Source organism: Pseudomonas sp. NMI542_15, from assembly GCF_021283425.1.
Taxonomy (GTDB): Bacteria; Pseudomonadota; Gammaproteobacteria; order Pseudomonadales; family Pseudomonadaceae; genus Aquipseudomonas; species Aquipseudomonas fortuita.
Window position 1 is genome coordinate 515,955 of record NZ_JAJSRO010000001.1, and the last position, 115,343, is coordinate 631,297.

At 55.3% G+C, this 115,343-nt stretch carries 103 protein-coding genes and 4 pseudogenes (1 of these 107 only partly in view); 59 read left to right on the top strand and 48 right to left on the bottom strand.

Annotation, left to right across the window (positions count from 1 at the left end; all coding sequences use genetic code 11):
* Window positions 1-769: the 5' portion of a VOC family protein gene (locus LU684_RS02320; RefSeq protein ID WP_181098031.1), read on the bottom strand. The gene continues 173 nt to the left of window position 1, outside the view; the window shows 769 of its 942 coding nt (coding positions 1-769); the start codon lies at window positions 767-769; its stop codon lies beyond the left edge, outside the window.
* Window positions 770-1,039: 270 nt separating this feature from the next.
* Here LU684_RS02320 and LU684_RS02325 point away from each other — a divergent pair, with 270 nt between their 5' ends.
* The 8 genes from LU684_RS02325 to LU684_RS02360 all read left to right on the top strand — a co-directional run bounded on the left by LU684_RS02325 (window position 1,040) and on the right by LU684_RS02360 (window position 10,180).
* On the top strand, window positions 1,040-1,993 hold the full coding sequence (locus tag LU684_RS02325; protein ID WP_181098003.1) for a LysR family transcriptional regulator: 954 nt from the start codon (window positions 1,040-1,042) through the stop codon (window positions 1,991-1,993).
* Window positions 1,994-2,166: 173 nt separating this feature from the next.
* Window positions 2,167-3,324, top strand: a complete 1,158-nt coding sequence (locus LU684_RS02330; RefSeq protein ID WP_232894068.1) for an alpha/beta hydrolase family protein — start codon at window positions 2,167-2,169, stop codon at window positions 3,322-3,324.
* A gap of 647 nt (window positions 3,325-3,971) precedes the next feature.
* Complete coding sequence (locus LU684_RS02335) at window positions 3,972-4,439, top strand: hypothetical protein (protein ID WP_232106899.1); 468 nt, start codon at window positions 3,972-3,974, stop codon at window positions 4,437-4,439.
* A gap of 11 nt (window positions 4,440-4,450) precedes the next feature.
* Window positions 4,451-5,410: a hypothetical protein gene (locus LU684_RS02340; RefSeq protein ID WP_182369128.1), complete on the top strand. Its 960-nt coding sequence runs from the start codon at window positions 4,451-4,453 to the stop codon at window positions 5,408-5,410.
* The gene (locus LU684_RS02345; protein ID WP_181098006.1) at window positions 5,397-6,071 is read left to right on the top strand and encodes a hypothetical protein; all 675 of its coding nucleotides are present in this window, start codon (window positions 5,397-5,399) and stop codon (window positions 6,069-6,071) included. Before LU684_RS02340 ends, LU684_RS02345 begins: the two co-directional genes overlap by 14 nt.
* A 102-nt stretch (window positions 6,072-6,173) precedes the next feature.
* The gene (locus tag LU684_RS02350) at window positions 6,174-8,075 is read left to right on the top strand and encodes an ATP-dependent nuclease (protein ID WP_181098033.1); all 1,902 of its coding nucleotides are present in this window, start codon (window positions 6,174-6,176) and stop codon (window positions 8,073-8,075) included.
* Window positions 8,075-9,868 (top strand): UvrD-helicase domain-containing protein, encoded by a 1,794-nt coding sequence (locus LU684_RS02355; protein ID WP_219857734.1) that lies wholly within the window; start codon window positions 8,075-8,077, stop codon window positions 9,866-9,868. Before LU684_RS02350 ends, LU684_RS02355 begins: the two co-directional genes overlap by 1 nt.
* 126 nt (window positions 9,869-9,994) lie before the next feature.
* Window positions 9,995-10,180: a tetratricopeptide repeat protein gene (locus LU684_RS02360; RefSeq protein ID WP_181098007.1), complete on the top strand. Its 186-nt coding sequence runs from the start codon at window positions 9,995-9,997 to the stop codon at window positions 10,178-10,180.
* A 149-nt stretch (window positions 10,181-10,329) separates the two neighbouring features.
* Here the strand turns inward: LU684_RS02360 and LU684_RS02365 are convergent, their stop codons facing one another.
* The 8 genes from LU684_RS02365 to LU684_RS02400 all read right to left on the bottom strand — a co-directional run bounded on the left by LU684_RS02365 (window position 10,330) and on the right by LU684_RS02400 (window position 18,856).
* Entirely contained in the window at window positions 10,330-11,109 is a 780-nt protein-coding gene (locus tag LU684_RS02365) for an IclR family transcriptional regulator (RefSeq protein WP_181098008.1), read from the bottom strand.
* A gap of 110 nt (window positions 11,110-11,219) precedes the next feature.
* Entirely contained in the window at window positions 11,220-11,801 is a 582-nt protein-coding gene (locus LU684_RS02370) for a sarcosine oxidase subunit gamma (protein WP_181098009.1), read from the bottom strand.
* 1 nt (window position 11,802) lies between these two features.
* Window positions 11,803-14,700: a 2Fe-2S iron-sulfur cluster-binding protein gene (locus tag LU684_RS02375; RefSeq protein WP_232894069.1), complete on the bottom strand. Its 2,898-nt coding sequence runs from the start codon at window positions 14,698-14,700 to the stop codon at window positions 11,803-11,805.
* The gene (locus LU684_RS02380; RefSeq protein WP_181098011.1) at window positions 14,697-14,996 is read right to left on the bottom strand and encodes a sarcosine oxidase subunit delta; all 300 of its coding nucleotides are present in this window, start codon (window positions 14,994-14,996) and stop codon (window positions 14,697-14,699) included. Before LU684_RS02380 ends, LU684_RS02375 begins: the two co-directional genes overlap by 4 nt.
* A gap of 10 nt (window positions 14,997-15,006) precedes the next feature.
* A complete protein-coding gene (locus LU684_RS02385; protein ID WP_181126947.1) occupies window positions 15,007-16,248 on the bottom strand; it encodes an FAD-dependent oxidoreductase in 1,242 nt (413 codons plus the stop codon).
* Entirely contained in the window at window positions 16,230-17,135 is a 906-nt protein-coding gene (folD, locus tag LU684_RS02390) for a bifunctional methylenetetrahydrofolate dehydrogenase/methenyltetrahydrofolate cyclohydrolase FolD (RefSeq protein ID WP_181098013.1), read from the bottom strand. The genes LU684_RS02385 and folD overlap by 19 nt, the downstream gene beginning before the upstream one ends.
* The gene (gene purU, locus LU684_RS02395; RefSeq protein ID WP_181098014.1) at window positions 17,132-17,998 is read right to left on the bottom strand and encodes a formyltetrahydrofolate deformylase; all 867 of its coding nucleotides are present in this window, start codon (window positions 17,996-17,998) and stop codon (window positions 17,132-17,134) included. Before purU ends, folD begins: the two co-directional genes overlap by 4 nt.
* A gap of 255 nt (window positions 17,999-18,253) precedes the next feature.
* Window positions 18,254-18,856, bottom strand: a complete 603-nt coding sequence (locus tag LU684_RS02400) for a helix-turn-helix domain-containing protein (protein WP_181098015.1) — start codon at window positions 18,854-18,856, stop codon at window positions 18,254-18,256.
* A 279-nt stretch (window positions 18,857-19,135) separates the two neighbouring features.
* Here LU684_RS02400 and glnT point away from each other — a divergent pair, with 279 nt between their 5' ends.
* From glnT to LU684_RS02425, 5 genes are all read left to right on the top strand, one after another.
* Window positions 19,136-20,470, top strand: a complete 1,335-nt coding sequence (gene glnT, locus LU684_RS02405) for a type III glutamate--ammonia ligase (protein ID WP_181098035.1) — start codon at window positions 19,136-19,138, stop codon at window positions 20,468-20,470.
* A gap of 73 nt (window positions 20,471-20,543) precedes the next feature.
* The gene (locus tag LU684_RS02410; RefSeq protein WP_181098016.1) at window positions 20,544-21,449 is read left to right on the top strand and encodes a class II glutamine amidotransferase; all 906 of its coding nucleotides are present in this window, start codon (window positions 20,544-20,546) and stop codon (window positions 21,447-21,449) included.
* A gap of 11 nt (window positions 21,450-21,460) precedes the next feature.
* The gene (locus LU684_RS02415; protein ID WP_016487085.1) at window positions 21,461-22,144 is read left to right on the top strand and encodes a protein glxC; all 684 of its coding nucleotides are present in this window, start codon (window positions 21,461-21,463) and stop codon (window positions 22,142-22,144) included.
* A 15-nt stretch (window positions 22,145-22,159) separates the two neighbouring features.
* Window positions 22,160-23,482 (top strand): FMN-binding glutamate synthase family protein, encoded by a 1,323-nt coding sequence (locus LU684_RS02420; protein ID WP_181098017.1) that lies wholly within the window; start codon window positions 22,160-22,162, stop codon window positions 23,480-23,482.
* Window positions 23,483-23,689: 207 nt separating this feature from the next.
* Window positions 23,690-25,015 carry an ammonium transporter gene (locus LU684_RS02425; protein WP_181098018.1) on the top strand — a complete coding sequence of 442 codons (1,326 nt, stop codon included), beginning with the start codon at window positions 23,690-23,692 and terminating at the stop codon, window positions 25,013-25,015.
* A gap of 349 nt (window positions 25,016-25,364) precedes the next feature.
* On the opposite strand, the gene LU684_RS02430 is transcribed toward LU684_RS02425, so the two are convergent.
* Window positions 25,365-26,069, bottom strand: coding sequence for an HAD family hydrolase (locus tag LU684_RS02430; RefSeq protein ID WP_181126946.1), 705 nt, complete (start codon window positions 26,067-26,069; stop codon window positions 25,365-25,367).
* Between the two features lie 104 nt (window positions 26,070-26,173).
* Here LU684_RS02430 and LU684_RS02435 point away from each other — a divergent pair, with 104 nt between their 5' ends.
* Window positions 26,174-26,362 carry a hypothetical protein gene (locus LU684_RS02435; protein ID WP_181098036.1) on the top strand — a complete coding sequence of 63 codons (189 nt, stop codon included), beginning with the start codon at window positions 26,174-26,176 and terminating at the stop codon, window positions 26,360-26,362.
* A 111-nt stretch (window positions 26,363-26,473) separates the two neighbouring features.
* Here LU684_RS02435 and LU684_RS02440 read toward each other — a convergent pair whose 3' ends face one another.
* Window positions 26,474-26,899, bottom strand: coding sequence for a helix-turn-helix domain-containing protein (locus LU684_RS02440; RefSeq protein ID WP_308812313.1), 426 nt, complete (start codon window positions 26,897-26,899; stop codon window positions 26,474-26,476).
* Window positions 26,900-27,203: 304 nt separating this feature from the next.
* Here LU684_RS02440 and LU684_RS02445 point away from each other — a divergent pair, with 304 nt between their 5' ends.
* Together LU684_RS02445 and LU684_RS02450 are read left to right on the top strand one after the other, a co-directional pair.
* Window positions 27,204-27,449: a hypothetical protein gene (locus LU684_RS02445; protein WP_181098021.1), complete on the top strand. Its 246-nt coding sequence runs from the start codon at window positions 27,204-27,206 to the stop codon at window positions 27,447-27,449.
* A gap of 24 nt (window positions 27,450-27,473) precedes the next feature.
* Window positions 27,474-28,157, top strand: a complete 684-nt coding sequence (locus tag LU684_RS02450; RefSeq protein WP_181098022.1) for a metallophosphoesterase family protein — start codon at window positions 27,474-27,476, stop codon at window positions 28,155-28,157.
* A 134-nt stretch (window positions 28,158-28,291) separates the two neighbouring features.
* On the opposite strand, the gene LU684_RS02455 is transcribed toward LU684_RS02450, so the two are convergent.
* On the bottom strand, window positions 28,292-28,624 hold the full coding sequence (locus tag LU684_RS02455) for a DUF7693 family protein (protein WP_181098023.1): 333 nt from the start codon (window positions 28,622-28,624) through the stop codon (window positions 28,292-28,294).
* Between the two features lie 601 nt (window positions 28,625-29,225).
* Here LU684_RS02455 and LU684_RS02460 point away from each other — a divergent pair.
* Window positions 29,226-29,546: a hypothetical protein gene (locus tag LU684_RS02460; protein WP_181098024.1), complete on the top strand. Its 321-nt coding sequence runs from the start codon at window positions 29,226-29,228 to the stop codon at window positions 29,544-29,546.
* Window positions 29,547-29,664: 118 nt separating this feature from the next.
* Here the strand turns inward: LU684_RS02460 and LU684_RS02465 are convergent, their stop codons facing one another.
* From LU684_RS02465 to LU684_RS02480, 4 genes are all read right to left on the bottom strand, one after another.
* Window positions 29,665-30,915, bottom strand: a complete 1,251-nt coding sequence (locus LU684_RS02465) for a hypothetical protein (protein ID WP_181098025.1) — start codon at window positions 30,913-30,915, stop codon at window positions 29,665-29,667.
* Window positions 30,908-32,155 carry a tyrosine-type recombinase/integrase gene (locus tag LU684_RS02470; RefSeq protein WP_181098026.1) on the bottom strand — a complete coding sequence of 416 codons (1,248 nt, stop codon included), beginning with the start codon at window positions 32,153-32,155 and terminating at the stop codon, window positions 30,908-30,910. Before LU684_RS02470 ends, LU684_RS02465 begins: the two co-directional genes overlap by 8 nt.
* A gap of 1,504 nt (window positions 32,156-33,659) precedes the next feature.
* Window positions 33,660-34,334 carry a hypothetical protein gene (locus LU684_RS02475; RefSeq protein ID WP_232894070.1) on the bottom strand — a complete coding sequence of 225 codons (675 nt, stop codon included), beginning with the start codon at window positions 34,332-34,334 and terminating at the stop codon, window positions 33,660-33,662.
* Window positions 34,334-34,660, bottom strand: coding sequence for a hypothetical protein (locus LU684_RS02480; RefSeq protein WP_232894071.1), 327 nt, complete (start codon window positions 34,658-34,660; stop codon window positions 34,334-34,336). The genes LU684_RS02475 and LU684_RS02480 overlap by 1 nt, the downstream gene beginning before the upstream one ends.
* 316 nt (window positions 34,661-34,976) lie before the next feature.
* Here LU684_RS02480 and LU684_RS02485 point away from each other — a divergent pair, with 316 nt between their 5' ends.
* Entirely contained in the window at window positions 34,977-35,285 is a 309-nt protein-coding gene (locus LU684_RS02485; RefSeq protein WP_442964193.1) for a DUF7693 family protein, read from the top strand.
* A gap of 322 nt (window positions 35,286-35,607) precedes the next feature.
* Window positions 35,608-36,108, top strand: coding sequence for an SH3 domain-containing protein (locus LU684_RS02490; RefSeq protein ID WP_232894141.1), 501 nt, complete (start codon window positions 35,608-35,610; stop codon window positions 36,106-36,108).
* Between the two features lie 7 nt (window positions 36,109-36,115).
* Here the strand turns inward: LU684_RS02490 and LU684_RS30640 are convergent, their stop codons facing one another.
* A complete protein-coding gene (locus tag LU684_RS30640) occupies window positions 36,116-36,403 on the bottom strand; it encodes an OprD family outer membrane porin (RefSeq protein ID WP_442964194.1) in 288 nt (95 codons plus the stop codon).
* 235 nt (window positions 36,404-36,638) lie between these two features.
* Here LU684_RS30640 and LU684_RS02495 point away from each other — a divergent pair.
* Window positions 36,639-36,883 (top strand): annotated as a pseudogene (locus LU684_RS02495) (transposase); the annotation flags it as partial.
* A 688-nt stretch (window positions 36,884-37,571) separates the two neighbouring features.
* Window positions 37,572-38,591, top strand: coding sequence for an MsnO8 family LLM class oxidoreductase (locus LU684_RS02500; RefSeq protein WP_232894073.1), 1,020 nt, complete (start codon window positions 37,572-37,574; stop codon window positions 38,589-38,591).
* A 60-nt stretch (window positions 38,592-38,651) separates the two neighbouring features.
* On the opposite strand, the gene LU684_RS30645 is transcribed toward LU684_RS02500, so the two are convergent.
* Window positions 38,652-38,984 carry a hypothetical protein gene (locus LU684_RS30645; RefSeq protein WP_442964190.1) on the bottom strand — a complete coding sequence of 111 codons (333 nt, stop codon included), beginning with the start codon at window positions 38,982-38,984 and terminating at the stop codon, window positions 38,652-38,654.
* 473 nt (window positions 38,985-39,457) lie between these two features.
* Between LU684_RS30645 and LU684_RS02505 the strand changes: the two genes are divergently transcribed.
* From LU684_RS02505 to LU684_RS02525, 5 genes are all read left to right on the top strand, one after another.
* Entirely contained in the window at window positions 39,458-41,074 is a 1,617-nt protein-coding gene (locus LU684_RS02505) for a GMC family oxidoreductase (protein ID WP_232894074.1), read from the top strand.
* A gap of 51 nt (window positions 41,075-41,125) precedes the next feature.
* Window positions 41,126-42,478 (top strand): MFS transporter, encoded by a 1,353-nt coding sequence (locus LU684_RS02510; RefSeq protein WP_232894075.1) that lies wholly within the window; start codon window positions 41,126-41,128, stop codon window positions 42,476-42,478.
* A 422-nt stretch (window positions 42,479-42,900) separates the two neighbouring features.
* The gene (locus LU684_RS02515; protein ID WP_332880184.1) at window positions 42,901-43,974 is read left to right on the top strand and encodes a response regulator transcription factor; all 1,074 of its coding nucleotides are present in this window, start codon (window positions 42,901-42,903) and stop codon (window positions 43,972-43,974) included.
* A gap of 75 nt (window positions 43,975-44,049) precedes the next feature.
* On the top strand, window positions 44,050-45,210 hold the full coding sequence (locus tag LU684_RS02520) for an MFS transporter (RefSeq protein WP_232894076.1): 1,161 nt from the start codon (window positions 44,050-44,052) through the stop codon (window positions 45,208-45,210).
* Between the two features lie 12 nt (window positions 45,211-45,222).
* The gene (locus LU684_RS02525; protein WP_232894077.1) at window positions 45,223-46,341 is read left to right on the top strand and encodes a class II histone deacetylase; all 1,119 of its coding nucleotides are present in this window, start codon (window positions 45,223-45,225) and stop codon (window positions 46,339-46,341) included.
* A gap of 103 nt (window positions 46,342-46,444) precedes the next feature.
* On the opposite strand, the gene LU684_RS02530 is transcribed toward LU684_RS02525, so the two are convergent.
* The 5 genes from LU684_RS02530 to LU684_RS02550 all read right to left on the bottom strand — a co-directional run bounded on the left by LU684_RS02530 (window position 46,445) and on the right by LU684_RS02550 (window position 52,108).
* The gene (locus tag LU684_RS02530; RefSeq protein ID WP_232894078.1) at window positions 46,445-47,248 is read right to left on the bottom strand and encodes an ABC transporter permease; all 804 of its coding nucleotides are present in this window, start codon (window positions 47,246-47,248) and stop codon (window positions 46,445-46,447) included.
* A complete protein-coding gene (locus LU684_RS02535; protein ID WP_232894079.1) occupies window positions 47,245-48,462 on the bottom strand; it encodes an ABC transporter permease in 1,218 nt (405 codons plus the stop codon). Before LU684_RS02535 ends, LU684_RS02530 begins: the two co-directional genes overlap by 4 nt.
* Window positions 48,463-48,476: 14 nt before the next feature.
* The gene (locus LU684_RS02540; protein ID WP_232894080.1) at window positions 48,477-49,526 is read right to left on the bottom strand and encodes an ABC transporter substrate-binding protein; all 1,050 of its coding nucleotides are present in this window, start codon (window positions 49,524-49,526) and stop codon (window positions 48,477-48,479) included.
* A gap of 69 nt (window positions 49,527-49,595) precedes the next feature.
* On the bottom strand, window positions 49,596-50,741 hold the full coding sequence (locus tag LU684_RS02545; RefSeq protein WP_232894081.1) for an ABC transporter ATP-binding protein: 1,146 nt from the start codon (window positions 50,739-50,741) through the stop codon (window positions 49,596-49,598).
* Window positions 50,738-52,108 (bottom strand): aminotransferase, encoded by a 1,371-nt coding sequence (locus tag LU684_RS02550; RefSeq protein ID WP_232894082.1) that lies wholly within the window; start codon window positions 52,106-52,108, stop codon window positions 50,738-50,740. The genes LU684_RS02545 and LU684_RS02550 overlap by 4 nt, the downstream gene beginning before the upstream one ends.
* A gap of 362 nt (window positions 52,109-52,470) precedes the next feature.
* On the opposite strand from LU684_RS02550, the gene LU684_RS02555 reads away from it, so the two are divergent.
* Window positions 52,471-53,298: an IclR family transcriptional regulator gene (locus LU684_RS02555; RefSeq protein ID WP_232894083.1), complete on the top strand. Its 828-nt coding sequence runs from the start codon at window positions 52,471-52,473 to the stop codon at window positions 53,296-53,298.
* 103 nt (window positions 53,299-53,401) lie between these two features.
* Window positions 53,402-53,842, top strand: a complete 441-nt coding sequence (locus tag LU684_RS02560; protein ID WP_269803241.1) for a GlcG/HbpS family heme-binding protein — start codon at window positions 53,402-53,404, stop codon at window positions 53,840-53,842.
* A 41-nt stretch (window positions 53,843-53,883) separates the two neighbouring features.
* Here LU684_RS02560 and LU684_RS02565 read toward each other — a convergent pair whose 3' ends face one another.
* Window positions 53,884-55,440, bottom strand: coding sequence for a GMC family oxidoreductase (locus LU684_RS02565; RefSeq protein WP_332880185.1), 1,557 nt, complete (start codon window positions 55,438-55,440; stop codon window positions 53,884-53,886).
* Window positions 55,441-55,475: 35 nt separating this feature from the next.
* Here LU684_RS02565 and LU684_RS02570 point away from each other — a divergent pair, with 35 nt between their 5' ends.
* Complete coding sequence (locus LU684_RS02570) at window positions 55,476-56,144, top strand: helix-turn-helix domain-containing protein (RefSeq protein WP_232894086.1); 669 nt, start codon at window positions 55,476-55,478, stop codon at window positions 56,142-56,144.
* 69 nt (window positions 56,145-56,213) lie between these two features.
* On the opposite strand, the gene LU684_RS02575 is transcribed toward LU684_RS02570, so the two are convergent.
* Window positions 56,214-57,398 (bottom strand): amino acid aminotransferase, encoded by a 1,185-nt coding sequence (locus LU684_RS02575; RefSeq protein WP_232894087.1) that lies wholly within the window; start codon window positions 57,396-57,398, stop codon window positions 56,214-56,216.
* Window positions 57,399-57,574: 176 nt separating this feature from the next.
* On the opposite strand from LU684_RS02575, the gene LU684_RS02580 reads away from it, so the two are divergent.
* Window positions 57,575-58,000, top strand: a complete 426-nt coding sequence (locus LU684_RS02580) for a MarR family winged helix-turn-helix transcriptional regulator (protein ID WP_232894088.1) — start codon at window positions 57,575-57,577, stop codon at window positions 57,998-58,000.
* 47 nt (window positions 58,001-58,047) lie between these two features.
* Here LU684_RS02580 and LU684_RS02585 read toward each other — a convergent pair whose 3' ends face one another.
* From LU684_RS02585 to hpaR (LU684_RS02605), 5 genes are all read right to left on the bottom strand, one after another.
* Window positions 58,048-59,313 (bottom strand): OprD family outer membrane porin, encoded by a 1,266-nt coding sequence (locus LU684_RS02585; protein WP_442964191.1) that lies wholly within the window; start codon window positions 59,311-59,313, stop codon window positions 58,048-58,050.
* Window positions 59,314-59,370: 57 nt separating this feature from the next.
* A complete protein-coding gene (locus LU684_RS02590; RefSeq protein WP_232894090.1) occupies window positions 59,371-60,792 on the bottom strand; it encodes an MFS transporter in 1,422 nt (473 codons plus the stop codon).
* A gap of 176 nt (window positions 60,793-60,968) precedes the next feature.
* Window positions 60,969-62,267, bottom strand: coding sequence for an MFS transporter (locus LU684_RS02595; protein ID WP_232894091.1), 1,299 nt, complete (start codon window positions 62,265-62,267; stop codon window positions 60,969-60,971).
* A gap of 386 nt (window positions 62,268-62,653) precedes the next feature.
* The gene (locus LU684_RS02600) at window positions 62,654-63,949 is read right to left on the bottom strand and encodes an MFS transporter (RefSeq protein WP_232894143.1); all 1,296 of its coding nucleotides are present in this window, start codon (window positions 63,947-63,949) and stop codon (window positions 62,654-62,656) included.
* A 646-nt stretch (window positions 63,950-64,595) separates the two neighbouring features.
* Window positions 64,596-65,018 carry a homoprotocatechuate degradation operon regulator HpaR gene (gene hpaR, locus LU684_RS02605; protein WP_232894092.1) on the bottom strand — a complete coding sequence of 141 codons (423 nt, stop codon included), beginning with the start codon at window positions 65,016-65,018 and terminating at the stop codon, window positions 64,596-64,598.
* 266 nt (window positions 65,019-65,284) lie between these two features.
* Between hpaR (LU684_RS02605) and LU684_RS02610 the strand changes: the two genes are divergently transcribed.
* The 7 genes from LU684_RS02610 to hpaI all read left to right on the top strand — a co-directional run bounded on the left by LU684_RS02610 (window position 65,285) and on the right by hpaI (window position 71,327).
* A complete protein-coding gene (locus LU684_RS02610; protein WP_232894093.1) occupies window positions 65,285-65,956 on the top strand; it encodes a fumarylacetoacetate hydrolase family protein in 672 nt (223 codons plus the stop codon).
* Window positions 65,953-66,720: a fumarylacetoacetate hydrolase family protein gene (locus tag LU684_RS02615; protein WP_232894094.1), complete on the top strand. Its 768-nt coding sequence runs from the start codon at window positions 65,953-65,955 to the stop codon at window positions 66,718-66,720. The genes LU684_RS02610 and LU684_RS02615 overlap by 4 nt, the downstream gene beginning before the upstream one ends.
* A gap of 5 nt (window positions 66,721-66,725) precedes the next feature.
* Window positions 66,726-68,186, top strand: a complete 1,461-nt coding sequence (hpaE, locus tag LU684_RS02620; RefSeq protein ID WP_232894095.1) for a 5-carboxymethyl-2-hydroxymuconate semialdehyde dehydrogenase — start codon at window positions 66,726-66,728, stop codon at window positions 68,184-68,186.
* An 89-nt stretch (window positions 68,187-68,275) separates the two neighbouring features.
* Window positions 68,276-69,199 carry a 3,4-dihydroxyphenylacetate 2,3-dioxygenase gene (hpaD, locus tag LU684_RS02625; protein ID WP_232894096.1) on the top strand — a complete coding sequence of 308 codons (924 nt, stop codon included), beginning with the start codon at window positions 68,276-68,278 and terminating at the stop codon, window positions 69,197-69,199.
* A 60-nt stretch (window positions 69,200-69,259) separates the two neighbouring features.
* Window positions 69,260-69,670, top strand: a complete 411-nt coding sequence (locus tag LU684_RS02630; RefSeq protein WP_232894097.1) for a 5-carboxymethyl-2-hydroxymuconate Delta-isomerase — start codon at window positions 69,260-69,262, stop codon at window positions 69,668-69,670.
* A gap of 40 nt (window positions 69,671-69,710) precedes the next feature.
* On the top strand, window positions 69,711-70,514 hold the full coding sequence (gene hpaH, locus LU684_RS02635) for a 2-oxo-hept-4-ene-1,7-dioate hydratase (protein WP_232894098.1): 804 nt from the start codon (window positions 69,711-69,713) through the stop codon (window positions 70,512-70,514).
* An 18-nt stretch (window positions 70,515-70,532) separates the two neighbouring features.
* Window positions 70,533-71,327, top strand: coding sequence for a 4-hydroxy-2-oxoheptanedioate aldolase (gene hpaI / locus LU684_RS02640; protein ID WP_232894099.1), 795 nt, complete (start codon window positions 70,533-70,535; stop codon window positions 71,325-71,327).
* Between the two features lie 35 nt (window positions 71,328-71,362).
* Here the strand turns inward: hpaI and hpaR (LU684_RS02645) are convergent, their stop codons facing one another.
* Together hpaR (LU684_RS02645) and LU684_RS02650 are read right to left on the bottom strand one after the other, a co-directional pair.
* Window positions 71,363-71,803, bottom strand: a complete 441-nt coding sequence (gene hpaR, locus LU684_RS02645) for a homoprotocatechuate degradation operon regulator HpaR (RefSeq protein WP_232894100.1) — start codon at window positions 71,801-71,803, stop codon at window positions 71,363-71,365.
* Window positions 71,804-71,959: 156 nt separating this feature from the next.
* Entirely contained in the window at window positions 71,960-72,280 is a 321-nt protein-coding gene (locus LU684_RS02650) for a 2Fe-2S iron-sulfur cluster-binding protein (protein WP_232894101.1), read from the bottom strand.
* A gap of 603 nt (window positions 72,281-72,883) precedes the next feature.
* Between LU684_RS02650 and LU684_RS02655 the strand changes: the two genes are divergently transcribed.
* Genes LU684_RS02655 through LU684_RS02665 form a run of 3 tightly spaced genes read left to right on the top strand, consistent with a single transcriptional unit; the run spans window position 72,884 to window position 75,595 of the window.
* Complete coding sequence (locus tag LU684_RS02655; protein ID WP_232894102.1) at window positions 72,884-74,251, top strand: aromatic ring-hydroxylating oxygenase subunit alpha; 1,368 nt, start codon at window positions 72,884-72,886, stop codon at window positions 74,249-74,251.
* Window position 74,252: 1 nt separating this feature from the next.
* Entirely contained in the window at window positions 74,253-75,050 is a 798-nt protein-coding gene (locus LU684_RS02660) for an SDR family NAD(P)-dependent oxidoreductase (RefSeq protein ID WP_232894103.1), read from the top strand.
* Window positions 75,047-75,595, top strand: a complete 549-nt coding sequence (locus tag LU684_RS02665) for a 3-phenylpropionate/cinnamic acid dioxygenase subunit beta (protein ID WP_232894104.1) — start codon at window positions 75,047-75,049, stop codon at window positions 75,593-75,595. Before LU684_RS02660 ends, LU684_RS02665 begins: the two co-directional genes overlap by 4 nt.
* Here the strand turns inward: LU684_RS02665 and LU684_RS02670 are convergent.
* Window positions 75,592-75,783, bottom strand: coding sequence for a hypothetical protein (locus LU684_RS02670; protein WP_232894105.1), 192 nt, complete (start codon window positions 75,781-75,783; stop codon window positions 75,592-75,594). The two genes, LU684_RS02665 and LU684_RS02670, sit on opposite strands and share 4 nt — an antisense overlap.
* On the opposite strand from LU684_RS02670, the gene LU684_RS02675 reads away from it, so the two are divergent.
* From LU684_RS02675 to LU684_RS02700, 6 genes are all read left to right on the top strand, one after another.
* Window positions 75,782-76,192, top strand: coding sequence for a hypothetical protein (locus LU684_RS02675; RefSeq protein ID WP_232894106.1), 411 nt, complete (start codon window positions 75,782-75,784; stop codon window positions 76,190-76,192). The two genes, LU684_RS02670 and LU684_RS02675, sit on opposite strands and share 2 nt — an antisense overlap.
* Before the next feature lie 3 nt (window positions 76,193-76,195).
* On the top strand, window positions 76,196-77,407 hold the full coding sequence (locus LU684_RS02680) for an NAD(P)/FAD-dependent oxidoreductase (protein WP_232894107.1): 1,212 nt from the start codon (window positions 76,196-76,198) through the stop codon (window positions 77,405-77,407).
* A 102-nt stretch (window positions 77,408-77,509) separates the two neighbouring features.
* Complete coding sequence (locus LU684_RS02685; protein ID WP_232894108.1) at window positions 77,510-77,968, top strand: MarR family transcriptional regulator; 459 nt, start codon at window positions 77,510-77,512, stop codon at window positions 77,966-77,968.
* 176 nt (window positions 77,969-78,144) lie between these two features.
* Window positions 78,145-79,818, top strand: a complete 1,674-nt coding sequence (locus tag LU684_RS02690) for a thiamine pyrophosphate-dependent enzyme (RefSeq protein WP_232894109.1) — start codon at window positions 78,145-78,147, stop codon at window positions 79,816-79,818.
* Window positions 79,815-81,233 carry an aldehyde dehydrogenase family protein gene (locus LU684_RS02695; RefSeq protein ID WP_232894110.1) on the top strand — a complete coding sequence of 473 codons (1,419 nt, stop codon included), beginning with the start codon at window positions 79,815-79,817 and terminating at the stop codon, window positions 81,231-81,233. The genes LU684_RS02690 and LU684_RS02695 overlap by 4 nt, the downstream gene beginning before the upstream one ends.
* 717 nt (window positions 81,234-81,950) lie before the next feature.
* Complete coding sequence (locus LU684_RS02700; protein ID WP_232894111.1) at window positions 81,951-82,802, top strand: hypothetical protein; 852 nt, start codon at window positions 81,951-81,953, stop codon at window positions 82,800-82,802.
* A 74-nt stretch (window positions 82,803-82,876) separates the two neighbouring features.
* Here the strand turns inward: LU684_RS02700 and LU684_RS02705 are convergent, their stop codons facing one another.
* The 5 genes from LU684_RS02705 to LU684_RS02725 all read right to left on the bottom strand — a co-directional run bounded on the left by LU684_RS02705 (window position 82,877) and on the right by LU684_RS02725 (window position 88,986).
* Window positions 82,877-84,256 carry an aldehyde dehydrogenase family protein gene (locus LU684_RS02705; protein ID WP_232894112.1) on the bottom strand — a complete coding sequence of 460 codons (1,380 nt, stop codon included), beginning with the start codon at window positions 84,254-84,256 and terminating at the stop codon, window positions 82,877-82,879.
* A 117-nt stretch (window positions 84,257-84,373) separates the two neighbouring features.
* Window positions 84,374-85,171, bottom strand: a complete 798-nt coding sequence (locus tag LU684_RS02710; RefSeq protein ID WP_232894113.1) for a coniferyl-alcohol dehydrogenase — start codon at window positions 85,169-85,171, stop codon at window positions 84,374-84,376.
* A 30-nt stretch (window positions 85,172-85,201) separates the two neighbouring features.
* Entirely contained in the window at window positions 85,202-86,410 is a 1,209-nt protein-coding gene (locus LU684_RS02715) for an amino acid aminotransferase (protein ID WP_232894114.1), read from the bottom strand.
* Window positions 86,411-86,425: 15 nt separating this feature from the next.
* A complete protein-coding gene (locus LU684_RS02720) occupies window positions 86,426-87,853 on the bottom strand; it encodes an amino acid permease (RefSeq protein WP_442964192.1) in 1,428 nt (475 codons plus the stop codon).
* Between the two features lie 194 nt (window positions 87,854-88,047).
* Window positions 88,048-88,986, bottom strand: a complete 939-nt coding sequence (locus LU684_RS02725) for a LysR family transcriptional regulator (RefSeq protein ID WP_232894116.1) — start codon at window positions 88,984-88,986, stop codon at window positions 88,048-88,050.
* Between the two features lie 288 nt (window positions 88,987-89,274).
* On the opposite strand from LU684_RS02725, the gene LU684_RS02730 reads away from it, so the two are divergent.
* Entirely contained in the window at window positions 89,275-90,531 is a 1,257-nt protein-coding gene (locus LU684_RS02730; RefSeq protein ID WP_442964195.1) for an OprD family porin, read from the top strand.
* Between the two features lie 1,177 nt (window positions 90,532-91,708).
* A pseudogene (locus tag LU684_RS02735) lies at window positions 91,709-92,095 on the top strand (GNAT family N-acetyltransferase); the annotation flags it as partial.
* A 139-nt stretch (window positions 92,096-92,234) separates the two neighbouring features.
* Here LU684_RS02735 and aceE read toward each other — a convergent pair.
* On the bottom strand, window positions 92,235-94,904 hold the full coding sequence (gene aceE / locus LU684_RS02740; RefSeq protein ID WP_232894118.1) for a pyruvate dehydrogenase (acetyl-transferring), homodimeric type: 2,670 nt from the start codon (window positions 94,902-94,904) through the stop codon (window positions 92,235-92,237).
* A gap of 126 nt (window positions 94,905-95,030) precedes the next feature.
* Between aceE and LU684_RS02745 the strand changes: the two genes are divergently transcribed.
* A complete protein-coding gene (locus tag LU684_RS02745) occupies window positions 95,031-95,483 on the top strand; it encodes a MarR family winged helix-turn-helix transcriptional regulator (RefSeq protein ID WP_016486883.1) in 453 nt (150 codons plus the stop codon).
* Here the strand turns inward: LU684_RS02745 and LU684_RS02750 are convergent.
* A complete protein-coding gene (locus LU684_RS02750) occupies window positions 95,480-96,550 on the bottom strand; it encodes a transketolase-like TK C-terminal-containing protein (RefSeq protein ID WP_016486882.1) in 1,071 nt (356 codons plus the stop codon). The two genes, LU684_RS02745 and LU684_RS02750, sit on opposite strands and share 4 nt — an antisense overlap.
* A 248-nt stretch (window positions 96,551-96,798) precedes the next feature.
* A complete protein-coding gene (locus LU684_RS02755) occupies window positions 96,799-97,101 on the bottom strand; it encodes a ribbon-helix-helix domain-containing protein (protein WP_016486881.1) in 303 nt (100 codons plus the stop codon).
* A gap of 207 nt (window positions 97,102-97,308) precedes the next feature.
* Here LU684_RS02755 and LU684_RS02760 point away from each other — a divergent pair, with 207 nt between their 5' ends.
* From LU684_RS02760 to LU684_RS02780, 5 genes are all read left to right on the top strand, one after another.
* Window positions 97,309-97,701 carry a VOC family protein gene (locus LU684_RS02760; RefSeq protein WP_016486880.1) on the top strand — a complete coding sequence of 131 codons (393 nt, stop codon included), beginning with the start codon at window positions 97,309-97,311 and terminating at the stop codon, window positions 97,699-97,701.
* A gap of 120 nt (window positions 97,702-97,821) precedes the next feature.
* A complete protein-coding gene (locus tag LU684_RS02765; protein WP_016486879.1) occupies window positions 97,822-98,382 on the top strand; it encodes a tat pathway signal sequence in 561 nt (186 codons plus the stop codon).
* Window positions 98,383-98,392: 10 nt separating this feature from the next.
* Window positions 98,393-99,961 (top strand): GMC family oxidoreductase, encoded by a 1,569-nt coding sequence (locus LU684_RS02770; protein WP_060517748.1) that lies wholly within the window; start codon window positions 98,393-98,395, stop codon window positions 99,959-99,961.
* Complete coding sequence (gene gloB / locus LU684_RS02775) at window positions 99,958-100,752, top strand: hydroxyacylglutathione hydrolase (RefSeq protein ID WP_232894119.1); 795 nt, start codon at window positions 99,958-99,960, stop codon at window positions 100,750-100,752. Before LU684_RS02770 ends, gloB begins: the two co-directional genes overlap by 4 nt.
* Window positions 100,753-100,773: 21 nt before the next feature.
* Entirely contained in the window at window positions 100,774-101,064 is a 291-nt protein-coding gene (locus LU684_RS02780; RefSeq protein WP_080641040.1) for a c-type cytochrome, read from the top strand.
* Between the two features lie 81 nt (window positions 101,065-101,145).
* Here LU684_RS02780 and aroQ read toward each other — a convergent pair whose 3' ends face one another.
* On the bottom strand, window positions 101,146-101,622 hold the full coding sequence (gene aroQ / locus LU684_RS02785) for a type II 3-dehydroquinate dehydratase (RefSeq protein WP_016486876.1): 477 nt from the start codon (window positions 101,620-101,622) through the stop codon (window positions 101,146-101,148).
* Between the two features lie 15 nt (window positions 101,623-101,637).
* Window positions 101,638-102,993 carry an MFS transporter gene (locus LU684_RS02790; RefSeq protein ID WP_016486875.1) on the bottom strand — a complete coding sequence of 452 codons (1,356 nt, stop codon included), beginning with the start codon at window positions 102,991-102,993 and terminating at the stop codon, window positions 101,638-101,640.
* Between the two features lie 140 nt (window positions 102,994-103,133).
* On the opposite strand from LU684_RS02790, the gene LU684_RS02795 reads away from it, so the two are divergent.
* Window positions 103,134-104,021, top strand: a complete 888-nt coding sequence (locus LU684_RS02795; RefSeq protein WP_016486874.1) for a LysR family transcriptional regulator — start codon at window positions 103,134-103,136, stop codon at window positions 104,019-104,021.
* A 318-nt stretch (window positions 104,022-104,339) separates the two neighbouring features.
* Here LU684_RS02795 and LU684_RS02800 read toward each other — a convergent pair whose 3' ends face one another.
* Window positions 104,340-105,287: a LysR family transcriptional regulator gene (locus tag LU684_RS02800; RefSeq protein ID WP_024717886.1), complete on the bottom strand. Its 948-nt coding sequence runs from the start codon at window positions 105,285-105,287 to the stop codon at window positions 104,340-104,342.
* Between the two features lie 111 nt (window positions 105,288-105,398).
* Between LU684_RS02800 and araD1 the strand changes: the two genes are divergently transcribed.
* From araD1 to LU684_RS02815, 3 genes are all read left to right on the top strand, one after another.
* Window positions 105,399-106,397 carry an AraD1 family protein gene (gene araD1 / locus LU684_RS02805; RefSeq protein ID WP_023048122.1) on the top strand — a complete coding sequence of 333 codons (999 nt, stop codon included), beginning with the start codon at window positions 105,399-105,401 and terminating at the stop codon, window positions 106,395-106,397.
* Window positions 106,398-106,461: 64 nt separating this feature from the next.
* On the top strand, window positions 106,462-107,787 hold the full coding sequence (locus LU684_RS02810) for an MFS transporter (RefSeq protein ID WP_016486871.1): 1,326 nt from the start codon (window positions 106,462-106,464) through the stop codon (window positions 107,785-107,787).
* A 27-nt stretch (window positions 107,788-107,814) separates the two neighbouring features.
* Window positions 107,815-109,368 (top strand): UxaA family hydrolase, encoded by a 1,554-nt coding sequence (locus LU684_RS02815; protein WP_016486870.1) that lies wholly within the window; start codon window positions 107,815-107,817, stop codon window positions 109,366-109,368.
* 88 nt (window positions 109,369-109,456) lie between these two features.
* Here the strand turns inward: LU684_RS02815 and LU684_RS02820 are convergent.
* A pseudogene (locus LU684_RS02820) lies at window positions 109,457-109,666 on the bottom strand (PrpF domain-containing protein); the annotation flags it as partial.
* 472 nt (window positions 109,667-110,138) lie between these two features.
* On the opposite strand from LU684_RS02820, the pseudogene LU684_RS02830 reads away from it, so the two are divergent.
* Window positions 110,139-111,023: pseudogene (locus tag LU684_RS02830) on the top strand (alanine:cation symporter family protein); the annotation flags it as partial.
* 45 nt (window positions 111,024-111,068) lie between these two features.
* Here the strand turns inward: LU684_RS02830 and LU684_RS02835 are convergent.
* The 3 genes from LU684_RS02835 to LU684_RS02845 form a co-directional block, all read right to left on the bottom strand.
* The gene (locus LU684_RS02835) at window positions 111,069-112,439 is read right to left on the bottom strand and encodes an MFS family transporter (RefSeq protein WP_232894120.1); all 1,371 of its coding nucleotides are present in this window, start codon (window positions 112,437-112,439) and stop codon (window positions 111,069-111,071) included.
* A gap of 276 nt (window positions 112,440-112,715) precedes the next feature.
* On the bottom strand, window positions 112,716-113,639 hold the full coding sequence (locus LU684_RS02840) for a LysR family transcriptional regulator (RefSeq protein ID WP_016499727.1): 924 nt from the start codon (window positions 113,637-113,639) through the stop codon (window positions 112,716-112,718).
* Between the two features lie 143 nt (window positions 113,640-113,782).
* The gene (locus LU684_RS02845) at window positions 113,783-115,078 is read right to left on the bottom strand and encodes a dicarboxylate/amino acid:cation symporter (RefSeq protein ID WP_232894121.1); all 1,296 of its coding nucleotides are present in this window, start codon (window positions 115,076-115,078) and stop codon (window positions 113,783-113,785) included.
* Window positions 115,079-115,343: the final 265 nt, after the last annotated feature.

A 115,343-nucleotide genomic window follows, 5' to 3' on the forward strand; every position in this document is an offset into this window, starting at 1 on the left:
AGAACCAGTTGGAGCCGAAGAGGTGGCGGCCCGGGCCCCAGAAGCTTGTCCAGCCTTTCTGCTGCAGGCGATAACCAGCCAGGAGCACTTCTGTGCCGCTGCCCATGTGGAAGGTGAAGTGTTCACAGCCTTGCATGTGAGGCGGCGTCTGGATCATGAACAGGCAGTGGTGGTCATCCATGCCGTTCGTGCGCATGAAGGGGCCAACGCCGATGAAGCTGTCAGTGGTCACGAAGCCCAGGCGATCTCGGTAGAACGCTTCACCTTTAGCCACATCGGGAACGAAGTACACCACGTGGGAAAGTGACCGGGGCAGGGCGACCATGTCGGGAGTGATGCCCAGCTGGTTCATCGGGCGTTGCGGTTCACTGCCAGGCGCATTGGTGAGGTCGGCAGGCGCGCTGAACGGACGGCGGCAGGTAACCTGGAAAGCGATGGCAAAGCCAAGGTCATCGACAGTGTGAAGGGCGCCAGCAGCATCCCGATGCACCTCGCGATCTCGGCTCAGCTCATCTTCGATCGCGGCCAGATCGGCAGTGCTTTCTACGCCATAGACCGTCTCCCTGAGGGAAGGAGCCGGGCCCATCGCAGGAGGGAGGGATGAGTCATCGGGCTGACGGATGATGATGGCGGTTCCGTCCAGGGCCTCGAAACGGCCACCTTCGGCGTCCAGGTGAACTGGCTTCAGTCCGTAATCACGTAGGCAATCAGCGCAAGCTTGTAAATCGTCGACGCCAAAAACCAAGGCATCAAGTCCAAGGATCTTCATGGAAACCACTCCGTTGAAATTATGATCCGGCAGCTGGGCCGGTGGTGGTCTCTGCGGTAGGCATGCCGCATGACGCGATTGAGAGTGCGGTCAGGTTTTTGAACTGACTAATCGCAACTTGGGATGCCTACCATCTGCGAACTCGATACATGGTCGCAAAGCAAGGAAATCCGGGAGTGGGGCGGTGGTGTAACAAACGGCCTCTTGACGTATCGATTATGGCGGACGAAGGTATTTCAAAAATAACTACAATCACAAGGATGCATCGCAATGCGATTCCACCACTTGGATTTGAATCTGCTCGTGGCCCTGGACGTGCTCCTGGACGAGCAAAACATTACCCGTGCTGCCGAACGCCTTCACATGACCCAGTCCGCCACAAGCGGCGTACTGGGTAGGCTTAGAAAATACTTCGGGGATGACTTGCTTGTGCAGGTAGGCCGCACCATGCAGCCGACCGCCTATGCGCTTGAGCTGGCAATCCCCGTCCGTGAAGTACTGCTGACCATCAGCTCCTCTATCACTGCGAAACCTGTTTTTGATCCCTCTACCAGCAAGCGACACTTCCGTTTGGTCATGTCGGATTACCTGATTAGTGTTCTCTTCTCGCGGGTGATTCAACGCATTCATCAGGAAGCCCCAGGGATCACCTTCGAGATGTACGCGCCAGGGGAGCAGTCGGTGGAGATGGCCAGTCGCGGCGAGATCGACCTCATGTTTGTTCCAGAGCGGTACTGCATCGACGGGCATCCCTCGCAGCTGCTGTTTGAAGAGGAGCACGTGTGCGTCGTCTGGAACCAAAACCCGCTGGTAGGCGAGACCCTGACCTTGGAAAAATACATGGAAATGGGCCACGTATCTGTCGGTTTCGGCCGCACTCGCCAGTTGAGCATCGAAGAGTGGTTCGTGAACCAGTACGGTTTCAAACGCCGGCTTGAGGTGATCACGAACGACTTCAACACGCTACCTCAGTTGCTGGTCGGCACTCATCGCATTGCCACGATGCATCGCAGGTTGGCGGAGCTTTATTCGCAATATCTGCCGTTGCGTATTCTCCCGCCACCGGTGGAGCTCCCGGTGATGAAGGAGATCATGCAGTGGCATCGCAGCATGGACAGTGATCCCATGCATCGTTGGCTGAGAGAGGCAGTCCGAGCGTCAATCCTGGCACTGGATCAAGCTTCAGCGCCCGAGCCGGCCGCAGTTCCTGAAGCTGCGCACTGACTAACAAACCGGAAACGGCGTGGTTTTCAATGCAGGCATCGCGTTTCGCGATACCTTGCATCCCCACTCGCGATTGGCCAAAACGGAGCCTGCTCAATAACGTCCTTCTCTGATCGTGCCTGGTGTACTTCCCAGCCCCGGGTTCACCTTCCGACTGAAAAGGAAAATAAGAAATGTTCCGCTACTTCCCCACCAATTACGTTTGGAACCTGTCTGTCGACCTCGCCATCGAGATGGGCGCTCGCATGGGTGAGATCGAGGAAATGTGTGCGCCGTTGCAAGAGGCTGCGAAGCAGCCAGACGCAGCCGGCACCGCAGCATTTCGTGAAACCTGGTCAAAAATGGCAGACAAGCTCTGCGGCCTGGCTGAAGAAGATGAGGCTGCAGGCCGCTTGCTGTCGGCGGGCGAGAAGTACAACCGGGCTGCCACCTACTACCTGACCTGCGAGCGCCTGCAAGCACACGGAGCTCCAGGGCGCGAGGCTCTCTACAAGCAGTTCGTGAGCACCTTCGCACGTGGTATTTCCCTATCCAAAGAAAACTGCGAGCGTGTAGAGATTCCATACGAGGGGAAAGTCCTCTCCGGGCTCTTCGTGCGCGCTGAAGGCGTGAACGGCCCGGCCCCGGTTCTGCTGCAGGTCAACGGCTTGGACTCGACCAAGGAAATGAAGTACCGCGTGGGCTTGCCGGCCTGGCTCGCCAAGCGGGGCGTGTCTTCGCTGCTCATTGACCAACCTGGCACTGGTGAGGCCCTCCGCCTGCATGACCTCACCGCCCGCTTCGACAGTGAGCACTGGGCGAGCCGGGTGGTCGATTGGCTGGAAACCCATCCTGAAGTCGACTCCAAGCGCATCGGCATGGAAGGTGTCTCGCTGGGAGGCTACTACTGCCCAAGAGCGGTGGCATTTGAACCTCGATTCGCGTGCGGCGTAGTCTGGGGTGCAAACCACGATTGGCGTGATGTTCAGAAGCGTCGCCTAGAGAAAGAAGGCAGCCTGCCCGTTCCTCATTACTGGGCACATGTTTGCTGGGTATGGGGCGCCAAGGATATCGAGGACTTCATGCCAATCTCCGAGAAGGTTCACCTCGACGGGATCCTGGATCACATCAAAGTGCCGTTCCTGGTCACCCATGGCGAGAAGGACTCTCAGATTCCGCTGAAGTGGGCTCATCGCACCTACGAACAACTGATCAACAGCCCTAAGCGCGAGCTGAAGATCTTCACCGATCGTGAGGGTGGGGTGCAGCACTCCAGCTTCGACAACAGCATCAACGCGGGCCAGTACATTGCGGATTGGGTCGCCGAGACGCTCGGTGGCCGCACCTCCTGAGGCATTTGCTGGCTTGAAGGGTGGGGTGGCTACGGCCACCCTTCTTTGGCTTTCTAATAAACCGTTTGAAGCCCTGAGTAGGTGTAGGAAACTCATAGACGAGCTGGCGCGGAAGGACTCCGAAGAAGTACTGACTGCCGGCGCCACCGCCCAAATACAGAGCTGCTCACGGCGCCTTGTCCTAACTCACCAACAACCATGACCGCAGGGCAAGAACAGTTGCGCAGGCTCCCCCTTGAGCAGCGCGCTGACCTGGCGCAAGAGGTTGTGCCGCGCGATATGCTCATGGGCCTCGAGCTGCACGGCTGTAACGATCAGGCTGAGTAAGAGTAGGGCATCGCTATCCAATGAGCTTATAGGCCCCCGTTAAATTGGGAGCGTACCTCTCGGCGATGCGCGGAATACATTTAAACATCTGGCCGGATGCGAGTGGAGGTGCCTGCAGCACAACTGCCGTGGAAATACCTGCGCACGATCTTCAGCGCCGCGATGAGATGAAGCACGGGGCGTGGAGAGTTTTGTGGAGCATTTGGGCTGCGAAGGAACGCAACACACTGGCCTAGAGGTGGTTAGCAAGGTACGAGCATGACGAATCGCTCAGTTCTCCGTAATATGTTGGCACATCGCCATACAGGAGTTTCAGCGTAATGCCTACAGCCTCCATCTCCGCATACAAGGCAGTTTCACCCCTGCTCGCAAGAAACGCTGTGCCGAGAACAGGTACCGACAATCTGCCAGGCTATTACTCGACTCAGCACGATATGTGGGTTGTTGAGACACCTAATGGTACTCAGCCAGTTATTGCTCGTGGGGCGCTGGACGAGCTTCTCACCAAGACGAAGGTCAATAGTGAAGAGGATGACGACTCATTCGTGACGCTCGAAACGCTCACAAAAACATACTCCAAGCCCGAAAGTGACGACGATCTGGCCTCCAAGGGGCAGGCCCCTCATCTGCTCCAGCTGATGACCAAGACAGATACGGTGATCGAGGAGGATGACACGGGTGACAGCTACGCGATGCTGGAGCTGATGACCAAAACCGCAGTAGAGCTCGAAAACGATGATCCGGGGGATATGCAATTCGGCCTAGATGAGCGCTTTTACCTGGATTGAGGCTTTCCACCATGTTTCTGCTGGTCACTAATCGCCGCGACATAACGATGGACTTCGTCGTCGCAGAGCTCCAACGGCGGGGCTTGCCTTATTTCAGGCTTAACACTGAACTGCTCCCTCTGTCCCAAAGCACGTTGGGCGTGAGTGCCATGGATGATTGGGCAATTGAGCTGGAAGGGAAACGAATTACGGGGCGTGACGTTACCGCTGCCTATTTTCGCAGGCCTGGCGCGCCACAAGCACCTGAGGTAGTCCTGGATGCGGGTGAGCGTGCCTACATTGAGGCAGAATGGAGCAGCTTCCTGAAGAGTCTCTATTTCCGATTGGAGGGTTGCTGGTTCAGTGACCCTACTCAGATCTTCCTGGCTGAAGATAAACCGCGACAGCTCCTGATTGCGCGGCACCTCGGTTTCAATATCCCGGATACCGCCATCACGAACCAGTTGAAGCCCGCCGAGTTGCTGACGGCAGAGGGAAGGGCTATTGGGAAGCCTCTGCGGCAAGCGGTACTGCCGGGCGCGCTGGAGAAGGTGATGTTCACCTCACGGCTGCAGCCATTGACCGAAGCAGATGCGCCTGCGCTTGGCCTTGCCCCGTTGATCATTCAGGCTGAAGTGCCAAAAAAATATGATGTTCGCGTCACTGTCGTTGGCGCTCAGGTGTTCGCCACCGCCATCTGGTCTCAGGATAACGAAGAAACCGAAGTTGACTGGCGACGGGGTAGCCGGCCTGACTTACGACACGAGGCCATTAGCTTGCCCGTTCAAGTGGCTGGTCAATGTCGAGAGTTGGTGCACCGTCTGAACCTGCGGTATGGCGCTATTGATCTGGTGTGCGCCCCAGATGAAAAGCTGTGGTTTTTGGAGATCAATCCAAACGGTCAGTGGGCCTGGATCGAAAATCAAACCGGGTACCCAATTGCTGCGGCAATCGTTGATGAGTTGGAGATGATCCGAAATGGCCCGCTTTGATAGGCAGTTGTTTTGGCCGACCCTAGTTCCACCTACGCCTGAACAGGTTGCAGCAAATGACCAAATGCGCGCCGGGTGGAAAGCATCCATCAACGACGGCAATTGGGATCTGCAGAGCGAAATAGCGCTGGAAGAGGCGCGCCGGATGTACGACGCCGAACAGGAGCGTCGTAAAGGTGCTGACACGAAAGCAGGGGTCTATCTTGCGGCAGTAACCGCACTCATCCCGGTGTTGGTGTCGTTATTGCCGACTCTTTGGAGCGACAAGACCAGTAAAGCCCTTGGCGCCCTGTCGCTGGCGGTGTTTGCGCTTGCAGTGGCGTATGTCCTTCGAGCGGGGTACAGCGCGTTCTGCGTACTGCGCGTGAGCAATGCCCACACGGTGGGAGCCGGCGACATTTCGCGTTGCTGGAGCACGCAACAACCCGCCGCGAGCTTGGCTAAGTCTATCGCTATCAAAGTCATCGAAAACTACCCGGGCAACAACGCCAAGGTGAGCCATATCAAGCTGGCGCATGACTACCTCCTGCGAGCGTTTTTCGTTTTCACCGTGCTGCTGGCTGTACAGGCTCTGTGGCCTTGCGCGGCATGGGTGGTAGAAGAGATTGCCAAGCTCATGGCTCCCGAGGCGAGACGACCGTTGATGATGTGCTTTTCCTGACTAAGCACTGCAAACGAGCAGACCTAGCTCTATGTCACTGTGATAGTACAGGTGGCGCGGCTCGAATCCGGCTATTTAGCAATTTATGAAGAAGGGATGCTCATGTATTTACGTACGCTGGATGTTCAGGGCTTCAAATGCTTTGGGGAGACGTTCTCGATCGAACTCCATGACGGCCTGAACGTTCTGGTCGGCGAAAACGGGGCCGGCAAGACTGGCGTAGTTAGCGCGATACGACAGCTCTTCAATGACTCCGAGTCGGGCAAACGGGTTATCAGTGAGCGTGATTTCTACAGGGGGTTTGGCAAAGATGATGTCACGGCTGAGGAGATCAAAATTCAGGCGACCTTCTCCGGTCTCGACAAGAACGATGTCATCGCGTTTGACACCTGGTGCGGCAACCAGCCCGAGGCAAAACTCACGTTCACGGCACTAAACCAGGAGTCTCGTGGCAGGTTCAAACACCATACTTACGGTGGCCACGAGTACACCAAAGCGTTTGAAACCGAGAAATTGGACTATGTCCACTGCGTTTACCTACCGCCGTTACGCGACGCTGAAACCAAGCTTAGAGAAGGACGCCAGTCTCGCCTCGCGCGCCTGTTAAAAGCGCTCTGCCGCAAGGACATAGAAGCCGCCAGAAAGGCTCGTGTGCTGCATCCGCTGGAGCAGCATGTTGGGGACTTCAATCGTCAGCTATCAGAGAGCGATCAGTTTGCTATCAAAGCCGCCAACCAGCGAATTGGCGAGAGCCTAAAAGCTGCCCTGGGCGCTCATCTCTCTCAGGGCACAATGATCCAGTTTTCGGAAGTGAGCTTCTCTCGAATCGTGGAAGGGCTGAGGCTCCTGTACTTTCCAGACTTGAGCAAGGCTGACGCAGCACAATTTCGTGCGTTGGAAGAAAACAGCCTGGGCTACAATAACTTGCTGTACATCGCTTCTATTCTGGCAGAGCTGACCTACGAAGCCGATGCAGGGCAGGGCGAGAAAACGTACCTGCGCCTGCTGTTAATCGAGGAGCCGGAGGCGCACCTTCATCCCCAGCTTCAGCTCCGGCTCCTTCGGCATCTCAAGAAGGCTGCTGAGGCTCGCGGAATGCAGGTGATCATAACCACCCACTCGACTGTGATCACCGCTGCCGTATCCGTAGATCACGTTATCCATCTATCCAACCTCAATCGCCCCAAGGCTGTCCCCCTCAAGAACTGCGGTCTGCCCACGCAGAGCCGACAATTTGTGGACAGGTGGCTTGATGCGACGAAGTCGAACCTGCTGTTCGCCAAAGGCACAATCCTAGTCGAGGGCATAGCGGAGGCGATGGTCTTGCCGGCGCTCGCCAAAATTGTGCTGCAGCCCTTCGGCGAGGGACGAAACTCCCTGGACGACTACGGTGTGTCGGTTATCAATCTGGGCGGAATCTATTTCAACCATTTCATGCAGCTGTTCTGCAACGTCAAAGCCGAGCATCAAGGTGAAAACATCCCTGTCAGGTGCTCAGGACTGACCGACAACGATCCTCCAAAGTCAGTGATTGAGGACGATGGTGAGGGCGGTCAAAAGAGCGCTCCATTTCTGCCCCATGCAGACAACTGTATTGTCGGCGACAACCCGGCGCTGGGGTTACAAAAGCACATCGGCCTGTCAGAGTTCGCCCGGCTGTTTGCGGGGAAGTACAAAACTTTCGAGTACGATATCGCAATGGAAGGCAACAACCTCAAGACAATGCTGATCGTCGCTGCTGGGCTCTGGGAGGCCCAGAATGGAACCGTGGTGAAAGGCCTAAAAGCAGACGCGAAACTCGATTTTGCTGCCATGAGCTCCGCCCAGCGGGCGCCCTACGCCGGCGCACTACTAGATCGTATTGACTCCGATGACATTGGCAAGGGTATTTACGCCCAAGCCTTCGCAGATGTACTTGAGGCAAATGGGGCCGGCTTTGTTGTGCCGGTGTACATCCGCCAGGCCATCCTCTGGGCGTGCGGTCTGGAAGAGGCTGCGGCCTGATGGCGGCGCAGGATAAGGCAGCTCAAGCGGCTGCAGCCGACATCGAGTTCACCGACCAGCAGCAGAGATACATTGATGCACCGCTGGATAGGCACGTGTACCTGAGAGCCTGTCCAGGCAGCGGAAAAACTGAGGTAGTGGCCGCCAAGGTATGCAAGATCATCCAGGAATGGAACCATCACCCTTCTGGGATCGCTTTGCTCACCTTCCTCAATAGTGCTGCCGACGAGCTCCAGAGCAGGGTATATAAATACCTGCGCGAGCCAATGGGCTTGCCGCACTACATCTCCACCTTCGATAGTTTCGTGCTCACACACCTGCTATCGAGTATCGCCAGCGAGATCACAGGCTTTCAAGGCCGGGACGGCGACTTCCGCATTCGGATCATCGATAAATCAGCTGATATCTACCGCACGCGGAACAAGATCTGCGGGCGTACCGTTTCAGCCTGTCGCTACAACTACGATAAAGGATCCAAACGCTTCGTCTTTTCGACCAACGATCGGAAGTGGGATAACGAAGCCAACCTCGCCCAACAGGACGAGGCCGACCAAAAGACACTGTTGACGAACAAAAAGCGGCTTTGGGCCGCTGGCTTTGCGACCTACGGTGACATCGATATTCTCGCTTTGGTCGGCATGCAAGAAGAAAAATTCAAAGATTACTTCTCGCGTATTGCACGCCGATTCCCGTTGGTGATCGTCGATGAGTGCCAAGATTTGTCGGCTGAGCAGCTTTTGATCGTCAAAAGGCTGAGCCTACTAGGCGTAAAATTCCATTTTGTAGGTGACCTTAACCAGTCAATTTATGGTTTCAGGAAGTCGAATCCAGCAAGCGTGCGTCGGCGCATGGAGGAGCTTGGCTTCGAGGAGTACGTCCTCAACGAGAATTGGCGAAGCAGCCAAGCCATCGTAGATGTCTGTTCCAACATTCTTCAATCCGACCGTGTGGTGGGAAATCCCCGTATCGCTTCAGTAAAACCGAGGGTCGTCGAGTATCAGAACTGCCCGTCGGAGGTGCTTCCAGCCATTCGAGAAATGAGCCTGATACATGACAAGGTGGTGATCGTTGCGCGAGGATATACAACACTGCAGCGTTTACGTAATGGTAGAGCTTTCGAGGGCATCGAGCTGCTGGCGCTGGCCTGCCTAAACCTCAAAGCAGGCAGGTTGACGGACATACCGCAATGCCTGGAAACATTCGGTAAGTGGCTGGCGGCCCGACTAGAACTGCAGGTGACGAAAGCAGGCCCTTACTGCCCTATGGATATTGAGTCAAAACTGGCGTGGCGTGTATTCCTTCACGACGGCCTCCAGTTCTTGGTGGAACACGGCGTAGGAGATGGTAATCAAACTTGGTCGGACTGGGCCAGGGCAGCAAAAATTGCGCTTGGAAAGCTGCCAGATCAATCATTCGTACCTGTAGAGGTGCGTAAGCATTTAGAAGGGCTGAGAGGCCTTAATTTGCGAGCCCGTTCTGGGCAGGGGAAGATGCTGATCTCAGAAAGGTTGGCCGAGGTACCTGATGTAGTCGCCCAAGGTGACTGCCTGCGTTTCGAGACGATTCACGGCGTCAAGGGTGAAACACACGACGTGACTGTGGTTGTATCGTCACAGAAACCAGGCGTGCATCTGTCGCACTGGAAGGACTGGCTGCGTGACCGGACTTCCGAAGCTGCGAGATTTGCCTACGTGGCGAGCTCGCGGCCGAAGCATGTGCTGATTTGGGCAGTGAAAAAATTGAAGGCTGAAGATCGGCTAGTGCTTGAAGGCCTGGGATTCGAGCTCCCGTAGATGATTAAGTTAGGGGCGGCCAAGCGTTAATCGCGATGGGGAGGCGTTCCACAGGGTCAAGACACCGCAAGGCGGCTTGATTCAGGACAGCCGTGGGGCTAGGCGCTTAGCATCGCGTGAAGTGCGGTGACCATCCTGAATGAAAACCCTGCCCGGAGGCCCATAGCGCTCAAAGTCCAGGAGCTTGCACACGAGCAGCTGGGCCAGTACCCCGAAGCAGTCCAGGTCTATGAGGAAGCGCTGGCTTTGAATCCAAAAATTGGCGTTAAGCGCAGGCTGGCTTCAGTGGGTAAGCGGATCAAGACTTCGTAGCGGGGGCCGCGACTCATTGTTGCACCCATTTACACCCATTCGCACACCCCGATGACGATCACTTGCAAACCGCGATTGGCGCGATTCAGAAGTGTCGTCTGAAAGGGGGCGGCCTGGAGCTAGCGAGGAAATTGCGTCTTACCATCCAATCATCGGTCTTCAACGTATCCAAGATCGGCGCTAATCTTGGTGGAGCACTCACGCAGCAATGCCTCAAACTTCTCCGTTGCGCCGTCAGGATCCATCACGGCATCTGGGCCTGACAGGTTGATTGCAGCCGTCACTGTCCCTCGGTGATCTTTGATAGCCATGGCAATCGCGGTGGAGTAATCCGAACGATGCAGCACCCATCCTCGCGCCCTGTCAGCCTCTACCATCTCTTCAAGCTCAAGCTGAGTTCGTGGAGCGGGGGGAGGGTAATCGTCCAGACGGATGTGTTGGTAAAGCGCGGCAAGCTCGGCCTGGTCAAGGCCGGTGAGGAGCATCCGACCAATCGCAGTGCAATGGCATGCGATGCGGGTGCCAACTGGAATGTTCACGGATAATCGCTGAGCCGCAAACGCTCGATAGACATAAAGGCTTTCCGTGTTCTCCCGCACACTCAAATGGCAAGACAGTGAAGTGCGATCACGCAATTCATTGAGATGAGGCATCGCCACATCGACAATGTCGCGGCTGGCGAGGTAACTGAAACCATCGCTAATGACGCGGGCACCGAGCTCATACTGGGTGTTGCGTTTGTTCAAGTAGCCGGTGTCGGTCAACGTGAACAATATTCGGTACAGCGCGGAGGTGCTGACATTCAATCGTTCGGCAACCTCCTGCATGCTCAGGCTGCGCGTTTGGGCGTTGAACAGGCCGAGCACAGCAAGCCCTCGGGCGAGGGCAGGTACGCTGTAGTCGGCGTCCTTAACAGGTGCGTCATTCATCGTTTGTTGCTCTGGCCGGGAACGGGTGAACCATTTCGTGAGTGCTGCCTACGACCATCCGGGACGTGGTCTGTTTCAGCTCGTAGTCAGCACCGCACTACCTGAATCGATTAAAAAAGCACGTCGATTTCTAGAGTTCTACCATCGAACTCGGCCATCGCATCCATCACAGCGCCTTTGAAATATTCGAGCGAAGCACGATCACAGAGGATGTGAAAAATCGTGTCCGATGCAGAGCTGACATTGACAACAATCACATTGATTCTTGCCGCCGATGTCTGTGCAACAGCGCCTTGTGTAAACGCTGAACTGCGCAGATCAACCCCACACAGTTTTGCCATGACCTCAGCCGTGTGAACGCCGCTCAACTGCAGCCACGCATGGCTGTCCTCGCGAGGCAGAAGGTAGTTGGCTTGGTGATCCATCTCCCAGCGAGCTTCTTCATCGGCAATGCGCTGGCCTTTGTCTCGCAGGCTGCCCAGGATCAAATACTCCGTCTGCGACAGACGTGCCACTTGGCTACCGTCCGATTGAGTAACGGAGTGGTTGGGCTTACCAGGAAGGCTGAAGCCTCGTGCCTGCAGATATTCGCCACTCTGAGCACCACGAAACCCTACCCTTGGAAGCTCCGTGAGATCCACTAGCGCACATTGCTGGAGTAGGCTACGCCCGATTTCATTGAGATTGGACATATCAGAGCTCCTGGCGCTGGTTGTCTGGATCGAAGAAGGGGAGCTTCACGACGGTTGCCTGGACGACCACACCATCTTCTACTCGAATCGGGATCTGCTGTCCCGGTGTGCTTTGATCGAAGGCGGCATAGGCCAGGCCGATGATCTGATCAAGGCTTTGGGAGTATTCACAAGACGTCACATTGCCACTGATGTCCGCCCCCTTGAGCACGAGATGGCCCTCAAGTGGTTGCGGGCTTTTCTTGGGCAGCGTGAACCCCACCAGCTTGCGTTTTTGTGGCTGCGCTTCGAGGATATCGACGGAGCGACGCCCGACAAAAAACGACTTGGTACGGCTGACCGCCCACCCCATATCGATTTCGCTGGGGTGGGTCATGCCGTCGGTATCCTGACTGATGATTACATGGCCTTTTTCAAGGCGCAGGAGACGCTGGGTCTCGACACCAAACGGACGAATGTCGAAATCCTTGCCGGCCTCTATCAGTGCATCCCAGAGCTTCAGTGCATGGCGCGCTGGTACATGGATTTCGTAACCCAGTTCGCCCACAAAGCCCACACGCAGGAGCCGCGCCTTAATCCCGGCTACTGTGTCTAGACGAACCCCTAGGTATGGAAACCCTTCGGCGGACAGATCAAGATCCGAACAAACTTTTTCCAGCACCTTGCGCGAGTCAGGCCCCGCTACGTTGACTGCTGAGATTGCAGCCGTGACGTTGGCGATGTCGACGTTGAGACGCCATTGCGCGTTCCACTTGAGCATCTGTTGATAGATGCGATCTACGCCGCTGGTGGTGGCGGTGACGTAGAAGTGATTCTCGGCAAAGCGCGCGCAGACGCCATCGTCGATCACTACCCCGTGCTCGTTGGTCATCAGTGCGTAGCGTGAGCGACCTACAGGCTGCTTGAGAAACGCAAAGGTGTACATACGATTGAGGAACTCGGCAGCATCTGGGCCGCGCACGTCCAGACCGCCCAACGTCGAAACGTCGATGATGCCGACCTTCCTGCGCACATGCAGCGCCTCGGCCTGCATGCATTTGTCGCGCTCATTCGGTTTGCCATAGTAGGCAGGACGCTGCCATATGCCGGCAGGCATCATTTTTGCCCCTGCTTCCAGGTGACGGCGGTGCATCGGTGTCTGGCGGTACGGGTCAAACGCTCGCCCTGCAACATGGGCCAGTTTCTCAGCCTCAAATGGAGGACGCGCTGTTGTTACGCCGGTCTCACTGACGCTGCGTTGGGTCGAAGCCGCCACCAGCCGAGCGGTTGGCAGGGCCGAGTGGCGCCCTTGAGAGGGCCCCATGCCCACCGTGGAAAAACGCTTGACCAGTTGCACGTCCCGATAACCGATCTTCGTGGCGTTGATGATATCGCGCACCTGCAAATCTTCGTCGAAGTCGACAAAGTCCTTGCCTTTGGGGTGCGGGAAAATCGGCCATGGGAAATTGACTTGCGCTTCTGGGCGCAGCGGCAGTGGCTTGACGTCGATGACCAGACCTAGCGACGAAATGATTTCGTGGGCTGTGCGAGTGGCATCAGCGAGCACGTTGTCCAGTGCGTGGAAGCCATGGGCGGAACCTGCAACGCTGAGATTCTTCGGCAGGCCGCTGAGGGTGAACTCAGCCAGTTGATCGTCATAAGACAGCTTGCCGCCGGCTTGGCACAGCAACTGGTAGACCGGCATGTAGCCGCCGGACATGCAGAGCAAATCGCAATCCAGGTGAAAGCTGCTATTGGCGACCTGGCCGTGGCCGGTGATTTTTCGGATATCGACGCCACTGACATGGCGCATGCCTTTTTCATGCAGCGCCTCAAATACAGTGCTGCTGAGGTGGCAAGTGATTCCGCGCTGTTCCAGTGCAATCAGCAACGCGCGATCAGCGGGATTGGTACGCATGTCCACCAGCGCTGCAACCTGAACACCTTGCTCGTGCAGATCGAGTGCTGCGTAGTAACCGTCGTCGTTCCCCGTGAGTACCACTGCGCGTTTGCCAGGCTTTACTGCGTAGAGTTTCATCAGGCGCTGGGCTGCGCTGCTGAGCATTACCCCGGGCAAATCGTTGTTGCGGAAAATCACTGGCTGGTCGAACGAACCGCTGGCGATCAGGCACTGGGTGGCGCGCACTTTGTACATGCGTTTGCCCTGAATCACCGGCAGATAGTTATCGGTGAACCATGCGTTGCACGTAGCTTTCTTCAGCACTTGAATGTTGGCATGGCCTTCAACAGCGTTGATCAGCTCGCGGCGTAGGGTATCAGCACGATTGTTTTCGACATCGAAACGGGCATAGGTCAGTGAGCCGCCCAGAATTGGTTGTTGCTCAATCAACAACACCTTCGCGCCTGCATTGGCCGCAGTCAGTGCCGCCTGCAGTCCAGCAGGGCCAGCGCCGACGACGGCCAGGTCAGCGAACAGGTAGGCCTTGTCGAAATACTCGGGTTGGAATTTGAGATCCAGCACGCCGAGCCCGGCCTTCTTTCGAATAATTGGCTCCCAGAGTTTCCAAGCACCCTTGGGCTTGTAAAACGAGCGGTAGTAGAAGCCCACCGGCATGAACTTGGAGAACTTGCCAAGATACGCGTCTTTGTCGTTGTCTAGAGTACCGTTGAAATTTTGCCCGGTTACCTGCACACCATTTTCCAGCAGGTGAGTGTCGGCCAGTACGTTGGGCTCGTTCGGCAGTTGTACCAGGGTGTTGGCATCTTGGCCGGCCATGGTCAGCGGGCCGCGCGGGCGGTGGTATTTGAACGAGCGCGAGAGCAGGAAACGACCATTGGCGAGCAGGGCACTTGCGATGCTATCACCAGCAAACCCCTGATACGCCTTGCCATCGAAGCTGAAATGAAGAGGCTGATTGCGGTCGATCAACAAGCCCATGGGAGCGGGTAGGCGGCTCATTGCGCGGTCTCCTTGGCGGGGGTGAATTCAACGCGGGTGGTGAACAGCTCTTTGGGGTCGAAGGTGCGCAGGATCTCGTCGCTACCAGTGTGGCGTTCCGCCAAGAACCAGTAGCTGGAGGGGTTGTGCATCCACCACTCGCAAACCACGCCCAGCGTGTCATCGCTGTTGAACACGTAGTCGGCCCATTCGGCATCGGTACAAGTCTGCGGATCGGGCATCTGCTTGAACTCACCTCCATAGGTGAACTCGCTGATGTTGCGCGGCCCGTTGAGTGGGCAATTCATCACTTTCATGTCTTGCTCCTCAGTGGCTGGCCGCTGTCGCGCCCATCTCGTTGACTTGTTGGAAGGTTGAGAAACGCTCGAGGCCGAACGGCTGGATCAATTCAGGTACCTTGCCCCCACTGGCGACGAGTTCAGCCATGGTCTTGCCGCAAATGGGCGTAGCCTTGAAGCCCCAAGTGCCCCAACCGGCATCCAGGTAATAGTTCTTCACCGGGGACAACCCCATGATCGGGCTGTAATCCGGAGTCATGTCGGTGATCCCGGCCCACTGACGCATCAGCTTGGCATTGGCCAAGAACGGGAACATCTCGATCGCGTGTGCCAGCAGGCTTTCTTTCAGATCCAAAGTTGAGCGTGTGTTGAACAGCGGGTACGGATCCGAGCCACCCCCAAACACCACTTCGCCACGGCTGGTCTGTTGCACGTAGCAGTGCAGGGCAGAGGAGCTCACCAACGGGTCAAGGAATGGCTTGAACGGCTGGGTCACCATGGCTTGCAGAGGGAATGTCTGGATCGGCGAGCGGATACCCGCTTTCTTCATCAACTGCGAACTCATGCCCGCCACTGCCTGCACTGCGCAGCCGCACTTGATGGTGCCGCGATTGGTTTTAACCGCTTTGATGGTGCCGTTCTCGATCACCAGCTCCTGGACTTCGGTGAGCTGATGGATTTCCACGCCGCGCTTAGCAGCCTGTTTGGCGTAACCCCATGCCACGGCGTCATGACGGGCAGTCGCGCCGTCTATGTGCCAGAGACCTGCGATAACCGGAAGATGCCCAGGATCGAGGTTGAGTGTCGGCACGAGCTCGCGAATCTGCTGACGGTCGAGCATTTCGGTGCGACCGCCGAAGTGCTTGTTGACCTCGGCACGCTGACGGAACGAGCGCACGGTGGCGTCAGTGTGGGCGAGCGTCAGTTGGCCGCGATGGGAGTACATGATGTTGAAGTCGAATTCGTTGGACAGACCTTCAAACATCCGCACTGACTCGGCATAAAAGCGCACACCCTCGCTAGTGAGGTAATTGGAGCGGATTACCGCTGTGTTGCGCGCCGTGTTGCCGCCGCCCAGATACCCCTTCTCTAGCACCGCAATATTGGTGATGCCGTGGTACTTGGACAGGTAGTAGGCGGTTGCCAGGCCGTGGCCACCGCCGCCGATGATTACCACATCGTAGGAAGGTTTGAGCTCCTTGGGAGCAGGCAAATCTACTTCGACCGGGTATTCAGAGCTGAGCCCGTATTTCAGGAGATTGAAAGGCATGCGGCCTCCGAGGAAACGCGTTGTGCATGAGCCTGCTGAACCGCAGCGGTAACGGTGTTCTTCATTAGAAACGCAATGGTCATCGGCCCAACGCCGCCGGGCACGGGAGTGATGGCCGAAACCTGGGGCAGTGCGCTGTCGAAGTCGACGTCACCAACGAGCTTGCTGCGACCGTCTTCGTCGATGCGATTAATGCCAACGTCGATGACCAGTGCTCCCGGCTTGAGCCAGCTCGCATCAATCATCCGAGGTCGACCGACGGCGGCAACGACAATATCTGCCTGCCGGCACAGGGCCTTGGCATCGATGCTGCGGGAATGCACCACAGTGACCGAGCAATGCGCTTGGAGCAAAAGAGCGGCCATAGGCTTGCCGACGATATTGGATCGCCCGATGACCACTGCATGTTTTCCGCTTAGGTCGCCGCAAGCCTCTTCAAGCAGATGCATGCAGCCGCTGGGGGTGCATGGCGTCAGTACGTCGCGCCCCTGGCTCAACCCACCGACGTTTTCACTGTGAAAACCATCTACGTCCTTGCCGGGGGCAATAGCCTGTAAGGCGCGCGTTTCTTCAATGTGCTTGGGGAGGGGGAGTTGCAGCAGAATTCCATTCACCGCCTTGTCTGCATTTAGGTCTGCAATCAGCTTGAGCAATTCTTCCTGCGAGGTTTCCTCACTCAGGCGATATTCGAGGGATTTGATCCCCGCTTCTTCTGCACGGAGGATCTTGTTGCGCACGTAGACCTGGCTGGCAGGATCTTGCCCGACGAGTATCACAGCGAGCGCGGGGAAGATGCTGTCGGCTCTCAGTCGGTCGACGTCTTCTCGAACCTGCTTCATCACACGGGCTGATGCCGCTTTGCCGTCAATCAGTTTGGAGGTGCTCATCGGAAGATCACCGTCCTGTCGTCGTTCAGGAAAACCCGGTGCTCAAGGTGATATTTGACTGCTTTGGACAGGGCAACGGTTTCAGTGTCGCGGCCGATGGCGACCAGATCGTCTGGCAGATACGCATGGTCAACGCGCTGCACTTCCTGCTCGATGATCGGGCCCTCGTCCAAATCGCTGGTGACGTAGTGAGCTGTCGCGCCAATCAGTTTCACACCGCGCTCATACGCTTGGTGATAGGGCTTAGCACCCTTGAAACCAGGCAAGAACGAGTGGTGGATGTTGATCGCGCGTCCCGAGATCTGCTGGCAGAGATCGTCAGAAAGAATCTGCATGTAGCGGGCAAGGACTACGAGGTCAGTCCCGGTCTCGTCCACGACTTTCATCAGCGCGGCCTCCTGCTGAGCCTTGGTCTCCTTGGTCACAGGCAGGTAGATGAATCGAATACCTTCGCGCTCGGCCATAGGGCGCAGATCAAGATGGTTGGACACGATGGCGGTGATCGTCATGTCCATCTCGCCCTTGTGATAGCGGTACAGCAGGTCGGTGAGGCAGTGATCGAATTTGCTGACCATGAGCAATACGCGCATCGGCTGGCGCGTGTCGTAGAGCTCCCACTGCATGCCGAACGCTTGTGCGACGTCTTCAAAGCCGGCTTTGAGCTGGGCGATGTCGCCTTCGTGGCCATCGTTGAAGCGAAATACGGCCCGCATGAAAAATTTTCCGCTCAACTCATCGTCGAACTGCGCCATCTCACCGATATAACAGGCGTTGCCCGCTAGGTACGAGGTCACTGCCGCAACGATGCCGGAGGTCGCAGGACAGCTGATTTTGAGAATGAAATGGTTTTTTTCATGTTGCATGATCAGTCCTCAGATGTGCGCGGTGTGGATTCCGGCAATGGATTCATCGGTAAAACTTGGATTTGTCCGCGAACAAATATTCACAAAGGGAATTAAATATTCTGGATGGGGGATTTATAGGCGAATTGACCCGTCACGTCTACACGACTGGGAAATAATTTTTACTGGCAGGAATTTCAGGGGGAGGGTTGTAGCTGGGGGGAGTCAGGCGAAACCGAGTCCAGGTGCCGCCTGGACTCGTGGTAAAGCGGGTGATCAGGCCTCTGCGGATGCGTAGTTCATGATCGACAGGAGGCGAATCGGGACGCTTACCAGCTTCTCCGGGCCATGAGGGATTTCAGCATCGAATGTCAGGCTGTCACCTGCTTCCATGTGATAGAGCTGGTTGCCGTGGCGGTAAACCAGCTCACCTTCCAGCAGGTGCAGAAATTCAGTGCCTGGGTGAGAGAAGGTCGGAAATTCTTCGCTAGCGTCATCCATGGTCACCATATAGGCCTCGAAGCTTTTCTTGGGCCCACGGGTGTGGTTCAGCAGGTGGTAGGTATGGCCTTTCTCGGTACCACGACGAACTACCTCCAGCCCTTCATCATGCTTGACCAAAATCGCGCTGCTGTCCTGCTGGTCATACTGGCTGAACAGTTTCGACATTGGCATGCCGAGCACGTCGCAAAGGCGGCTCAGGTTTTCAAGGCTGGTCGACACCTGAGCGTTTTCGATCTTGCTCAGCATGCCCTGGCTGATTCCGGCTATGCGCGCGACGTCTGCAAGCTTCAATTCTTGCGCCTGACGCTGTCGTTTGATCTGGATGCCCAGGTACTGCTCAAGCTTGAGCTTGGGTTGGCTTTCGTGTGTGTTCATGGCTCGCACCAATTCCGTACAGTAAAATTATTTTCGCACAGAGAATGTGCAATTTTTTTGGCGTCTGTTAGGATCGCTCATGTTTATTCGTCACGGGAAAGATATTTTCCCATAAATAAGGCAGGAAGGCCCCTCCTGGCATCGACTTTTTCGGTAGCAGGTGAGAGTTGGCAAGCTCGTTGCATTCCTAATGGGAAACTAAATTTCCTGATCGTAATAATCAGATCGGGCAACCAATCAACCTCCCACCATGAATTGCTACAGCCAGGAGTCATGTCCATGTTGCCACAAGAAATACAGCGCCTGATCGAGACACACGGAATCAAGTATGTCCTGGCTCAGTTCGTAGATATCCATGGTGCAGCCAAAACCAAATCAGTACCTATATCGGGACTTGAAATGGTTTCCGAATCTGGGGCTGGGTTTGCAGGGTTCGCGATCTGCGGGATGGGTATGGAGCCGCACGGCCCTGATTTTATGGCTAAAGGTGATCTGGCATCGCTCACACCAGTTCCATGGCAGCCAGGCTACGGTCGTGTGGTATGCATCGGGCATGTAGAAGATAAGCCTTGGCCGTACGACAGCCGCTACGTTCTGCAGAAACAGGTCGAGCGCTTGAGTGATCGTGGCTGGTCGCTGAATACAGGGCTGGAGCCTGAATTCAGCCTTTTCAAGCGCGACGAGCAGGGCAAGCTGCAGATGGTCGATGCCAGCGATGATCTGGACAAGCCGTGTTACGACTACAAAGGGCTGTCCCGCTCGCGTGAGTTTCTTGAGCGTTTGACCGAAGCACTGCAGCCGGTGGGTTTCGACATCTATCAGATTGACCACGAAGACGCCAACGGCCAGTTTGAGATCAATTACACCTACAGCAACGCCATGGAGTCGGCGGATCGGTTCACCTTCTTCCGCATGGCTGCCGGTGAGATTGCTAACGACATGGGCATCATCTGCTCATTCATGCCAAAACCTGATCCCAAGCGTGCGGGCAATGGCATGCACTTCCACCTGTCGATCAGCAGCGCGACCAACAAAAACCTATTCCACGACGCGAGCGACCCGAGCGGCATGGGCCTGTCGAAAATGGCCTACCACTTCGCTGCAGGTCTCCTGGCGCATGGCCCGGCCTTGTGCGCCTTCGCCGCCCCAACGGTCAACTCCTACAAGCGTCTGGTGGTGGGCAACTCTTTGTCCGGAGCGACTTGGGCTCCAGCCTTCATCGCTTTCGGCGCCAATAACCGTTCGGCCATGGTTCGTGTCCCGTATGGCCGCCTGGAGTTCCGGCTGCCGGATGCTGGCTGCAACCCATACCTGGTGAGCGCGGCGATCATCGCTGCAGGGCTTGACGGCATCGACCGCAAGCTGGAAATCGACCAGGTCTGCAACGAGAACCTCTACAAATTGAGTCTTGAGGAAATTGCTGCTCGCGGCATCAAGACCTTGCCTCAGTCGCTGAAAGAAGCCTGTGATGCGCTTGAGGCTGACCCACTGTTCGCCGAGGTGCTTGGCAATGAAATCGTGGGAGAGTTCATCAAGCTCAAGCGCATGGAGTGGGTGGAGTACAGCCGTCACGTCTCGGACTGGGAAGTGAAGCGCTACACCGAATTCTTCTGATTTAGCCAGTTTAACCAACCATTTCTGACTCCCTGCCAATGGGTAGGGGGTCTCATGCCTGGGAGTTAACGATATGTGTGGAATTGTGGGGCTATACCTGAAAAATCCGGCGCTGGAGCCCCAGCTCGGCAAACTCTTCGAACCCATGCTGGAGGCCATGACTGATCGAGGCCCCGACAGTGCTGGCTTCGCCATTTACGGCGACGAAGTCGCTGATGGCTGGATCAAGTTGACCTTGCAAGCAGCGAACGATGACTACGACTTCAGAGCGCTGGTAGGCGCACTGGAGGGCAAGCTCGCAGCGTCTTTGGACTGGTTCCAAAACGCGAGTGCCATCGTTTTGAAGATCAAGGCTGAGGAAGCAGCCGTACGTTCCGCTTTGGCCGAGCTGGCCCCGGGCGTGCGCATCATGAGCGCCGGCAAAAGCATTGAGATTCTCAAGGGTATGGGCTTGCCAAAAGAGATCTCTGAGCGCTTCGGCTTGGGTTCGATGAAAGGTAGCCACATCATCGGGCACACCCGCATGGCGACTGAAAGCGCTGTCACTATGGAAGGCAGCCACCCATTCTCCACCGGGGCCGATCTGTGCCTGGTGCACAACGGCTCACTGTCCAATCACTTCCGTCTGCGTCAGGAACTGCGCCGTGAAGGGATCAAGTTCGACACCGAGAATGACACCGAAGTCGCAGCCGGTTACCTGGCGTGGCGTCTGCAGCAAGGCGACAGTCTGAAGACCGCCTTGGACAGTTCGCTCGAAGCACTGGACGGCTTTTTCACCTTCGCAATTGGCACCCGCAATGGATTCGCCGTGATCCGAGATCCGATTGCTTGTAAGCCGGCAATTCTTGCCGAAACCGACGACTACGTCGCAATGGCTTCGGAGTACCAGGCGCTGTCGAGCCTGCCAGGCATCGAGAAAGCCAAGGTCTGGGAACCTGTTCCGGCCACCATGTACATCTGGGAACGCGAGTCGGCTTAAGGAGCACGCACATGAAAACTTTCGATCTTAGCAACACCACAGTGCGTGACCTTAACCAGGCTCTGCACGATCAAGCGAAGACCCTTGAGGAAAGAGAGTGGGTCGTCACTCATCCTGGCGGCGCGCACAACATCGCCGTCGGCGTAAACGAAGCAGTGTCCGTGGATATCCAGGGGCATGCCGGCTACTACTGCGCCGGTATGAACCAGAAGGCTTCCATCACTGTGCACGGGAACGTCGGCGTTGGTTGCGCTGAGAACATGATGTCTGGCTATGTCCGAGTAAAAGGTAGCGCTTCGCAAGCAGCGGGCGCTACGGCTCATGGCGGTCTGCTGGTGATCGAAGGCGACGCCGGCGCCCGTTGCGGGATCTCGATGAAAGGGATCGACATCGTGGTCGGCGGCAGCATCGGCCACATGAGCTGCTTCATGGGGCAGGCGGGACGCCTTGTGGTGTGCGGGGACGCTGGTGATGCGCTGGGTGACTCTCTGTACGAGACGAAGATCTTCGTCAAAGGCAAGGTCGAGTCGCTGGGTTCTGACTGCATCGAAAAAGAGATGCGCCCGGAGCACATTGAAGAGTTGCAAGCGCTTCTGAACAAAGCCGGCTTCAACGAGAAAGCCAGTGACTTCAAGCGTTACGGCTCGGCTCGCCAGCTGTACAACTTCAAAGTCGACAACGCCTCCGCGTACTGATTCAGGAGCAAGAAAATGAGCGAGAAAACCACTCCAGTCCTGCGCGAGTCGGCCACCTTTGATCGTCTGACTATCCAGGAAATCCAGCGTGCCGCCGAGACCGGCATCTATGACATTCGCGGCGGTGGTACCAAGCGCAAGTTGCCGCACTTCGACGACCTGCTGCTGCTCGGTGCGAGCGTCTCGCGTTACCCGCTGGAAGGCTACCGCGAGAAATGCGGAACGGATGTAATCCTCGGTAACCGGTTCGCCAAGAAGCCGATTCACCTGAAAATTCCGGTGACCATCGCTGGCATGAGCTTTGGTGCGTTGTCGGCCAATGCGAAAGAAGCACTGGGGCGCGGCGCAACCATTGCTGGCACCAGTACCACCACTGGCGACGGTGGCATGACTCCGGAAGAGCGTGGTCAATCCCAACATCTGGTTTATCAGTATCTGCCTTCGCGTTATGGCATGAACCCAGATGATCTGCGCAAGGCCGACGCCATCGAAATCGTCTTGGGGCAGGGCGCCAAGCCGGGCGGCGGCGGTATGCTGTTGGGCATGAAGGTGACCGAACGTGTGGCCGGTATGCGTACCTTACCAATCGGTGTTGACCAGCGTTCGGCATGCCGTCATCCGGACTGGACTGGGCCTGACGACCTGGCGATCAAGATTGCCGAGATCCGTGAGATCACTGACTGGGAAAAACCGATTTACGTGAAAATCGGGGCCAGCCGTCCTTACTACGACGTCAAGCTGGCAGTGAAGGCCGGCGCCGATGTGATCGTGCTTGATGGTATGCAAGGCGGTACCGCTGCGACTCAGGAAGTCTTCATCGAGCACGTCGGTATCCCAATCCTCCCGGCTATTCCGCAGGCGGTTCAGGCGCTGCAGGAGATGGGCATGCACCGCAAGGTGCAGCTGATTGTCTCCGGCGGCATCCGTAACGGTGCAGACGTTGCCAAGGCAATGGCACTGGGTGCCGATGCCGTGGCCATCGGTACAGCCGCATTGATTGCTCTGGGTGACAACCACCCACGCCTCGACGATGAACTCAAGAAGATTGGCTCAGCGGCTGGCTTCTACGATGACTGGCAGAACGGTCGTGACCCGGCAGGTATCACCACGCAGGATCCGGAGCTTTCAAAACGTCTGGATCCGATCGAAGGCGGTCGCAGGTTGGCCAACTATTTGCGTGTCCTGGTGTTGGAGGCGCAAACCATGGCCCGAGCCTGCGGCAAATCTCACCTGCATAACCTCGATCCTGAGGATCTGGTGGCCTTGACCGTCGAATCCGCCGCTATGGCTCGCGTGCCGTTGGCAGGGACTTCGTGGATTCCAGGTAAACAATACTAAGCGTCCAACCAGCGTAGTAACCCGCGCAGCCCGTGACGGCAATCTGTCTGCAACAGAAGTGTTGAGGACACAGCGCCATCACGGGCTCAAGCGCTCCTACATTCAGACCATTCTTGATTTGAACCTTCAAAGAGGCCTAAACGGCCCAGCGCTTGATCACCTCGCTTTCTGCCAGACACTTTTCCATTCATCGCAGGAGCTTCCACAATGGTTAAACGTCTACCCGGCAAATCTCTTCTTGCGTTGCTCGTGCTCAGTGCATCTATACCTCTGGCACAGGCGGCAGATGCACCTTCATTGAACACCGGCAGCACCGCTTGGATGGTTATGGCGGCCGTCCTGGTACTGTTTATGTGCCTGCCAGGGCTCGCGCTGTTTTACGGCGGGCTCGTGAGGGCAAAGAACATGCTTTCGCTGTTCACTCAATGCTTCGGTATTGCGGGTTTGGTGGGGGTACTGTGGGTGATCTATGGCTACAGCATGGTGGTAGATACCACCAACATGGTTGAGGGCGAGGTCAGCTTCAATAGTTTTGTGGGCGGACTTAACCGCGCGTTTTTGGCAGGGATGACGCCAGAAAGTCTGGTTGGCGAAATTCCTGAAGGGGTGTTCGTCACCTTCCAGATGACCTTCGCCATCATCACTCCGGCGCTCATTGCTGGCGCTTTCGCCGAACGCATGAAATTCTCGGCCGCGCTGCTGTTCATGGCGATTTGGTTCACCCTTGTGTACGCGCCAGTGGCGCACATGGTATGGGGTGGGGCAGGGGCTCTGATGCACAACTGGGGCGTGCTGGACTTCGCTGGCGGCACTGCGGTGCACATCAATGCTGGGGTCGCTGCGCTGGCAGCCTGTTTGCTACTTGGCAAACGCAAGGGATATGAAAACTCACCCATGCCTGCGCACAACCTCAGTCTTACCATGGTCGGCGCTGCCATGCTCTGGGTTGGTTGGTTTGGATTCAACATTGGCTCTGGAGGCGGCCTCAATGGTCTTTCAGGGATCGTAATGCTGAACACCCAGCTGGGCGCGTGTGCCGGTATTCTGGGCTGGATGTTCACCGAGTGGTTTCGAGTGGGTAAGCCGAGTGCTCTGGGCTTAGCCAGTGGTGCCCTAGCTGGCCTGGTCGGTATCACTCCGGCCTGTGCGTATGTGGGGGGCGGCGGCGCACTGGCGATCGGCCTGCTTTGCGGCGTGTTCTGCTATCTCAGCGTGACCGTGCTCAAGACGCGCCTTGGCTACGACGACAGTCTGGACGTATTTGGCTTACACGGTATCGGCGGGATGATCGGTGCCGTGTTAACAGGTGTTTTCTGTGTACCGTCGTTGGGCGGATTGGTTGAGAACGTCACCATGGCTGACCAGGTAATCGCGCAGGTCAAAGGGGTGGCATTCACAACGGCCTACTGCTTCATTGCAAGCTGGATCATTCTCAGAGTGTTGAAGGCCGTCGTTGGGTTGCGGGCACATGACTCCGTTGAGGAAATGGGTCTCGACCTCGGTGAGCACAATGAGCGGGCTTACAATCACTAAGTAACGAGTCTGCGATCAAGCTGATCCCAAAACTTGACCGCTAGTGGAGGTTTTTTCAGGTCGCTGTACAGACAAAGCCTCAGTGCATCTCGCGCATCGGGGCTTTGTTGTTTCTAGGACTGCGAGGCCTGCAGATGGCAAAAGTTCTTCTGCCCTCAAGGGTATCAATCGTACGGCCACTCGTATCAATGGCCAGAATCCCGAAATTGCGTACACGAATGCCTTAGAGCTGGCTGTAAGACAGTCGGGTTTGCTAGGCGCCCATGACTGTAGGCATTGTGTTCATGCCGACATTAAGTTTGATCTCCCCAGCCGCGTCTGTTCGAATCCGGTACTGAAGGTTTGTTCATCAATCCAAAGCTTTAGGGTGGCGGATTTCGAATCTGATGTCGTTCGAACCTACCAACCGCGTTGGCTGTTGCTCGGATTGCTCGACAACCAGTTTCGCGAATTGCATCAGGTCTCGGATTGCTTCAGTTCCGGATCTATTTAGATAGAAGCCTTTGATGCCAATAGCTCGAGGCCCATCTCGATCACAGCGCGGCGAATCGCCGATCATTGCTACTTGAGCCGCACCGCCGAACAGGTGGCCAGGCACAATCCCAAGATCATGGCACACGGCGCGGTAGATCGCTGGGTTGGGCTTGGTGACCCCGAGCTCGTAGCTGAACGAATAGGCGTTGATATCTGGCAGTAGCTTCTTCACTGCCGGCCCGTAGGGTGCAGCGAGGTTGCTGCAGATGGCGGTAGCTACGCCGTGCTCATGAAGGAGGGCGATCGCATCGCATGCATCCGGGAACACCTCGATCGACTCAATCTCGCGTTGAAGGTCAAATTCGATCTCAGCCATGCGTGACGGTGTAACCTGGATGCCGAGGATGTCAGCAGCTTCTCGAAGCCCTGCATCAATAGTCATCAGTTCATGGAGGTCGCCTGGGCTAGGGCGCCGGCCATTCTTCGCGCCTTCTCGCAGCAGCCGGCGATACGGGTGCATGGGTGTCCCGATCCGCAGGGTTGTGCCGAAGGCGTCAAAGATCACTGCTGTGATTGCCATCCGTATCTCCGTGGTCGACCTGGCGGGAGCGAGAGTACACTAAGCCCTCAGATGAAGGATGCCAAATCATCGAGGCTCAAGAAGTGAAGAGAACAGTGTTGGGTATGGCCGAAGCGGGCGAGCCGCTGCTCAGGCAGGCTCTTGAGGCAATTCGAGCTCATAACGACGCCCTGGCTAATGGACTACCAGCAGTGGAAATCGAATGCCTTCGACTGGAGGCTGATCATCTCTACCAGACAGTGATCGACTACCAGTTGCACAGCGCCGTCACCCTGGGTGAGTCAGTTCATTGATGGAGGCGAAACTGTGAAGATTCGCCAAATCCGTAACGAAATCCGGTTGGTTCCCCGCTTTCTCATCGAGCAACCGTGACGGTATGCAAGGAGTTGAGCAGGGCCGATCTTTTAGTCCGCGAATGCTAGCTCCGCCTGCCTAGACTCCCTCATGCCTGCGTGAGTCGTCTTAGGGGCGTTCATGCGAGGGCGGCGAGCAGCGTCGAGTCCTTCCACTTTGATACGAAGGCCTGGAAGCCCACCATCGCGCTGCAGCTCTGCAAGCTCTTCCGTTAACTCTGACATCAGGTCTACAGGCGTTCGACCTGTGTCTTCACTGAGTGTCAAGGTAAGGAGCGTCAACGGACTGAGTTCGAGCCGGCGACTGATCTGTCCGAGCTTATCCAGGGTGATGCTGGATTTGCATAGCTCGAGTTTCGAAAGGTACGTACGGCTTGTTGTGTCGGCGAAGTCACGCTGACTGATGTTGCGCTTGCTGCGGAGCGCGCGGAGTACGCTGGCGAAAGAGGTCTTTAGAGTCATAACGCAGATTTCCATCTGCCATCGCTGAAGATATTTAGCTTAGCCGAGCGGCACAGATGGTAAGGGCAAGCTGTCTAGGCGGCCTCGAGCCGTCTCGTAGATATCACCAAATGAGAGACAACAAGCGGAGCGCGCCGGCGTGACGGATGGACGCCCGAAGCGACGAGACGTCGCGTACGACGATGGCTCGGTTCACGACAGCCGGCTCCGAAAGGACACGCCCACGCCCTCGCGGTTACCTGTCGTAGTAGAATCCTCTGAACTGACGTTCTGATCGTCTTTGTCGCCGGCACATGACGCACTTTAAGGAGCAACACCTGTGTTCAGGACGTTCATGGATTTAATCTTTGTGGTGAGCGTTGCCTTCACTGTGCTCGCGTTCGTTTTGATACCCTGCATGATCCTGAGTCTCGGAGTGTTGCTCATGCTCGGCATCGACGACAGGTTTGTGAGCCCTGTTGTGGCTTACATTGCATTTCCAGAGGCCGTCATCATCAGCGGGTATCTGCTGCTTCACTACTGGAGGCAAATCACCGAAATCATCAAGTCGATTACACCATGGTGATATAGGAATGCGTGGGGAAAACGAGTGATTTGGTTTCTGGGTGACGTACATGGGCGCTTTGATCATGTCATCAGGTTGGTGAAGCGTGATCGTCCTGAGGCAGTGGTATTCCTGGGTGACCTCGAATGCAGTTTGCCCTTGGACATGATCCTGCGCCCGATCTTAGAGCTGACAGAGATCTGGTTCATTCACGGTAACCATGACACGGATCGTCCAGCCTATTGGCATAACCTCTATGGCTGCGGCCTCTCTGATCGCAGCCTGCATGGCCGTGTTGTGGAGATTGCTGGCCATCGCCTAGCAGGGCTGGGGGGCACCTTCGAGTCGCAAGTCTGGCTACCAGGTAGCCCTGATACCGGCATCCAGAATTACGGAGACTTCCTTGAGCATCTAGCGCTCAGGCCACAGCAGGCAGATATACTCGCGACGAAAAGGCAGCACGCGCTGTCAGCAATTTACCCCGATGATTACTTCTCGCTCGCAATGGAAAAGGCGGATATTTTGGTCTGTCATGAGGCCCCTAGCTGCCATCCCTACGGCTACTCAGAGATCGATGAGCTCGCCCAGACAATGGGTACAAAAATGGTTGTGCATGGGCATCATCATGACTCTCTAGACTATAGGTCTGAATGGTCAAAGCTGGGGTTTGAGGCTTACGGCGTTGCGTTCAGGTCGGTCATGGCTGTAAACGGCCAAGTCATCCTCTAACTGCTATACGGTAGCTAATGTCGCAAACGGAGCGCGCCGGCGTGACGGATGGACGCCCGAAGGGTCGAGACGTCGGCGTACGACGATGGCTCGATTCACGACAGCCGGGCCTGGCAGGGCACGCCCTCATCGCTCTACAGAGCTTTCAACGTTCGCTCCAGGGTTTGATGCTCCCATGTCGATAGCAGAGCAACCGGATCTGTCCGATTACCTGGATCGAATTCCCAGAGCTGACCATCAGGGCTCACACATCGCTCGCAGTAGTCCAGCTCATCACAGTCGTTGTAAATCGTGATCCGCCATCCCTCTACATCGACCTCGAAATGACAGGTGTACAGCTGCTCCCAGGACTGGTTGCCAACCTTGGTCATAGTCCGGCGTCCGAGCACCACCTCTCGCAGCACCTGGCAGACTTCGCGGGCCGTCAGCGCGCCTAATGGCGTGTCGTTGTGGTTTTCAGTATTCATGCGCAGTTCAGTCCCTCCCTTATCCAGTCGGGCGCACCACAGTGAAGGCGCATTCTCTCGAGATCAACCTCGGATAGCCACCTACACAAATAGGCGATTGAGTGTGCGGGTTAGATCAAGCCCTGCATTAACAGAGCGTTCCAAGGCTTACTTCCTCAAAAAATTTTCAGCTCGCATGCTTGGTAGCCAATAGCGCTTACCGTCCTTAGCCATCGATCAAGGATCAAAAAATTCACGGAGGTGAGGTAACTCTTTTTCTGGGTCTTCGGCGAGCCGCTGGCGTACAGCGTGTCGATAGCTCCTATGCCAGACCTGCTTGTCAAATCGCTCACTAGTGGCGGTGGTGATGCCGCATATGGTGTTTTTGCGTCGGCTTCTGCTCATATGGTGTCAGCGTCGATGAAGCACGCAGGTTCGCGTGCTTGCTCTGAACTGCAGAACAGATCAGGTTAACACGAGAAGCCTCAGATCCCCCCATCAAGCGGCTGCCCGGGCGGATCTGACTGCTTGGTCGTAAGGAGTACAAATGTACTCGGCATCCAGCTGCAGTCTTCGAAGCGTTTTGAATGTCCGTCATGTAACCACACACGAGATCTGCCCTATGCATCCAACAACGCCAGACGGTCGCTACTTCGTCGTCAAAGGTCAGCTCTGGCGCTGCAGCAACCCCGCGCTGCCTGTTGAAAAGCGTCAGCACCTGGTACACGACTTGATGGAAGCCCGGCGAGCCGTGAAGGAAGCCAAAGCACTGGATGATGAAGACAAGCTGCATGCCGCTCGAGCAGCGGTGGACTTGGCGAAAGTGGCACTAGGGGAGAGGGGCCCGGTGTGGTGGGATGACGGTAGCCCGGACTACAACCGCCAAAAGGCGATCAACACGCCTTACGCTGACTGGTACTACTTAATCGATGAGCAGCAGTGAACATCCTTGCGGGTCTGGCAGGCCTGTAAATACAAGCCTGCGCAGCCAACTACCGATCGTAGGTGCTGATCCTGTAGATGGTTCCCTAGCAAGGTAGACGCACTTAGCTTCTCGATCCTTAATCAGAATCAGACTGAAATTGCCAAGCGTAAAAACGCGCGTGCGCAGTGTCATAAGTAGTATCACGAATTGAGGGATACAGCTCAACCAACGACATTGATTGTGCAGCTTGCACCAAACCTGTTTCCCTAATCCATGAAAGAGTTGCACGACAAAAGGATGAGTCATCAGACACTACTTCGCCACCCAGCTTAATTTTCACCATGACCTCGGAGCACACCTGCTTAAAAAGCAAGTTGGCATGGCGACTACTTACCCCAGGCCTACCGCTCTGGGTGGAAATTAGAGGGGTAGGGTCGCGATCCAGAGGTATCAAATCAGTTCCAACATGGGCCCTGTATCGGGCAACCCATCGGGTAACATAGTCCCTTGAAATGCAGACCCGCTCCAATTCGGGGTATCCTTCAACCCTTAAGCCATAAGTTCCGTCTTTACGTTCAAACAATGAATTTATAGCCAAATTCGCACCAAATCGGTCAATGTCAGCGGGGCGCAAGAAAAGATGATAAATACTCATCAACAAAAATAGCTTGCGCTCAAATTCATCATCGTTAATCGCCAGACTTTCAGCTGCCTCGACAAATAGATTCCAATCGCTGATAGAAAAGCTCTTGGCACCATTATGAATGGCCTCACGACCGGAGTAGTGCTTCGAACGATGCAATGAGCCAGCGGGATTTATATCAATTAAATCCTCCGCATAAAGAAATAGGTAAAATGAATTGATAACAGCCAGCTCAACGGCTAAAGAAGCATAGCCTGATATCCTTGCCCCACTAACTTCCTCGCGAACCGGGCCTGTTCTGAATGGCCTCCAGAATGCATTAACCACAAATACTTTTGAAGTACGTTTGTTTGAGGCACGCCTCAAACGCTTTTCCGGCTGCTTGGCTACCCAGTCATCAGGTGGGCACAAGCAAAAATCCATAAACGCTCTAATATCTTGCTCGTCGAGCTGTATGATTGGCTTTTCTACGACTAACAAACACCACAGCAAAAGCTTTTCAATTGCAGAGCGGTAGATGCCGAATCGACTACCCAGTGCATGCTCAAGCAAAAACGCTTTGACTAGCGAGTAACTAGACAAGGCGGCGCAACGGATATCAATCCCATCTAATTTCTGCCTGACCTCAGAGTTTTCCTTATCTAGGTCGTGAGTGTTCAAGCCTTGAAAATCTTTCAAGCCAAAAAAGCAAGGAAACGGCGGCACATCCATTTTCCAATCTCCAAGCAACATGAGTTCAGCCACGATCCTTCATTGAGAGTTTCTGAATCGAATAGGCTCTCTGATTATCATGACTGCTATAATAAATGTTCTGAGTAGTGGCAAGACTGCTATGACGAAGATCTGCTTGCAAATCTTTCGGATCTCGGAATGGTGCATCGAAGGTCGCTGCTGTATGCCGCAACCAGTGGGTGGTGGCAACGCCTAAATTTTGGATTTCTTCCTCATGGCGGCCTTCACTAACCATCCGGTCGATTGCAAAATCGAAAACCTCTCGCATGATAAATCGCACCATACGTGTTGAAAGCCCAGCTTTGCCATTAAATGTCATCAGAAGTGGCGTAGATTCGTTATGCAAGGGCAGGGGGCTTAACCCTAAGTGCAGGCGATATCGTTTGAGGTAAAGCTCCACGTAGTCTGCTCTGACAGCGATTTTCCCCGCTTTGTTTCCCTTGCCAATCACATGGAACCACCAGTTACCCTCATGATCCGGACGAAAATCCCCCATTGAAGGCTGCCAATTGTCGCGACCGCAAAGATCTGAAACCCTGAGATACATCGAGAACATTGTCGCAGCTATATATAGTGAGCGTTCATGCCGTTCCGGCTCAGAATTCGCCATCGACTCTGCTGCTTCGAGCACGTACTCCCATTGAAGAGGTGTAAGAGACCTGGTCGTTAACTCTTGTACTGAGCGATTTTTAAATTTCGATTTTTGTTTTATGGCCCGAAATGGATTCACTACTGTGCAAACCCCTTCGTCAATGGCGTATTCATAAAGGCTACTGCACACCGAAAAAATCTGCGCGATGCTTCCGGCAGTCAGTTTGTAGCAGTTGGCCTCGCGTGATGTTGCAAAGGGCCTCCAATCGGGATTGGGAGCTATGCTGTAATTTTTGCTCAGATAGCGATTTCTTACAATTTTCCCGATCCAACCCGGAGGCGGACTCATACAAAAATTAAGAAACTCTTCTGCATCAGAACGACGCAGATCAAGCAAAGGTCGCTCACGAATCAGCAGCGACCAGAGTAGTAATCGTTCGGCATGGGTGCGGTAAGAATTGAACGTTGCCTCATTACTAGCATAGGACTCCAGGAAGCCGCGTACTGCCTCATACCCATCGAGGGCGCTCAGCCGGGAGTCGAAGCCAGCCAGGTATTTCTGAACCGCAACTACAGTTGAATCATCCACATCATCTGATACTGAAACAAACCAGCGATAGGTACCAAACAAAGGGACAGGCGTACATGCGTTATTTTTCATAAGTCCCAATCACTTCCGGTTCTGACACTTATCGGAAATAGGGGAGGCATCGCCCCCAAAGCATAGGGCACACACACTGAGATGCTTCATCAAAATCACCTTGAATCGAATGCACGATATGAAGCTTCTACGAAGCTTCACTCCAGGAACACTGTATTGTCAAGCCTCTACATAGCCTGCCCCGCACGGCTAATCACTAACCTAAAGACCGAGTTGATCACTTTTAAAGTAAAAATGATCACTCCTCTCTTGCCCATTAACGATATAGCTAGGCTCAGCATCTGTCGGCAATGTCACTTGAAAATGATCAGCACGTCAGAAGGGCTAGCCTTCCATCTCTAGAGCAAACCACCCCTATAACTCGACTAAATGACTATTTAGTCGAGTTAAGTAAAGACTGCACCCAGCAACCACAGGGTGGGGCATGGATGCGCCATTAAATCGTCAAGCGCTAAGCGCGCTGTGATCAATACGCAAAGACGATCGCATTCAACAAAATACGACCGCAACGCTAGGCCAACCTGATGATCATTTTTGACTGACATTGCGGTGTACCGCTTTCCCGCCTTCAATCTTGTGATCCTCTAATTTCGTTAATTGATCACTAAAAACTGAGGTTCGCGCTGCATGCCTACTATGGTAATCATTTTTAAGATTTGATCATTTTTCCCGACACTGAGCCTATTAATGATCATTTCTGACTGTGCACGAATTCACCAATCGAATTTGGTGATCCACCTGCAAATCTATCCAATTTTCAGCTTCCCATGAGCACAATGATCAAAATTGCTCCTGCAATGATGATCAGTGCTGTCATGCACGCCAGTGGCTAACTCCTTGAACATTAAGAGAAATCCGCAGGCTTGAGCCGAATCGGATGGTTTTTGTGCATGGTCAGGATTTCGTGAGCGTCACAGCACCGGTTACGATGATGGTCATGCCAGATTCCCCGTGAGGGTGCGGAGCCCGCATTTTAACCAAGGCGACTTGAACCAACCTTAACCTGGATCAACGGAAGGACCGGTTTCGATGAATCAGGGATTCGTGCAGCTCAACATCTGGGCACTCACGGCGCAGTGACGAAATACGAATGTTCGGATAATGCATATTATGTTAAATGGTTAATCCCTCATTGATGCGTGTGCTTGTCAGCGTTTCGTAAACCCTAGACGGAAATTTTCTAAACCTGGAAACCGTTCTGACCCATTTTTTGAAGCTGGACGATCTAGGCGTGAAAATCCCAGCTGTCAGAGCCAACTGAATCCCTAGCATACTCCTCTTCACGATCCATCAAGCGCCTCCCATCGGGAGCGTCCTGCCTGCCGACAAGCGACGTCCTAAGCGTGCCATCCTTCTTCGAATGATCGCCGGGATTCTGAGCTGGCCGGCCGTTAGCATTCATTGTCTACACTGACTTCGACAAATGTGCCGTCACGCAGCGGACTTCATTCTGGAGTCGATGCGTATCAAGCGTACGCCTTGGCCTGGCCGATACTCGGATTACTCAGCCGTCCTCCAGATGGCCCTGAACTGGAGCTTTCTCGTAATCAGGCTCCCATCGCTGCCCAGGCTTGAAAGGTTTGGGAGGGGGCGGTGGAATATCGAAGCGTTTTATGCGCTCCTGGATCGTGATCACTACCTCTTCCCCGTCGACACGCACGAAACCACCTTTACTACCAACACCCCAGGTATACCCCAACGACTCACTGGCTTTGATCAAGCTGTCGTAGAGAAGCGCGCAGCGATCAACCTCAGTCCGGGATACGTGCGAGTTCAGTACCCTGGTTTTGTCCAATACCAGTGCACTGTTGAGCTCCTTGGCCTTCCTCGCTGCACCAAGCCATTTTTTTACCAACGGATGAGGGTCAGATAACTCCGTTGGCACTATCAACATCTTAGGGTCTTTGAGTACATTTTCTGGCCTCAGCCTGGCAGCCTTCTCGGCATTCAGAACGTGAAACGTGACAGGTGTGGTAGGGGCTGGAGGCTTTGGACGACGCGGGCGCTTTGAGACCGGCTTGGCCCAGTGCGCCCGGGTAGGCAACGTGATCCCCGCTTTGCGGCAGGCCTTCGACAAGCCCACATCCGAGACACCTATTTCCTTCGCGATGATCAGAACGGGTCGCTCCCACACCATTTCAAATAGCTGCTGAGGCGTGAAGGTCTTTTCGAGGTACATTACTCGTCCTTTGTGGCATCCAAAGCGTTGTACCAATCAGCGTATGGCGAAAGGTCTACCCGACAGCGATTGTAGTGCGGGCTGCTGTCGTCCCACCAAACGGGCCCCCGCTCGCCCAGAAGCACTTTGGCAGCATTCACTCTCGCACGCGCAGAGTTGAGCATGCTCGAATCGTCAGCGCGCTTGGCCTTTTTGACATCTCGTCGCGCATCCATCAGGTCATGCACAAGGCGTTGCCGCTCCTGCTCAGTCAGTGAAGGGTTCGTGCAGCGCCAGAGCTGACCTTTGACAACAAAATAGCGTCCGTCTGGTGTCGTTGGATGCATAGCGCAAATCTCGTGGGCGATACATGAAGGGCACTGGAGACGACTCAAAGGCTGCATGCCAGAAGAAGACGATCGCCACATTGCCTGAACCGTCCTTCGTGAAGGCAGCGCAACCTGCCGGCTGAATACACGAGATGGAGCAAATCAGCCTTCTCTAGCGTCATGGAGCACATTTGTACTCCAATCTCTTCTTGTCACTACATCCACCAATCTCCCCACCCCTTCGTGCTCTCCGAAGCCTCCTGACACGGGATACTATCGATGGCTGATCACTGAGAGCCTCAAGCAGCGCATGACCGCACATCACTGACACGACATACCATCAGGCGCGTTAACGGCTCGGGACGTCTGCCAGGTGTTGCGAGAGGCGGTGTTCGGGCGTCGGACAATGACGAAGGTAGGCGGCCTGTTCACAGAGCAGCTGCCCGCCAGTCATTTTCAGGTCAATGTAGAGAGCCGGCTGATCACGATTTACTACGGCGGAGATGAGCCGGACTACTGCGCAAGCTGTGAGAGTCCCGATGGGCAGCGCTGGGAGTTCGATTCAGGTAGTCGGGCGGATCCTGTTGCTCTGTTATCAACGTGGGAACATCAAATTCTGAAGCGGATGTTGAACGCACTGTAGAGCAAGGCCCGGCATTCGTGAATCGAGCCATCGTCGTATGCTGAAGTCTCGGCTGCGGGGCGACCTTCCATAAGCCTTGCCCGCTCCGCTTGGTGTCTCTCATTTATTGATCTTCCGAAGACGGCTTGAAGCCGTCTAGGCTGCTGCCGCTCACAGCCGCCTCACTCGGCTAAGCTGAATAGCATCGGTGGTGGCAGACGGAAAATTCCTCGCTAGGCCCCAGCTGGCCACTGCTAAAACGGACAGAAATCATTTCGAGGGTGCAAAGGATATGCGCAAGAAAGGTCAATCATGGTTTCTGCCGCTTCTAGTTCTCTTCGTAATGGTCTGGGCCATTGGCAAGAAGGATTCGCCTAAAACTGAGCCACCAGTTATCCAGGCGCCGGTTAGCACTTTGGCCTCGACCTCATCACCAGCACTAGAACTAGAACTAGAACCAGAACCAGAACCTTCACAAGCCTCAGCACCCGAGCATTTCGTCAACGCGGACAAGCTGAATCTGCGCGCTCAACCGGGAGGGAAAGTGATCTCCAGCCTCAAGCGCGGTGAGAAGGTTCAGGTCTATGAGCAGAAAGCGGAATGGGCGCGAATCAGCCTCGACGGACACCCACAACGATGGATCTTCTACAAAAACCTCTGCAGCGGCTCGAACTGCTTTGTCACCTCGCAGCCCAAAAGGGAGCGCCCTGCTCCGCAGCCAGCTCGAAGCTCAACACCTGGATATGGATCATCGTGCCCCTGCTCCTCTGGTCTTGTCTGCATAGGCCCTAGAAGCGGCCGCTACTGCATCACATCTGGGGGAAACAAACGGTATGGCGTTTAACTTATCGCTAATGCATGGCGGTCGAACCAGACAACCCTTGATAAGCGACGCCAACGCTGTGGCCAACCTGGCTGTACGTAAGCATCACGTGGACGGTGCGATTATCGACCTTGCCCGCTTGTGCCCAACCTATGTCGTTACTGACGAAATAGCGTCCGTCCAAGGCTAATTTTCCTGGCCCCATGGCTGTACTGCCGATGACACCGAAATAGGGCAGACCATAGGTACCGTCGAGTTCGCCGTATTGGTAGCTCAGGCTTAGGTCGGGATTGACCGCGTAGTATGGCGCAATGATTTATGGCTGATTTGCAGGGGTGACTCGACCTGCACGCAGTCGCCCCTCCAATTTCCCTTGGTTGGACACCGTGAGCTTGACCTCCACCGTAGCAGCCCCGAATCCGCCCTAAGCCCGGGCAACGTTGCGGAGCGATATTTTGGGGTGCAGGATGCTCAATGAGCCGAGCTGCTGACCTGAAGCTCATACCTCGCTTGTGTCAATTCTGACTCCGCCTGCTGCAGCACCGATTTGACTCTCGGACGAGGCCTGGAATGCGGTCTCAGATCTCTTCATCGAAAACTCATGGACGAGGGTGGCCACGCCTGAGCGACCGGCTGATGCTCGATGGCATACTCTGGGTAATTTGCTCAGGTGCTGCGTGGCGAGACATGTCTGAGCGCTTCGGCCCATGGTCAACGGTGTATCAACTGTTTCGGATGGCGAAATCAGGTGACGTTCGATCAGATGCTCAAACGCTTGCACCTGAGGCTGAATGAGTAAGACCTCCCGAGCAATTCTCGATAACCTCGGACATCAAAGTGCAGAGCAGATGCAGGAGATCACATGCCATGGAGATCGCCGAGGAGGTCGTTAGCTCCACGGCGGTGACTGCGAACTCTAAAATCTGCCCGGTGCAGCCCGTAATGCTGGCGTTTGGAAGATGAGTTCGCCGGACGCTTACGCAGGTAAGTGTATTCCGACCCGTCCGGTTTGTCGGTCGAGGGGCCGACCACCTCCAATTTTCCTTTAACAACCGTCACATCTGACACGCTCTGTCCCCGTCGAAATGGCCGCGCTAAGCCAGCAGTTACTGGATACGGGCTGACTGGCTGGCCGCCAATTTGACCGGCCACCCCTCTCTATCCTGCGCACGAGATTGCTGTTACCGCAGCCAGTCCATCAATTGATTCACCATCGTCCAGAACATCTGCCTCAACGTCCGCTGCGTCTATGGCATCGGCGTTACATAGGCAATGAGGTGGGCTTCTCTGGATCGTCGGTGACATGCGTACTCCCTACACAAAAGCCCCGCCTGAAACGTGCTCGCTTAAGCTCTGCGCAGTGAATAGCCCGGAAGAATCACATCTCACCCCCAAATCTCGTTAACATCTACACGATTTGCGGCGACAAGAATTATTCGTGTCGGACGCTCTAGCTTTTTTCTTGCAGATGAAAGGATTGTCCGGTGCCTCTGAAGCTAACTGTATTAGATCAAACCCCGATTCACGAACATCGCACCACTGCGACTGCTGCAGGCACATCAGTGGAATTGGCCATGGAGTGCGACCGCTGGGGCTATCACCGCTACTGGGTAGCAGAGCACCACAACAGTATTCAGTTCGCCGGTGCCGCGCCAGAGATCCTGCTCACACGAATAGCCAGTGCCACTAGACAAATGCGAGTAGGCAGCGGCGGCGTGATGCTGACCCACTACAGTCCCTACAAGGTGGCCGAGACCTTTGCTCTCATTGGGGGACTTTTTCCAGGCCGTGTTGATTTAGGGATCGGGCGAGCGCCTGGCGGCAGCCACCTCAGCGCTGTTGCGCTTGCGGCCCCAGGGAATGTTTTGCAACACGATCACTTCCCCCAACAGGCAGCAGAACTCTGCGCATTTATTAGGGGGGATTTCCCTGCCGGTCATGCTTACTCAGCGCTGTCCTGTAACACCGATGCGTCCAGCATGCCCTCTCTTTGGATGCTTGGATCTGGCGGAGGCAGCTCAACACTGGCCGGGCAGCTCGGCATGGGCTTAGCCCTCGCGAAATTCATTGCTCCCAAAACATGCTCTCCTGCGATTTTCCAACATCACGCCGAAATGTACCGCCGGTCAACCGTGACCACCACTCCTCCTCGCCTGGTAGCGCTGGCTGTCATCTGCGCCGAGTCAGATGAGGAAGCACGGCTGATCGCCGGCACTGCGGTGTACAGAAAAATGATGGCCGGTGGGAAGAGGGAAAGATTGCTGAGCCCTGACGAGGTGCAGCGTCGTTACAAACTGATGAGTCGCCATGACCAGGATGAGTTCGATAACACGCTCAGCGATATGGTGGTTGGGTCGCCAGAAACCTGCCGTGGGAAACTCCAGGAAATCGCAACCGAATTTGGGTGTGAGGAAATAGGCGTTGTGACCGTCACCCACAGCCTGGAGAACAGAATTCGGAGCTATGAACTCCTTGCGAATGCATTCGGCTTAAGTGACCGATAACGATTACAGGGTAGCTGTCATTAGTCGCTCGGTGATCAAGCGGCTGATGACTTGGTGCACTCAGCTCGAGCTCAGACGCCTACGCGATCCAGGGACGTTTCGATGAAGCCTGCTTTGAGGTAGAAGTTCTTGGGCGTTCCCACTTGAGCTTTGGAGGACGCGCCACTTGCTCCCCCTCTCACGCGCCATCTGCTCACCCTCAGAGATGAGTAGGTGGGCAACGCCCGAAGACCTTTTATCAGGAACCACGTAGAGCTCGGTAATGGCGCCGGAGCTACCCCCACGCGTTAATCGATCCTCGTTAATCATGATGATTGCGATGGCGAACTCTTCCTTGAGCAGTGGGAAGCCGAACGATCTCTCTGGTATCTCCTCGAGAAGCTCCTTCCCCACCAGACTGCGGCCAGGCGTTTCCGATCCTCGTTGCTCTGATACGAGCGCCCCCAAAAACTGCTAACAAGGCCAGGTGGTTCACTTCATTGCTCGTATCGACACCGCCGTACCTTCCCCCGAACCGATCGGTGACCCCAGCTGAGAAATTCGTTGCCCTCGGTCATCAGTGAAATTTTTCGCCTTTGACTCTGACTGCCCAAGCGGTACGCACCTGCAGCCAAACCATAAACATGTTTACCTTAAAGCCTTCATGCGAAATCTAGAAAACCCATAGAAACAGATCCTTGACGAGGGAGTTCGTGCGCCTTATAACGTTAACATGTTACCAATGAGCATCCTGAGGAAAGCCTCCCCGCTACCGCCTCAGACCGGTCACGCTCACCGGCTCGGATAGCTCGATACCGAGCGCTTCCTGCGCGACCGACTGGTTGCCAAGTGCTTGGCATTCCTCCCTAACAACAAACGCAAAGGGGATGCAATTGACTCAATCTGATCGAACTGCGGATTTCATCATTGTCGGCGCTGGCTCAGCCGGATGCACGTTGGCGGCAAGACTCTCGGAAGATCCCAACACACTGGTTCTCCTGCTTGAGGCTGGCGGATTCTCGAAAGACCCATGGCTCAACATTCCAATCGGTTACGCTAAAACCGTTGGCAATCCCAAGCATGACTGGGGCTTCAATTCGGCCCCCGAATCCGAGTTGAACGATCGCGAGATCCCATGCCCGCGTGGGCTTGGCGTGGGCGGTTCAAGCTTGATCAACGGCATGCTCTACGTTCGCGGGCATCAGCGCGATTACGATCAATGGGAAGCGCGAGGCTGCGAAGGGTGGGGTTGGAACTTCATGAAGAAGTACTTCGATAAGAGCATGCACTACCCTGCCGCTACCCCCCCAGCTTCGACTAATGCCAACCCGCTATGGATCACTGACCTACCCAAAGACAAGGTTTCGGACGCATTCGTGGCATCCGCCGCACGCGTAGGCATCCCTTCCACCGACGACTTCAACACCGGAAACAATTTCGGCGCCGGCTACTACCGGATGAACGTGCGTGCCGGCAAAAGAATGAGTGGTTACACGGCCTACCTCAAGCCCGTAGCGCATCGCAAAAACCTCAGAATTCTGACTGACTGCACCGCTGCCCAAGTCGTGTTCGAAGGCACCAGAGCGGTGGGCATAGTGGTCATAAGGGGTAGCGAGCAGATAACACTCCGAGCCACCAAGGAGGTGATCCTGAGTGCCGGCGCGATACAGTCCCCTGCGATCCTCCAACGCTCCGGCATAGGCCCTGCTTCTCTTCTTGAAACCTTAGGAATTCCGGTGTTGGTAGATTCTGCCGGGGTTGGTCGCAACCTTCAGGATCACTTACAGATTCGAATGACTTATGAGTGCCAAGGCATCAAGACACTCAACGAGTTGAGCCACAGCCCAGTCCTCAGTGCGATTGAAGTTGCTCGATACGGGCTTTTTCGTACAGGCGCATTGGCGACAGCAGTGCATCGAGCTGGAGCATTCTTCAATGTACTAAGCACACCGGAATGGCCAGACGCACAGATTCATATGGCGCTTCTAAGCTTTGACCGTCGACAAGAGCCAATGCATTCGTTCCCCGGAATCACACTTTCCGGCTGCAATCTGCGCCCGTCCAGTCGTGGATTTGTTGCGATCGAAAGCAGCGATCCCAAGCGCCCTCCTCTCATCAGATTCAACTACCTGGAAACGGATCATGACAAGGAACATGCCGTCGCCATGGTTCGCAAAATTCGAACGATTGCTGCCGTAGAGCCATTGGCTTCGCTCATCAAGCGCGAGCACGCTCCTGGCCAGGAACGTGATTCTGGTGAAGCAGTTTTTGACTGGATCAGGCAGACCGCCAGCAGCATTTTCCACCCAGTAGGGACTTGCGCCATGGCTGATACACCGGATTCGCCAGCAGTGTTGGATTCAAGACTCAAAGTTAATGGCGTTGATTCGCTCCGCGTTGTCGACGGATCCGTGATGCCAGAGCTGGTATCTGGGAACACGAACGCCCCGATCATCGCCATCGCGGAGAAGGCTGCGGATTTGATTCGAGAAGATTGGGCTTAAGCAGCCCACAGCGTCACCAAATAACAATCACAGAACTCACCTGGTGCTGCCATGACAAAACTACAAGAAACGCTTGCGCTCAAGCCTATGAACGCCTTCCAAATAGCCGCCATATTCATGTGCGTGCTACTCAATATTGTGGACGGCTTCGACATCCTGGTGATGGCGTTCACAGCACAGCACGTGTCCAGCGAATGGGGGCTGTCTGCTTCAGAGCTCGGGGGGCTTTTCAGTGCGGGCATCATTGGCATTGCCATTGGTTCGATGGTCATTGCGCCCCAAGCAGACAAGGTAGGTCGACGGACTATCATCCTGCTCTGCCTGGTGATTTCCGGCATCGGAATGACGCTTTCCAGCCTAAGCGAGTCGGCGTTTCAACTCGGCGCACTGAGGGCTCTCACAGGGTTAGGGGTTGGAGGTCTGCTGACCTGCTCAAACATTATCGCCAGCGAGTATGCCTCCCAAAAATGGAAGGGGCTTGCCGTGACGATCCTGGCTAGCGGAGTGGCGCTCGGGGCTACCTTCGGCGGGATGCTTGCCATCGTCCTGATAGAAAATTTCGGTTGGCGCTCGGTCTTTCTGTTCGGCGGCATCAGCACCTTCGTGATGATACCGCTGGTGGTTGGCCTGTTACCTGAATCGCTGGATTTCTTGCTGACTCGCCAACCAAAAGACTCACTCGCGCGAGTCAATAAGCTTGCTCGCCGCTTGGATCTGGAGCAGGTGAGCTTACTTCCTCAACGACCAACCAAGACTTCCCCCAAGCCCAAGTCTCTGTTCGCTGGGCTTGTTGAGGGCAAGTGGCTGAAAACCTCAGTCTGCATTTGGCTTGCATTCTTCATGACAATGTTCACCTTCTACTTCGTCATGAGCTGGACACCTAAGCTGCTTGCCACCAGTGGGCTGTCGGCCAAAGAAGGGATCACTGGTGGACTGCTGCTCAGCGCCGGCGGCATCATCGGCTCGGCCGCGATCGGCTTGCTAAGTGCCCGATTCACGATCGTACAAGTGCTCGCCAGCTTTATGGGGCTCAACGCTGTTCTGATGTTCAGCTTCGCCTTCTTCTCATCGGTGTCGAGCCTGGCTTTCTTGATCGGGTTCTTTCTCGGCTTTACCGTGTATGCCTGCATGGGCGGGCTTTATGCTGCAGTGGCGATTCTCTATGAGCCTGGCCTGCGAGCAACGGCGCTTGGCTTTGCAACGGGAATCGGTCGCGCCGGCGGAATTCTCTCCCCGCTGATCGCAGGCATCCTGATTGACTGGCAATTCAAATCGCAGACTCTGTTCATGCTCTACGGCTGCGCGATGGTGCTTGGATGCATTGCAGTTTTGACTGCGAATCGCCACAGCCACGCTGGATCATCTATTAGCTCGAACCCATCCGAGACTGCGGCGAACAGCTGACTTAGCTCGCTTACGTACACCCCGGCAGAACCAGCAGCCGGGGTGTACAACGATTGCTGAATCACCCTCCCCTAAAGCTGCTCCACAACCTTGCCACAGTCTGCCGTTAACTCAATTCCTCCCCGTACCAGATGAAAAATCAGGACGCGACAGCATCAACCCTCGGTCATAGATTTGATCAGCTTGGGCTCTTTTCACATTAAGCACTGCCATTCGTAACCTGCCCGGTATGCAGCTCTGATTAGCTAAGCCATTTCGGCTGCCGCATCGAATCGCAAAAGCGTGTACTCCGCGCCTCCTGACGTCTTAGAGAGGACGCACGTGCACACATGAGGTGCACGACATCCAGGAGCAGTGGTCTGCCCCATGCACCACATCCATCATCTGTAGGATACCGAGTAGGAAAAACACACGAGATACTCATGGAAGACGCTGCCTTACCCAGCCGTATTCGAACCCGCGACCGAACAATACAAACAACACTGTCGCCCCTGGGAAATGATGCAATGAGCGAAAATCCAACACGGACGATCAGCGCAACCGTTCTGCACGCCTTCAGCATGGCAATTTTGCAGATTCAACGCCTGGCGCAGGAATGCACTGTTTCCGATTTTCATGGGTCGGCCCTAGACGAATTGAGAAAACTCATTGCGTTCGACAAGGCCTGGTGGGGACGCTCTGCGTTGATCGAAGGTCTTCCAGTCCGACATAGCAGCCATCTGTTCGAACTGCCGGTCGACTTCCTTCAGGACTGGGAATCGATACGTACTGAGGATGTGACCATCCAGCTAAATCGCGCGACTCCAGGACGAACAGTCTGGGTGGACTCGAGAAACAGCAGCCCAGGGCTGGATTGGCTAGGTAAGCGGCACGATATCGGTGACTTCATCTGCATCAGCCTGCCCCATCACCAAACGCAATTGGTGGATCACCTCACGCTTTACAGGACAAGCAGAGCGTCCCAATTCAACCACACCGATCGATTGCTGCTGGATGCGGCCATGCCCCACCTCAATGCAGCTGTCACCACCAACCAGATCCAAACATTCAAATCTCGGCGCGGCACTCTGATGGAGCGCAGCAATCTCGCATTGGCGGTATGCGACAAGCAAGGCGTTCTCTACAGCGCAGAAGATGGATTTCTAGATTTGCTTCTAACCGAGTGGCCGAAATGGCGCGGCCCGAAGCTGCCAGATCAACTGCGACAACCGAGCTATAAAGGCGAAAATTGTGAAGTCCAAACCGACCCTGTGGACGATCTTCTGCTGGTCATCCTTCGCAAGCAATCCCCTGTCGACTCACTCAGCAGTAGAGAGTCAGAGGTGGCCCTCCGCTTTGCTGATGGCAGCACCTACAAAGAGATTGCACAAGAGCTGAAGGTTGCTCCAAGCACTGTTCGACACCACATTCGCAGCATCTACACGAAGCTAGGCGTTAACGATAAAGCTCGATTCGCCCAGCTCATGCATCCCCTCCTAACTGAGGTTTATCCCTGACTTCCCTGAGGCCGCCTAGTACGGCACGGGCCCGCTTTGCCTGCAAAAACCATTTCCAGCAAAGGGTCGATAACAATGCACAAGATCCAGCCCTCTCCCCGTCTTCAGATGACAGCATTGATCGCCTATGCGGCGATCACTGCATCTATCCTGCTGACGACCCCCGTAATCGCAGCTCAACTGGCCCTAGAACGCGGGTTGGATGCAGCGCAAGTTGGTCTGCTCTTCTCCATCGAACACAGCGGAATGAGTCTCGCCGCCCTTCCCGCTCTATGGTGGCTCAAGAGAGTCAACTGGCGTTATGCAGCCACTGTTGCTGCCTCCATCTACATCATCGGAAACATTGCGTCCGCCATGGTGGAGGATTACGGGTCATTGCAGGTTGCAAGGGCGGTTAGTTCTTTTGCGGCAGGCTCGCTCATGATTCTCAGCTTGTCCTGTGCTGCACGCCACCCAAACCCCAGCAGAGCCTATGGTGCCTGGGTACTCGGGCAACTCGTGCTCGGGGCAATTTGCCTAGCCGTGCTACCCCGCCTTTACGGCCATTTCGGCCTGCCCGCTGGCTACCTATTGCTTGCTGGGCTGATGATCATCGCGCTGCCACTTGCTCGTGGGATGCCGCACAGCAATCGCGCTAAACCAGCGCCCCAGGGACACGCAAAAACATTCCCCCTCCTCAAAGCACTGCTCGGCAGCGCCGCTCTACTGGGCTTCTATGTTGCACTTAGCTCGGTGTGGACATTCATAGGGGCCATAGGAAAGAGCGCGGGGCTAAGCGCAAACGCCAGCGGGGATATTCTCGCCGTAGCAACCTTGTTTGGAATTGGAGGCGCAACCACCGCCACAGCCATTGGTGGACGATGGAGAAGAGCTCCCCTTCTCTGCGCAGGGTTTGGAATGATGATCGTCTCTATGGGATTGCTGATGAGTGATCCTCAGCTAGCGCGTTACACCTTGGCAATCTTCATCTTCAAGTTCACCTGGACTTACACACTGCCCTTCATCCTGGCCAACCTCGCTGCAATTGACCAGTCCGGAAGACTGATGGGGATCAGCAATCTGGTAATAGGCACAGGCATTGGCACTGGGCCGATCCTGGCCGGCTTTCTGATTAGCCACGACCCAAGCTTCAGCTACCTACTGATCTGCTCCGCCTCCATCGCTGCTTTGTCCTTGCTGCTCATCCTCAGCGGTCGGCGACTTGCATCTTCACACCCCTTGACTCAATCGATCTGAATGGAGTTTTACATGCCGAGCCATACTGCTTTTCTCTTCGATGAAATGACCTTCTGGCACAGCGCAAGTCAGTATGCGTTAACGCTTCCTGTCGGTGGGTGGGTGCAACCACTCGCCGGCGGCGGGCATGCCGAATCCCCCGAAACGAAGCGCCGACTGAAAAACCTAATCGATGTTTCTGGACTGTCTAGCCACCTCAAGATCAGAACGGCAATACCTGCGGCTGAATCAGATTTGCTCCGCGTCCATCCCGCTCATTACCTGAAGCGCTTCAAATCTCTCAGTGACGAGGGAGGTGGCGAACTGGATCATCGAGCCCCGACCGGCCCCGGTAGTTTTGAGATAGCGAAGCTATCCGCCGGCCTCGCCGTTGCAGCAGTAGAAACTGTTCTTCAAGGAGAAGCCACGAACGCCTACTCGCTTTCCCGACCACCAGGGCATCATTGTTTACCCGACAAGGCCATGGGGTTCTGTTTCTTGGCGAACATCCCGATTGCCATTGAGTCAGCAAAAGCGCGGTTTGGCCTGGGCAAAGTCGCCGTGATCGACTGGGATGTTCATCACGGAAATGGCACGCAAGCGGTCTACTACAACCGCCCCGATGTGCTGACAATTTCCATACACCAAGATCGATGCTTTCCGCCCGGATACAGCGGCACCTTAGACCAGGGAGAAGGCAGTGCCGTAGGCACCAACTTGAACATTCCACTGCTCGCAGGTAGCGGCCATGAAAGCTATCTGGAGGCCATGGAGAGCATTGTAATCCCGGCGTTGCAACGGTTTGAGCCGGAACTCATCATCGTGGCATGTGGTTACGATGCGAACGCTGTCGACCCTCTAGCCCGCATGCTGGCACACAGTGAGACTTTCAGGTGTATGACGCGCTTGGTGCGCGAAGCGGCTGAGCGACTGTGCCAAGGGAGGCTCGTTTTCGTACACGAGGGAGGTTACTCAGAGGCATACGTCCCGTTCTGCGGGCTAGCCGTCCTGGAGGAGCTATCGGGTCAGCGCACCGAGGTAAACGACCCTCTGCTCGATATGTTACTCAAGCAGCAGCCAGGTGAAGAGCAGCGAGCACTGCAAAGCGGTTTGATAAAGGAGATGGCGAAGCACTTCAATCTTGCCAGCTGAAGGTGCAGTAGGGCCTTCTTCATTCTCGGTGCCAGCACCAGGATAAAAAATGCCGTCGTAGCAGTCCGCTCCGACGGCATTTTGCAGAGCTTAGAGTTATCTGCTACCTACCCCGCACAAGCCTTCGCGACAGCAACAGAAGCAACGTAGCAAGCACCATCATGATGGTCGCCGCCGCGAGCAGCACAGGGCTGAGTGCCTCCCGGGCGACCGTAAACATTTCGCGGGGAAGTGTTCGTTGATCTGGGCCTGCCATGAACAATGTCACAACCACCTCATCGAGGGAAGTTGCGAAGGCGAACAATCCTCCCGAGATAAGGCCAGGCGACAGCAGTGGCAACGTGATGAAGCGGAACGTACTCAGCGGTGTCGCGCCCATGCTTGCAGCGGCCCAAAGCAATCTGGTGTTCACCGTACCGAGTGTGGCACCGACGTTTACCACGACGAACGGGACAGCCAGGGTGGTATGGGCGATCACCAGACCGGTGAAGGTTCGAGTCAGACCCACCTTCGAAAATACGAAGTACATCCCAACTCCCACGATGACTGCCGGAACAATCATCGGCGCCATTAGCAAAACTTCGATGACTCTCTTGCCCGGCATAGACGGATGACGCAAACCCAGCGCAGCTGACGTCCCAAGAATCAATGAAAGCACTGTGCTGACAATGGCAACGAGGAAGCTATTTCCCAAAGACTCCAGCCAGGCGCCTGAGGCCAAGAACATCCAGTACCACTCGAGTGTGAAGCCCCCCATCGGCAGCGACATATATCGGTTATCGCTGAACGAGAGAGGCAGGACACTCAGAACCGGAAGTACGAGAAACGCCAAGACCAGAATACTTGTAAGGGCAAGACTGACGCTGCCAAATCCGGCTAGGGCGCCACGATTCAAATTACGGATCATTTTAAATTCCCCTGCCCACTACGGCGAGCCAAGCGAGCCTGAACGAGATACAGGGCCGTGGTGGCAACCAACAAAATCACACCAAGCGCTGAAGCGAGCCCCCAGTTCAAGGTGGCGGTTGTGAACTGAGCGATGTAGAAGCTGATCATCTGATCACCCGGCCCGCCGAGTAGCGCAGGGGTAATGTAAAACCCGAGCGTAACGATGAAGACCATCAAAGCGCCGGCTGCCAGACCTGGTAAAACCTGCGGCAGATAGACCTGGAAAAATACCCGTACAGGTCTAGCCCCCATCGAATACGCGGCTTGCGAAAGCAACGGATTCACTGCGTCCATTGATGCCAAAAGGGGGAAAATCATAAACGGCAGCATGACGTGCACCATTGCGATAAGTACTCCGCTTCGGTTGTACAGAAGCTGCATCGGGCTATCGATCAGGCCAAGATTCATAAGAAGGGAGTTCACCATGCCTTGATCCTGGAGCAGCACCATCCAAGCCGTCGTGCGAACGAGGATGGACGTCCAGAATGGCAGCAACACCATGAGCAGCATGAAATTTCGAGTTCTGGGAAGCTGCCGCTGCAGAAATGCGCACAATGGAAAGGCCAGTAGCGCACAAAGCACTGTCGTTGCCCCGGCGATCAAAAACGTGCGTCCGAGAATATCCCGATAGACACTTCCCTCAGCCTTGGCGACGAGCCCCTCTCGATAATCATGCTTTTGCCCAACAGCAGAAAGCAGATGATAGGTACTGACGCCGCCGCTCGCGCGCTTGAAGGTTTGCCAGGTGGGATTTGCCAGCCAGCGCTCATCAAGGCGCCCAAACGCTTCGGCAGTATCATCGAGCTCGCTCACCTTCCGCTTGGCCGTCATCAACATGGCCCTAAGCTCAGGCTGCTCATTTGCCAACCGCCGCGCTGCACCGGCCAAATCTCGCGGTGATACAGCACCAAGATCTTTCGCCAAAGCCTTGTAGAGCATCACTGGCGGATCCGACACGCCGTCCCATTCTTGAAGCGCGCCTGCAGTGGCAGGCATGGCTTGGCTTAGTTCTTCATCGGCCACCGATTGCCAAAGCAGCGTGCCAATAGGCCCAACGAAGCTCAGAGCGAGAAAAACTACCAACGGTGTCAGTAGCAGGTACGCTCGCACCAGCGCAGCTCTGTCGCGTCGAGCAATCACCGGTGGAGTCGTATTGATAGCGATAGTAGTCATAGCATGCTCCCAACCTATCGCACCGACCAGGCTGCCCACTTGGCATTGATTTCATCAATGCGGTCGACCCAAAACTGATCATCGATCATCAGGATGTTCTGTTTGTTTTGATCAGCTATCGGGGAGTCAGCCATCTCAGAGGCAGGAGTCTGTTCGATACCCGCCTTAGAGGTGATGCCGGTATGCTGAGCCGCTGGCCAGAGGCGCTGGTTTTCACCCTGCCCCATGACCTTCAGCAACCCATACGCTTTGTCGACGTTAGGTGAGTTCGCAAGAATGACCCAGCTATCCATAGTCTGAAGGGACTGGTTCCAAACCATGCCGAAAGGCTTCTTATCCAGCTTCACCGCATTGGTGACTCGTGAGTTGTAGACGCTACTCATTGCAACCTCTCCGGACGCGAGAAACTGCATGGGTTGCCCCCCAGTTTTCCAGAACAGGAGCTGAGGCTTGATCGTGTCGAGCTTCTTGAAAGCACGCTCGACTCCTCCTGGACTGTTGAGGGTTTTGTATACTTCGCTCGGAGCCACACCGTCAGCCATCAGGGCGATTTCGAGATTGCCTTTGGGCCCTTGGCGCAGCGCGCGCTTACCGGGGTACTTGTGCAGGTCAAAGAAATCTGTCCAACTCTGTGGCGGGATTTTGAGCTTACTGGTGTCATAGGTCAGCACGAAGTTGTAGACGTTGTTTCCTACCCCGCACTCACTAACGGCTTCCGGTATGTAGTTCTTCTCACCCCCAATTCTGGTGAAATCCAGCTGCACAAAAAGACCCTCACTACACCCAAGCAAAAGATCTTCACGCTCGACCTGGACGACGTCCCAGCCGCCATCTTCACTTTCGGCCCGAGTGCGAAGCAGGCCAATCCCGCCATCCCAGCTGTCCTCCAATACCTTGTCGCCGCTCTCCTTGCTATGGGGTTCAAAGAAGATTTTGCGTTGCGAGTCCTGATAGGCACCGCCCCAGGACACTACCGTCAGATCGCGGGCAAGTGCAGGCGCGGCCAGGCAAGCGAGAGTGGCGGAGGCTGCAAGCACACAAGATATTTTTCGAATAGTTTGCATAGATTTAGACCCGTATTTATTTTTGGAGATCGGCAGCAATCTAGTTGGTACGTAATTTTTATAAGACCATCACGGTGGCGGCAGTACCAAGGCATGGGGTGCTGGCATCGCCAGTCGAACACTCTCTCCAGGAACTGGCACCGCGCGACCGATAGCGCTTGGGTTAAAGGTCATACAAACGGCGGTTCCCGCTGTGGTGCGCATGTGGAGCTTGCAATGAGGGCCATGAAATACGGCGTCGCAAACCTGAGCACTGATTGCACTTTCTGAAGGACGTGCGAAGCTAAGATTCTCTGGCCGGATTGCTAGAGCAACACGACTACCAGGTAGCGATTCTCCGCCACCACATTGAGCGGAATGGACGCTGCCATCGTCATCAAGTCGAACCCGGGCAGTTCCGTCGACGCGATCCAAAATACTGCCAGCGAACAGATTGGTTTCACCCAAGAAGTTCGCGACGAAACAGCTAGAAGGTCGGTTGTATATGATCTCAGGTCGGTCAATCTGCGCGATCTTGCCATGGTGAAATACCGCTACCCGGTCAGACATCGTCATCGCTTCATCTTGGTCGTGGGTCACATAGATGAATGTGATACCGAGCTGCTTATGAATGGCCTTCAATTCCAGCTGCATGTGCTCACGAAGGGCTTTGTCCAGCGCCCCTAGCGGCTCATCCATCAACAGCAAGCGAGGTCTGTAGACCAGCGCCCGTGCCAATGCGACGCGCTGCTGCTGACCACCTGAGAGTTGAGACGGCATCCGATCTTCGAAACCTTCCAATTTGGCAAGAGCGAGTGCTTCGCGTGCCTGCGCACGCATCTCGCTTGCCGGCACCTTCCGCAGCTTCAATGGAAACTCAACGTTCTGTGCGACAGTCATGTGCGGGAACAGTGCATAACTCTGGAACACCACTCCCATATCACGCCGATAAGCAGGCAGCCGGCTGATATCTTCCCCATCCATCATGATCCGACCACGATCAGGAGCATCGAAGCCTGCAAGCATCATCAATGTCGTGGTTTTGCCCGAACCGCTAGGGCCGAGCAAAGACAGAAACTCGCCCTGGTGGATTGTCAGATCAAGGTCATTGACGACCCAATTCTGCTCATCATACGTTTTGAAGACAGACTCAAAAGTAACCAGCGTAGGACTGGACTTCAGAGATACGGCCTCGATTACTTCACTTGGCATATTTCGCATGGCTGAGATACTCATTGCTGCAGCCCTGCGTATACCTCATCGAGTGCTTCCTTCACCGCGACGAATAGAATTTCCAGCTGGTCAGCTTCAATGATCAGGGGCGGCGCCATAGCCAGCGAATTGCCAATTGCGCGCAGAAGTACGCCCCGGCGCACAAGAGCTTTACTCACTCGCTCAGCCACTTTGAGATCCGCTGAAAAAGGTGCACGAGTAGCCTTGTCCGCTACCAACTCAATGGCCGCCATGAGGCCTACTCCACGGGCCTCGCCCACCAGAGGATGGTCACCGAGAGCGCGGACACCAGCTTGAAACAGAGGCGCGATCTCTCTGACTTTGCCAACGATGTCGATCTCGTCGTAAACGGTGAGGGTTTCAAGCGCAACGGCAGCTGCTACCGGGTGCCCACCGTAAGTGTAGCCATGGCCTAGGCCACCCAATTTCCTGCTCTGATCTGCGATGACTTGGTAAATCTGATCGTTGATCAGGATCCCCGAAATCGGCTGAAATGCTGCCGACAGGCCTTTGGCGCAGATCAACATGTCAGGCTTGATCCCCATGGTTTGGGAACCCCAATAATTTCCTGTACGGCCAAAGCCACACACAACCTCGTCGACCACCATTAGGATTTGGTACTTCTTCAGGACGCTCTGGACTTTATCGAAGTACCCTGCAGGTGGCACTACAACCCCACCAGCGGCCATAACCGGCTCAGCGATGAAAGCACCAATTGTCTCAGGGCCAGCCTTGAGGATTTCTTCCTCCAATTCGTTTGCCAATCGAGCTGCAAATGCCTCATCCGACTCACCAGGCAGCGCGTCACGATAGGCGTGTGGGCAGCGGACGTGAATGACGTTATCCAGAAGCTTGCCCCAGCCATTGTGCATCGGAGCCAGACCAGTCAATGTGGACGCCGCCAGAGTGGTACCGTGATAGCCGCGATGCCGAGCAATGATGCGATGTTTACCAGGCTGGCCGATCGCATTGTGGTAATAACTGATCAGCTTGATTGCGGTATCTACCGCCTCTGAACCCGAGCTTTGGAACATAACCTTGCCCAGGCCCTCAGGGGCCTTGGAAACCAGCTTGTCAGCCAGCTTCGCAACAGCGGTGTGACTACGATGCGCGAAGGTCTGCTGATAGGGCAATTCAAGCATCTGACGATACCCAGCCTCGGCCAGTCGAGGCTGACTGAAGCCAAGGTTGGCGCACCAGAGGCCGGACATCCCCTCGAGCAGCTTCTTACCCTGCTCATCGAATACATACACGCCCTCACCCCGGGCGATCATGAGAGGGCCAGTCTCCTCATGTAGGCGCAAATCTGTATGAGCATGAAGGTGATGCGCCACGTCAATCTGCGCGAGCGGGCTGAAGTGTTTTGTCATTTTTATCCCTGCCTTTCTCTGTATGCGTACACGGAACGTAAACATATTTAAGATATGGCAATCAGGGCGTCAATCGGGCACCGGGCAGGATCGCACTGAGTCACCCTTCCTCGGAGGCCTTCTAGAATTCGTAACGAATAATAAGAATACTGGTTTTCCAAGCCCTCACCTCGCCCTAGCCCGCAGCCAATCTGGGCCTAGGGGTTTCAGGCGTACGATGAGGGAAGCGCATCACAGGAATTAGTTATCATGTTAACTAAGATAAATGTGGTTTCTTATTCCAATAAAATTGATACCGACCACCATCACCGCTTGCTACGATCGTATCGCCCTCGCAAACAAGAACCAAAAATGGAGTCCAAATGAGGAACACGAACAACGATAAAGAACCGGGCAAGGCGAACGTCAGATCCGTTCAGCTGGCCTTTGACGTCCTCGAGCGCGTGGCGGCTGCGCATGGCGACATCGGTGTCAGCGAATTGGCCGCTCAGCTGGGCGTGACAAAAGCCTCGGTTTTCCGACATCTGCAAACGCTTGTTGAGAGGGGTTACCTATCTCAAGACCCCAACACGTCTCGGTACAGGTTGGGAGTTCAGTCATATGTCCTGGGACAAATGGCAGCGGGTGGGTGCGATCTGGTGGATGCGGCATCTGACGGAATGCGGGATCTGCAACGAGATACTGGCCTATCGACAGTGTTAGCAACACTTCAGGGCAAGCGCCTCATCGTGGTAAACACTCAAATTGGTCGGGCCCCACTGGAAATCGGAGTTCGATCCGGTACTGAGCTAGCCATGCATTGCCACGCATCAGGGAAGATTGCGCTCGCCTTCTCCAGCAGGCTCGGCGTCGAGCAGCTTGATGAGCACCTTCCGTCTCTTACACCCCATACTGTGACGAACCTCCGAGCGCTTTCCAAAGCTGTAGAGCAAACGCGACGCGAAGGTTGGGCCGCTGCCATCGAGGAAGAGACACTCGGGATATCTGCGCTCGCAGCGCCCATCCTTGGCAACTCGGGAGACCTTGTAGCGGTGATTTGCCTGGTCGCCTCCGTCCAGCACATCAACCACGTACCCAATACCCAGCACATTGAAGCGCTGAAGCGGGCGGCGCTGCGCATTTCCTGGAATTTGGGCTATTCGAAAGACCACCTGGTATCACTAAAATCCGGGGCGCTAGCTCCTGCATAAGCTGAAAGAGTGACCTCCGCCAGAGTCCGACTTCGAGAGAGGATGACAAATCCGGCCTATTTTCGTTAACCTATTAACAACTAAATCGCCCACGAATCCTCTCATGCGACCACTCACTACCAGCCGGCTCTCAATCACATTGGGGCTGGCCATGGACAGCCTGAATGCAGCCTTGCGAAAAGCAGAGGCTCTGAACGCCAGCGTAAGCATTACGATTGTCGATATTGGTGGACGCATGATCCATATGGCACATATGGACAACGCCCCTCTGCAGAGCAGAGAAATTGCGCTAAACAAGGCTCGAACTGCAGTTGGGTTCGGCGTCTCTACGAGCCAATGGACTGAGCGCCTTCAAAGATGCTCGCCAGCAGTCCAACAAGGGTTACCACTGCAGCCTGGCATGGCCCTGTTCGGAGGTGGCGAGCCGTTCATCCTGGATGGGCAAGTGATCGGAGCAGTTGGAGTTTCTGGGGCATCCGAAGCGATGGACACCCAGTGCGCTCAGGCAGCGATTGAGCACGCCCAGACTCTACTGCAAGGCTGATTGCCTAAACGCCCCGCTCAACTGATCGGGGCGCACTAGGATTACCTATAGTCTTCTACGAGCATCTGCGCCGCATGTCGCGCTAGCGCCTGGACCGGTGCGTTGGTATTGGCACTCACTATGTTGGGCATGATCGAGGCATCGATTACTCTCAGATTCTCTACGCCATTCACACGAAGGCGGGCGTCAACGACCGCGCGGCTATCATTACCCATCCGACAGGTTCCGACTGGGTGCCACATAGTTTGAGCGGCTTTTCTTGCCCATTCGCCAAGCTCAGCATCGGTCTGTACATGGCTACCCGGCGTATATTCCTCTTCCATCAGGTCGCGCAATGATGGCTGAGTGAAGACCTTCCGGGCTTCTTTGATCGCTCCGACCATTGCTTTCAAGTCCTCCGGATGGGTGAGGAAATTCGGATTGATAAAAGGCATGGAAAGGGGGTCTTTGTCTGCCAAACGCAACCATCCCTTGCTCTTAGGCTGCAAGACAATCATGTCCAAAGTCAGACCGGAACGGTATCCGCCCATCTGCGCCTCAATGAGCGGAATGTGGTAGCACTGGATGGTAGGCTCTGCAGTGAAATCGTCCGGATTCCAATGCGAAAGCGTTTCGATACCATTGCTTGCAACTGGGCCATCCCCCATGAAGATGTATCGCATGCCTGCACCGATCATGCCTGCTCCACGAGTCAGCGACTGATACCCCATATCACCCTTGACATACGAAACAACTGGCGTCACGGGATGGTCAGCCAGGTTCTCTCCAACTTCCGGAGAATCCACGACTACTTTGATGCCAAAGGCCTTAAGGTGATCGGCTGGGCCAACACCGGAATGCATCAGAATTTTGGGAGAGTGCGTTGTGCCTGCCGAGAGGATCGTAGCGTTCGCGAACAGCTTCTTGAAAGCATCGTCCTCCACATACTCCACACCAACGGCCTTTCCGTCTTCCATCAACACCTTGGTCACGGTGCATTCGGTGAAGAGTTTCACTCGGCCAGACTCAATGTGCGGTCGCAGATACGCATCTGCGGAGCTGCAGCGCTTGTTATCCCCAATAGTACGATGCACGGGAGACACGCCAATTTGGCTAGCGCCATTATAATCAGCGTTGTAAGGCAATCCGTACTCTTGGAAAGCCTTCATGCAACGTTTGTTCAGCTCGTTAATATTGTCAGCCACAGTGACCGCCAAGCCACCATCGATACCATGGTATTTATCATGGAAGGTATCGTTTTTTTCTTGGGCAATGAAGTGAGGTAGGAGATCATCAAACGACCATTTTCCAGTATTGCCAACAGCGGATTGCCATGAATCGTAGTCTCGGCGCTGACCACGCACATAACACATCGCATTAATAGAAGACCCGCCACCCAGGACTTTCCCTGAAAGATACGGCATGACAGTGCCAAACTGTGGGGTTGTGGAGTCTTTCCAGACGTGCCACTCATACTCGAGGATTTTAGCTGAACCCGCAGGCATATGAATGAGCGGATCCCAGTCCGACTTCCCAGCTTCGATCAAGGCCACACTGGCTTTGGTATTTTCAGCGATATAGCTTGCCACTACACACCCAGCAGCGCCGCCGCCCACCACCAAGAAATCGAAACTTTCGGCAGGATTTGTGCCGCTTGGGTTCGAAAAAGTGTCAACAGCAGCTTTCCCCTGAGCCGCTTGTGCACTTTTTTGACGATTACGTAGATATGTTCTGTTGCTCAGCTCCGATCTGGGGTGCCTGGGGGAAAATGGTCGGAGTTCTGAACATTTCAGGCCACGAAGCTTTCAAGTCGAAAATCGTTGAAAGCAAAATCTACAGTGCCGCAATGAAAATTGAAAACAGGATCTTCATTGATAGCCATAAGAACAACCCTATCTATCAAATCCATTACGACCCAGACTTTATCTCAACCCACCTATCAGGCCTAATCGCAACCAATAAAATTAGCGACATATTATCAGCCACCCAAAACGCCATTGGCATGCTAGATGACATCAACCCTCTGCGAAAGCGTTACAGCTTAAAAGATATATTCACCAATGATTTTATCGCCGCATCAGGCTACTGTTTAAAAACGCAGATGCGAAGCGGAGTGGTACTGTATGTTCGCTCTCTAGATGACGATAATAGCGGTGCGTTATGCAACAAGGCCGCAATTCGTTCCAATGGATCTGTTAGAGACCTTTCCGAGCTCCACATTTTAGAAACCATCAAGAAGTGCGGTGGGAATATTAGCAAGTCCGCTAAAAGCCTCGGAGTCTCACGCACGACGCTTTATAGAGTGTTAAGCAAAAAACGATGACAACTAAAAACTAAGGCGACCTCTACTAAAATTAGGCTGGCGATTGCAATACAGCCGCCAGCCCAACCCTTAATAGGCTAACACTTTCGCCAAAGCACTGGCAAAGTGCGGAATATTATCCTTGTTAAGGCCTGCAAGGTTTATACGACCCGACGGAGCCATGTAAATGCTGAATTCATCCTTCAACACATTCACCTGGGCGACAGAGAGGGGCAATAGAGCGAACATGCCCCTCTGATTTCCCAAAGCAACCAGATCAATCTTCCCAACCGTGCCATGCTGGGCAAGCTGCTGACGCATGTCATTAATGCGCTGCGTAGACTCAACAAGCTCCGACACCCAAAGCTTTTTGAAGGCCGGATCAGTCAGAATAGTGGTAACAATGGCCGCACCATGATTAGGTGGTGCAGAGTAGACAGTCCGGGCAAGGTATTGGACATGCGATTTGATAGCAGAAGAAGATCGCCCATCCTTGCCGACAACAAACAATGCCCCAATGCGCTCACGATAGAGACCGAAATTCTTAGAGCAAGAGAAGGCGATCATTGTTTCAGGAACGCGATAAAGAACCAGCTGCAATGCCTTTACATCCTGCTCTAGGCTATGCCCCAAGCCGAGGTATGCAGAATCGATTAGTGGCAGCATGCCTTTAGCGGCAATAAGATCAGCGACTTCTGCCCATTGATCAAGACTCAAGTCAGCGCCTGTTGGATTATGACAGCAAGCGTGCAGGAGCACGACATCCCCAGGACGCCCAGCCTGCAGGGCCTGAATCATACCTTCGAAGTTGATCTTCTGGGACTCAGTATTGTAGTACTCGTAGGTCTTGATTTCCAAGCCAGCTGCCGAGAACAAAGGCAGATGATTTGGCCAGGTTGGTGTACCAACCCAAATCGCAGCTTTATCGTTGCAAGTCACCGCAAGCTTGGCCGCCAATTGTAAAGCACCAGTTCCGCCAACGGTCTGGCAGCCTACAATCCGATCGGAGAGAGAGCTGGAGTCACCGAATACCAGCGGCGCGACGGCATCTAGGAAGGCGCTATTACCGTCCGATCCATAGTAGGTTTTGGAGCTTTCGGTCTCCAGGATTCGCGCCTCGGCCATTTTAACAGCCGCCATTACCGGCGTTTTCCCATGATCATCCTTGTAGACGCCTACTCCCAAATCGATTTTTTGGGGATTTTGGTCGGCGGCGAACAACTTGATCAACCCGAGAACAGAGTCGCTTGGCAATTCTTTAAGCACTTCGAGCATGCGAAATCCTCCAGCAGGATTAGATTTATGTGCGCTGAATAGGAGCAGACAACAGGACGCACACGCACAGCCACGGAGGAACAATGATCTTCATTTCCCATACAAGCTATGCGATGATAATATGCAATCGTTGTTAGCTAGCCTAACTATACACATCTACGAAAGGAGAGAAAAGCTTGAATGCTGAGCATTTGACCCTGGTTGATGAGACCCGCAAACGACTATTGGTTATCAGCCAGATAATGCGTCGTGAAGCCGAATCCCTTCCAATAACCACTACTCAAGGTGCTGTACTCAGCCTACTGCAAGTAGCTCCAATGACTGTCAGTGAACTGGCGGCTGCCGAAGGTATTAGAACACCTACCATGAGCCAGATTCTCTCACGCATGGAGGAAGCAGGTTGGGTTGAGCGTCCACAAGGGACAGGTAAAGGGAAGGTAATTTGCCTCAGCACTGCGGGAAAACTTCTTTGTGAAGAAGTCAAATCCAAGCGCAATAATACCCTCAAAGAGCGTTTCAAGTCGCTGACCGCTGAAGATCTCGATAAGCTCAAACCCACTTTGGTTCTACTTGACAAATTGATGGGCGCACCCAGGTGTTAATCTACTCAGCTGGGTGGCGCCGCTGAGCGGCGCCCAGCAGAGCAAGCCTAGAAAATGTTGATCGGGTATTCCACGTACACACGAACTTCGTTGGCACTAACGTTGTAGGCTGCAGCGTTCCGAGAGACACGAACGATCGAGCTACGAACTTTGAAACTCAGATCTTTCAGCCCCCCATCTTGGACAACATACTTGATTTGATTGAATAGTTCTCGCTCATCGCCGTCGCCTTGAGGAGTATAGATGTTCTCCCCTTTCAAATAGGCAAAGCGATAAGACAGCCCCGGCACACCCATCGCTGCAAAGTCATATCCATAACCAATCTGCCAAGATACTTCATCTTCTGCATTGAAGTCCGAGAAGAAGGAGTTCGCTAAAAGGAATGTCGAACCACCGTCACCTGGACGGCCCAGACTTTGATAGCCCCCATATGGGTATCCAGCGCTACCACTGCTTCGTTGGTGTGCGAGAATCAGCGAGTGGCCTCCCAGTTTATAAGTAGCAGCCAAACTCCAGATGTTATTTTCGTCGCCACGCCCAAGACGGGCGGCAAATTCATTATCGAGAGCTGTGTGATAGCCCCTCAAATCCAGGGTCAAGGAGGAAATTTTGCTCAAGGGCTGCGTATAGAAAAGCGCGCCGTAAGTCTTCTCGAAGAAATCTTTATCCCAAGAGCGGTACGCAGTAGCTTGAAGGTTGTTTGAAAATGAGTATGTGCCGCCCAGGAGATCGATCTGATTCAGCCCTGCGCTATCATGCCCTTCCGCCCCTTTGCGAATTTCAGACGTAAAGTGCGCAGCATTCAGATCGAACCCGGCGATATCTTTTGAGTTCAAAGACACGCCAGTATAGGTTTCTGGTAACAAGCGCGTATTTGAATAGCTGAGCACTGGGTAGTCGGGCATCTGATCACCATATTTGATGACCGTTTTTGAGACCTTCACATTAATAGCTGCGCCACCGCGAGCCAGATCATCTGCCGGGTTACCGCTACTATCCTGTTTGAACATATCGATGGAGCTGCTACCTGTCCGACCGCCACCACCATCCAGGCGAACAGCGTACATGCCGAATACATCAGCCGACACTCCAATCAAACCTGGAGTGTAACCAGAAGTGAATTTAGCAATTGCAGCCTGCCCCCACTCGCGGCGATCTTGAACACCATGCTTAAAATCTCGATCGAAAACTGCATTTCTCAACAAAACGCTGAGCTTACTGTCGTCAATTACAGCACCCAGATCGTCCGCGCCAAATACTGTCCCCGAGCCTAGCATTACCAGAAACGCACAACCCTTAAAGCCTTTCATCAAAGTTGACCTCTAAATTATTTTTGTCTCAACTCAAAAGCGATAACAGCACGCTAAGACTTACGTTTTTCTCAAGAGCAGCAACCAAGTCATAACTGCAGCCCCGATAAGAGCCGCAGCCGAAAAAACCATTGCCCTCGCAAGCCCCTCCGCAAAGAATCCTGATCCAGTGACTACGCCTTGCCCATGCACAAAGATTCCGAGCAATGAAATACCAAAGGTGCTACCTATCTGGCGGCAGGTCGTATGAACTCCAGAAGCTAAGCCACTGAGCGTGGGCGCCACACTGGAAACGGCACCGTTACTTGTCGAGGCGCTTAAGAACCCAAACCCACACCCTGTCAACGCCAGGAAAACCTCGACGAATACTTGCGACTTCAAATTCGTAGCAACCGCTAGAAGCAATAAAGCCCCCGCAGCACAAAGAGCTCCAACGATGAAAACATTGAACGCTCCCATCCGGGCCATAATTCTGCCACCTACCGAAGCGCAAACCCCCATCATAAGTGTCATAGGAATAAAAGCCGCCCCTACTGCTATGGAACCATACCCAAACTCTTCGTAGAAATAAATTGAGTAGAAAAACAATACCCCAAATAACGCCATGAAAAACGCAGCCCCACCGATGTTTGCCATGACAAACTTCCGATTGAACCAGATACTTAGCGGCATTAGCACCTGATGCCCACTTTTTGTTTTAAAATGCTCAACGATGAGGAAAGTTACTAATCCAAGCGCCGCAGATAGAAGCGAACAAAGCACAAGCTTCGAATCCCAGCCTAGTCGGCTTGATTCATTGAGCCCAAAAACCAAACAAGACAGCCACACTATGCTGAGCAAAGTACCTAGAACATCTAACGAGTATTTCTCCCCAGGCAGGCCATGCTGATTTACGGACAGCGCTTTCCAAGAGGACATAAGAGCACAGATACAAAGCACTACCGACAAAAAGAACCCTGCTCGCCAACTGACCAGCATTACAGCCACACCACCTACCAATGGCCCAATTATCAGACCAATGCTCGCCACACCAGACCAGATACCGATCGCACGAGCTCGCCGCTTAAGGTCGGAGTACTCATTGACTAGGATCGCTAAGGTTTGGGGCAAGTAGACGCCCACCCCAACTGCCTGAATCAATCGTCCGGCCAACAGCCACCCCAGCTCACTAGCCGACATACAAAGCATTGCACCGACAAGGAATATCATGAGCCCGATCAACATCGCCCTGCGGCGCCCAAATATTCGGCCAAGTGCCGAGCCTGGCATTAGCGAGGCCGCAAGTCCGAGCATATATATGGTGGCAACCCACTGCATATCGGTTGGTGTTGCCAATATAACCTTACCAATATCTGGCAACAAAACACCAATCATCGATGCATTGAACATTGACAACATCAACGCAACGCACATTGTCATCAATACAATTATTGAACCACTATCTGAAGCGATTCCTTCAAACCTAGTCTCCGAATAGCTCACTGTAGTCCTCGCTCAATTCTGGGTTTAGTCGCGCAGGCACATTCGCGCATCAAATCAGCAGCGCGCAAATTTACAGATACAGCGTTCATAATCATTGTTTTGATGACATGCGCATTTACTGAACCTGGCGCGAAAGGTGTCCCTCTCGCCCCGCAATCAACCAGCAGCGATCAACTTTAGGCCGCACGCCCCTCAACACACTCTTGATGAGTTTCTAGAGTTGCTAATTTAGGCTTTGTTACCAAAATAGCCACAACAGCTGCCACAAAGAAGACCACGCAATAGTGCGCCGGCGCGAAGGGACTGTTAGTCCACTGCTGAATCAGCGTAACGAAGAAGAGTGAGAACCCACCAAATACCGTAGCAGCCAAGTTGTAGGCGATTGAAAGACCTATCCCACGCACCTCTACCGGAAACAATTCGGATAGATAAGTTGGGCTTGGCGCATAGACTGCGGCAATCAGCACAGCAAACCAACATTCGACAAGTACAAGGGAGTGGAAGCTTGGGTTGTCAATAATATACCCGTAGGCAGGGTAGATAGTAAAAGTAAACAGCACCAGGCCAATAACCAAAATTTTATTACGCCCTACCCGGTCGCTGAGAATACCGAACATAGGAATCAGTGCCATCCGCAATACGACTGCGATCAAGAGTGCTTTAAACGCATCGCTCTGATTCATACCAAGCGTTTGCTTAGCATATAGCGGCAGGTAGGTGATGATTACGTAAGACATCACATTAACTGCTGCACTTACGATCGTTCCAGCAGTTAACTGAGCGGGGTAGGTAGTAATTACTTTACTAAGCGGAACCTTAACGCCCTGCACTTTCTTAAACTCTTCAGGCTCATCAAGATGACGCCTGATATACAAACCAACCGGCCCAATGAGCAATCCGACCAGGAAAGGTAAGCGCCATGCCCAGCTATCGATGGTTTCTTGTGAGAACACGTCGAAGAGCATCGCACCTACGATTGTCGAAAGAAGCGCGCCCGATGCTTGAGCAAACATCTGCCAGCTTCCATAGAAATTCCTGCGGTGAGCAGGAGCACATTCAATGAGGTAAGAGGTAGCACTGCCGAACTCGCCCCCTGCAGAGAAACCCTGAATCAACCGCGCAACCGCAATAAGGATTGCTGCCCAAATCCCGGCCTGTTGGTAGGTGGGAGCAAAGGCGATCATCGCTGTCGAGATGAACATCAGCAAAATCACGACGTTCAGTGCCCGCTTACGCCCGTAGCGGTCTGCATACAGCCCGAGAACAATGGCACCCAGGGGCCTAGCTACAAAACCAATGCCAACACTTAAAGTCGCAAGCAGGAGCGCTGCCGAAGGATCATCTGTAGGAAAGAACAGCCTGCTGATCGTAGCCGCGAGAAAACCGTATACGATAAAATCATACCATTCCAACGCGTTCCCGATTGTGGCCGCGAGGATGACTCGCCAAGGCTTCAGGTCAGGTGCAGTGTTCACATTATTCTCCAAGTTCCGGTTAGTCATTGGCCAGACTCTTCTTTTGTTAGTTAGCCTACCTACTTGTAAATGAGTGTCAAATCCCTTGGACGCCTCACCTTTGGAAGCATTTTTCTTTTATGCACTCTCTTAGTGCTGTTCGGGTTAGAAATTTAGAGCGGCTAGTTCCATGACCCGCATTTATGCCAAGACTCGACCCCCCCGGCAGATACTACGCACTGCAATGGAGCAAAAAATAATAAATAAAAATGCTATACCGCTTAAAAAAAGCACCTACACCACCCAGGAAGCGTGAAAAACTTGAGTAATGCAGGTGCAAAGAGACCACCGGTGATGCCTCCCAACAATGGGATACGCAAAATTCTTACAACAGATTCAGCTGATATTTACGTCTTTTCTTTTGGAGTCGCCAGAACAAGCGCAGCACCCAGTGCAATCAACGCACCCAGCACATACAAGGCAAGTGCAGAACTTTGAGTTGTGTCTCGCACCCAACCAATCATGGATGGCGCCAAGAAGGATGCGATACTTCCGAAGCTACTGATCAAGCCTAGGCCGCCCGCCAGAACCGCGGGGGCGATGAAAGTGGGTGGCAGCTGCCAAAACATCGATAACGCGGCGCTCGAGCCCATGCCAAGGACGATCAATGCACTCATTACCACCCAGGTATTCGTGGGAAATGCACCTGCAACTACCAGTCCGGTCGCAGCCATGATCAAGGAGATGGAGAGATGCCACCTGCGCTCGTCATTCAGGTCAGATGACCGTCCCATGTACACCATGAAAACCGCCCCGAAGATATAGGGTATCGCAGAGAGCAGCCCTACCACTCCGTCGTTGCCTATCCCTGTGCCGTGAATAAAGGTTGGCAGCCAGAACGCCGTTGTATTAACAGACAACCGAACCGCGAAATAGATGCACACTAGAAGCCAGACGTTCTTATTGCTCATAATTTCGCGGAAACTGCTTGCTTTGGGGCCTTCATGAGCCTGATTGACTGCGTCTAGAGCGTAGGCCTTCTCCTCGTCACTGAGCCACTTCACGCATCTCAGCGAATCCGGAAGGAATTTCCATACAATTACGCCAAGCAGAACAACAGGTACCCCTTCAATCAAGAACATCCACTGCCAACCGCTAAGGCCGAGCAGATGGTGGAACCCAACAATGATGCCACCGGAAAGCGGGCCACCCACAATGCCTGCAATAGGAACTGCAAGCGCAAACAAAGCAGTGATGCGACCGCGATAGCTTTTTGGAAAGCAGCAGTTAATGTAGTACAGGATCCCAGGAAAGAACCCCGCCTCAGCCGCTCCGAGGCAGAACCGTAGGATGTAAAACTCCTGCGGCGTGGTCACAAGAAACATAGCAGTCGACATGGCACCCCAAACGAACATCAGGAACGCAATCCATCTGCGTGGGCCGAATTTCACCAACGCCAGGTTGCTGGGGACACTGAACAATGCGTATGAAACGAACAAAAGACCGGCCCCAAAACCGTAGACGGTCTCACTAAAAGCCAAATCAGCGCTCATCTGACTCTTTGCAAAACCGATGTTGATCCGATCCAAGTGAGCAAAGAGGTAGCAGACGATCAACAGAGGCATTAGACGCAAGGAGACCTTACGCCAGATGTAATCAGTGTCCTCGCACAGAGACTGACTTGCAGCAGAGGCTTGGTTCATATTTTGTTCTTCTTTTATAGGTTTATTCACGAGCGCTTGCACACGCACGCCAACGCTTGTCGGCAGACTCCATTCTCAAGGAGCTTGCAAAGACAGCGTCCAATCAGCCCGTCACGCCAAAAACACAACTGAGCGCGACCCCTGCCCTCGTCAGCGGCTCAAGAACCAGGCGCTGGCTGAGTTCCTGCTTCAATGGAATGCCGTTTCGGGATCGAAACGAGGCTTTCTCTTTCTTCTCAGCACCAGCTGCGCCGGTGCTGCCTTCATGGCTGTAGGGTGGTCTTATCATTATCTGGCCCTTGTGACATGGTTAACATGTTAACCTAGTAAACGTGATTTCAACCTCTCACGCAATAGAGCAGGAACGGAAAAATCCCGCAGTCGACCAGTGACACGGGTGAATTGCCTGTAAATACGGGGATTCCAACGGGTTTAGAGCTTGATGGCTTTGATAGAACGCCGGAAGGTATAGCGAGGCATTCTTGTGAACTTGTTAACCAAGAAAGCCAAGCATGCGACCCCATCGTCTAGCGAAGCAAGGACGCAGGCACACCGGCCCTGCCTTCGCAGAGCCGACGGTTTCTGGATAGATTGATAGGGAGAGGCGATGCGCCCCAGGAGGGATGCTAGGAGACTGGAACTGCGATTACGGGGATACGGCTTTCAACTCATCCAGAAGCCTCAGCAACTGGCCCAGCTTCTCGTCGCCAAACTGGTCAACCAAGCGACGGTAATTGAGCTCCATGTCCCCAGACATTTCAACAAAACGCTGCTGCCCTTCCTCTGTTAGCCCGACGAATACTCGCCGCTGATCTTCAGCTGATCGCCAACGGCGCACAAGCCCGTCACGCTCCAAGCGAGCAAGCACGCCTGACATGCTGGGCTTGAGGATGCAAGTCAGCCTGGCTAACTGATGGCTTTCCAGTTCCCCTTGCTGACGGAGAATTCGAATAACCCTCCACTGCTGCTCCGTTAGATCACGCGCGTTCAACGAAGGGCGGAAGAACGCCATAGCAGCTTCCCTCCCCTGGAGGAGGGCAAGGGTTAACGAAGGTCTCGGGCTGGACATATTGTATTCATGTGAACTAAATGTCCCCCAGCTTAGGCAACTCCTAAACCCCACGCAAGCCCTCACGATCCCGAACCTTCGCGGGCATCGAGCAATCAACCCCGCCGCCATACTGACCCTTCCTGTTTGCGAACCCTTCATCCGAACCAAGTCGGTGACGCGATCAAGCCGCTTGACCATTGTTAACATCTTAACTATAAAGGAAACATGTTTACCAAATTGGTCGCTACCCTCATGATGCGATCAGACCCACCAGGAGACACTTGATGCCCCCTATTCCGCACGCCAGAGCGAACGGCACCCTCTTCGGGATCGCGCTGAACTACAAAGGCCTGCTTGACCAAAATCTTGCTGACTTCCACAAGCCACCGTACAAGCAGCCCCCGCAAAAGCCGGTCTTGTTCATCAAGACGCCCAACACTCGCAATGAGCACCGGGCGGCAGTTATCCGCCCAGCCGGAGAGCGCCTTCAACCCGGGCCCGCTCTCGGCGTTGTGATTGGCAAACGTGCAAGCCGCGTGAGCGAAGCTGATGCTCTGGGTCATGTAGTTGGTTATGTGATCGTCAATGAGTTCAGCCTTCCAGAAGACAGCTACTACCGCCCAGCGGTGAAAGCGAAATGTCGCGACGGTTTCTGCTCCCTCGGGGAACAAATTGTACCTGCCGACGAGATTGCGAACCCGCAAGACCTCACCATCAAGCTTTACGTGAATGGCGAGGTCGCTCAGGAGAACACCACCGCTAACCAGGTGCGCTCCGTTGCTCGCCTGATTGCCGAACTGAGCGAGTTCATGACTCTGGATGAGGGTGACGTCTTGATCACCGGCACTCCGGAAGGTCGCGTCGATGTTCAGCCAGGAGACCTCGTGGAGGTCGAAATCACAGGCCTTGGCCGCCTGAGCAACACCGTGGTGGCTGAACAGGGGGAATCCGCATGAAACATGCTCGCGTTCAATTCAACGGTGAGAGCCACAACGTCGAAGTCATCGAGGGGAACCGCGTACGCTTCGCCGATGGCCAAGTCATCGAAGAGCATGAAGTCACCTGGCTTCCACCAGCCAATGGCAACATGTTCGCGCTGGGCTTGAACTACGCCGACCACGCTCGTGAGCTGGCCTTCACGCCGCCGACCGAACCGCTTGCGTTCATCAAATCGCCAGGCACCTACACGGGCCACAACCAGGTCACCTGGCGCCCGGACAACGTCGAATACATGCACTACGAGTGCGAGCTCGTTGCCGTAATCGGCAAGCCCGCGAAAAACGTAAAGCGTGAAGATGCCCTGCAGTACTTGGCGGGTTACACGGTCTGCAACGACTACGCGATCCGTGACTATCTAGAGAACTATTACCGCCCGAATCTGCGAGTTAAAAACCGCGACGGCACCACTCCGGTAGGCCCGTGGATTGTCGACGCAGCAGACGTCCCAGACCCGTCCAACCTCAAGCTCCGCACCTGGATCAATGGTGAACTGAAGCAGGAAGGTACAACGGCGGACATGATCTTCGATATTCCCTACCTCATCGAATACTTCTCCAGCTTCATGACTCTGCAACCGGGCGACATGATCGCTACCGGCACGCCGGAAGGCCTTGCAGACGTAGTGCCAGGCGACGAAGTCGTAGTGGAAGTTGAGGGCGTTGGCCGACTGGTCAACCGTATCGTCAGCGAAGCTGATTTCTTCAAGAACAACAAGGCGTAAGTAGGATGATCAAGCATTGGATCAATGGCCGCGAGGTCGAGAGCAAAGACACCTTCGTCAACTACAACCCAGCAACCGGCGAGGCCATTGGCGAAGTCGCCAGCGGGGGCGCCGAGGAAGTGGCCCAAGCTGTGGCAGCAGCGAAGGAAGCGTTCCCTAAATGGGCTAACACCCCAGCCAAGGAACGCGCCCGCCTGATGCGCAAGCTGGGTGAGCTGATTGACCAAAACGTGCCGATGCTGGCCGAGCTGGAGACCCTCGATACAGGTCTGCCAATTCACCAGACCAAGAACGTATTGATCCCGCGCGCCTCGCACAACTTCGACTTCTTCGCCGAAGTCTGCACGCGTATGGACGGCCACACCTATCCAGTCGATGACCAGATGCTCAACTACACCCTTTACCAACCGGTAGGTGTGTGCGGCCTGGTCAGCCCATGGAACGTACCGTTCATGACCGCCACCTGGAAGACCGCGCCATGCCTGGCACTGGGCAACACTGCCGTGCTGAAAATGAGCGAACTGTCTCCTCTGACCGCCAACGAACTGGGCCGCCTGGCCGTCGAAGCCGGTATCCCCAACGGTGTGCTGAACGTAATCCAAGGCTATGGCGCCACAGCTGGTGACGCCCTGGTGCGCCACCCAGACGTGCGGGCGATCTCCTTCACCGGCGGTACCGCCACCGGTCGCAAGATCATGCAGACCGCCGGCCTGAAGAAATACTCAATGGAGCTGGGCGGTAAATCCCCAGTACTGATCTTCGAAGATGCCGACCTCGAGCGCGCGCTGGACGCCGCCCTGTTCACCATCTTCTCGCTGAATGGCGAGCGCTGCACCGCCGGCAGTCGTATCTTCATCCAGGAAAGTGTGTACCCACGCTTCGTGGAGGAATTTGCAGCCCGGGCAAAACGCCTGATCGTTGGCGACCCGACCGACCCGAAAACCCAGGTTGGCTCGATGATCACCCAGCAGCACTATGAAAAGGTGACCGGCTACATCCAGATCGGCATTGATGAAGGTGCACGCCTGGTTGCTGGTGGCTTGGATCGCCCGGCGAACCTCCCTGCGCACCTCGCCAAGGGGCAGTTCGTGCAGCCGACAGTTTTCGCTGACGTCGACAACATGATGCGCATCGCCCAGGAAGAGATTTTCGGCCCAGTTGTGTGCCTGATGACCTTCAAGGACGAAGCCGAAGCTCTGCGCTTGGCAAACGACACTGAGTACGGCCTGGCTTCGTACATCTGGACTCAAGACATCGGCAAGGCCCACCGCCTGGCACGAGGCATCGAAGCCGGCATGGTGTTCATCAACAGCCATAACGTGCGCGACCTGCGTCAGCCATTCGGTGGTGTGAAGGGTTCCGGCACTGGCCGCGAGGGCGGACAGTACAGCTTCGAAGTGTTCGCCGAGATCAAGAACGTTTGCATCTCGATGGGCAGCCACCACATCCCGCGCTGGGGGGTGTGACTCTTTTCCACTGAGCCGGTAATCGAGGCAGTTCTGACGGATCGCCAACGTGCCGGCTCGGTGGCCTTACAACAAGAAGGAGATTCATCATGGGCAAGCTGGCACTCGCAGCCAAGATCACTCATGTCCCCTCCATGTACCTGTCCGAATTGCCCGGGCCGCGTCATGGCTTCCGCCAAGCCGCGATTGATGGCCACCACGAAATCAGTCGCCGCTGCCGTGAGCTGGGTGTTGACACGATCGTGGTATTCGACACTCACTGGCTGGTAAACGCTAACTACCATGTACTGTGCGGGCCGCATTTCAAGGGCCTGTATACGAGCAATGAGCTGCCGCATTTCATCAGCAACATGGAATACGAGTTCCCCGGCAACACCGAGCTCGGCAAGCTCCTGGCCGAGGAATGCAATCGCTTCGGTGTCGAGACGATGGCCCACCATGCCACCACTCTTGGCCCTGAATACGGCACGTTGGTGCCTATGCGCTACATGAACCAAGATCAACACTTCAAGGTGATCTCGGTCTCAGCACTTTGCACCTTCCACTATCTGGCCGACAGCGCCCGCCTCGGCTGGGCCATGCGCAAGGCGGTGGAGGATCACTACGATGGTACCGTGGCATTCCTAGCCAGCGGCTCGCTCTCGCACCGTTTCGCTCAAAACGGCCAGGCCCCGGACTTTGCAACGAAGGTATGGAGTCCATTCCTGGAAACCCTCGACCATCGCGTGGTGCAGATGTGGGAGAACGCTGAATGGGATGAGTTCTGCGGGATGCTGCCAGAGTATGCGGCCAAGGGCCACGGCGAAGGCTTCATGCACGACACGGCAATGCTGCTTGGCGCCTTGGGCTGGTCGAAATACGACGGCCACGCCGAGGTAGTAACTCCCTACTTCGGCTCTTCTGGCACCGGTCAGATCAATGCGATCTTCCCGGTCACTCCGCAGGATGGCTCGGCCATTCCGCCAGCACAGGCTGCCAACCCGGGTGCGGTGGTATCAACCAGCCGCTTGTGACCTGCCCTCGCCTGCCTTCCATAAGGACGGCAGGTTGCCTCCCTGACGAGGATCTACGTCATGCCCCACCTGGTTCTGCTCTACACGCCCGATCTGGAAAACGACGCCGACATTTCTGGCCTGTGCCGCGCCCTGGCGGACTGCATGCTCGAACAGCGCGACGATACCGGAAAGGCCGTTTTCCCCATCGGCGGCACCCGCGTGCTGGCCTATCCCGCAGCCCACTGCGCGGTGGCTGACGGCAGCGGTGACTATGGCTTCCTGTATGCGAACTTGCGTATGGGGAGTGGCCGCAGCAAGACGGTACACAAGAGCGTCGGTGACTGTTTGCTGCAGGTACTGAAAAACCGCCTAGACCGGGTGCTGCAAGAGCGCCCGATCGGCATCACCCTGCAAATCGACGAAAGCACCCAGCAAGTGTTCGATGCCAAGCACAGCACCCTGCACCCCCTATTCAATCGCCCGGCCTGACACCTGCCGCGCGCTGCTCATCTTTTAAAGAGACACAATCATGCTTGATAACACCTTCATCCAGCAGGCCGCTGAGCGACTCGACCAGGCTGAACGCACTCGTGAACAGGTGCGTCAGTTCTCTATTGACCAGCCTGCGATCACCATCGAAGACGCCTACGCCATCCAACGAGCCTGGGTTGCCAAAAAGATTGCAGCTGGACGTAAGCTGGTAGGACACAAGATCGGCCTGACATCTCGAGCCATGCAAGTTTCCTCGAACATTACCGAGCCCGATTACGGCGCGCTGCTCGATGACATGCTTTTCGACGAAGGAACAGACATTCCCTTCAACCGCTTCATCGTACCCCGCGTAGAAGTCGAGCTCGCCTTCATCCTGGGCAAGCCTCTCAAAGGCCCGAACTGCACCGTGTTCGATGTTCTTGAGGCCACCGAATGGGTGATTCCAGCACTGGAAATCATTGACGCACGGATCCAACAGGTCGACCCACAGACGCAGACTACTCGCAAGGTATTCGACACCATCTCCGACAACGCGGCAAACGCCGGCGTGGTTATGGGCGGTCGCCCTGTTCGTCCGACCGATATTGACCTGCGCAAGGTTCCAGCCGTCCTTTACCGGAATGGGGTGATTGAAGAATCCGGTGTTAGCGCAGCAGTTTTGAACCATCCCGCCAAGGGAGTGGCTTGGCTCGCCAACAAACTGGCCCCATACGACGTTACGCTTGAACCAGGCCAAATCATTCTCGGCGGCTCGTTCACTCGACCTGTCGCGGCACGCCCAGGAGACACTTTCCACGTGGACTACGACATGCTGGGCAGCATTGCCTGCCGCTTCGTTTAATTGCAGGAGCTACTAGCAATGAAAAACTCATTCAAGGCACGCCTGAAATCCGGCGAGCCACAAATTGGTCTTTGGCTCGGACTTGCAGATGCCTATTGCGCGGAACTGGCTGCCAATGCGGGTTTCGACTGGCTCCTGCTGGATGGAGAACACGCACCAAACGACATCCGCTCACTGCTTAGCCAGTTGCAGTCGGTAGCCCCCTACCCCTCACAACCCGTAATTCGTCCAGTCGTTGGCGACACCGCACTGATCAAGCAGGTCTTGGATATCGGGGCTCAAACGTTGCTGGTTCCAATGGTCGAGACAGCAGAACAAGCACAGCACCTGGTGCGCTCCGTCACTTATCCTCCATCTGGAATCCGGGGGGTTGGCAGCGCCCTTGCCCGCGCCTCTCGCTGGAACACTCTTCCGGACTACCTGAATAAGGCGGACGAAGAGATCTGCCTTCTGGTGCAAATTGAGAACCGTGAAGGTCTCGATAATCTGGATGCGATCGCTGCGGTCGAGGGTGTGGACGGCGTCTTCATCGGCCCTGCCGACTTGTCTGCAGCGATGGGCTATCGTGGCAACCCTGGCCACCCAGAGGTTCAGGCGGCAATCGAAGATGCGATCGTTCGAATCTGCAAGGCAGGGAAAGCCGCTGGCATTCTCAGCGCGGATGAGACACTTGCTCGTCGATATCTCGAGCTTGGCGCCACGTTCGTCGCTGTAGGAGTGGACACTACTGTCTTAATGCGCGGCCTCCAAACACTCGCGGCACGCTTCAAGGATACTCAGCTTCCAGATCAGAGTAGCGGAGGCGTGTACTAACCCCCCCTGCTACAAGCTTCCCACTCTGCAGCCCCTCAATCTTGGTTGATGGGGCTGATTTCCTTGAGCTCATCCAACAAGTCCAACAGATCACGCAGGCTATCCCTGCCCAATCCCATCTCAAGTCGGTCGTAACAGCAACTGATGTCATGCTCGACCAGCCCATAGAGTGCCTGCCCCCGACTGGATAGACTCACCAACACGCATCGCTGATCGATTTCGGAGCGCTGTCGGCTCACCAATCCTTGGGCTTCCATTCGCTTGAGAACCCCGGTCAAACTCGGCTTGAGAATACAAGCCAGCTCTGCCAGGCGATAAATCTCAGTATGTCCGTTCTGACGCAGCACACGGATCACCCGCCACTGCTGACTGGTAACGCCATGTTCATTGAGTACGGGCCGGGAAAAGCTCATCGCTGAAGCCCGTGCCTGAAGCAAGGCAAGCGTTAAGGAAACTCGATAGGTTGCGTTAGACATTTGAATCCATAGGGAAGCATGCCAGCGCCTCCAGCGAGGCGCATAAAGGGCCATGCGATAAGCCCAAAACATCGATGGGCCTGAATCTTCGGCAGAGCACTACCGTTTGATTCAGGCCCATTCATAACCTTGGGTCGATGGCTAGACTACGAAGACTCAGCCCTGGCTGGTGGGCAGTCGAACAACCAAGCCGTCCAGATTGGAACTTACCTTCACCTGGCAGCCGAGCCTGGAGTTTCCCTTGGCCTCAAAGGCGAACTCCAACATGCCCTCTTCGTCACCCTCCGCAGGGCCAACCTTTTCGAACCACGGCTCCTCGATGTAACAGTGGCAGGTTGCACAGGAGCAGGCTCCGCCGCACTCGGCCTCCATGCCCTTCACACCATTTCTGATAGCTGCGTCCATCAGCGAGTGACCATCAGCGGCATCAACCTGCTTTTCAATCCCATCAGGCTGAATGAATGTAATTTTTGTCATTTTCTGTGCCCCTGCACGGTTAACATGTTAACCAAGTAAACGCTATTCATGAAGCTCTGGCAACCCCCTTTCCCCTCCATTTGTCACCTATTTTTTGTCCCGCCCCCTTTCCAAAGCGCGCCAAAGACGCTATCCATAAACCACCGCAAGACCATTGAATGCAAGGCGTAGAGGCTATTTATTGGCAGCCATGCAATGGCTAAAGGCAGTACAGATGCAAAGGACAATATAGTTAACATGTTGACTTTTAGCTTTTGCAGGAATAGCCTCGAAATCAAGCCTTACCTGCTCTATCGAGTGAGCCGGCGAGCAGAACCAAAAAAAACAAGATCCTGACCTAAAAATCAGGAAGGACTGCCATGAACCGTTGCGTTTGTCTGACACCCCCCGAACCGCTGGTCACCACGCCAGCCGGCGCCACTGCCTTTCTGCTACCGGAGTCATCCGCCCAGAAAAGCCATCAAGCTAAGCCCTGTGCTTTTGATTGATCGACGTTTCGAACACCCAGCATTGCGCTAAGGGTGTGGTCGTTGCGTGGCTGCCTGACACATCAGCAACCGGTCGAGCAAAGCCTAAATATTTCATCCACGATAGGCATGACAAATGAACATCATCGCTTCAACAGGAAAATTTGTTGACGTCGAAAACGGCGTTATCGATCGTAAGATTTTCTCTGATGCAGAGATCTACAAAAAAGAACTGGAAACGGTTTTTGCTCGCGCCTGGCTGTTTGTTGGTCACGAAAGCCAAATCCCGAATTCGGGCGATTTCTTCTCCTCCAGAATGGGTGAGGAGTCGGTTCTGCTGGTTCGCGACAAGGCCTCAAAAGTCCATGTATTCCTGAACTCCTGCCGCCATCGTGGCATGAAGGTGTGCCGCTACGAGTCCGGCAACACCTCGCTGTTCACCTGTCCTTACCACAGCTGGACATTCTCCACGGATGGCCAATTGCGTGGCGTGCCAATGGCGAAGGACATCTACGGCGATTGTTTCGATAAAGCAGACTGGTCGCTGATTGAAGTCGCCAAACTGGCAATCTACAAGGGTACTGTCTGGGCTACGTGGGATCCGGAAGCACCCGAGTTCATGGACTACCTGGGCGATGCAGCTACCCACCTGGATCTCGCCCTGGATCACCGCGATGGTCGTCCAGGCGGCTCGGAGGTCGTGGGTGTCCATAAATGGATCTTCCCTGCCAACTGGAAATATGCCGCTGAAAACTTCCTTGGCGACACCTACCACAACCCAAGCCACCGTTCTGTTGACCTGATCGGCATCGGCCCATCGGCTGAGCAGGGGGTGAAAGGTCGCCGCGACAACGAACTCGAGTTCTCCAAGCACGTGTGGGTCAGCTTCCCTCACGGTCATGGAGTCCACTCGGCTGTTCAGCCTGAAGGCCAAGAGTATGTTGAGCAGTTCAAGAATGACCCGGAAATTGAGCAGTACTTCCGTGACAACTTCAACAAGCGCAAAGCTGCCAAGGGCGACGCCTACCGTCTGCGCCCATTCGTAGGCACGATCTTCCCGAACACTTCTTTCCATGGCACCCAGCCGCGCAGCCTCTGCGTGTGGCATCCGCACAGCCCGAATGAAACCGAAGGATGGCGCTTCTTCCTCGTGGACGCCGACGCGCCAGAAAAGGTTAAGGACTTCCTGCGCCACTACTACATGCGTTATTCGGGCCCTGCCGGCATGACCGAGCAGGACGACATGGAAAACTGGCTGTACGCCACGAAAGCCTGCGGCGGCACCATTTCCAAGCGCTACCCGTTCAACTACCAGCAGTCGCTTAACAAGAACACCACCGACCCGATTGTGAACGGCCTTCGCATCAAAGGCGACGTGAGCACCTCCGTCACCGAGCACATGGCACGCGGTTTCTATCTCCGCTGGCAGGATTACATCCTGGAAAACGACTGGAGCGTACTCAGCGGCGAGCATGATCCTCGCTTCCAGAATCGGAGCGAGTGAGATGAGCAAAGTAGTCATCGTTGCTGGTGGCACTTTCGGCCTGGGCCATGGCGTTGCCATGGGCCTCGCCAGGTCGGGCTACCAAGTAGTGGCCTTTGGCATTGGCCAAAAGCAGGCAGGCAGCATTGCGACCAATACCATCAACGCAATGAACCAAGACGCTCAGGCCGAAGAGCTTCCTCTCATCGCGCTGGAGGCTGACGTCACACTTGAGGCCGATGTTGATCGTGTCATTAACACGACTCTCGAAGCCTATGGGCGTATCGATGCCGTGGTGAACAACGCCGCGATTGGCCCACTGGGTACAGTGCTGGATACGGCTCCAGAGCTTTGGGACAAGATCCTCGCAGTCAATCTGCGCGGCCCGTTCCTGATGGCTCGAGCAGCCATCCCACACATGGTAAGCCAAGGCGGCGGAAGCATTGTCAATGTGGGTTCCGGCGCAGGCTGGGGGAAGCCCAACATGGCTGCTTACTCCGCAAGCAAGGGTGGCCTGGTTGCCCTGAACGCCGCCCTAGCTCTTGATCACTTCTCGCAAAAAATCCGCGTGAACATGGTCATTCCTGGTGGCGGCGGTATCGATGCCGGCATGACTCGAGGCCGGCTCGAAGAGGCAGGTGCTGCATTCCCAACCAATTTCGTAGGGTCTGTGGCAGGCCGCGCGATTACTGGCGAGGACATGATGGCAGCCATCCGTTTCCTCATTTCTGATGATGCCCAAGCAATCAGCGGCACCATCATCGATGTGGGCTGTTTCGCTCACCAAGGCTCCTCTATTCCATTGGGTAAACACTCATGAGCACAAAAGAATTCCTGACCGAGCATCTGGATATCACTCCAGAGATCGCTAGCTTCTTCTATTACGAAGCCGATCTCATGGACGAGCGCCGCTACAATGAGTGGCTCGACCTTCTCCACGAAGACATCAAGTACTTCATGCCAATGCGCCGCAACGTCAAGTTCGGCCAGCACGCCGACAAAGAGAACACCAAGCTGGGCTCCGACATCAGCTGGTTTGACGAAGGTAAGTGGACGCTCACCAAGCGTGTCGAGCAGATCCTGACCGGTGTTCACTATGCCGAGGAACCGCTGTCACGGATTTCTCACCTGATCACCAACGTCCGTGTTCTTGAGCAGAGCAAGGATGAAAATGGCCTGCGGACGGTGAAGACCAGCTGCCGCTTCATGGTTTACCTCAACCGGGTGGAATACGAGGTGAACACCATGGTCGGCAAGCGGTACGACACCCTTGTTGAGACCGAAGATGGCTGGCGTGTACTTGAGCGAGAAATCATCCTCGACCAAAACGTCCTGCTCGTTAAAAACCTCACGGCGTTCTTCTAAAGACTATGATCAATCTCTACGAAATCAAACCAGGCGACAAACTTGTCATCAAAGGCGGTCGCCACGTCGTCTGCGTTGAGAACATGGGCGATGGGCAGTGGGTGGAAGTTGAAGACCCCAATGGCCGAGAGCTTATTCACAGCCAGGACATCGTCGAACACGTAATCCAAGAAGAGATCTAAAGCCATGCTGCGCTTCCACTATATGCCGAGCGACTTTCACCCATTGCTGCTAATTGTAGGGGAGCGCAGCGATGTTTCGCAGCTTCAAGAATTCTTCTACGCACTTTCGGTCAACCCACGCGATGTAGATATCAAAGAGCTCGCCTTTGTCACATCGGCCACTCACGATGTCACCATCAAACTGGTCGGAGACCACAAGACGCGCGGTCTGATCCTCCATCGAACCCCAGAACTTCATCTTGAATGGGAAATCGACCGGGAAACTGCAGGCATATTTGCTGAGGAAATCGCAGAGTCTCTTGAATCCGGCGAAAAATCTGGATCAAGCTTCCTAGAAATTGGATACGTTGGAGAGATTCGCGCCAAAGTCATGTTTGGTGAATTTGACGATAGCTACTTGCTGCCCGGAGTATAAGAAATGAAAGTTGTGATTGTCGGAGCAGGCCAAGCCGCAGCAACTTGCGCATTCCGCCTTAGAGAGCATGGCTTTCAAGGTGAGGTTGCTATAATTGGTGAGGAGGCGGTTCACCCCTATCAGAGGCCACCTCTCTCGAAAAAATACCTTAATGGGCTCGCACCGATCGATGACCTCTTCATCCGGCCGGCGAACAGCTACGATGAGGAAAAAATCGACGTCCATCTCAATCTCAAGGTCGAGAGCGTCGATACTCAGCGCAAAGAGGTCATCACTCAGGGTGGCCAGGCGTTCCCCTACGACAAGCTTGTCTTCGCAACGGGTTCGCGTGCACGCCCCTTGCCGGGGCTTCCAAGCGAAGGCCTGAAGAACGTCTATACATTCCGTGACTTGAAGGATGCGGATGCGCTGAACAGCTACCTGCAGCCTGGAAAGCGCATGGTGATCATCGGCGGTGGCTACATCGGGCTGGAAATCGCTGCAGTCTCACGCGCATCTGATGTCGAGGTGGTAGTACTTGAACGAGCCGAGCGAATTCTCCAGCGCGTGGCCTGCCAGGAAACCTCGAATTTTGTTCGTCATTTCCACTGCAAGCGTGGTGTGCGGATTTTCGAAGGCGCTGAGGTTGCGCGATACAACGTGCAGGACGGGGCTGTATCCGGCGTTCTGCTCAAATCCGGGGAAGAGCTCCCGGCAGATGTCTTGGTAGTTGGCATCGGCATCATTCCAAACGCCGAACTCGCTAGCGCTGCTGGTGTTGAGCTGTCGCTGGAAGCTATCAAAGTCGATCCACAGTGCCGTACTTCCGTCGACTCCATCTATGCGATTGGTGACTGCACAAGCTTTGACTTCCACGGCAGAACCATTCGACTGGAGTCGGTTCAGAACGCTCTGGAGCAAGCCGACACGACCGCCCGTGACATCGTGGGCCTCGCTGGCACTTATGCTCCAAAGCCATGGTTCTGGTCTGACCAATACAGCTACAAGATGCAAATCGCAGGCCTGAGCTTTGATCACGACCATGTGGTATCCCGGATCACCCCGGATGGCTCAAGCGCAAGCTTCTGGTACTTCAAGGGCGAAGTACTGCGAGCCGTCGATTCGATCAGTGATCCACGCGCGTTCATGCTGGCCAAAAAATACGTTGGCACTGCCGTGGCGAAAAAAGGGCAGCTGTCTGACAGCAGCCAAGATTTGAAAATAATCTTCTCATAAACGCTGACATCTTGGTTTTCTTGACTTTTCTGCTGCGGTACGATTCAGCACAGGGACGTCCTCAGACGACCAGTAAAATGACTTGAAAACCAGGATAAAAGCATGTCACCCACAGATCAGAATCTGGACTTTCGATACGCCGAGCACTCTTTAGCCCTTGCGTGTCTGCGCGCCAGAGACGCGGTGGTTTCAAACTTCTCGCCAATTTTGCAGGAGCTGAACGTCACCGAGCAACAATGGCGAGTAATGCGCATTTCGTTTGAGTATGAGGAGATTCCATTCGCTGACTTGTGCCGACTGAGCTGCATTCACAAAGTCAGCATGGCGCGTATTGTTTCGGCTCTAAGCGATCTGGGATGGATGGAGAAGCAAAAATCTCAGGTTGATATGCGCGCTTATACCGTTTCGTTGACGGCTGAGGGGCGCAAAGTAGCCCAACGCGCGGCGGATGCGACACAAGCGATTTATGACGATTTGTTCGAGCGATATGGCCGTAAGAAAGCCGAACTGCTGCTAGAGCTTTTGAAAGACCTGGAAAAAATTAGACGCCAACCAGGGTAGTTTATGCTTCGCTGTGCTTTCCGTGAGCTAAACATGCGACCATGTCGCTCTTACCCAGAGCGACTAAGCATTTAACATACCCACCAGGCCTCTAAGAGCTAAAAATGGAGACTGCGCATGCGCCTCCATAAAATTCGCAATCTTAAAAACAATCGATACTTAGAGAGTGCCTTGCAATGAAAAAAACGGGTGGAATGATCTTTACGGAAAGTCTGATTCGTAACGGCATCAAAGATCTCTTCATGATCCCTGGCATTCAGCTCGACTGGGCTGTAGACGCTCTGCGCCAGAAGGATGGCGAGGTGAAGCTGTTCGTTCCCCGCCACGAGCAAACCACGACCTACATGGCAGATGGTTACTTCCGTGCCTCCGGCAAAGTTGGCACCGCTATGGTCGTACCAGGCCCAGGCGCTCTCAACGCAGGCGCAGGCCTCTCGACCGCTTATGCCTCCAACTCTAAGGTCATGTTCCTGACCGGACAGATCTGCTCTAAAGGTATCGGCAAAGGCTACGGCCTGCTCCACGAGATCAAAGATCAGACAGGCTTCGTTGCTGGCTTGACCAAATGGAACACCCTTGTTCAAAAAGGCGAAGATATCCCAGGTGCTCTGGACGAGGCGTTCGCGCAGATCAACCAAGGCCGCCCTCGCCCAGTCGGCGTCGAAGTCCCGCACGACTTCCTTCAAGAAAGCTACGACATGCCTGAGGTAGCACCAGCGGTACCAACCCTGGCTGTCGCCAAGCTGGATCAGACGCTGATCAACGATGCCGTTGCACTGATCAACGAGGCCAAGCTGCCAGTGATCTATGCAGGTGGCGGATCGCTGTCCACCGCTTCGCGCGAAGGTATCTTGGCCCTGGCTGAGAAAATCGGCGCCCCAGTGGTCATGAGCGACAATGGTCGTGGCGCCATCAGCGATCGTCACCCTCTCGCAATGAACTCGCTTGCTGGCCGTGCTGTATTCGAATATACGGACTTGGTGGTTGTGCTGGGCAGCCGCTTCATGGACGTGCTGAGCCCCGACACTTCCTGGCCAATGGAGAAAGCCAAGTTCATCTTCGTCAACATCGACGCTGATGACATGACCGCTCCTCGCACCCCAAGCGTCGCCATCGAAGCTGATGTGGGCGATGTAGCTCCTGCGATCGCCAACCTGGTCAAAGCGCGTAAGGCCCTGACCAATGAGCAAGCCCTGTCTGTGAAAGACTGGGCCTCGCAACAGATTGAGGAAATTCAACCGCAGGCCAGCTATGTCGCTCAGCTGCGCAACGCGATGCCTGATGATGCAATCTTCGTCAACGAACTGACTCAGATTGGTTACCTGGCACGTATTGCTTTCCCGGTATATGAGCCTCGCACCTACATTGGCCCAGGCTATCAAGGCACTCTGGGCTACGGTTTCCCAGTTGCCTTGGGCGCTGCAGTGGGTGGCGATGGCCGTCGCGTTGTATCGATTACCGGTGACGGCGGCTTCGGCTGGAACCTCCAGGAACTGGCGACCGCCAACCGCTACAACCTGCCTATCACCCTGATCGTCTTCAACGATGGCCACTACGGCAACGTTCGCGCTATCCAGAAGCGTCAGTTCGGCGCTGAAGTAGCGGTAGAGCTGGCCAACCCTGACTTCGGACTGTTAGCACAGTCCTTTGGCGTGGACTTCGTTTCGGTAGACAACCCGGAAGATCTCGGCAAAGCAGTCAGCGAGTCGATTACCAAAGACGGCCCACTGATGATCGAAGTAAAAGTTGGGGTGATGCCAAGCCCATGGCACCTGCTGCGCCTGCAGCCGCTCGGTGGTGTCGTTGCCCCTAATACTCCAGCCAACCCCCTGAAGGCCGTATTCTCATGATCGAATACAACAAGTTCTTCAGCCAGGGCAGCGCTTCGCGCTGCTCCGGCAACACCGGCTACGACGTGGTCTCCCCTGTCCTCGGTCGCGTGGTGGGTCGAGTTACTTTCTCCTCGCTGGCAGACGTCGATGTTGCCATTTCGAGCGCGAAGCAGGGTCACCGTACTTGGAGCAAGAGTTCGCATTCGGATCGGAAAAAAGCGCTCTCCGAGCTTGCGATTGCACTCTCGGCTCGCAACGAAGACATTGCCGAAGCTTTGGCCCTAGAGATTGGCTGCCCGAAATTCCTTGGGCAGAGCATGCAGCTCGGTATGGCGACCAAAGGCATTGAGCTCGCGATCGAAGGCATTGACCAGATCAGTTGGGAAGAGACCATCGGTAATGGCCGTATTCAGCGCGTAGGTGCAGGCGTTGTAGCAGCTCTGACACCATGGAACTTCCCACTGCATCAAATTGTGGCCAAGGTTGCCGCAGGGATCGCTGCTGGTTGCTCAGTAGTGCTCAAGCCCAGCGAAGTGAGCCCTGGTGTTGCTGAGATCTTTGCCGAATGCGTAGCCGAGACTTCGCTGCCGGCAGGTGTGTTCAACATGGTCTGGGGCGGCGCCGACGTCGGTGAGTACCTTGTCACTCATGCTGACATCAACCATGTGAGCTTCACGGGCTCCTCGCCCGTTGGCAAGGCAATCATGGTAAAGGCGGCTGAAAGCCTTAAGCGCCTGACGCTTGAGCTCGGCGGTAAGTCGGCAGCGGTAGTCCTGGAAGATGCCGACCTCGATGCAGCCATGCCTCACATCGTGCGCATGTCGCTGGCCAACTCCGGCCAGACCTGCGTCAGCCAGTCGCGGATCATTGCTCCACGTAAACTCGTTGGTGAAATCACCGAGCGCTACCTGAGCGAAGCCAAGCAATGGAAGCTTGGTGATCCTTGCCAGCCGGACACTCGACTGGGCCCTGTTGCCAACGAAAAGCAGTTCCGCCACGTACAACGCATGCTACAGACCGCCCTGGATGCCGGCGCCGACGTTCGCTCTGCAGGTGAGCTGCCCGTTGTCGGCTTCGAGAAAGGCTACTTTGTTGCTCCTACCATTGTGAGCAACGTCGATGCCGCATGCGAGATCGCTCAGCAAGAAGTCTTCGGCCCAGTGGTTTGTCTGCTGCCATATGACACCGAGGAAGAAGCGATCGAAATCGCCAACTCCACCAAGTACGGTCTCTCCGGTGCAGTTTGGTCGCGCGACTTGAATCGAGCGAACAAAGTGGCCGAGCAGCTGCAGACTGGCCAGGTCATCATCAATGGTGCGCCTCAAAACCTGGCGACTCCATTTGGCGGATGGAAAGATTCTGGCTTCGGTCGTGAGAACGGCAAGTTTGGCATCGAAGATCTGCTGGTCTTCCGATCCATCCAGGGCGGCTGAGAGCGCACCCTCCTCCCCTCCATTGCCGGAGTGAACATCCTCCGGTAATGCCCCCGCTTCACGCCCGCAGGCGACACTTTCCTCACCAGCCCTAGCCGGTGACACCTTGATGCAAAGGGCTGGCTTTTTTGGACTTGTCTCAACTTACCCGACCCGCCCCCTCGACCTACCTACCTCAGCAACTGACGACCCCATCAGAGTATTTCGGTGGCTCGGTTCATTTGGGCCGCCAGAATTTTCTAACCTTATTGCCCTCAGCCAGCGATTCAGTCCAACACTCACAATTAGACTTAGGCTCGACTCACACGAACCATCACTCCAAAAACGACAAGGGATGGCACATGCCAAGAGCTCTTCGTAAAAGTGCTGTACGGATGTTAGAAGCTGCACAGGAATCCTTGGCACTCGCATTGATCGGGCTCGGGGTACCAAGCAGGGGAAGCCTGCGCGAGGAGCACTCGCGATACGCGCCCGCGATCGGTCTGGTAGGTACCGCAGCTGAACAGGCGCTAGCAGCGCTGATCGTTCAGATTCGAGGCGAGGAAGTGATGATGCTGTCACCGACTCAGTTCAAGAGCGCTCGACAGATTCTTCATGAAGTGAGAGACCTGCTCAGGGCGCCCGTGCCCAAACTGTCATTCCTTACCGTTGGCGTGCCTGACGCCAATCAGCATCGTGATTGCACTGCTTCTAGGAACCTTGCAGAGAGCTGCTCCGGTGAGGTTCCAGCGTAGCAATCCAGCAGGCCAAGGCTTCAATGTAGTACGCCCTGGTGATCCGAACGCCCTACCGATAGAGCCGCATCACCTACGTCGGGCCTTTGGTGAAATTCCCGACCAATTCGCCGCATTCGTAGGTCTCGCAAACGGACGACTTGATGGGGGCAATCTGGATCTTCCTCCAGAGGCGTTCTTATTGGATCTGTGCTTGCTTGGCCCCGCACAGTTGCTGAGATTGCTCAACAGGGAAAACCTGACAGCGCAGGAGGTGTGGCCGTTTGTAGCTACCGCCTTGGCCCAACAAGGGACGGAAAGACCTTACTGGTTCATGGTTTCCCTAGTTGATGACATTGGCCAGCTCGTTGCACAACTCCGACGGGCAGCGCGAGCATCCAATCAAGCGGCCTTCACCGAAAAGGTGAATGTCACGGTGGAGGCATTACAAGCCAAGCGGCGAGAACAGCGCCTGAATCTCGGATCTGAAATTTCAACATTCGCCATTGAACGCTACAGGCTTGCAGAAGAAGCCCGCGACAAAATACCAGCCGCTATTGCACGCTCCGTGGACACTGAAAGAGAAGCTAGCGAAGCCATGGTGGTCGCACTCACGCGGGTGCAAGATGGGGGAAACCCGGGACAAGCCTTCGGCTCCGTGCTCGAATGTGAGGTGGCGGCGGCAAGACCCTATTGGGCAAGGCTTTTGGCAGATGCCTCGTCTGACACAGATGATCGTGTGATGCTTATCGACATCCAACGAGGGGAAGACTTGGAGGGCGCCAAAACGGCAGCGAGAAAGGCACTTCGCTTGACCGACATAATCACCTATGGGCCCTTGATCGAGCTCGAATAATCAGCCCGAAAAAGCCGTCGGCTAATTGGAAGCCAGGGGTGCCATGCTAGCGTCACCCCCTGCCTTACCGAACGTCAGATTTGAATGTTGACCGTCTTGAGATCAGTGAACTCATTGATCACTGCAGTACCGCCGAAGCGACCAAAGCCACTGGCCTTCACACCCCCAAACGGAACGTGCGAATCACTTTTCACCGTCGCGCCGTTTACGTTACAGATACCGCACTCGATCGCTTGCGCCACTCGCAAGGTTTGCTCGAGATCCTTACCAAATACGGCTGCTGCCAACCCGTACTCTGTGTCATTTGCCACACGGATGGCTTCCTCAGCGGAACGCACGCGAACGATCGGGGCTACTGGGCCAAATGACTCTTCAGCGTAAACACGCATTTCGGTAGTCACGTGATCGAGCACCACAGGTTCGATAGTCACTCCATCTCTTGTGAACGACGAAACCAGCTTGGCACCCTTACTCGTAGCATCTTTGACCAGAGCCTCGACATGGTCGGCAGAGCCAACACCGATGAGACCACCATCCGCTTTCAGCGCTGCGACTTGACGACCTAGCTCCTCAGAAAACGCATCAGCGACGGACTCATCAACGATCAGTCGCTCTGTCGACATGCAGATTTGCCCATGATTCATGAACGCTCCGAACACTGCTGCTTTCGCGGCTGCCACAATGTCAGCATCCTTGAGCACAACAAAAGGCGCTTTTCCACCGAGCTCGAGCAAGGCTGGCTTAAGGTGCTTGCCTGCGAGCTCGCCGATGATTCGACCGACCTTAGTTGAACCGGTGAAGTTGACGCGTTTCACTGCTGGGTGTGCTACCAGCGTTTCAACGATTTGAGCCGCATCTTTAGCTTCATGGGTGACAACGTGCAACACGCCTTTGGGCAGGCCTGCGTCCGCAAGTAACTCACCGATCATGTAATGAACCGCCGGGCACTGCTCAGAAGCCTTCAGGATGGCCGTGTTGCCGCAAACGATTGGAACGACCACCGCACGGAGCCCCAACAGCAGAGGAGCATTCCAAGGCGCAATACCAACACAGACCCCAGCCGGAACTCGAAGGGTCATTGTGATAGTCGCCGGCGCATTCGAAGGAATAGTCTCTCCTTTGATGTGGGTAGCCAGGCCAGCTGCCTCTTTCAGAATGTTCACCGAGCCTTTGACGTTGAACTCGGCCCAGGCGCGGGATGTACCTGTCTCGGCGACCATGCAATCAGCCAGCTGCGCGCTACGCTCCATCAGCAGTTCCGCCGCACGGAGCATGATGTCTCGCTTCACGGCGGGAGCAGTGAGAGACCAGTCGCGGAAGGCTGCATCTGCTTCTCCAATCATCTCGCTAACCTGCTCTACGCTCAGCGCGCTTGCTTCACTAGCTTTCTCTGAGGTCACAGGGTTGAGACGGAAGAACGTTTGCTGGTTTGGATTAGCGATAGCTTTGAACATGTTCTCACCAGTTCATCAAGTCAATCACGCTGTAGGTGAGAGACTTATTTTTTAAAGTGAAAAAGCGGAGTATGAACTCCGCTTACGACGCAAAGGCCATGATTCCAGCGAATAGGATCACTGAGTCATCTGGGTCACGAACCGAGACGAGGTCAGGCCACCGTCTGTCTTGATATCCATACCCACGATCCAGCGGGATGCATCACTCAGCAGGAAGAGGATCACCGGCGCGATATCCTCCGGGGTACCAGCACGCCCAGTGCGCTCAATGATGTCATCCACGTTCTGCTGACCAAGGGAGATGCGGAAGTCACCCAGGATAGGGGTTTCGACTGGGCCCGGGCTTACGCAGTTGATCCGAACGCCCTGCTTCATTTTGTATTCATGAGCGTGCGCCATCGACCAGACAATCAGGGCTTCCTTGAACTTGCGATAAGGCTGATCAAGCATGGTAGGCTCAGATTCGATGCGAGCCTCGGCATTATTCCAATCTTTGATCTGAGAAAGATCCCACAGCAGTTGCTCGCGCTCCTTCCACAGAGAGCCAGCCATACTCGCGAGATTGACAATACTCGCACCCGAGACGAGCCGAGATTTCAGCCCCTCAGTCAGTCGACAAACTGCGAGGTAGTTGACCCGCCAGAGGGTCTTCATGTCACCTGTCCCTGGAAGGCCAGCAATGTTGCACAAGCCATCCAGTTTCTGATCAGAAATTGCATCCAGCGCTTGATCGATGGATGTCGGATCTGCCAGGTCGACTTTCACAAATTTGTAGACCGAATAGGATGGCTCGTTGCGATCCAAAGCGATCACTTGTGCCCCTTGCTCAATCAGCATTTGAGCAGTTCGCTGGCCAATACCAGAGGATGCACCCGTTACGACGATCACCTTGCCAGAAAAATTATTATTAGACATGAAACCTCCTATTCACATTGAGACAAAGCACTACAGAGCAGCGATGCGAGCCGACACGCTCGCAATTGCAGCAGCCACCAATTTAAAGTTCCGATCATTCAATCCTGCGATGCACATACGGCCACTGCGCACCATGTAGATTGCATAATCGTTTTGCAGCTGATTGACCGCCTCAGCAGTCAATCCGGTATAGCTGAACATCCCTTTCTGAAGGGTCAGGTAGCCCCAGTCATGATGAGATGCCAAGTGCTGGAGCTCGGCTTGAAGAGCCTCTCGCATCTTGACCATCCGTAGGCGCATATCCTCAACCTCAAGCTCCCATTTCGATCGAAGCTCGAGATCACTGAGCACTTTGGCGACCAGCATCGATCCGAAGCGGGGCGGCGTCGAGTAGCTACGCCGAATCGTCGACTGCAGTTGACCGAGCACTCGTGCCGCGATGCCCTCTTCCTCGCAAATTATGGAAAGCGAACCAACTCGCTCACCATAGAGGGAGAAAACTTTTGAGAAGGAGTTACTCACCACGCCCGTGATACCAGATTCAGCCAGCGCAGTGATCCCGGCGAGATCATCATCGACGCTTTCACCGAAACCGACATAGGCGGCATCCAGGAACGGGATGAGCTTTTTATCCTTGCAGATTTTGAAAACTTCGCCCCACTCCCCCGCTGTCAGATCAACACCGGTGGGGTTGTGACAGCACGCGTGAAGCAGCACGACGCTGTGTTCAGGTAGATCCCGAAGAACGGCGCTCATTGACGCGAAATCGACACCGTCACGCTTGGCATTCAAATAGGGGTAACGGTGTGCGTTGAAGCCGGCCCCTCCAAAAATTGCCAAGTGGTTGTCCCAGGTCGGATCACTAACCCATACATCAGAATCAGGGAAATAGCGCTTCAAGAAGTCTGCACCGATACGAAGCGCACCCGATCCACCGACCGTTTGCACCGTCGCCACTCTTTTCACCAATTCTGGAGAAACATTCCTGAACAGATGTCCTTCAACACCTCTACGAAATGCCGCATCACCCTCCATGGGCAGATATAGACAGGCCTCTGCCCCATATGCGGGTGACGAGCGGATGAGCTCCTTGATCACGCGAAGACCAGGTACGACGCCGTCCTCGTCATAGTAGAAACCTATACTGAGGTTAACCTTGTCCGCACGGCTATCGTTCTTGTAACCCTCCATAAGCGAGAGGATGGAGTCACCGGCATATTCTTCAACGTTGTTCAGCATTAGACTCACCCTCTCTCATGCTTCTTTATTAATTAGGCTAGCATCGACGCCCGCTGCGACCAAACGTTTACGGCGTGCGTTACGTTTGTAGCAAAGATAAAGAATTGCTATCCACACCGGACATATCCAAACCGACATGCTTACACTTGGCATGGTCGACATGATCACCAAAATCCCGAGCAAGAAGAAAATGCACAGATAATTGGTAACAGGATAAAGCGGTGAAGCAAAGACAGTTTTCCTCTGAGTTTTGGCGAGCTTGCGACGGAATACTAGGTGAGTAACACTGATGAGAACCCAGTTAATGATGTTCGCAGCAACAGCGAGAGCCATCAGCATTTCGAATGTACCGTGGGGGTATGCGAAATTGATAGCTACCGTGATTATGGTAATGGCTGCCGTCACTCCCAGAGCGTTGATAGGGATATCGTTGGAGTTTAGTTTGAGCAGCTTAGGCGAGGCTTTCCCTTGTAAAGCAAGCCCATGAATTTGGCGAGTACTGCAATAAACAACGCCATTATAGACAGACAGGGCAGCAATCAAAACTACAAAATTCAAAAGATTTGCTGCATAGTCACTGCCCAGCATATTAAGCGAACGCACAAATGGACTAGCACTGTAGGGATCACCGGCACTATTTAGGGATTGAACAAGCTCATCCCAAGGTGTCAGAGACAAGAGCACAAGAAATGCGCCGATGTAGAAAATAGCGATTCTGAGCAGCACCTGGTTGACTGCTCGTGGAATCGTTAACTCAGGGTTCTTCGCCTCGCCAGCTGTGAAGCCGACCATCTCCAAGCCGCCGAATGCAAACATGATGAATGGCAACGCCATCAGTAGCCCTACAAAGCCGTTTGGCATCAGCCCACCGTGTGACCAGAGGTTGCTAACGGTAGCGGTTGGCTCAACGTCGGCTACGAGTATATAAATCCCAAACCCGATCATCATCAAAATAGCGAAAACCTTGATCAGCGAGAACAAAAACTCCATCTCACCAAAGACTCGTACATTAAGCAGGTTAACCAAATTGATGAGAAGGAAAAATACCGCAGCAGACACCCACAATGGGATATCTGGATACCAATAATTTATGTACTTTCCGACCGCCGTCAATTCTGCCATACCGACCAGAATGTACATTGCCGCACAGTTCCAACCTGAAAGATACCCGTAAAAACTTCCACAATATTTGTTTGCAAAGTGACTCAACGAAGAAGAAACCGGCTCATCAACGAGCATCTCACCTAGTTGACGCATTATCCAAAATGCGACAAGACCAGCGATGGCGAAACCTAAAATTGCTGCAGGGCCAGCAGACTTCAAAATACCAGCACTACCCAAAAACAACCCGGTTCCAATTGCCCCTCCAAGGCCAATCATTTGGATGTGGCGACTGGAGAGCTTACGACGCATGGCGGCTTCATTATTCTCTGTTCTGCTCATTATTCCTCTCTCTAATTCTTGTTTCGTCATCACAAATAAAAGCTGATGACAAAGAATTTATGGCAGATTAATTTGGCTATTTGGATTTATTGTTCGGAGGCCTAGAAAGCCACCTTCGGACGAGCCTATCAGGCACACTTCCGACCCGACATCACAGAAAACGAATACCTACCATGCAAATCCGGAATGCCCACTTAGGCCGCCGGAACAACACCCTCCCCTACAAAAAGCTTTTCGCAATAGCGATGTACTAAGCCTCGAAACCACTGCTGTTCTGGGGAACCGTGAAATCGGCTGTGCCAGATAACCCAATATCTAAACCTCTGCTCGACAAAGCTCAAAGGCTTCCAGCAATAAGAGCCGTTACGTAGATAATTTTTGGCTATATGCCAAGGTATAGTCAGGAGTGAATTACTTTTCTCGACCACGCTCAGGGCAGCAAAATAGAACGGCACTACCAACGCAATTTCTCGATGAAGATTCTTTCCATCAAGGAAGTTATCAACGAAAGAGTCCTTATCTCCGCCACCACTAATTCTGATATGTGGCCACTCTAAAAAATTCGTTTCATCTATGACATCAACGTCCGCCAAGGGATGCCCTGCACGCATACAGCACACCGGTGCATCCTCTCCAAACATTCTTCCGTGAAAATCAGGCGGAGCATCATTAATCATGGTGGCAGCAACATCGACCTTACCCGTTGCCAGCCAATCAAACCTATTTCTTTCCCACGTTACATATTCAATAGATACACCAGGCGCAACGCGAGATAACTCCATCATTAAATCAGGAAGCAACTGTCGCGCCACATAATCGGTTGCCGCTATCGTGAACCTTCGTTTGCACTCGAGAGGGTCGAAATTAGGAGATGCTCCGATACGTTCAAGCTCTTGGAGTACGAATTTAATAGGGTCGACAAGATCTAAGGCTCGATCGGTAAGGATGTATTCCCGCCCCTGCCGCACTAACAATTGATCGCTGAATGCCTCACGAAAGCTCGCAAGATGCCGACTCAGCAACGATTGAGTGCTTCCGACGACCAATGCTGCCTTGCTTAGATTCTTGAGATCCAGGATTACAGAAAGCACACGCAATTGCGCAACGCTTAAAGACGCCAATGCATGCTTCATCTCGCCCTCCTGGTGCAGCTACGCCTCACCTTCGCCGCCCATTTCTCGGTACCACTCAGGGACTCAAAGGGGCTTCAGTAATCCGCCACGATGCCACGAACCCTAGCCAATCTAGGGAACATGTTAACGTTATAATCTCCCTTGTCGCTCTCCGTCAAGGGTAGAAAACCCCTCAATCTAGGGAGCGTCAACGCCATGGATGATATTTTATCAGGTAACCCTTGCAACGAAATTCGGTTACATGTTAACAATCTGCCATCCACAACAAAAACAACAAAAGGCCCTACCATGCCCCAGCGTCTCTTCAGCCCGTCCGTGGCCGTGTTCTGCTGCGTCACTGCATGCGCCACCCACGCGCAAGCCGACTTTCTCGGGGACAGTCATGCGTCCCTAGACTTGAGAAACATGTATATGGATCGAGATTTCCGCCAACACGGAGCTACCCAAAGCCGTGCTGCGGAATGGGGGCAAGGATTTTGGCTGCGCTACGAATCCGGGTTCACAGAAGGCCCAATTGGATTTGGTGTTGACGCCTTAGGCGAGGTCGGCTTGCGGCTGGACTCATCGCAGGCCAAACACGGCACAGGTATGTTTCCATCTGACAGCAATGGTGAGCCGGCTGATGAGTTCTCGAAATTAGGGCTGACGGCCAAGATTAAAGCTGGGAAATCTGTCCTAAGGCTGGGCAGCCTCCAACCTCTGCTTCCGGTCGTTTCCTACAACGACGTCCGCCTCTTACCGTCCACATTTGAGGGCGCGCTCCTCACAAGCCAGGATATCGACAAGCTGACCCTTAACGTAGGCCGCATCAAAGAACAGAACCTCCGAGACTCCTCTGGCAACGACGACATCGGCTACCAAAATGAGAAAAGCGGAGCGCTCAACCTCGCCGGGGGCACGTATTCTGTCACAGACAGCTTGAAGCTCAGCTACTACTACGCGCAGATGGAGGATATCTACAAGCAGAACTTTGTAGGCGCAGTACATGACATAGCACTGGGAGACGGCTATGCGCTGCGCACCGATCTGCGATGGTTCGACAGCAACAACACCGGGGCCTCGAAGCTCTCCAGCGCAAGTCGAGTCGACAATGGAAACATCGACAACCGCTTCTTCAACGGCATGATCACGCTATCCAAGGGCGGACATAAGTTCGGCGTGGGCTATCAGAATCTGTCCGGCGATGGAGATTTCCCTTTCCCTGGTCATGACCCCTATTCGTACAACCTTTCCATGGTCAACATCTTCACGAAGGCAGATACCGACGCCTGGCAAGTCAGGTACGACTACAACTTCGCAGCCTTGGGCATACCAGGTTTGACCTTCATGACGAAATATGTGGACGGTAAAAACGTTCGCACCACCCGTGTAGATAATGGCGTGGAGCGCGAGCGAGACAGCGATATCACATACGTTGTTCAAAACGGCCCATTTAAAGACGTCAGCCTTAAGCTTCGTAATGCCATTCTAAGGTCAGGAAACGGTCTCACCAATGACGTAAACGAGACGCGCGTCGTCATCGGCTATACTATCAAACTTTGGTGAGTCGGGATCCAGCGCATGAAATATTGCTCTTGAAAAAAGCATGTATCGGCCTTGTTCACCATCAGGCAAGCCTGCGGGAAGAAATGCCGATGGGTCAGCAGCGGCTCTCTAAGCTGCTGACCTTCAATAACTACAGGTCAACCATCTCTTTGAGGCGAGGCGAGATGATTTCAGAGCCATTTCAGGTTATCCAGGGTGCGTCGACCAGTTGCCTCTCAGGCTGGTCACTTGGCCATCGACCTCGGTAGGCTGCTTCTAAATCTTGGTTTTCAGCCCTGCATCGCCTGGTAGCGGATCAACGACCTAGCCCAGAGATCTCCTTTCACAGCCGCTTTGTGAACAGGCTCCGTGGGGGCAGCCGTAGCCTTTGAGCGTGGCATCACGCCCATCTTCAGAATGGCAAAAGACAAAAATGTCTGCCGACAATCTCCGGTCTGTAGTCCACATCTAACCGTTCCTCAAGGCATCAAGACCACGATCCATTGCCACCGCCGCCTCTACAATCGTGCTCACAGCAGCACGGTCGAACTCATGATCTTGCTGTGAGTCGTGCGCCCCGCTGTTCAGGCAGCCCCACTCAATGGATGAGCCGTTTACTCGAATCAAAGCATCAAGCCCGGCAAGGAATTCTTGGAGGCCCTGGGCAGGATCCTGAATCCGACCCAACCCGCTTCGAAGCTTCTGGCACTTGTTATTCAGCTCCCACCTGGCTCGAGGGCCGCCGAGCTACAGTTCCAATTGCCCTCCATGACGCCTTCCAAACCATGTCCACGCTCGATCGGTGAGGCTTTCGATGGCTGCTCTTGAGTGGCGCAACGCATCTCGCTTCTCCTCCGCCACCAATGCCTCATTTGATGACCGATCCGTCGATGGCCATTATGGATCTGAACGCTACCCCGTAAGCCTCAAACCCCAGCTTCGGCCATTCTGACCTGTAGTCGAGAGAGTCATGATGATGACCGTGAATAACCATTCTTGCGCCCATTGCCTGGGCGAGATCATCAATCTCTGAGTAGCCGTGTGGATGACAGCTAGGGGCCTCATGGCAGACCAGTATGTCTGCTTTCTCCATTGCGAGCGTGAAGTAGTCGTCCGGAAAAATTGCCGAAAGCGCGTTCTGCTTTTGGTTGGCGACGATGTCTGCACAATGCGGCCTGAGAACTAGACGCTCGAGAAAGCCGCCCTGCGTGAGTCAAATTCAAAGGACTATCCACCTGACGTGATCGCTCAGGTTGAGCAGAGCTTTTCTCCTGAAGCCATCACCACGCAGCTTACGAAGCGTAGGGTCTTCGTTGCCTTATTGGGCGAAAACATTATTGGCACTGCCGGTCTCGACGGTGATGTCGTCAGAAGTGTTTTTGTTGACCCAGCTCACCAGAAAGGCGGTATCGGGCGGCACTTGATGGATGTAATTCATACAACCGCTGCCAGCGCCGGAATTGAAGCTGTACGTGTGCCATCGTCGATTACAGCTGAAAAGTTTTATACCGCGTTGGGTTATCAGAAAATCCGCGACGCGTTTCATGTGGCGGAGCGCACCATCATAATGGAGAAGCGGCTGTAGGATTAGCCCAGGCTATTTAACCGTTTCGGTTTTGCCTAGGAAATACGGGGCTTTGGGGCTTTCCACTCAATTCGCTATCACATCTTCGTTAAAAAACTAGACAAGGAGCTGATGCCAATCACCTCCTTGTCCGCTCGGGTCAGACGCTGATTGGATCTACCTTCTCACCATCAATCTGCATCTCAGCTAGCGCTTTAGCCACGACATCACGACCAAGCACACCGTCGTCGGCCAGGGCCTTCAATGCAGCCAACACGACGAACTGCCGATCAACTTCAAAATGTCGACGCAGCGCCTCGCGGGTATCTGATTGTCCGAAGCCATCGGTGCCCAGTGCGACGAAGCGGCGATTTCCGACCCAGGGGCGGATTTGGTCGGCGTGGATTTTCATATAGTCGGTGGAGACCACTACCGGCCCAGCGTGACCGTCCAGCAATTGGGTCAGGTAAGGAACTTTCGGATCTTCCATGGGGTGCAGAAGATTCCAACGCTCAACCTGCTGTGCCTCACGACGCACTTCGGTCAGGCTGGTGGCACTCCAGACTTCGCTGCTCACGCCATAATCACGCTCCAGGATCTGCGCAGCGGCGATGACCTCCGGCAAGAGAGCACCGCTGCCCATGAGCTGGACATGCAGATCTTTCTTGACCTCTCGCTCAAGTGGCAGTCGATACAGCCCTTTGAGAATCCCCTCCTCCACACCTTCCGGCATGTCGGGATGAGGGTAGTTCTCGTTGAGTACGGTGATGTAGTAATAGATGTCTTCCTGCTCGACATACATGCGGCGCATGCCGTCATGCACGATCACAGCCAGCTCGTAGGCGTATGTCGGGTCGTAGGAAATACAGCACGGCACAGTAGCCGACATCACATGGCTGTGGCCATCGTCGTGTTGAAGGCCCTCGCCCATCAGCGTGGTGCGCCCTGAAGTTGCTCCAAGCAAGAAACCTCGTGCACGGGCATCGCCGGCCGCCCACAGCAAGTCGCCCACGCGCTGGAAGCCGAACATCGAGTAGAAGATATAGAACGGTAGGGTCATCACACCGTGGTTGGCGTACGAGGTACTAGCCGCTATCCAGGATGAAGTGGCACCGGATTCGTTCAAGCCCTCCTGCATGATCTGCCCGTCCGCACTTTCCTTGTAGTAGGACAACGTGCCGGCATCCTGAGGTATGTAGAGCTGACCGACATGAGAGTGGATACCAATCTGCCGGAACAGACTCTCCATACCGAAGGTGCGTGATTCGTCGGGCACGATGGGGACGACTAGCTTGCCGATGTTCGGATCTTTCAGCAGCGTGCTGAGGATCCGCACGAACGCCATGGTCGTTGAAATGGAACGGTCGCCGGTGCCTTTGAGCTGTCCTTCTAATGCGGACAGCGGCGGAATCTGCAACGACTCAACCTGTGCATAACGAGCCGGAACATAACCACCCAAACTTTCGCGGCGCCCTTTCAGATACCGCGCTTCCGCACTTGCTTCGTCGGGCCGCAAGTAGGGCAACTCGCCGAGCTGATCGTCACTCAACGCCATGCCGAAGCGATCACTGAAGGCTTTGACTGCCTCTGCGCCCATCTTCTTGAGTTGATGATTGATGTTCTGCCCTTCACCCGCTTCACCCATCCCGAAGCCTTTGACCGTTTTGGCCAGGATGACAGTGGGACGACCCTTTTGGCGGGTTGCTGCTGCGTAAGCGTTATAGACCTTGACTGGATCATGGCCACCACGTGCAAGCTTCCAGATCTGCTCGTCGCTGATGTCGCTGACCAGGTCCAGCAGCTCCGGGTACTTGCCGAAAAAGTGCTCACGCACATAAGCACCGTTCTGGGACTTGTAGGTCTGATACTCACCGTCGACGCACTCCATCATGCGCTGACGAAGCAGCCCGGTCTTGTCCTTGGCCAGCAAGGCGTCCCAGCCACTTCCCCAGATCACCTTGATGACGTTCCATCCAGCGGCGCGATAAAGGCTCTCAAACTCCTGGATCACCTTTCCGTTACCGCGAACAGGCCCATCCAGACGCTGCAGGTTGCAGTTGACCACGAAGATAATGTTGTCGAGCTTCTCCCGCCCGGCCAGGGAGATCGCCGCCAGCGATTCGGGTTGATCCATCTCGCCATCGCCCAGGAACGCCCAGACTTTACGGCCCTGATGTTCCTTCAAACCACGGTTTTCAAGGTATCGCATGAAGCGCGCCTGATAGGCGGCCGTAATGGGCCCCAAGCCCATAGAGACCGTGGGGAACTGCCAGAACTCTGGCATCAGGCGCGGATGGGGGTAAGAAGAGACGCCGTCACGATCAGTTTCACGACGGAAGTTGTCCAGCTGTTCTTCGGTCAGCCGGCCCTCGGTGTAAGCACGGCCATAAATGCCGGGCGCCGAATGCCCCTGGATGTATACCATATCGCCCGCGAAGCGCTCGGTACGCCCTCGGAAGAAATGGTCAAAGCCAACGTCGTAGAGTACCGCCGCCGAGGCATAGGTCGCGATGTGCCCACCCACGCCTGAATACTTGCCTGCGCGGAGCACCATGGTGAGTGCGTTCCAGCGGATATAGGCATTGAGGCGCTTCTCAATGTCGAGATCTCCCGGGTAGGGCAACTCGCGCTCCGGTGCAATGCTATTCACGTAAGGCGTGGTCACTCGACCATGGAAATCTCCGTGTACAGAAACGTCAAAGTCGAGAAGCTGGTCGATCAGGAAGTGCGCCCGGGGCCGCCCCTCCACTTCTACGACCGAAGCAATCGAGTCAATCCATTCGCGGGTCTCTTGTGGATCTTCATCGCGAAGCGGGTAGCTGTGCGCCATCGATAACTCTCCTTGTGTGGCTCGGCTGGTCGTTGTTCAACCAGCACCTTGTTGCATTTGCAATTGAATCTATCGTCAATCGAGCTATGATTGCAACTGCAATAACAACCTCGTTCTGGAGACGTCATGACCACCCCCACGCCAGACCTCTGGTACAACTTCATTCGTGCGCATCGCTGCCTCATCCGGGAAATCGAACGTCGCCTGGCTGAAGAGAACCTGCCGCCCTATGCCTGGTACGACGCGCTGTGGGGAATCGAAAGTGGGGAGGATGGTGCCCGTCGCATGCATGAACTGGCCGACGTGATGGCCATCGAGCGTTACAACCTTACCCGCCTGGTTGATCGCCTGGAAAAGGATGGACTGGTAGTGCGGAAAAAAGCGGCAGATGACGGCCGAGGTGCGATCGCTCGCATCACCGACAGCGGTCGCGATCTTCGCAAGCGGATGTGGACGGTTTACAAACAGTCCGTCGAGGAGCTTTTTCTGGCGGAGTTCAGTGATGAGCAACAGAGGTCGTTTGCGCTAGCCCTGGAAAGTGCGAGCCGTAACGCCCGCACTAACAGGCGTGCTAATTAGTCCAGTCGGTAACGCCTGACTGCCCCGCTTACCCAAGAACTGTCGGCTACGCCCCGGCGAACCAAGGCGCGCAGTGCGGTCAACACTACCCAATGACGATTGAGGCGTTGGCTAGGCTCCAGACTATCCGCACCCAAAGCCGTGAACGGCGCAGTGACATGTGCAGCAAGTTGCGCAGCCACGAATTCATCGTACCCCGTCACCGCGATGACAGGCGTGTCTGCCGTGCCAAGACAGAGTTGAAGATGGCAGTTGGGTAGGTTCTCTTCTCTACGCAACCGTTGAAGACGAGCTCGCCTTTCTGCGTCCCGGGCAAGTTTGGTATAGCTCGGGCAACTCCATACCTCGGCTTTGATCCCCCACTCCGCTCGCAGCAGCTCGGCGGCTGCACATACCTCGCTAAGCATCGACCCAGCACCTAGCAGCCGAACAGATACTTCTTCGTCGACACCCTCAGACAAACGATACATTCCCAGGTAAGCCTGCGAGCGATCACATACCCGCCCTTCCCCTGGTTCGTCATGCAAAGTCATGTAGCAAAAACCAGGAGCTCCCTCCACGTACAACGCTTGCAACGCCCCAATACAAATAGCTTTGACTTCATCTCCACACGCGGGGTCGAAAGGTATGCATCGGCGATTGGATGCCAACCACAAGGGTAACCAGGGATGCGCTCCTTTCGCCCAACGGGACTGCGAAGACTCGATGTCGTTGAGGATGATGCCTCGCTCAGCAACCTGGGCGGTTAGCATCGACATTTGGGCGGATGTCGGTGACTGAGTCATGTAAAACAGCGGGCGCTCGGCGGCACGTGACTGCTCGCTAAACCAAAGGGGCCAGGCGCTGATCGCCGTGGTGCTCAACTGCTCGCTTATCCGATCATTGATCAAACCAAACTGCCCGCGGGTGCTGGAGCCGGTCTCAAGTCGCTTGAGAATATCGACAGCAGTTCCCAGGGGTGAGCCCGGCGCCCCTTCCCTTTCTTTGTAGCCTCGTTCGATGTGGCGAATGCAGGCCTGTGCGGCCGATATGGTGTCAGGGGTACGCTGTAAGCGAAGGTTGTCCATCCATGAAACTCCTCATGCGGTGTGCAATAGGGATAATCCAAGCTAGTTGCAAATGCAACCAGAAAGGATGGATCCTATGAGCTAGGCCTGAATTGAGGAACCAAGAATGAGGGCGAAGAAAACGGCGCCCGAAGACGCCGTTGCGGATAGATAGATCAGCCTACCGATTTCAATATCAGTTTATGTGCTGTGGCCATTCGGTTACCGGCGATGGAAACATGGCAGCACAGCTCCACAGGGCAACAGGCTTACCCCGCTGCGATTGAAAGTGGCACCACCCTATTGGTCACCTGCCTTTGGCTGAGGTAGCGGGTGCAGCTTACCCTCAGGAACGAGGCAAAATTCACCACTTCTCCGCGGTAGTCCATGACCTCCTCGTACAGCTTGGCGATGAGCTGATTGGTGCTGACACTGTCCGCTGCAGCAATCTCGGTCAGGATGTCCCAGAACTGGTTTTCCAGACGCAGGGTGGTGACCACGCCCCGGATGCGCAAGGAGCGCGAGCGCGATTCATAAAGGATCGGGTCTGCCTTCACATACAGCTCACACATGGTGCCTCCGCTGGCTTTACCTGGCTAAGTCACGTCGAGGGCATACGCCCACGCCTGAAGGTACCGCCCCAAAGCAGCATATGGGTAATACACCGCTATTACACATGTCCATTGTGCTTTTGGGGCGCACGTAATAGCCACTTATTACCCATCAATTTTTCATACTGCCATCCTGAGTGCATAACAACACCACAGGAAAGCCTGATCATGCCGAAATTCCTTCACACCATGATCCGTGTAGGTGACCTGGATGCCTCCATGCGTTTCTACGGACAAGCATTCGACCTGCAGGAATCCCACCGCCTTGAGTTCGACGACTTCTCGCTCGTCTACCTACGCGACCGGCAAAGCGGCGCCGAAATCGAACTGACCTGGAACAAGGGCCAAGACGGCTACACCCACGGCAGTGGGTATGGCCATGTCGCCTTCGCAGTAGAAGATCTCGATCACCATCACGCTCGCTTGAGCGAAATGGGGCTCTCTCCTGCCGCCATCAAGGAATTCAAGCGTGGTGAAGCGCTGCTCGCTCGCTTCTTCTTCATCCAGGACCCGGATGGCTACAAGATCGAGGTGTTGCAGCGCGCCGGCCACTATCAGTAACGCAGCCACACGCATCAGACGCCTGGGCGTCGTCTATCAATATTGCGCGGCAAACGCCAATCCCCAACAAAGCAGCACCCGTGATGTCAGGCTCCTAATAAAAACAACAAGGAGAACAGCATGCAGGATATACAAGCCAGCCGCCGTAGCTTTCTGAAAGGCAGCGGCGGAATTCTCTTGGGCACGTTGCTTTTCACCTCCGGCCCCATCGCCCTGCTCGCCCCCAGTACAACCTGGGCGCTTGAGATGAAAATGCTGAACAACGATCAAGCCGCACGACTGATGGTTATAGTGCGCCGGATCTACCCTCACGATCAGATGGAAGACGCTGTGTACGCCTTTGCGATCAAAGCCTTGGACGACCGCGCCGTGACAGACCCATCCATTCTTCCCCTGCTTGAACAAGGTCTGAACGAGCTGGACAAGTCAGCTGATGGCGCCTGGCTGAATCTGGATGAGCCGCGCCAATTGGCCGTGCTCGAGTCCATCCAGACCACCCCGTTTTTCACTTTGGTCAGGTCAGTCTCGGTCAATGCCCTGTACAGCAACGAACTCGCCTACCAGCACTTCGGCTACGAAGGTGCCTCTTTCCCCAAAGGCGGTTACCTGATGCGCGGCTTCAACGACTTGAAGTGGCTACCTGCCGCCCCTACCGAAGCCAGCCCATCCGCCTTTTCCTGAGGATGCGTACATGACCACATTCAATTTCGACGATGACTCGGTAGTGGTGATCATCGGCTCTGGTGCGGGTGGTGGAACACTGGCCAATGAACTGTGCCAGAAGGGTATTCCAGTCGTCCTGCTGGAGGCTGGCCAGCGCCAGTCCTCTGCCACTTTCATCAATGACGAATGGCCCTCGTTCGAGCAATTGTCCTGGGGCGATACCCGTACTACCTCGGGCTCTTGGCAGATCGCCAAGGACTTCCCGAACCTCCCCGCCTGGATCTGCAAAACGGTGGGTGGAACTACCACTCACTGGGCAGGTGCCAGCCTTCGATTCCAGGAGCATGAATTCCGAGCGCGGCAGACCTATGGCGACATCAAGGATGCGAACCTGCTCGACTGGCCATTGACGCTCGCTGAACTGGAGCCCTTCTATGCAAGGGCCGAAGACAAGATGGGCGTGACGCGCACCAACGACATTCCTGGGCTACCGGGGAACAACAATTTTCAGGTGATGTACAACGGTGCTCGCAAGCTTGGCTACAAAAAGTGCAGTACCGGCCACATGGCGATCAACAGCCGTGCCCGCGCAGGACGCGCTCAGTGCATGCAACTTGGCTTTTGCTTCCAGGGCTGCAAGATGGGGGCAAAGTGGTCAACGCTGTACACCGAGATCCCGGCAGCGGAGGCCACAGGCAAGCTCGAGCTCCGTACGCAGGCGCACGCAGTAAAGATCGAGCACGATGCAAAAGGGCGAGCCACCGGTGTGGTCTACGCAGATGCGCAAGGGCGTCTGCAACGCCAAAAAGCGCGACTTGTTGCGGTCGCAGGCAATGCCATTGAAACCCCTCGCCTACTGCTTAATTCGACCAGCACATTGTTCCCTCATGGTATTGGCAACGGCTCCGGGATGGTCGGTAAACACTACATGCGCCATACCACCGGATCTGTGTTCGCAGAGTTCAAGGACCCTGTGCATTTCTATCGCGGCACCATCATGGCCGGCCTGATCGGTGACGAGGTGCACTTCAATCCCGACAGGGGCTTTGTCGGAGGCTACGAAATGGAAACCATCTCGCTTGGCCCTTCCTTCATGGCTGCGTTCTTCAACCCCGGCGCCTGGGGACGCGACTTCACCCGCGTCATGGACAACTACACGCATCTGGCTGGCATGTGGCTGGTCGGTGAGGACATGCCCCGGGAATCCAATCGCATTACCCTGAGCGATAACGTCAAAGACCGCTTTGGCATTCCTGTGGCCAACGTGCACTACGACGACCACCCCAACGATATTGCAATGCGCGAGCACGCCTATCAGCAAGGTAGCGCGGTCTATGAGGCCGTCGGTGCACTGAAGACCCACCGCGTACCACCCTACCCCTCGACTCATAACATGGGCACTTGTCGTATGAGCCACAAGGAAGCCGATGGTGTTTGCAACAAATACGGGCAAAGCCATGAAGTTCCAAATCTGTTCATTTCAGATGGCAGTCAGTTCACCACCAGCGCAGCCGAGAACCCTACCCTGACGATCGTCAGCCTGGCGATTCGTCAGGCGGAGTACATTGCCGATGCTCTGAGGACGCATGCGGCATGAATACCATCGCCGACAACCGCCTGGAGATTTGCGCAATCACGGCGTTTACCGACAACTACATCTGGCTTCTGCTCGATCACTCAAACCAGGCCTGTGCGGTTGTAGATCCAGGTGATGCCGGGCCAGTTCAAGCCTGGTTGGCTGAGCATCCCGGCTGGGCGCTCACCGATGTGCTGATCACTCACCATCATAGCGACCATGTGGGCGGTGTCGAGAAACTGAAGTCTGCGTTCGATCTCCGCGTGCATGGCCCTGCAAACGAGCCGATCCCTGCCAGGGATCGGCCACTGAAGGACGGTGATTCAATCCAGGTACTGGGGCGAACCATTCGCGTGATCGGGGTGCCTGGCCATACTTGCGGGCACCTGGCCTACCACCTGGTTGATGAGGATGTGCTGTTTAGCGGGGACACGCTGTTCAGCGCCGGCTGTGGGCGCCTCTTCGAGGGTACGCCGCTGCAGATGCTGACGTCGCTCGAACGCCTTGCCGTGCTCCCAGAGCAGACGCGGGTGTACTGCGCACATGAGTACACCCTCTCCAACCTGCGTTTTGCTTTGGCTGTCGACCCAGGCAATCAGCAAATCGCCGAGCGCTTGGCTGAGGTCAGCGAAATCCGCAATCGCGGGCAGTGCACTTTGCCTACCTACATTAGCGTTGAACGCGCAATTAACCCGTTCCTCCGTGTGCGGGAAGCGAAGATCGTTGAGGTTGTCCAACGCCAAGCGGGCCTGGCCATCACAACCGCCGAAGAATGCTTTGCTGCCATGCGCAAGTGGAAAGACAATTTTTGAACAACAAGAAGAAGATCATCCATGAGAAAAACACTGCTGATTGCCGCTACAGCCTTCATGATTGCTTCTGCCCAGGCAGGCCAAGAGCCTGAGGCCGTATTCGCGAAAACCTGCGCCATGTGCCACAACGGTCAACTCCCCAACGCGCCTAAGAAAGGTGATGTCGCTGCATGGCAACCACGCCTGGCTCAAGGGCAAGACGTACTGCTCAAAAACGTAGTGAATGGATTGAGTGTCATGCCACCACGTGGACTCTGCAGTGACTGTAGCGACGAAGACCTCGCGGCTACGATAGGCTGGATGTCCCGCTGATGACCGAAAGGAGCTCTGATTTAACAACGGTTATTTCAAGAGCTCCTATGGATGTCTTGCGCTTCAGTCACACGCTTGATTTCAGCGCGAGGCCGAGGCAGCAAGGCTTGTTGGCCATCGTTCGGATAGCCGTGTACACACTGCTCTAAGCGCCAGCAGATATCCCTCCACCCCCAATCCTGCAATCACCCCATTAGCCACGGTGGACATGATCGAGTGTCGATGGAGCTCATCGCGGGCATGAATGTTCGAAATGTGGACTTCCACCAGTGGCGCCTTGATCAATTTCAGCGCATCGAGCACCGGGATTGAATTAAACGAAAGGCCAGCCGGATTGATGATCACTGCGGCGTTCTTGTCGAATGCCTCCTGGATCCAGTCAACCATCACCGCTTCGCTGTTCGTTTGACGAAACTCGCAAACCAGATCCAGCTCGTTTGCAAGCTGCTCACAGCTTTGCTGAACCTGCTGCAGGGTCGTTGTGCCGTAAATTTCCGGCTCGCGGCGACCCAACATGTTCAGGTTGGGGCCATTCAGGACAAAAACTGCGCGACTCATGGTATGGCTCCGCTTTCACTTGAGGTATTGAGGGGAGTTGCTGAAGGTTACGTTCTCTGCTGGTTCGGACTTGCTGAGATCGATTCCGCGGGTTTCTGGCCCTATCAGGATCATCGCAAGCGACACCAGGTTGATCGCAGCGCATATCGCGACGAGCAACCATGGCGAATTGCCGGTCTGACTCATCAGCCACACGGCGAGGATAGGCATTGGGCCGCCAATCAGCAGGTTGGCGCCGGTATAAGCCAGGGCCGAGCCGGTGTAGCGCACGTTGGTTGGGAATGCTTCGGCGAATGCAACGGGTTGGATCCCGCTCTGGAACTGGGTGAATCCAAGGAACAGTCCCATGGCGGCCATGATCATGGCGGGTTGCTGCGTGTTCAGCATTGGGAAGTACACCAGCAGAATCCCGAGGGTCATGCATGAGCCGAAGGCGAGCGCTTTCTTGCGTCCCCACCGGTCACTGAGGTACCCACCAGCCAGCGCGCCAAAAATCGCGCAGACGTTAGCCACCATCAGGGACATGAACCCCATGGACTGCGGCATACCGAGTTGCTTGACCAGGTAGCTGAGTGTGAAAATCACGATCAGGTAAAACAGAGCAGCGGGTGAGCAGAAAAAGAACATCAGCCGCAAGATGGTACGAGAATGGATCCTCAGCACATCTTTCAAAGGGCTTCCAACGTGGGGTGTTTCGTCCTGCTTCAAAGCGACAAAGGCTGGTGTCTCGCTGACCTTGAGCCGAATGAAGATCGCCACCACCACGAGCACGAAGCTCAAGAGGAAGGGAATGCGCCAACCGAAAGACTCAAATTGTTCTGCGCTCAGGAATCCCGCCAGCCCTAACAACGCGCCGTTTGCCAAGATTTGGCTCATTGGTGAACAAAGGCCCAGAAACCCAGAATAACGTCCACGTCGGTCTGGCCGTGCATGCTCCAACGCCATCAGCTGGGCGCCCGTGGACTCCCCACCCAGAGCAAAACCCTGAAGGATTCGCAAAATCACCAACATGATGGGCGCCCAGATGCCCACCTGTGCGTAGGTCGGCAGCAGCCCCATCAACACCGAAGCCAAGCCCATCAGCGTCACTGTCGCGAGCATGAGGTTGCGGCGCCCGAGTTTGTCACCGAGGTAACCACATGTGATCGCCCCTAATGGCCGCGCTGCCAGACCTACGCCGAAGGTCGCCAAGGAAGCGAGCAGCCCTGAAGTCGGCTCCATTGCGGGAAAGAACAGTTTCGGTAGCACGGTCGCGGAAACAGCACCGTACAGGGTGAAATCGAACCACTCCAACGCTGTACCAATGGTGGCGGCTGTCACCGCCTTTTTTGACATCTGACTGTCTGCAACAGAGGGCTCTGTAGTTTTCATGAGGGTCTCAGTCGTTATTGTTATGGGATACGCCCGATCTGGGTGTGGGCTGGTACTGAGTCGACTTTAGAAGCTTTTGCCTGCAAAATAATTATCGAATTCTGGAGATTTCCATAAGGTAAGCTTATAGAGGGGCTTTGATGGAGCTACGTCATCTACGTGCGTTTGTCTGCGCCGCAACATTCCAGCATTTCAGCAAGGCCGCGGAGCAGCTTGAGATCGCCCAGCCGGCCCTGAGTCAGCTGATCAAAACCCTGGAGAGCGAATTGGGTGTAGCGCTGTTTCGACGTGCCAACCGCGGGGTGGAACTGACTGCTGCCGGCGCAGCGTTCCTACCCCACGCCAAGGATGCGCTCTATTCCAGTGACCTGGCGGTAGCCGCTGCTCGGCGGGCTAGGCGGGGGGAAATTGGAGAGATCACGATCGGTTACCACTCGGCGTTGCTCGAAGCTAACCTCCCTCAACTGATGCGGCATTACTTCGGCGCCTATCCCGAGGTTAAGGTAACGTTGCTGGATGCGCGGATTCAGGCCCAATTCGATTTATTGCTTGAAGGGAAAATCGATATCGGCTTTGCCCGTATCTTCAAAGACCATTTGCCCGACCGACTACGCACCCACTGTTTCAGCCTCTCCAGGTTAGTCCTTCTGACCCCGGACAACCATGCGCTGGCGCGGGATTTCAACGGCGATCTGGCATCCCTTCGGCAAGAGAAGTTCATCTTTCTGGAAGACCCGGCGGGGATCGGCCTCACCTCGCACATCTTGCAATTATGCCGGCAGTACCAGCTGCATCCCGCCAACATCATGTACGTACCGTCGCTGATGAGTATTCCCGGCCTGATAGCCGCCGGCATCGGGATTAGCATCCTCCCGGAAACCCTTACGCAGCTGAGCATGCCGGGCATCCGTACGCTTCAGCTGAAACAGCCAGACATGCAGAGCGAATTGTCGCTCATTACACGCGTGGACGAGCGCTCGCGAGCTGTCATGCACTTTTTAGAAGAGGCGGGAAATTGGCTGAAATGACAGCGGCTGCAGCCAGTGAGCCGAATCGCTATCCCTACATGTGATAGACCTTGCCCACCTAGCAGCGTAATGCTGTTCACTTAAGATCGCCGGGGCCGCTCTGCGGCCCTTTCGCGGCACAAGGCCGCTCCTACAGTATCCGCGTGAGCCCCGTGAATATTGGCTTACGCGGTCGTGGTAGGAGCGGCCTTGTGCCGCGATGGGCTGCGCAGCAGCCCTAAGTGAACAGCATTACGCCTAGCAGCGGGCTTTCTTTTGTGCGCGATTTCTCATCGACTTGCACCAAACTGTCCGGTCTGTGTAATGAAGCTCTGACTCTCATTGGGCCTCGCGGGCACTCGAAGGGGTTTGGTCCATCAAAATGTCTACGAGCACCTGCGCAGGCTTGCTCAGCTCGACACCAACCCGTGTCACCACCTCGTAGGGCTCGCTGCGCGACTTGAGTTGCAGCGGCAAACGCACGAGCATGCCGTGGTCCAGGGCCATCCTGGCGACATCCCACGGCATCACCGCGAGCAGATCGCGATCTTGCATAAGCATCGATAGCGTCGTGAAAGTCGATGAGGTTTCAATGGGGTACTGCGGAAAGCTCAAGCCGGCCTCGCGAAACTCACGCTCGAGGGTAAGCCGCATGGGCATGTTTACCGGGAACACCACCCAGCGCGAGTGCGCCAATTGCTCAAGCGTCAACGCTGCGCAGGCTGCCAGCGGATGCGCCGGGTTTGCCACCAGCACCAACTGCTCCTGATGTTTAACGCGGCTTTCATAGGCTGTAGGTCTCGGGCTGACGCTGGTTCGGCAAATCACCACATCCACACGGCCTTGGTCGAGCAGGTTGAGCAAGCGGTCACTGGTGTCCTCTACCACCGATACCGATAGGTCCGGTTGGTTCTCGCGCAAACGTGCCAGGCCTTCCACCATGATCGGCACCGCGCCCATGATGGTGCCCACCGACAAACGTCCCCCATGTCCTTGGAGAATGCCCAGCATCTCTTCACGCAGATGCGCAAGGTCATTGCCAATCAAGCGCGCATAACGCACCACACAGCGGCCCAGGTCATTGGCTTCGAGCCCTTTGCTGGTCCGCTCGAACAGTACTGCGCCAAGGGTAGACTCAATTTCATTAAGCGCCTTGGTGGCGCCAGGCTGGGTGATCGACATCGCCTCTGCGGCTTTGTGTATCGAGCCCAGTTCGTCAAGGCTGATCAATAGGCGCAGTTGGCGTAAACGAAGGCGCGAAGCCATGGAGCTTAATGATGGCAGCATAGGGGATCACTAAAAGTTATCGGGCAGTCCGCAGCTCTCATTAGGCAGCAATGCCATGGAAATTTAAAGTGGCTGGCAAGTGCTTCCCCACAACAACAAACCGGAGCCAGCATGCGCCTGATCCAATTTGAAACTGCACCCGCCCAGCGCCATGTCGGCGTAGTGGAAGGCGACCTGATTCAGGTTGTACGCCACACCACGCATCTGCGAGAACTGGCCCTCGCTGCCATCCGCAACCAGCGCAGCCTCGCCGCTGAAGTGCTCGAACGCGGTCTGGACAGCACCGACCAGCGCTACAGCGATGCCTTGAACGAATGCCGGGTCCTTCCACCGCTCGACCACGAAGACCCAGCACACTGTCTGATCAGCGGAACCGGGCTCACGCACCTGGGCAGTGCCTCCACCCGCGACAAGATGCACCAACAAAAAATCGATGACGGGGCGGCGCTCACCGACACCGCGCGCATGTTCCAGTGGGGCATTGAAGGTGGCCGCCCCCCCGCAGGTAGCGCCGGCGCGCAGCCAGAGTGGTTCTACAAGGGCGATGGCTCGATCGTCGTCCGCCCAGGGCAAGCCTTGCAGCCCCCCGCCTTTGCCGAGGATGCTGGTGAAGAACCGGAACTGGCTGGCCTGTATGTGATCGGTGATGATGGCCTGCCCTACCGGCTGGGCTTTGCCATCGGCAACGAGTTTTCCGACCACGTGATGGAGCGGCGCAGCTACCTGTACCTGGCACATTCCAAGCTGCGTAATTGCTCATTCGGCCCCGAACTGCGTGTCGGCGAGTTGCCACGCCATCTGCAGGGCACCAGCCGGATACTGCGCGGTGACCAGGTGATCTGGGAAAAGGATTTCCTCAGCGGTGAGGACAACATGTGCCACTCGTTGGAGAATCTCGAGTACCACCATTTCAAGTACAGCCAGTTTTTGCGCCCCGGTGATGTGCACGTCCACTTCTTCGGTACTGCAACGCTGTCGTTTGCCGACCAGGTCAAGGCCGTTGAGGGCGATGTGTTCGAAATCAGCCTGGCGGAGTTCGGCGCCCCACTGCGAAACGGCATCAGCGAGACGCCTGCGGCCATCTCACCCGGCGCGGTGAAGACGCTCTGACCCGACGGTGGCGCAGGGCCGCGCCACCGCAGCATTTCATAACAATCACAAAAGTGAGATGAGCATGAACAACAGCCCCTACCCTCCGGCCCCCGCGCCGGCCCTGGCGACTGCCAACACTGACAGCGCCAAGCCAACCACCGTGCGCTGGCGCATCTTCCTGATCCTGCTGCTACTGGCAGCGATCAACTACATCGACCGCGCTTCGCTGTCCGTGGCACTGCCGTTGATTTCCGCCGAGTTTGAACTCACTCCAGCGCTCGAAGGCTTGATCCTGAGCGCGTTCTTCTGGTCATACGCCTTGATGCAGATTCCTGCCGGGGTGCTACTCGACCGCTTCCAGGTGCGCAATATCATTGGCGTCGCGACGATCGGCTGGGGTGCCTTCCAGGCCTTGGGCGGGTTTGCTCACAACTGGATCACCTTGCTGGTCACGCGCATTGGCCTTGGCGTGGCAGAGTCGCCGATCATGCCCGCCGGCGCAAAGCTCAATGGCGCCTGGCTGACGCCGAACGAGCGTGGCCGCGGTGCCACGCTGGTCGACGGCGGCGCGCCGTTGGGCACCGCATTCGGCGCAATTATCATCGCGGGTCTGATCACCTGGTTCGACTCTTGGCGCATCGCCTTTATCGTCGCTGGGGTCGGCACGGTGGCTGCCGGTATCTGGGCCTGGTGGTACATCCGCAACCACCCCAGCGAGCACCCGCAAGTCAACGCCGCTGAACTGGCTTACATCACCCAGGCCAACGACGCCGCGAGCAAGGCCAACGGCAACCGCAAGGCGGTGCTCAAGGCGTTGCTCAAGAGCCGTTCGGTACTGTGCATGTTTGCTGGCTATGCCTGCTACAACAGCGTGTTCTACGGGCTGCTGACCTGGATGCCCAGCTACCTGCACCAGGCCCACAACCTCGATATCAAGGCGATGGGCGGTGCGACTTTCCTGATCTTCATGTGTGGTTTCATTGGTGAACTGATTGGCGGCTGGATCTCCGACAAGTGGAAAGCAAAAGGCGGCCAGCCGAATACCGTCATGCGCAGCATGTTCGCCGGCTCTGCTGCGGTCGCCGCGCTGTGCATCCTGCTGGTGGCCTATACCCCGGACGCCGGCCTGGTCATCGCCCTGCTGTGCGTGGCGCTGTTCTTCATCCGCTGGTGCGGCATGTACTGGTGCCTGCCGGCGATCCTCGGTGGCAAGTCCAAAGCTGGCGTACTTGGCGGCAGCATGAACTTCTGCGGCAACATGGTGGGCGTACTGGTGCCGATCCTCATTGGCCTGATCGTGCAGTTCACCGGTTCCTATTTCCTGGCCCTGATCTTCTTCGTGGTCATGGCCTTCGGCCTGATGCTGTTCTCTGGCCTGATCGACTACCGCGAGCGCGGGCTGGCCTGAGCCACGCGCCCTATTGAGGTGAACACCATGCAACTCATTACAACAACAGGCAGTGCAAGCGCTGCCAACGCCGTGATTCGACTCAACCCACTGGACGATGTGCTGGTGGCACGCCAGCCGCTGACCGAAGGCCTGCTGCTGGAAGAGGGCATCGTTGTGCGCGAGCCGATCCCGGCGGGCCACAAGGTGGCTGCCCACGCACTGAGCGCGGGCCAGCCGCTGCGCCGCTATGGGCAGATCATCGGTTTCGCGAGCCAGGCGATCGCCGCAGGCGAACATGTGCACGTGCACAATCTGGCGATGGGCGAATTTGCCCGCGACTACGCCTTCGGCGTCGATGCCAAAGGCCAGCAGGCGCCCAACGACGATACCTTCATGGGTATCGTGCGCGCCGATGGCCGGGTAGCCACGCGCAACTACATCGGCATCCTCACCTCGGTGAACTGCTCGGCCACGGTGGCACGGGCGATCGCTGACCACTTTCGCCGCGATATCCACCCCGAGGCGTTGGCGCCCTACCCCAACGTCGATGGCGTGGTTGCCCTGACCCACGGCGTCGGTTGCGCGGTCGACCCCGGTGGCGAGGCGCTGGCAATGCTGCGCCGCACCCTCGGCGGCTATGCGGTACATGCCAACTTCGCCTCGGTACTTTTGATTGGCCTGGGCTGCGAGACCAACCAGATCCCCGACCTGCTGGCGGCCCAGGGCCTGCAAAGCAGCCACGCACTGCGCACGTTCACCATCCAGGGCACCGGCGGCACATCGAAGACCATTGCCAGCGGCATCGCCCAGGTCAAGTCGCTGCTGGCCGAAGCCAACCAGGTCGAACGCCAGCCGGTGAGCGTCCGCCACCTCACGGTCGGCCTGCAGTGCGGGGGCTCGGACGGCTATTCGGGGATCACCGCCAACCCGGCGCTGGGCAATGCGGTCGACCGCCTGGTGGCAGCCGGCGGCACTGCAATTCTCTCGGAAACCCCGGAAATCTACGGCGCCGAACATCTGTTGACGCGCCGCGCGGTCAGCCAGCAGGTGGGCGAGAAGCTGATCGCCCGCATCCAGTGGTGGGAAGCCTACTGCCAGCGGATGGGCGCCGAGCTGAACAACAACCCCTCGGCGGGCAACAAGGCCGGCGGCCTCACCACCATCCTCGAAAAGTCCCTGGGTGCCGTGGCCAAGGCCGGTTCCAGTGACCTGATGGATGTTTACGAGTACGCCGAGCCGGTGCGCGCCCACGGCCTGGTGTTCATGGACACACCCGGCTACGACCCGATCTCCGCCACGGGCCAGGTCGCCGGTGGCGCCAACCTGATCGCCTTTACCACTGGCCGCGGCTCGGCCTACGGCTGCGCGCCCTCGCCGTCGATCAAGCTGGCGACCAACACCCGCCTTTGGGAAACCCAGGAAGAGGACATGGACGTCAACTGCGGCGGCATTGCCGACGGCAGCATGACCATCGAAGAGCGTGGCGAACACATCTACCGGATGATGCTGAGCATCGCCTCGGGCGAGCGCAGCAAGAGCGAACAGCATGGCTACGGCCAGAACGAGTTCGTGCCGTGGCAGATCGGCGCCATCACCTGATCCCCCCAGCCTTCATCAATGGCGCCAGCATGAAACGCCAATTGGCCTTTGCAACGGTATCGCGTCGATCAAGTACAACCAGGGTTCGCCGCATGCGGCCCTGAAGCGCCACGCCAGCAATTTGCGAAGCGACTGTCCCCGGTAGCGTGCAAGCCGTTGCAACGCTGACGGCTCCGAACACACCCATGCTGGTATGGCAGCGATGAGGAATGAAGGTATGCGTGTTCAGCGTACTGCCCGAGGCAGCAGCCGACGCAAGGCACATCTTGGGCACATTGCGCTGGCTGATATCGCCAAGATAGCACAGGGCCGTGATGAGCCACTGATACAGGGATACTGGTCGGTCGTCGATCCATCCTTAAGTAGGTATCTGTTTTTCTTATTGGATGAATGGAGAGCCCGAGCCTTCCACCGAGCGGAAGGCTCTGCCAAGCAAAAAAGCTGCACTCCCTTCATCGCACGTATGCAATTGAGGAAGTGCAGCCTTTCGGTGCCCTACTTCAGCGAGGCGATATAAATACCGTGCGTCCTCACAGAAGCGGTGAATGGCCTGGCAAGCCGCACGCAGCGACTCGTCATCCAGCGCATAAGCAATGCGCAGGTACCCTGGAAGAACGCCCCGCCTGGTACCTCGCAACGGATGCCCGGCGCCAGGTTGAGCAGGTCAACCATGAAATCGCGGCGCCGCTGGAATACTTCGCGGCTGTGGGCGATGAAGTCTTTCGGACCGTCCAGGGCTGCGATTGCAGCGTGCTGCTACCGGTCCTCGCATGGGTGGCATCAAACGCATCGCCAGGGTGGCAGACCTGCTGGTACCGGTGAAAACGCTGGCCTACATAGCGGTTACCCTGTACGTCATTGTGCTGCAATTTGATCACGTGCCTTTGATGCTGTTGACCATCGTGAAAAGCGCGTTCGGGCTCGATCAAGCCTTTGGTGGCCTGATCGGCAGCGAAATCGTGATGGGTGTGAAGCGTGGCGTATTCGCCAACGAAGCTGGCCTGGGCAGTGCACCAAACGTCGCAGCGGTGGCCGAAGTTCGGCACCCTGTCTCACAAGGTGTCGTGCAGGCGTTCAGCGTGTTTTTCGATACATTCATCATTTGCACCTGCACCGCTTTGCTGATCTTTCTGTCGGGCTTCTATACCGCCGGTTTCGCGGGTGACGGCATCGTGCTGACCCAGAACTCGCTTGCCGCAGTGGTCGGTGACTGGGGCCGCAGCTTCATCAGCGTTGCACTTGCGTTGTTCGTGTTCACCTCGATTCTCTACAACTACTACCTGGGCGAACACAACCTGAGGTTTATTCTGGGCAAGAACCGCAAGGCGCTGCTGAGCTATCGCGCCCTGGTACTGGCCTTGATTTTCTGGGGCTCGGTTCAGGATCTGAGTACAGTGTTTGCCTTCGCCGACATCACCATGACCCTTTCTGCGCTGGTGAACCTCATCGCTCTGGTTCTGCTATGCCGAGTGGGACTGCGACTGCTCGCAGATTATGACGCACAGCGCAAAGCCGGCGTTGCCGAGCCAATTCTCACAACCAGTGCCTTCCTGGACCTCGACATAGACAGGACCATCTGGAGCAATGCACCAGAGCAGGTCGAAAAAGATCAGGGCCTGGGTGTACTCGAACCTGAGCCACCAAAAACATCTTGATGAGCAGGATTCCCTGGCAACCGTAGCGGTTGCCTGGGCTTGGTTTCAGCTTCGTGCATTCGAATAATGAGCCCCAGGACGCAAGCCGGTGTTTTCTTCTACAGCCCCCGTGCCGTCGAGGTAACCGTGCTTGCGTAGATCGGGCATGAGCACGGCGGCAATCAGGGTGATGACGCTCATTGCCGCCACGTAGTAGTAGAAATACGACTCCACGCCCGCGCCGCGCAGGGACAGCGCTACGTACTCGGCAGTACCCCCACACAACGCGTTGCCCAAGGCATAGGGCAGCCCTACCCCCAGCGCGCGAACCGTGGCTGGGTACAGGTCTGCCTTCAGCACGCCGGTCACTGGCGTATAGAACGCTGCAATCAGGAGGCCCAGCATGACCAGCGCGAAGGCTTCGTACGGGTTGTTGACACTCTTGAGCCCCGTGAGCAACGGTACGATCAACAGGCTCGACAGCAGGCCGAAAGCAATCATGCTGTTTCGCGAGCCAATCCTGTCAGCCATCATCCCGAACACTGGCTGAAGGCACATGAACACCACCAGCGCGGCTGTCATGATGAAGCTCACGGTCGACGCATCGAAGCCCGCCGAAACCACCAGGTATTTCTGCATGTAGGTGGAGAATGTGTAAAAGTGCAGCGAGCAACCCGCAGTGATGGCAATCGTCAGCAGCACGGCTTTCTTGTGCTTCATCAGCGCTTTTATCGAGCCCGCTTCCTTGTGCTTGGCGCCTTGGTGGCTTGCCGTTTCAAGCATCGAGCGGCGAAGGTAGACCACCACCAGCGCACTCACTGCACCAATGAAGAATGGAATTCTCCAGCCCCAGGCCTTGAGTTCTTCGATGGGCAGCAGGTTCTGCAGCACCACCACAGTCAGCAATGCCAGCAGTTGCCCGGCAATGATCGTGAAGTACTGGAACGAGCCAAAGAAGCAGCGCTTGCCCGTACTGGAAATCTCACTGATGTAGGTCGCCCCGGTACCGTATTCAGCCCCTACCGAAAGGCCCTGCATCAAGCGGGCAATCAGCAACAGAACCGGCGCGGCCATGCCAATGGTTTCGTAGGTGGGCACCACCGCGATCATCAGCGAGCCCCCACACATCAGAAAGACGGAGATGATCATGGAAAACTTGCGGCCACGCGTGTCAGCGAGGTAACCGAAAATCCACCCGCCCAGGGGGCGCATGAAGAAGCCGACAGCAAAAATGCCGGCCGTTGCCAAAAGTTGTGTGGTCTGGTCGCCCTGAGGGAAAAAAAGCGCGGCGAAGTAGATTGAGGTGTAGGCGTAGATGAAGAAGTCGTACCACTCCACCAGGTTTCCGGAACAGGCGCCGAGAATGGCGCGGATCCGTTGGCGATTGGTCAGGTTACGGATATCAGGCGCAGCAGGATTGTGATTGTTGGCGTGCATGGGGAACTCCAGATCTGAGGCAAACGCGAGGCAAGAACAACAGTGTTGGTCTGCGTCGATCTACTGGCTTGGAGTCATCACAGGAAAAGCAGGCGGCAGTACGCGGGGCGATGGAACGCACATCATTGGGGGCACCTTCTGGGATCTATTATTTTACAAGCCAGCGAAAGCGCACTGACTTTTATCCCGGGCAAAGCTACGCCCTCACCTGAGTAGCGGCCAGACCCGCTGCCCTCTAGCAGTTATGCCGCGATTGAATAGCTTGGGGCAGCCGTTTCAGAGCATATGCCCTGCCCAAATGCCTTTGGCGACCAGCTCGCTGGCAATGTCCACAAAGGTCTGGCCGACGTAGCGCGTTGCAGGGCTTACCTGCCGATCGGCGGGCAGCACGAGTACCAGCTTGCGCATTGGCGTCGGGTCAACCAGCGGCGCGGCACACAAACTGCCGTCATCAAGGCGAGAGTAGATGGAGGCCAATGGCAGTGCCGTATAGCCAAAACCATGACGGACCAGGTCGATCATCGCGCCAAAGGAGTCCGCCTCGACACTGGTGGTGATCTTGAAGCCTCGCTCAAGGGCGCACTGGTCCATGATCTTGCGCAGCCCATGGCGGGGGCTGGGCAGCACCATCTGTTCATTGGCCAATTCTGCGAACGGCACGGCCGTGTCCAGGTTCAACCTGGCCTCGGGAGGGCCAACCAGGACCAGGTTCTCCATCATCACCGGTTCGATTCGCAACGTGTGCAGTGGCTGCGGATCGTAGGAGATGGCCAGCTCCAGCTCGCCCCGCTGCAACCAGTCCAGCAGATAGCCGCTGAACGCCGATGAAAAGCGGATCGAGAGGTCTGGGTGAGTGTCGCGGATGCGTTGAACCAACGGCACAGTGACAATCTCGGCGATGGTCGGCGTGGTACCGATGGCGACCATGCCGCGAAATGCGGCACGACCGCCGGCTACCGAGGTACGGATGGACTCGAGCTCGTCCATGATTCGGGTGGCCCGTTCAAGAACCTCGAGGCCGGCAGCGGTGATTTCCATGCCGCGGCCATGCCGCTCGAACAGGTAGACGCCCAATTCCTTTTCCAACTGCCGAATCTGCCGGCTCAATGCGGGTTGCGCCACATGGAGCCGGTCCGAAGCCTTGCTCAGGCTGCCAAGCTCGGCCACATGGATCAGGGTTTTCAGTTGCACTACGTCCATCGGTCAACCACTGGCAAAGAAAGGGGCGCCTCTGAACGGCGTTTTTCACAGTCTAAAGACAGCCTTGATCATCAGCTATAGCATTTGGGCATAGCAGCTAGCACCAAAGGCATACGCCACGACGCGACTGGGCTATCGATGCCTCAGACTGTTGAAGACCCTGCAACCCCCTGTGTTGTGCCACGAGCGGTTGCCGGCTGTGTATCCGGGTCCTGCAGCTCCCCTTCCCACTTGGCAACCACCGCCGTGGCGATCGAGTTGCCTACGGCGTTGGTGGCCGAGCGCCCCATATCGAGGAATGTATCGATGCCCAGAATCAGCAGCAGCCCCGCTTCGGGAATATCGAACTGCACCAGCGTCGCCGCAATAACCACCAGTGATGCACGCGGCACCCCGGCAAGCCCCTTGGATGTAAGCATCAACGTCAGCAGCATCAGGATCTGCGTACCAAGGGTCATCTCGATACCGTACGCTTGGGCGATGAACAGCACAGCGAAGGTGCAGTACATCATCGAGCCATCGAGGTTGAAGGAGTAGCCCATGGGCATGACAAAACTGGAGATTTTGCGGCTTACTCCGAATCGGTCCAGCGCCGAGAGCAGTTTTGGATAAGCCGACTCGGAACTCGCCGTGGCGAACGCCAGCAGGAAGGCCTCCTTGATCAGCGCCAGAAGCGCGAAAACCCGCCGCCCCAGGAACAGCGCCCCAGCCATTATCAGCAACAGCCAAAGCAGGATCAGCCCCAGGTAGAAGTCGCGCATGAACACCGCGAACGTTGCGAGGATCGACAGGCCGTTAACCGCGACTGTGGCGGCCATCGCAGCCATGACAGCCAGCGGTGCCAGCTTCATGACGTAGCCCGTAATGAGAAGCATGGCCTGGGCCAACTCGTCGGCAAGGCGCACGAGGCCCTTGGCTTTTTCGCCCAGGGCCGCCAGGGCTACACCAAAGAACAGTGAGAACACCACAATCTGCAGGATCTCGTTGTTGGCCAGGGCCTCGACGAACGACCTGGGCACCAGATGCGTGACAAACGCCTTGAGGGTGAAGGCAGATGTCTGGAGGGACGTGGTTGCGCTCACGTCCGGCAAAGGCAGTGCCAGATGATGCCCTGGCTGCAGGATGTTGGCCATCATCAGGCCCACCGCCAATGAGAGCAGCGAAGCCGTCAGGAACCACATCATCGCCTTGCCAAAGACTCTGCCCACCGCACCGGCGTCGCCCATGTGAGCAATCCCCACCACCAAGGTGGAAAACACCAGCGGCCCGATCAGCATCTTGATCAGCCTCAGGAATACGTCCGATATCACCGAAATGTACCCGGCAGTCTCGGTAGCAGCTGCCTTGTCAGGGCTGGTGAGGAAAATGGCATAGCCGATCACCACGCCAAGGACCATTGCGAGCAGTATCCAGCCCGCCAGCGGTAGTCTGAATTTCATTGAGCACCTTTATTCAAGCAATAGGGACCGTCACCGCCAGAGCGGTGCACTACGGAACGAAGTAGGACAGTGCAAGATGCCGGAAACAGCATGGTGAGGATGGTGTATCGGCCAATGGCGACTCTGCAGTGGTGAGCCACCCGGCGAGCGTGCGCAGGTAACGAAGCAACATGGACAACCCTCGATCTTATTGTTGTTTTGATTCGATAGCGGCGCAGCCGCGACCGAGCAGGCAACCTAACGTTTTCACCTGCTGCCCAGAAGC

Coding starts and splice junctions, on each gene's coding strand:
- LU684_RS02325 (WP_181098003.1), top strand. CDS start 1,040: ATGCGATTCCACCACTTGGATTTGAATCTGCTCGTGGCCCTGGACGTG.
- LU684_RS02330 (WP_232894068.1), top strand. CDS start 2,167: ATGTTCCGCTACTTCCCCACCAATTACGTTTGGAACCTGTCTGTCGAC.
- LU684_RS02335 (WP_232106899.1), top strand. CDS start 3,972: ATGCCTACAGCCTCCATCTCCGCATACAAGGCAGTTTCACCCCTGCTC.
- LU684_RS02340 (WP_182369128.1), top strand. CDS start 4,451: ATGTTTCTGCTGGTCACTAATCGCCGCGACATAACGATGGACTTCGTC.
- LU684_RS02345 (WP_181098006.1), top strand. CDS start 5,397: ATGGCCCGCTTTGATAGGCAGTTGTTTTGGCCGACCCTAGTTCCACCT.
- LU684_RS02350 (WP_181098033.1), top strand. CDS start 6,174: ATGTATTTACGTACGCTGGATGTTCAGGGCTTCAAATGCTTTGGGGAG.
- LU684_RS02355 (WP_219857734.1), top strand. CDS start 8,075: ATGGCGGCGCAGGATAAGGCAGCTCAAGCGGCTGCAGCCGACATCGAG.
- LU684_RS02365 (WP_181098008.1), bottom strand. CDS start 11,109: ATGAATGACGCACCTGTTAAGGACGCCGACTACAGCGTACCTGCCCTC.
- LU684_RS02370 (WP_181098009.1), bottom strand. CDS start 11,801: ATGTCCAATCTCAATGAAATCGGGCGTAGCCTACTCCAGCAATGTGCG.
- LU684_RS02375 (WP_232894069.1), bottom strand. CDS start 14,700: ATGAGCCGCCTACCCGCTCCCATGGGCTTGTTGATCGACCGCAATCAG.
- LU684_RS02380 (WP_181098011.1), bottom strand. CDS start 14,996: ATGAAAGTGATGAATTGCCCACTCAACGGGCCGCGCAACATCAGCGAG.
- LU684_RS02385 (WP_181126947.1), bottom strand. CDS start 16,248: ATGCCTTTCAATCTCCTGAAATACGGGCTCAGCTCTGAATACCCGGTC.
- folD (WP_181098013.1), bottom strand. CDS start 17,135: ATGAGCACCTCCAAACTGATTGACGGCAAAGCGGCATCAGCCCGTGTG.
- purU (WP_181098014.1), bottom strand. CDS start 17,998: ATGCAACATGAAAAAAACCATTTCATTCTCAAAATCAGCTGTCCTGCG.
- LU684_RS02400 (WP_181098015.1), bottom strand. CDS start 18,856: ATGAACACACACGAAAGCCAACCCAAGCTCAAGCTTGAGCAGTACCTG.
- glnT (WP_181098035.1), top strand. CDS start 19,136: ATGTTGCCACAAGAAATACAGCGCCTGATCGAGACACACGGAATCAAG.
- LU684_RS02410 (WP_181098016.1), top strand. CDS start 20,544: ATGTGTGGAATTGTGGGGCTATACCTGAAAAATCCGGCGCTGGAGCCC.
- LU684_RS02415 (WP_016487085.1), top strand. CDS start 21,461: ATGAAAACTTTCGATCTTAGCAACACCACAGTGCGTGACCTTAACCAG.
- LU684_RS02420 (WP_181098017.1), top strand. CDS start 22,160: ATGAGCGAGAAAACCACTCCAGTCCTGCGCGAGTCGGCCACCTTTGAT.
- LU684_RS02425 (WP_181098018.1), top strand. CDS start 23,690: ATGGTTAAACGTCTACCCGGCAAATCTCTTCTTGCGTTGCTCGTGCTC.
- LU684_RS02430 (WP_181126946.1), bottom strand. CDS start 26,069: ATGGCAATCACAGCAGTGATCTTTGACGCCTTCGGCACAACCCTGCGG.
- LU684_RS02435 (WP_181098036.1), top strand. CDS start 26,174: ATGGCCGAAGCGGGCGAGCCGCTGCTCAGGCAGGCTCTTGAGGCAATT.
- LU684_RS02440 (WP_308812313.1), bottom strand. CDS start 26,899: ATGGAAATCTGCGTTATGACTCTAAAGACCTCTTTCGCCAGCGTACTC.
- LU684_RS02455 (WP_181098023.1), bottom strand. CDS start 28,624: ATGAATACTGAAAACCACAACGACACGCCATTAGGCGCGCTGACGGCC.
- LU684_RS02460 (WP_181098024.1), top strand. CDS start 29,226: ATGCATCCAACAACGCCAGACGGTCGCTACTTCGTCGTCAAAGGTCAG.
- LU684_RS02470 (WP_181098026.1), bottom strand. CDS start 32,155: ATGAAAAATAACGCATGTACGCCTGTCCCTTTGTTTGGTACCTATCGC.
- LU684_RS02475 (WP_232894070.1), bottom strand. CDS start 34,334: ATGTACCTCGAAAAGACCTTCACGCCTCAGCAGCTATTTGAAATGGTG.
- LU684_RS02480 (WP_232894071.1), bottom strand. CDS start 34,660: ATGCATCCAACGACACCAGACGGACGCTATTTTGTTGTCAAAGGTCAG.
- LU684_RS02490 (WP_232894141.1), top strand. CDS start 35,608: ATGGTCTGGGCCATTGGCAAGAAGGATTCGCCTAAAACTGAGCCACCA.
- LU684_RS02505 (WP_232894074.1), top strand. CDS start 39,458: ATGCAATTGACTCAATCTGATCGAACTGCGGATTTCATCATTGTCGGC.
- LU684_RS02510 (WP_232894075.1), top strand. CDS start 41,126: ATGACAAAACTACAAGAAACGCTTGCGCTCAAGCCTATGAACGCCTTC.
- LU684_RS02515 (WP_332880184.1), top strand. CDS start 42,901: ATGGAAGACGCTGCCTTACCCAGCCGTATTCGAACCCGCGACCGAACA.
- LU684_RS02520 (WP_232894076.1), top strand. CDS start 44,050: ATGCACAAGATCCAGCCCTCTCCCCGTCTTCAGATGACAGCATTGATC.
- LU684_RS02525 (WP_232894077.1), top strand. CDS start 45,223: ATGCCGAGCCATACTGCTTTTCTCTTCGATGAAATGACCTTCTGGCAC.
- LU684_RS02530 (WP_232894078.1), bottom strand. CDS start 47,248: ATGATCCGTAATTTGAATCGTGGCGCCCTAGCCGGATTTGGCAGCGTC.
- LU684_RS02535 (WP_232894079.1), bottom strand. CDS start 48,462: ATGACTACTATCGCTATCAATACGACTCCACCGGTGATTGCTCGACGC.
- LU684_RS02540 (WP_232894080.1), bottom strand. CDS start 49,526: ATGCAAACTATTCGAAAAATATCTTGTGTGCTTGCAGCCTCCGCCACT.
- LU684_RS02545 (WP_232894081.1), bottom strand. CDS start 50,741: ATGAGTATCTCAGCCATGCGAAATATGCCAAGTGAAGTAATCGAGGCC.
- LU684_RS02550 (WP_232894082.1), bottom strand. CDS start 52,108: ATGACAAAACACTTCAGCCCGCTCGCGCAGATTGACGTGGCGCATCAC.
- LU684_RS02555 (WP_232894083.1), top strand. CDS start 52,471: ATGAGGAACACGAACAACGATAAAGAACCGGGCAAGGCGAACGTCAGA.
- LU684_RS02560 (WP_269803241.1), top strand. CDS start 53,402: ATGCGACCACTCACTACCAGCCGGCTCTCAATCACATTGGGGCTGGCC.
- LU684_RS02575 (WP_232894087.1), bottom strand. CDS start 57,398: ATGCTCGAAGTGCTTAAAGAATTGCCAAGCGACTCTGTTCTCGGGTTG.
- LU684_RS02600 (WP_232894143.1), bottom strand. CDS start 63,949: ATGAACCAAGCCTCTGCTGCAAGTCAGTCTCTGTGCGAGGACACTGAT.
- hpaR (WP_232894092.1), bottom strand. CDS start 65,018: ATGTCCAGCCCGAGACCTTCGTTAACCCTTGCCCTCCTCCAGGGGAGG.
- LU684_RS02610 (WP_232894093.1), top strand. CDS start 65,285: ATGCCCCCTATTCCGCACGCCAGAGCGAACGGCACCCTCTTCGGGATC.
- LU684_RS02615 (WP_232894094.1), top strand. CDS start 65,953: ATGAAACATGCTCGCGTTCAATTCAACGGTGAGAGCCACAACGTCGAA.
- hpaE (WP_232894095.1), top strand. CDS start 66,726: ATGATCAAGCATTGGATCAATGGCCGCGAGGTCGAGAGCAAAGACACC.
- hpaD (WP_232894096.1), top strand. CDS start 68,276: ATGGGCAAGCTGGCACTCGCAGCCAAGATCACTCATGTCCCCTCCATG.
- LU684_RS02630 (WP_232894097.1), top strand. CDS start 69,260: ATGCCCCACCTGGTTCTGCTCTACACGCCCGATCTGGAAAACGACGCC.
- hpaH (WP_232894098.1), top strand. CDS start 69,711: ATGCTTGATAACACCTTCATCCAGCAGGCCGCTGAGCGACTCGACCAG.
- hpaI (WP_232894099.1), top strand. CDS start 70,533: ATGAAAAACTCATTCAAGGCACGCCTGAAATCCGGCGAGCCACAAATT.
- hpaR (WP_232894100.1), bottom strand. CDS start 71,803: ATGTCTAACGCAACCTATCGAGTTTCCTTAACGCTTGCCTTGCTTCAG.
- LU684_RS02650 (WP_232894101.1), bottom strand. CDS start 72,280: ATGACAAAAATTACATTCATTCAGCCTGATGGGATTGAAAAGCAGGTT.
- LU684_RS02655 (WP_232894102.1), top strand. CDS start 72,884: ATGAACATCATCGCTTCAACAGGAAAATTTGTTGACGTCGAAAACGGC.
- LU684_RS02660 (WP_232894103.1), top strand. CDS start 74,253: ATGAGCAAAGTAGTCATCGTTGCTGGTGGCACTTTCGGCCTGGGCCAT.
- LU684_RS02665 (WP_232894104.1), top strand. CDS start 75,047: ATGAGCACAAAAGAATTCCTGACCGAGCATCTGGATATCACTCCAGAG.
- LU684_RS02675 (WP_232894106.1), top strand. CDS start 75,782: ATGCTGCGCTTCCACTATATGCCGAGCGACTTTCACCCATTGCTGCTA.
- LU684_RS02670 (WP_232894105.1), bottom strand. CDS start 75,783: ATGGCTTTAGATCTCTTCTTGGATTACGTGTTCGACGATGTCCTGGCT.
- LU684_RS02680 (WP_232894107.1), top strand. CDS start 76,196: ATGAAAGTTGTGATTGTCGGAGCAGGCCAAGCCGCAGCAACTTGCGCA.
- LU684_RS02685 (WP_232894108.1), top strand. CDS start 77,510: ATGTCACCCACAGATCAGAATCTGGACTTTCGATACGCCGAGCACTCT.
- LU684_RS02690 (WP_232894109.1), top strand. CDS start 78,145: ATGAAAAAAACGGGTGGAATGATCTTTACGGAAAGTCTGATTCGTAAC.
- LU684_RS02695 (WP_232894110.1), top strand. CDS start 79,815: ATGATCGAATACAACAAGTTCTTCAGCCAGGGCAGCGCTTCGCGCTGC.
- LU684_RS02705 (WP_232894112.1), bottom strand. CDS start 84,256: ATGTTCAAAGCTATCGCTAATCCAAACCAGCAAACGTTCTTCCGTCTC.
- LU684_RS02710 (WP_232894113.1), bottom strand. CDS start 85,171: ATGTCTAATAATAATTTTTCTGGCAAGGTGATCGTCGTAACGGGTGCA.
- LU684_RS02715 (WP_232894114.1), bottom strand. CDS start 86,410: ATGCTGAACAACGTTGAAGAATATGCCGGTGACTCCATCCTCTCGCTT.
- LU684_RS02720 (WP_442964192.1), bottom strand. CDS start 87,853: ATGAGCAGAACAGAGAATAATGAAGCCGCCATGCGTCGTAAGCTCTCC.
- LU684_RS02725 (WP_232894116.1), bottom strand. CDS start 88,986: ATGAAGCATGCATTGGCGTCTTTAAGCGTTGCGCAATTGCGTGTGCTT.
- LU684_RS02730 (WP_442964195.1), top strand. CDS start 89,275: ATGCCCCAGCGTCTCTTCAGCCCGTCCGTGGCCGTGTTCTGCTGCGTC.
- aceE (WP_232894118.1), bottom strand. CDS start 94,904: ATGGCGCACAGCTACCCGCTTCGCGATGAAGATCCACAAGAGACCCGC.
- LU684_RS02745 (WP_016486883.1), top strand. CDS start 95,031: ATGACCACCCCCACGCCAGACCTCTGGTACAACTTCATTCGTGCGCAT.
- LU684_RS02750 (WP_016486882.1), bottom strand. CDS start 96,550: ATGGACAACCTTCGCTTACAGCGTACCCCTGACACCATATCGGCCGCA.
- LU684_RS02755 (WP_016486881.1), bottom strand. CDS start 97,101: ATGTGTGAGCTGTATGTGAAGGCAGACCCGATCCTTTATGAATCGCGC.
- LU684_RS02760 (WP_016486880.1), top strand. CDS start 97,309: ATGCCGAAATTCCTTCACACCATGATCCGTGTAGGTGACCTGGATGCC.
- LU684_RS02765 (WP_016486879.1), top strand. CDS start 97,822: ATGCAGGATATACAAGCCAGCCGCCGTAGCTTTCTGAAAGGCAGCGGC.
- LU684_RS02770 (WP_060517748.1), top strand. CDS start 98,393: ATGACCACATTCAATTTCGACGATGACTCGGTAGTGGTGATCATCGGC.
- gloB (WP_232894119.1), top strand. CDS start 99,958: ATGAATACCATCGCCGACAACCGCCTGGAGATTTGCGCAATCACGGCG.
- LU684_RS02780 (WP_080641040.1), top strand. CDS start 100,774: ATGAGAAAAACACTGCTGATTGCCGCTACAGCCTTCATGATTGCTTCT.
- aroQ (WP_016486876.1), bottom strand. CDS start 101,622: ATGAGTCGCGCAGTTTTTGTCCTGAATGGCCCCAACCTGAACATGTTG.
- LU684_RS02790 (WP_016486875.1), bottom strand. CDS start 102,993: ATGAAAACTACAGAGCCCTCTGTTGCAGACAGTCAGATGTCAAAAAAG.
- LU684_RS02795 (WP_016486874.1), top strand. CDS start 103,134: ATGGAGCTACGTCATCTACGTGCGTTTGTCTGCGCCGCAACATTCCAG.
- LU684_RS02800 (WP_024717886.1), bottom strand. CDS start 105,287: ATGCTGCCATCATTAAGCTCCATGGCTTCGCGCCTTCGTTTACGCCAA.
- araD1 (WP_023048122.1), top strand. CDS start 105,399: ATGCGCCTGATCCAATTTGAAACTGCACCCGCCCAGCGCCATGTCGGC.
- LU684_RS02810 (WP_016486871.1), top strand. CDS start 106,462: ATGAACAACAGCCCCTACCCTCCGGCCCCCGCGCCGGCCCTGGCGACT.
- LU684_RS02815 (WP_016486870.1), top strand. CDS start 107,815: ATGCAACTCATTACAACAACAGGCAGTGCAAGCGCTGCCAACGCCGTG.
- LU684_RS02835 (WP_232894120.1), bottom strand. CDS start 112,439: ATGCACGCCAACAATCACAATCCTGCTGCGCCTGATATCCGTAACCTG.
- LU684_RS02840 (WP_016499727.1), bottom strand. CDS start 113,639: ATGGACGTAGTGCAACTGAAAACCCTGATCCATGTGGCCGAGCTTGGC.
- LU684_RS02845 (WP_232894121.1), bottom strand. CDS start 115,078: ATGAAATTCAGACTACCGCTGGCGGGCTGGATACTGCTCGCAATGGTC.